General features: G+C 71.2%; 107 protein-coding genes and 3 pseudogenes (2 of these 110 running past the window's edge). 52 read left to right on the top strand and 58 right to left on the bottom strand.

Going from position 1 to position 111,711, the window contains the following annotated elements; translation table 11 throughout:
* A protein-coding gene (locus tag ACZ41I_RS14780; protein WP_363219197.1) for a hypothetical protein crosses the window boundary here: on the top strand, window positions 1–410 show its 3' portion. 124 nt of this gene lie to the left of the window's left edge; 410 of the gene's 534 nt are visible here — the last part of the coding sequence; the start codon falls outside the window, past its left edge; the stop codon is at window positions 408–410.
* Window positions 411–419: 9 nt separating this feature from the next.
* Window positions 420–1,598 (top strand): MAB_1171c family putative transporter, encoded by a 1,179-nt coding sequence (locus ACZ41I_RS14775; protein ID WP_468514249.1) that lies wholly within the window; start codon window positions 420–422, stop codon window positions 1,596–1,598.
* Window positions 1,599–1,806: 208 nt separating this feature from the next.
* Here ACZ41I_RS14775 and ACZ41I_RS14770 read toward each other — a convergent pair whose 3' ends face one another.
* Entirely contained in the window at window positions 1,807–2,595 is a 789-nt protein-coding gene (locus tag ACZ41I_RS14770; protein WP_468514248.1) for an amidohydrolase family protein, read from the bottom strand.
* A 99-nt stretch (window positions 2,596–2,694) separates the two neighbouring features.
* Here ACZ41I_RS14770 and ACZ41I_RS14765 point away from each other — a divergent pair, with 99 nt between their 5' ends.
* From ACZ41I_RS14765 to ACZ41I_RS14735, 7 genes are all read left to right on the top strand, one after another.
* The gene (locus ACZ41I_RS14765; RefSeq protein WP_468514247.1) at window positions 2,695–3,051 is read left to right on the top strand and encodes a MerR family transcriptional regulator; all 357 of its coding nucleotides are present in this window, start codon (window positions 2,695–2,697) and stop codon (window positions 3,049–3,051) included.
* A 109-nt stretch (window positions 3,052–3,160) separates the two neighbouring features.
* Complete coding sequence (locus tag ACZ41I_RS14760) at window positions 3,161–3,748, top strand: histidine phosphatase family protein (protein WP_468514246.1); 588 nt, start codon at window positions 3,161–3,163, stop codon at window positions 3,746–3,748.
* 151 nt (window positions 3,749–3,899) lie between these two features.
* Window positions 3,900–4,940, top strand: a complete 1,041-nt coding sequence (locus ACZ41I_RS14755) for a helix-turn-helix domain-containing protein (protein WP_399767847.1) — start codon at window positions 3,900–3,902, stop codon at window positions 4,938–4,940.
* 525 nt (window positions 4,941–5,465) lie between these two features.
* The gene (locus ACZ41I_RS14750) at window positions 5,466–6,005 is read left to right on the top strand and encodes an ArsR/SmtB family transcription factor (RefSeq protein ID WP_363220906.1); all 540 of its coding nucleotides are present in this window, start codon (window positions 5,466–5,468) and stop codon (window positions 6,003–6,005) included.
* A complete protein-coding gene (locus tag ACZ41I_RS14745) occupies window positions 6,002–7,288 on the top strand; it encodes an MFS transporter (RefSeq protein ID WP_399767844.1) in 1,287 nt (428 codons plus the stop codon). The genes ACZ41I_RS14750 and ACZ41I_RS14745 overlap by 4 nt, the downstream gene beginning before the upstream one ends.
* A 541-nt stretch (window positions 7,289–7,829) precedes the next feature.
* A complete protein-coding gene (locus ACZ41I_RS14740; RefSeq protein WP_468514245.1) occupies window positions 7,830–8,396 on the top strand; it encodes a hypothetical protein in 567 nt (188 codons plus the stop codon).
* A gap of 434 nt (window positions 8,397–8,830) precedes the next feature.
* Entirely contained in the window at window positions 8,831–9,103 is a 273-nt protein-coding gene (locus tag ACZ41I_RS14735) for a hypothetical protein (RefSeq protein WP_468514244.1), read from the top strand.
* Between the two features lie 252 nt (window positions 9,104–9,355).
* Here ACZ41I_RS14735 and ACZ41I_RS14730 read toward each other — a convergent pair whose 3' ends face one another.
* The 3 genes from ACZ41I_RS14730 to ACZ41I_RS14720 form a co-directional block, all read right to left on the bottom strand.
* On the bottom strand, window positions 9,356–9,586 hold the full coding sequence (locus ACZ41I_RS14730; protein WP_468514243.1) for a hypothetical protein: 231 nt from the start codon (window positions 9,584–9,586) through the stop codon (window positions 9,356–9,358).
* Window positions 9,587–9,608: 22 nt separating this feature from the next.
* Window positions 9,609–9,782: a hypothetical protein gene (locus ACZ41I_RS14725; protein ID WP_468514242.1), complete on the bottom strand. Its 174-nt coding sequence runs from the start codon at window positions 9,780–9,782 to the stop codon at window positions 9,609–9,611.
* A 211-nt stretch (window positions 9,783–9,993) separates the two neighbouring features.
* A complete protein-coding gene (locus ACZ41I_RS14720; RefSeq protein ID WP_468514241.1) occupies window positions 9,994–10,626 on the bottom strand; it encodes a transglycosylase family protein in 633 nt (210 codons plus the stop codon).
* A 557-nt stretch (window positions 10,627–11,183) separates the two neighbouring features.
* Between ACZ41I_RS14720 and ACZ41I_RS14715 the strand changes: the two genes are divergently transcribed.
* Window positions 11,184–11,630, top strand: a complete 447-nt coding sequence (locus ACZ41I_RS14715) for a DUF6086 family protein (RefSeq protein WP_468514240.1) — start codon at window positions 11,184–11,186, stop codon at window positions 11,628–11,630.
* Between the two features lie 42 nt (window positions 11,631–11,672).
* Here ACZ41I_RS14715 and ACZ41I_RS14710 read toward each other — a convergent pair whose 3' ends face one another.
* Window positions 11,673–12,110, bottom strand: a complete 438-nt coding sequence (locus tag ACZ41I_RS14710) for a VOC family protein (protein ID WP_363220450.1) — start codon at window positions 12,108–12,110, stop codon at window positions 11,673–11,675.
* Between the two features lie 192 nt (window positions 12,111–12,302).
* On the opposite strand from ACZ41I_RS14710, the gene ACZ41I_RS14705 reads away from it, so the two are divergent.
* The 3 genes from ACZ41I_RS14705 to ACZ41I_RS14695 all read left to right on the top strand — a co-directional run bounded on the left by ACZ41I_RS14705 (window position 12,303) and on the right by ACZ41I_RS14695 (window position 15,009).
* Complete coding sequence (locus ACZ41I_RS14705; protein ID WP_468514239.1) at window positions 12,303–13,217, top strand: DUF8017 domain-containing protein; 915 nt, start codon at window positions 12,303–12,305, stop codon at window positions 13,215–13,217.
* A gap of 261 nt (window positions 13,218–13,478) precedes the next feature.
* On the top strand, window positions 13,479–13,772 hold the full coding sequence (locus ACZ41I_RS14700; protein ID WP_363220452.1) for a hypothetical protein: 294 nt from the start codon (window positions 13,479–13,481) through the stop codon (window positions 13,770–13,772).
* 271 nt (window positions 13,773–14,043) lie between these two features.
* Complete coding sequence (locus tag ACZ41I_RS14695; RefSeq protein ID WP_363220453.1) at window positions 14,044–15,009, top strand: LysR family transcriptional regulator; 966 nt, start codon at window positions 14,044–14,046, stop codon at window positions 15,007–15,009.
* A gap of 25 nt (window positions 15,010–15,034) precedes the next feature.
* Here the strand turns inward: ACZ41I_RS14695 and ACZ41I_RS14690 are convergent, their stop codons facing one another.
* The 7 genes from ACZ41I_RS14690 to ACZ41I_RS14660 form a co-directional block, all read right to left on the bottom strand.
* Window positions 15,035–16,231: a M6 family metalloprotease domain-containing protein gene (locus tag ACZ41I_RS14690; protein WP_468514238.1), complete on the bottom strand. Its 1,197-nt coding sequence runs from the start codon at window positions 16,229–16,231 to the stop codon at window positions 15,035–15,037.
* Window positions 16,232–16,314: 83 nt separating this feature from the next.
* Window positions 16,315–17,595, bottom strand: a complete 1,281-nt coding sequence (locus ACZ41I_RS14685; RefSeq protein WP_468514237.1) for an alpha/beta fold hydrolase — start codon at window positions 17,593–17,595, stop codon at window positions 16,315–16,317.
* Window positions 17,592–18,623 (bottom strand): ABC transporter ATP-binding protein, encoded by a 1,032-nt coding sequence (locus tag ACZ41I_RS14680; RefSeq protein WP_468514236.1) that lies wholly within the window; start codon window positions 18,621–18,623, stop codon window positions 17,592–17,594. Before ACZ41I_RS14680 ends, ACZ41I_RS14685 begins: the two co-directional genes overlap by 4 nt.
* A gap of 14 nt (window positions 18,624–18,637) precedes the next feature.
* Complete coding sequence (locus tag ACZ41I_RS14675; RefSeq protein WP_468323388.1) at window positions 18,638–19,459, bottom strand: ABC transporter ATP-binding protein; 822 nt, start codon at window positions 19,457–19,459, stop codon at window positions 18,638–18,640.
* A complete protein-coding gene (locus ACZ41I_RS14670; protein ID WP_363219943.1) occupies window positions 19,456–20,448 on the bottom strand; it encodes an ABC transporter permease in 993 nt (330 codons plus the stop codon). The genes ACZ41I_RS14675 and ACZ41I_RS14670 overlap by 4 nt, the downstream gene beginning before the upstream one ends.
* Window positions 20,445–21,389: an ABC transporter permease gene (locus tag ACZ41I_RS14665; RefSeq protein WP_468514235.1), complete on the bottom strand. Its 945-nt coding sequence runs from the start codon at window positions 21,387–21,389 to the stop codon at window positions 20,445–20,447. The genes ACZ41I_RS14670 and ACZ41I_RS14665 overlap by 4 nt, the downstream gene beginning before the upstream one ends.
* Window positions 21,386–23,068 carry an ABC transporter substrate-binding protein gene (locus ACZ41I_RS14660; protein ID WP_468514234.1) on the bottom strand — a complete coding sequence of 561 codons (1,683 nt, stop codon included), beginning with the start codon at window positions 23,066–23,068 and terminating at the stop codon, window positions 21,386–21,388. The genes ACZ41I_RS14665 and ACZ41I_RS14660 overlap by 4 nt, the downstream gene beginning before the upstream one ends.
* 419 nt (window positions 23,069–23,487) lie before the next feature.
* Between ACZ41I_RS14660 and ACZ41I_RS14655 the strand changes: the two genes are divergently transcribed.
* Window positions 23,488–24,366, top strand: coding sequence for a hypothetical protein (locus tag ACZ41I_RS14655; RefSeq protein WP_399767800.1), 879 nt, complete (start codon window positions 23,488–23,490; stop codon window positions 24,364–24,366).
* An 8-nt stretch (window positions 24,367–24,374) separates the two neighbouring features.
* Here the strand turns inward: ACZ41I_RS14655 and ACZ41I_RS14650 are convergent, their stop codons facing one another.
* On the bottom strand, window positions 24,375–25,622 hold the full coding sequence (locus ACZ41I_RS14650) for a saccharopine dehydrogenase family protein (RefSeq protein WP_468514233.1): 1,248 nt from the start codon (window positions 25,620–25,622) through the stop codon (window positions 24,375–24,377).
* Window positions 25,623–25,775: 153 nt separating this feature from the next.
* Between ACZ41I_RS14650 and ACZ41I_RS14645 the strand changes: the two genes are divergently transcribed.
* Window positions 25,776–26,510: a TetR/AcrR family transcriptional regulator gene (locus ACZ41I_RS14645; RefSeq protein WP_468514232.1), complete on the top strand. Its 735-nt coding sequence runs from the start codon at window positions 25,776–25,778 to the stop codon at window positions 26,508–26,510.
* Window positions 26,511–26,592: 82 nt separating this feature from the next.
* On the opposite strand, the gene ACZ41I_RS14640 is transcribed toward ACZ41I_RS14645, so the two are convergent.
* Window positions 26,593–27,330 carry a flavodoxin family protein gene (locus ACZ41I_RS14640; RefSeq protein ID WP_363219938.1) on the bottom strand — a complete coding sequence of 246 codons (738 nt, stop codon included), beginning with the start codon at window positions 27,328–27,330 and terminating at the stop codon, window positions 26,593–26,595.
* 172 nt (window positions 27,331–27,502) lie between these two features.
* Window positions 27,503–27,964: an AAA family ATPase gene (locus tag ACZ41I_RS14635; protein WP_468514231.1), complete on the bottom strand. Its 462-nt coding sequence runs from the start codon at window positions 27,962–27,964 to the stop codon at window positions 27,503–27,505.
* A 182-nt stretch (window positions 27,965–28,146) separates the two neighbouring features.
* On the opposite strand from ACZ41I_RS14635, the gene ACZ41I_RS14630 reads away from it, so the two are divergent.
* Window positions 28,147–29,319, top strand: coding sequence for a polysaccharide pyruvyl transferase family protein (locus tag ACZ41I_RS14630; protein WP_363220830.1), 1,173 nt, complete (start codon window positions 28,147–28,149; stop codon window positions 29,317–29,319).
* 32 nt (window positions 29,320–29,351) lie between these two features.
* Window positions 29,352–30,761: an FAD-dependent oxidoreductase gene (locus ACZ41I_RS14625; protein ID WP_468514230.1), complete on the top strand. Its 1,410-nt coding sequence runs from the start codon at window positions 29,352–29,354 to the stop codon at window positions 30,759–30,761.
* Here the strand turns inward: ACZ41I_RS14625 and ACZ41I_RS14620 are convergent.
* Window positions 30,738–31,985 carry a cytochrome P450 family protein gene (locus ACZ41I_RS14620; protein WP_468323400.1) on the bottom strand — a complete coding sequence of 416 codons (1,248 nt, stop codon included), beginning with the start codon at window positions 31,983–31,985 and terminating at the stop codon, window positions 30,738–30,740. The two genes, ACZ41I_RS14625 and ACZ41I_RS14620, sit on opposite strands and share 24 nt — an antisense overlap.
* Before the next feature lie 369 nt (window positions 31,986–32,354).
* Here ACZ41I_RS14620 and ACZ41I_RS14615 point away from each other — a divergent pair, with 369 nt between their 5' ends.
* Window positions 32,355–33,344 (top strand): urea transporter, encoded by a 990-nt coding sequence (locus ACZ41I_RS14615; RefSeq protein ID WP_468514229.1) that lies wholly within the window; start codon window positions 32,355–32,357, stop codon window positions 33,342–33,344.
* 125 nt (window positions 33,345–33,469) lie between these two features.
* Here the strand turns inward: ACZ41I_RS14615 and ACZ41I_RS14610 are convergent, their stop codons facing one another.
* Window positions 33,470–33,988 (bottom strand): hypothetical protein, encoded by a 519-nt coding sequence (locus ACZ41I_RS14610; protein WP_468514228.1) that lies wholly within the window; start codon window positions 33,986–33,988, stop codon window positions 33,470–33,472.
* Window positions 33,989–34,289: 301 nt separating this feature from the next.
* Window positions 34,290–35,588 (bottom strand): phosphatase PAP2 family protein, encoded by a 1,299-nt coding sequence (locus ACZ41I_RS14605; protein WP_468514411.1) that lies wholly within the window; start codon window positions 35,586–35,588, stop codon window positions 34,290–34,292.
* A 422-nt stretch (window positions 35,589–36,010) separates the two neighbouring features.
* On the opposite strand from ACZ41I_RS14605, the gene ACZ41I_RS14600 reads away from it, so the two are divergent.
* From ACZ41I_RS14600 to ACZ41I_RS14585, 4 genes are all read left to right on the top strand, one after another.
* On the top strand, window positions 36,011–37,252 hold the full coding sequence (locus ACZ41I_RS14600) for an alpha/beta hydrolase family protein (protein WP_468514227.1): 1,242 nt from the start codon (window positions 36,011–36,013) through the stop codon (window positions 37,250–37,252).
* A 513-nt stretch (window positions 37,253–37,765) separates the two neighbouring features.
* Window positions 37,766–38,077: a hypothetical protein gene (locus ACZ41I_RS14595; RefSeq protein ID WP_468514226.1), complete on the top strand. Its 312-nt coding sequence runs from the start codon at window positions 37,766–37,768 to the stop codon at window positions 38,075–38,077.
* 23 nt (window positions 38,078–38,100) lie between these two features.
* Window positions 38,101–40,002 (top strand): ArnT family glycosyltransferase, encoded by a 1,902-nt coding sequence (locus tag ACZ41I_RS14590; protein WP_468514225.1) that lies wholly within the window; start codon window positions 38,101–38,103, stop codon window positions 40,000–40,002.
* Window positions 40,003–40,161: 159 nt separating this feature from the next.
* Window positions 40,162–41,055 (top strand): dioxygenase family protein, encoded by an 894-nt coding sequence (locus ACZ41I_RS14585; protein WP_468514224.1) that lies wholly within the window; start codon window positions 40,162–40,164, stop codon window positions 41,053–41,055.
* 29 nt (window positions 41,056–41,084) lie between these two features.
* Here the strand turns inward: ACZ41I_RS14585 and ACZ41I_RS14580 are convergent, their stop codons facing one another.
* Window positions 41,085–41,561, bottom strand: a complete 477-nt coding sequence (locus ACZ41I_RS14580; protein ID WP_468514223.1) for a hypothetical protein — start codon at window positions 41,559–41,561, stop codon at window positions 41,085–41,087.
* 481 nt (window positions 41,562–42,042) lie between these two features.
* On the opposite strand from ACZ41I_RS14580, the gene ACZ41I_RS14575 reads away from it, so the two are divergent.
* Together ACZ41I_RS14575 and ACZ41I_RS14570 are read left to right on the top strand one after the other, a co-directional pair.
* Complete coding sequence (locus ACZ41I_RS14575; protein WP_363219402.1) at window positions 42,043–42,504, top strand: SRPBCC family protein; 462 nt, start codon at window positions 42,043–42,045, stop codon at window positions 42,502–42,504.
* Window positions 42,505–42,755: 251 nt separating this feature from the next.
* Entirely contained in the window at window positions 42,756–42,932 is a 177-nt protein-coding gene (locus tag ACZ41I_RS14570; RefSeq protein ID WP_363219403.1) for a cold-shock protein, read from the top strand.
* 323 nt (window positions 42,933–43,255) lie between these two features.
* On the opposite strand, the gene ACZ41I_RS14565 is transcribed toward ACZ41I_RS14570, so the two are convergent.
* Both ACZ41I_RS14565 and ACZ41I_RS14560 read right to left on the bottom strand, forming a co-directional pair.
* The gene (locus tag ACZ41I_RS14565; RefSeq protein ID WP_468514222.1) at window positions 43,256–43,519 is read right to left on the bottom strand and encodes a hypothetical protein; all 264 of its coding nucleotides are present in this window, start codon (window positions 43,517–43,519) and stop codon (window positions 43,256–43,258) included.
* 155 nt (window positions 43,520–43,674) lie between these two features.
* Entirely contained in the window at window positions 43,675–45,333 is a 1,659-nt protein-coding gene (locus ACZ41I_RS14560) for a sigma-70 family RNA polymerase sigma factor (protein WP_468514221.1), read from the bottom strand.
* 432 nt (window positions 45,334–45,765) lie between these two features.
* Between ACZ41I_RS14560 and ACZ41I_RS14555 the strand changes: the two genes are divergently transcribed.
* From ACZ41I_RS14555 to ACZ41I_RS14540, 4 genes are all read left to right on the top strand, one after another.
* A complete protein-coding gene (locus tag ACZ41I_RS14555; RefSeq protein WP_468514220.1) occupies window positions 45,766–46,917 on the top strand; it encodes a PP2C family protein-serine/threonine phosphatase in 1,152 nt (383 codons plus the stop codon).
* Window positions 46,918–47,009: 92 nt separating this feature from the next.
* Entirely contained in the window at window positions 47,010–47,705 is a 696-nt protein-coding gene (gene phoU / locus ACZ41I_RS14550; protein ID WP_363219407.1) for a phosphate signaling complex protein PhoU, read from the top strand.
* Between the two features lie 238 nt (window positions 47,706–47,943).
* A complete protein-coding gene (locus ACZ41I_RS14545; RefSeq protein WP_363219408.1) occupies window positions 47,944–49,341 on the top strand; it encodes an FAD-binding oxidoreductase in 1,398 nt (465 codons plus the stop codon).
* A 148-nt stretch (window positions 49,342–49,489) separates the two neighbouring features.
* Window positions 49,490–51,187 carry a DUF885 domain-containing protein gene (locus ACZ41I_RS14540; RefSeq protein WP_468514219.1) on the top strand — a complete coding sequence of 566 codons (1,698 nt, stop codon included), beginning with the start codon at window positions 49,490–49,492 and terminating at the stop codon, window positions 51,185–51,187.
* A gap of 171 nt (window positions 51,188–51,358) precedes the next feature.
* Here ACZ41I_RS14540 and ACZ41I_RS14535 read toward each other — a convergent pair whose 3' ends face one another.
* Entirely contained in the window at window positions 51,359–51,697 is a 339-nt protein-coding gene (locus ACZ41I_RS14535; RefSeq protein WP_468514410.1) for a hypothetical protein, read from the bottom strand.
* A gap of 310 nt (window positions 51,698–52,007) precedes the next feature.
* Here ACZ41I_RS14535 and ACZ41I_RS14530 point away from each other — a divergent pair, with 310 nt between their 5' ends.
* The gene (locus ACZ41I_RS14530; RefSeq protein WP_468514218.1) at window positions 52,008–52,574 is read left to right on the top strand and encodes a phosphotransferase; all 567 of its coding nucleotides are present in this window, start codon (window positions 52,008–52,010) and stop codon (window positions 52,572–52,574) included.
* A gap of 49 nt (window positions 52,575–52,623) precedes the next feature.
* Here the strand turns inward: ACZ41I_RS14530 and ACZ41I_RS14525 are convergent, their stop codons facing one another.
* Together ACZ41I_RS14525 and ACZ41I_RS14520 are read right to left on the bottom strand one after the other, a co-directional pair.
* A complete protein-coding gene (locus tag ACZ41I_RS14525; RefSeq protein WP_468514217.1) occupies window positions 52,624–53,328 on the bottom strand; it encodes a hypothetical protein in 705 nt (234 codons plus the stop codon).
* Between the two features lie 212 nt (window positions 53,329–53,540).
* Window positions 53,541–54,158, bottom strand: a complete 618-nt coding sequence (locus ACZ41I_RS14520) for a TOPRIM nucleotidyl transferase/hydrolase domain-containing protein (protein WP_363220936.1) — start codon at window positions 54,156–54,158, stop codon at window positions 53,541–53,543.
* A 175-nt stretch (window positions 54,159–54,333) separates the two neighbouring features.
* Between ACZ41I_RS14520 and ACZ41I_RS14515 the strand changes: the two genes are divergently transcribed.
* Window positions 54,334–55,407, top strand: a complete 1,074-nt coding sequence (locus ACZ41I_RS14515; protein ID WP_468514216.1) for a hypothetical protein — start codon at window positions 54,334–54,336, stop codon at window positions 55,405–55,407.
* A 55-nt stretch (window positions 55,408–55,462) separates the two neighbouring features.
* Here the strand turns inward: ACZ41I_RS14515 and ACZ41I_RS14510 are convergent.
* The 4 genes and pseudogenes from ACZ41I_RS14510 to ACZ41I_RS14495 form a co-directional block, all read right to left on the bottom strand.
* Window positions 55,463–56,179, bottom strand: a pseudogene (locus ACZ41I_RS14510) (MerR family transcriptional regulator); the annotation flags it as partial.
* 116 nt (window positions 56,180–56,295) lie between these two features.
* Window positions 56,296–58,191, bottom strand: coding sequence for a GMC family oxidoreductase (locus ACZ41I_RS14505; RefSeq protein ID WP_468514215.1), 1,896 nt, complete (start codon window positions 58,189–58,191; stop codon window positions 56,296–56,298).
* The gene (locus tag ACZ41I_RS14500) at window positions 58,188–59,582 is read right to left on the bottom strand and encodes a hypothetical protein (protein ID WP_468514214.1); all 1,395 of its coding nucleotides are present in this window, start codon (window positions 59,580–59,582) and stop codon (window positions 58,188–58,190) included. The genes ACZ41I_RS14505 and ACZ41I_RS14500 overlap by 4 nt, the downstream gene beginning before the upstream one ends.
* On the bottom strand, window positions 59,579–60,295 hold the full coding sequence (locus ACZ41I_RS14495) for a FadR/GntR family transcriptional regulator (RefSeq protein ID WP_468514213.1): 717 nt from the start codon (window positions 60,293–60,295) through the stop codon (window positions 59,579–59,581). The genes ACZ41I_RS14500 and ACZ41I_RS14495 overlap by 4 nt, the downstream gene beginning before the upstream one ends.
* 156 nt (window positions 60,296–60,451) lie before the next feature.
* Here ACZ41I_RS14495 and ACZ41I_RS14490 point away from each other — a divergent pair, with 156 nt between their 5' ends.
* Genes ACZ41I_RS14490 through amaB form a run of 3 tightly spaced genes read left to right on the top strand, consistent with a single transcriptional unit; the run spans window position 60,452 to window position 64,604 of the window.
* Complete coding sequence (locus ACZ41I_RS14490) at window positions 60,452–61,624, top strand: NAD(P)/FAD-dependent oxidoreductase (protein WP_468514212.1); 1,173 nt, start codon at window positions 60,452–60,454, stop codon at window positions 61,622–61,624.
* Window positions 61,625–61,645: 21 nt separating this feature from the next.
* Entirely contained in the window at window positions 61,646–63,043 is a 1,398-nt protein-coding gene (gene hglS, locus ACZ41I_RS14485) for a 2-oxoadipate dioxygenase/decarboxylase (RefSeq protein ID WP_468514211.1), read from the top strand.
* A 25-nt stretch (window positions 63,044–63,068) separates the two neighbouring features.
* Window positions 63,069–64,604: an L-piperidine-6-carboxylate dehydrogenase gene (gene amaB, locus ACZ41I_RS14480; protein ID WP_468514210.1), complete on the top strand. Its 1,536-nt coding sequence runs from the start codon at window positions 63,069–63,071 to the stop codon at window positions 64,602–64,604.
* A gap of 271 nt (window positions 64,605–64,875) precedes the next feature.
* Here amaB and ACZ41I_RS14475 read toward each other — a convergent pair whose 3' ends face one another.
* Window positions 64,876–65,922 carry an aldo/keto reductase gene (locus ACZ41I_RS14475; RefSeq protein ID WP_468514209.1) on the bottom strand — a complete coding sequence of 349 codons (1,047 nt, stop codon included), beginning with the start codon at window positions 65,920–65,922 and terminating at the stop codon, window positions 64,876–64,878.
* Between the two features lie 106 nt (window positions 65,923–66,028).
* On the opposite strand from ACZ41I_RS14475, the gene ACZ41I_RS14470 reads away from it, so the two are divergent.
* Complete coding sequence (locus ACZ41I_RS14470) at window positions 66,029–66,643, top strand: TetR/AcrR family transcriptional regulator (protein ID WP_399767723.1); 615 nt, start codon at window positions 66,029–66,031, stop codon at window positions 66,641–66,643.
* A 55-nt stretch (window positions 66,644–66,698) separates the two neighbouring features.
* Here ACZ41I_RS14470 and ACZ41I_RS14465 read toward each other — a convergent pair whose 3' ends face one another.
* A complete protein-coding gene (locus ACZ41I_RS14465; RefSeq protein ID WP_468514208.1) occupies window positions 66,699–67,016 on the bottom strand; it encodes a hypothetical protein in 318 nt (105 codons plus the stop codon).
* Between the two features lie 154 nt (window positions 67,017–67,170).
* On the bottom strand, window positions 67,171–68,307 hold the full coding sequence (locus tag ACZ41I_RS14460; protein WP_468514207.1) for a CapA family protein: 1,137 nt from the start codon (window positions 68,305–68,307) through the stop codon (window positions 67,171–67,173).
* Window positions 68,308–68,442: 135 nt separating this feature from the next.
* Here ACZ41I_RS14460 and ACZ41I_RS14455 point away from each other — a divergent pair, with 135 nt between their 5' ends.
* The 3 genes from ACZ41I_RS14455 to ACZ41I_RS14445 all read left to right on the top strand — a co-directional run bounded on the left by ACZ41I_RS14455 (window position 68,443) and on the right by ACZ41I_RS14445 (window position 70,321).
* On the top strand, window positions 68,443–69,039 hold the full coding sequence (locus ACZ41I_RS14455) for a GNAT family N-acetyltransferase (RefSeq protein ID WP_468514206.1): 597 nt from the start codon (window positions 68,443–68,445) through the stop codon (window positions 69,037–69,039).
* A 50-nt stretch (window positions 69,040–69,089) separates the two neighbouring features.
* Window positions 69,090–69,602, top strand: a complete 513-nt coding sequence (locus ACZ41I_RS14450) for a DUF2231 domain-containing protein (protein WP_468514205.1) — start codon at window positions 69,090–69,092, stop codon at window positions 69,600–69,602.
* A 260-nt stretch (window positions 69,603–69,862) separates the two neighbouring features.
* A complete protein-coding gene (locus ACZ41I_RS14445; RefSeq protein WP_363220550.1) occupies window positions 69,863–70,321 on the top strand; it encodes a Crp/Fnr family transcriptional regulator in 459 nt (152 codons plus the stop codon).
* Window positions 70,322–70,413: 92 nt separating this feature from the next.
* Here the strand turns inward: ACZ41I_RS14445 and ACZ41I_RS14440 are convergent, their stop codons facing one another.
* Window positions 70,414–72,132 carry a sensor histidine kinase gene (locus ACZ41I_RS14440; RefSeq protein ID WP_468514204.1) on the bottom strand — a complete coding sequence of 573 codons (1,719 nt, stop codon included), beginning with the start codon at window positions 72,130–72,132 and terminating at the stop codon, window positions 70,414–70,416.
* A gap of 397 nt (window positions 72,133–72,529) precedes the next feature.
* Here ACZ41I_RS14440 and ACZ41I_RS14435 point away from each other — a divergent pair, with 397 nt between their 5' ends.
* Window positions 72,530–72,919: an STAS domain-containing protein gene (locus ACZ41I_RS14435; protein ID WP_468514203.1), complete on the top strand. Its 390-nt coding sequence runs from the start codon at window positions 72,530–72,532 to the stop codon at window positions 72,917–72,919.
* Window positions 72,920–73,024: 105 nt separating this feature from the next.
* Here ACZ41I_RS14435 and ACZ41I_RS14430 read toward each other — a convergent pair whose 3' ends face one another.
* The gene (locus ACZ41I_RS14430; protein WP_468514202.1) at window positions 73,025–73,897 is read right to left on the bottom strand and encodes a universal stress protein; all 873 of its coding nucleotides are present in this window, start codon (window positions 73,895–73,897) and stop codon (window positions 73,025–73,027) included.
* Window positions 73,898–73,913: 16 nt separating this feature from the next.
* On the bottom strand, window positions 73,914–74,819 hold the full coding sequence (locus ACZ41I_RS14425) for a universal stress protein (protein ID WP_399767700.1): 906 nt from the start codon (window positions 74,817–74,819) through the stop codon (window positions 73,914–73,916).
* Window positions 74,820–75,131: 312 nt separating this feature from the next.
* Between ACZ41I_RS14425 and ACZ41I_RS14420 the strand changes: the two genes are divergently transcribed.
* Together ACZ41I_RS14420 and ACZ41I_RS14415 are read left to right on the top strand one after the other, a co-directional pair.
* Window positions 75,132–75,833, top strand: coding sequence for a response regulator (locus ACZ41I_RS14420; RefSeq protein ID WP_399767697.1), 702 nt, complete (start codon window positions 75,132–75,134; stop codon window positions 75,831–75,833).
* A gap of 83 nt (window positions 75,834–75,916) precedes the next feature.
* A complete protein-coding gene (locus tag ACZ41I_RS14415) occupies window positions 75,917–76,129 on the top strand; it encodes a hypothetical protein (RefSeq protein WP_468514201.1) in 213 nt (70 codons plus the stop codon).
* A 28-nt stretch (window positions 76,130–76,157) separates the two neighbouring features.
* On the opposite strand, the gene ACZ41I_RS14410 is transcribed toward ACZ41I_RS14415, so the two are convergent.
* The 7 genes and pseudogenes from ACZ41I_RS14410 to ACZ41I_RS14380 form a co-directional block, all read right to left on the bottom strand.
* Window positions 76,158–77,051: a universal stress protein gene (locus ACZ41I_RS14410; RefSeq protein WP_468514200.1), complete on the bottom strand. Its 894-nt coding sequence runs from the start codon at window positions 77,049–77,051 to the stop codon at window positions 76,158–76,160.
* A 111-nt stretch (window positions 77,052–77,162) separates the two neighbouring features.
* Entirely contained in the window at window positions 77,163–78,029 is an 867-nt protein-coding gene (locus tag ACZ41I_RS14405; protein WP_468514199.1) for a winged helix-turn-helix transcriptional regulator, read from the bottom strand.
* A gap of 91 nt (window positions 78,030–78,120) precedes the next feature.
* The gene (locus ACZ41I_RS14400; RefSeq protein WP_468514198.1) at window positions 78,121–80,868 is read right to left on the bottom strand and encodes an alkaline phosphatase family protein; all 2,748 of its coding nucleotides are present in this window, start codon (window positions 80,866–80,868) and stop codon (window positions 78,121–78,123) included.
* Between the two features lie 4 nt (window positions 80,869–80,872).
* Window positions 80,873–82,237, bottom strand: a complete 1,365-nt coding sequence (locus ACZ41I_RS14395) for an ABC transporter permease (protein WP_468514197.1) — start codon at window positions 82,235–82,237, stop codon at window positions 80,873–80,875.
* The gene (locus ACZ41I_RS14390; RefSeq protein WP_468514196.1) at window positions 82,234–83,217 is read right to left on the bottom strand and encodes an ABC transporter ATP-binding protein; all 984 of its coding nucleotides are present in this window, start codon (window positions 83,215–83,217) and stop codon (window positions 82,234–82,236) included. The genes ACZ41I_RS14395 and ACZ41I_RS14390 overlap by 4 nt, the downstream gene beginning before the upstream one ends.
* A 244-nt stretch (window positions 83,218–83,461) precedes the next feature.
* Window positions 83,462–83,997, bottom strand: a pseudogene (locus ACZ41I_RS14385) (asparaginase); the annotation flags it as partial.
* Window positions 83,998–84,248: 251 nt separating this feature from the next.
* Entirely contained in the window at window positions 84,249–85,658 is a 1,410-nt protein-coding gene (locus ACZ41I_RS14380; RefSeq protein ID WP_468514195.1) for a hypothetical protein, read from the bottom strand.
* 280 nt (window positions 85,659–85,938) lie between these two features.
* Here ACZ41I_RS14380 and ACZ41I_RS14375 point away from each other — a divergent pair, with 280 nt between their 5' ends.
* Window positions 85,939–86,847 carry a TolB-like translocation protein gene (locus ACZ41I_RS14375; RefSeq protein WP_468514194.1) on the top strand — a complete coding sequence of 303 codons (909 nt, stop codon included), beginning with the start codon at window positions 85,939–85,941 and terminating at the stop codon, window positions 86,845–86,847.
* 48 nt (window positions 86,848–86,895) lie between these two features.
* On the opposite strand, the gene ACZ41I_RS14370 is transcribed toward ACZ41I_RS14375, so the two are convergent.
* Window positions 86,896–87,459 carry a hypothetical protein gene (locus ACZ41I_RS14370; RefSeq protein WP_468514193.1) on the bottom strand — a complete coding sequence of 188 codons (564 nt, stop codon included), beginning with the start codon at window positions 87,457–87,459 and terminating at the stop codon, window positions 86,896–86,898.
* Window positions 87,460–87,601: 142 nt separating this feature from the next.
* Here ACZ41I_RS14370 and ACZ41I_RS14365 point away from each other — a divergent pair, with 142 nt between their 5' ends.
* Window positions 87,602–88,636 (top strand): alpha/beta hydrolase, encoded by a 1,035-nt coding sequence (locus tag ACZ41I_RS14365; protein WP_468514192.1) that lies wholly within the window; start codon window positions 87,602–87,604, stop codon window positions 88,634–88,636.
* A gap of 273 nt (window positions 88,637–88,909) precedes the next feature.
* Here the strand turns inward: ACZ41I_RS14365 and ACZ41I_RS14360 are convergent, their stop codons facing one another.
* The 4 genes from ACZ41I_RS14360 to ACZ41I_RS14345 all read right to left on the bottom strand — a co-directional run bounded on the left by ACZ41I_RS14360 (window position 88,910) and on the right by ACZ41I_RS14345 (window position 93,755).
* Window positions 88,910–91,354 (bottom strand): FUSC family protein, encoded by a 2,445-nt coding sequence (locus tag ACZ41I_RS14360; protein WP_468514191.1) that lies wholly within the window; start codon window positions 91,352–91,354, stop codon window positions 88,910–88,912.
* 123 nt (window positions 91,355–91,477) lie between these two features.
* The gene (locus ACZ41I_RS14355) at window positions 91,478–92,335 is read right to left on the bottom strand and encodes a 5-oxoprolinase subunit C family protein (RefSeq protein WP_363218939.1); all 858 of its coding nucleotides are present in this window, start codon (window positions 92,333–92,335) and stop codon (window positions 91,478–91,480) included.
* Window positions 92,332–92,979, bottom strand: coding sequence for a 5-oxoprolinase subunit B family protein (locus ACZ41I_RS14350; RefSeq protein WP_468514190.1), 648 nt, complete (start codon window positions 92,977–92,979; stop codon window positions 92,332–92,334). Before ACZ41I_RS14350 ends, ACZ41I_RS14355 begins: the two co-directional genes overlap by 4 nt.
* A gap of 26 nt (window positions 92,980–93,005) precedes the next feature.
* Window positions 93,006–93,755, bottom strand: a complete 750-nt coding sequence (locus ACZ41I_RS14345) for a LamB/YcsF family protein (protein WP_468514189.1) — start codon at window positions 93,753–93,755, stop codon at window positions 93,006–93,008.
* Window positions 93,756–93,925: 170 nt separating this feature from the next.
* Here ACZ41I_RS14345 and ACZ41I_RS14340 point away from each other — a divergent pair, with 170 nt between their 5' ends.
* The 4 genes from ACZ41I_RS14340 to ACZ41I_RS14325 all read left to right on the top strand — a co-directional run bounded on the left by ACZ41I_RS14340 (window position 93,926) and on the right by ACZ41I_RS14325 (window position 96,538).
* Window positions 93,926–94,645 (top strand): DUF969 domain-containing protein, encoded by a 720-nt coding sequence (locus ACZ41I_RS14340; protein WP_399767660.1) that lies wholly within the window; start codon window positions 93,926–93,928, stop codon window positions 94,643–94,645.
* Entirely contained in the window at window positions 94,642–95,616 is a 975-nt protein-coding gene (locus ACZ41I_RS14335; protein WP_363218935.1) for a DUF979 domain-containing protein, read from the top strand. Before ACZ41I_RS14340 ends, ACZ41I_RS14335 begins: the two co-directional genes overlap by 4 nt.
* Window positions 95,617–95,684: 68 nt before the next feature.
* A complete protein-coding gene (gene pcp / locus ACZ41I_RS14330) occupies window positions 95,685–96,335 on the top strand; it encodes a pyroglutamyl-peptidase I (RefSeq protein ID WP_399767654.1) in 651 nt (216 codons plus the stop codon).
* Window positions 96,335–96,538 (top strand): hypothetical protein, encoded by a 204-nt coding sequence (locus tag ACZ41I_RS14325; RefSeq protein WP_468514188.1) that lies wholly within the window; start codon window positions 96,335–96,337, stop codon window positions 96,536–96,538. The genes pcp and ACZ41I_RS14325 overlap by 1 nt, the downstream gene beginning before the upstream one ends.
* A gap of 65 nt (window positions 96,539–96,603) precedes the next feature.
* Here ACZ41I_RS14325 and ACZ41I_RS14320 read toward each other — a convergent pair whose 3' ends face one another.
* Complete coding sequence (locus ACZ41I_RS14320) at window positions 96,604–97,620, bottom strand: NADPH:quinone reductase (protein WP_468514187.1); 1,017 nt, start codon at window positions 97,618–97,620, stop codon at window positions 96,604–96,606.
* Window positions 97,621–97,716: 96 nt separating this feature from the next.
* Window positions 97,717–98,604: an MBL fold metallo-hydrolase gene (locus tag ACZ41I_RS14315; protein WP_399767649.1), complete on the bottom strand. Its 888-nt coding sequence runs from the start codon at window positions 98,602–98,604 to the stop codon at window positions 97,717–97,719.
* A 264-nt stretch (window positions 98,605–98,868) separates the two neighbouring features.
* On the opposite strand from ACZ41I_RS14315, the pseudogene ACZ41I_RS14310 reads away from it, so the two are divergent.
* Window positions 98,869–99,024, top strand: a pseudogene (locus tag ACZ41I_RS14310) (2-hydroxypropyl-CoM lyase); the annotation flags it as partial.
* 125 nt (window positions 99,025–99,149) lie between these two features.
* Complete coding sequence (locus ACZ41I_RS14305) at window positions 99,150–99,536, top strand: DUF2267 domain-containing protein (RefSeq protein ID WP_363218930.1); 387 nt, start codon at window positions 99,150–99,152, stop codon at window positions 99,534–99,536.
* 30 nt (window positions 99,537–99,566) lie between these two features.
* On the opposite strand, the gene ACZ41I_RS14300 is transcribed toward ACZ41I_RS14305, so the two are convergent.
* The 8 genes from ACZ41I_RS14300 to ACZ41I_RS14265 all read right to left on the bottom strand — a co-directional run bounded on the left by ACZ41I_RS14300 (window position 99,567) and on the right by ACZ41I_RS14265 (window position 107,108).
* Window positions 99,567–100,271: a dienelactone hydrolase family protein gene (locus tag ACZ41I_RS14300; RefSeq protein ID WP_363218929.1), complete on the bottom strand. Its 705-nt coding sequence runs from the start codon at window positions 100,269–100,271 to the stop codon at window positions 99,567–99,569.
* Window positions 100,272–100,547: 276 nt separating this feature from the next.
* A complete protein-coding gene (locus ACZ41I_RS14295) occupies window positions 100,548–101,006 on the bottom strand; it encodes a PPOX class F420-dependent oxidoreductase (protein WP_363218947.1) in 459 nt (152 codons plus the stop codon).
* A gap of 73 nt (window positions 101,007–101,079) precedes the next feature.
* Window positions 101,080–101,733 carry an ATP-binding cassette domain-containing protein gene (locus ACZ41I_RS14290; RefSeq protein ID WP_468514186.1) on the bottom strand — a complete coding sequence of 218 codons (654 nt, stop codon included), beginning with the start codon at window positions 101,731–101,733 and terminating at the stop codon, window positions 101,080–101,082.
* 123 nt (window positions 101,734–101,856) lie between these two features.
* A complete protein-coding gene (locus ACZ41I_RS14285) occupies window positions 101,857–102,603 on the bottom strand; it encodes a cytochrome ubiquinol oxidase subunit I (RefSeq protein ID WP_468514185.1) in 747 nt (248 codons plus the stop codon).
* A 106-nt stretch (window positions 102,604–102,709) separates the two neighbouring features.
* On the bottom strand, window positions 102,710–104,896 hold the full coding sequence (locus tag ACZ41I_RS14280) for an MMPL family transporter (protein ID WP_468514184.1): 2,187 nt from the start codon (window positions 104,894–104,896) through the stop codon (window positions 102,710–102,712).
* 175 nt (window positions 104,897–105,071) lie between these two features.
* Window positions 105,072–105,725, bottom strand: a complete 654-nt coding sequence (locus tag ACZ41I_RS14275) for a maleylpyruvate isomerase N-terminal domain-containing protein (protein ID WP_468514183.1) — start codon at window positions 105,723–105,725, stop codon at window positions 105,072–105,074.
* Window positions 105,726–105,775: 50 nt separating this feature from the next.
* Window positions 105,776–106,141, bottom strand: a complete 366-nt coding sequence (locus ACZ41I_RS14270; protein WP_468514182.1) for a 5-carboxymethyl-2-hydroxymuconate Delta-isomerase — start codon at window positions 106,139–106,141, stop codon at window positions 105,776–105,778.
* A 94-nt stretch (window positions 106,142–106,235) separates the two neighbouring features.
* Window positions 106,236–107,108, bottom strand: coding sequence for an SGNH/GDSL hydrolase family protein (locus ACZ41I_RS14265; RefSeq protein ID WP_468514181.1), 873 nt, complete (start codon window positions 107,106–107,108; stop codon window positions 106,236–106,238).
* Window positions 107,109–107,428: 320 nt separating this feature from the next.
* On the opposite strand from ACZ41I_RS14265, the gene ACZ41I_RS14260 reads away from it, so the two are divergent.
* Together ACZ41I_RS14260 and ACZ41I_RS14255 are read left to right on the top strand one after the other, a co-directional pair.
* Window positions 107,429–108,418: an NAD-dependent epimerase/dehydratase family protein gene (locus ACZ41I_RS14260; RefSeq protein WP_399767619.1), complete on the top strand. Its 990-nt coding sequence runs from the start codon at window positions 107,429–107,431 to the stop codon at window positions 108,416–108,418.
* A gap of 85 nt (window positions 108,419–108,503) precedes the next feature.
* Window positions 108,504–108,812, top strand: coding sequence for a hypothetical protein (locus ACZ41I_RS14255; protein WP_363217827.1), 309 nt, complete (start codon window positions 108,504–108,506; stop codon window positions 108,810–108,812).
* A gap of 4 nt (window positions 108,813–108,816) precedes the next feature.
* Here the strand turns inward: ACZ41I_RS14255 and ACZ41I_RS14250 are convergent, their stop codons facing one another.
* Both ACZ41I_RS14250 and ACZ41I_RS14245 read right to left on the bottom strand, forming a co-directional pair.
* Window positions 108,817–109,929, bottom strand: coding sequence for a sensor histidine kinase (locus tag ACZ41I_RS14250; protein WP_399767616.1), 1,113 nt, complete (start codon window positions 109,927–109,929; stop codon window positions 108,817–108,819).
* A 2-nt stretch (window positions 109,930–109,931) separates the two neighbouring features.
* A complete protein-coding gene (locus ACZ41I_RS14245) occupies window positions 109,932–110,675 on the bottom strand; it encodes a response regulator transcription factor (RefSeq protein WP_399767613.1) in 744 nt (247 codons plus the stop codon).
* 111 nt (window positions 110,676–110,786) lie between these two features.
* On the opposite strand from ACZ41I_RS14245, the gene ACZ41I_RS14240 reads away from it, so the two are divergent.
* Window positions 110,787–111,479 (top strand): glycosyltransferase family 2 protein, encoded by a 693-nt coding sequence (locus ACZ41I_RS14240; protein WP_468514180.1) that lies wholly within the window; start codon window positions 110,787–110,789, stop codon window positions 111,477–111,479.
* On the top strand, window positions 111,476–111,711 hold the 5' end (the start) of the coding sequence (locus ACZ41I_RS14235; protein ID WP_399767607.1) for a TIGR04282 family arsenosugar biosynthesis glycosyltransferase. Its footprint extends 379 nt past the window's final position; the window shows 236 of its 615 coding nt (coding positions 1–236); it begins with the start codon at window positions 111,476–111,478; its stop codon lies off the right edge, out of view. The genes ACZ41I_RS14240 and ACZ41I_RS14235 overlap by 4 nt, the downstream gene beginning before the upstream one ends.

Here is a 111,711-nt window from a genome sequence, read left to right as displayed (position 1 = left end):
TGTACCTGCACCCCCTGCGGGCGCAGGAGGCACCCGAGGGGGCCTGTGGCATGTGGCTGGCCACGGCCACCGATGACCACGTCTTCTACGAGCGGCGGACGGCGCCCCTGCACCAGGACCACATCGTGCTGCACGAGATCGCGCACATGCTGCTCGAACACGGCGCCCAACCGTCCGGGACGGACCTCGCCGACCATCCCCATGTGCGGGCCCTGCTCCCGGACCTCGACCCGCACCTGGTGCGACGCCTCATCGGCCGCACCAACTACACGCGGGTCGAGGAACTGGAGGCGGAGATGCTGGCCACGCTGATGCGCACCCGGCACAGCGAGCCCTTACGGTCGCGTCCGGGCGACGTGCTCGGCAACCTGGCCATCGCGCTGGGCGTGCCCCGGACCCCCGAGGCCTGACACAGCGCCATGCGGCAGGACGCGGCGAATGCGGGGACGTGGCTGGGATACACCAGCGTGTGCCTGCTGTGGGTCGCGGTGGCCCTCAGTGCCCCGTCTGCTCGCCGGGTTCCGCTGAGCCGGGCCCTGTGGCTGGCCATCATGTCGGCAGCCTGCGCCACGACTTTGCAGTTGCCGGGCGTTCCCCGGCTCGCCGCCGGGATCACCGGGTCGGCTCAGGCGATGGCGCTGACGAAGCACCTCCTCGGTGTCCTGTCGTCCGGGGCCATCCTCTGCTTCGTCTCGGCCGCCATGGGCACATCGCGTCTGAAACGCGTCTCGTGCGTGGCGACGGCCGTGGTGCTCGCCGCTCTGCTTGTCCTGGTGGAGGCGGGTGCCCTGCGCGACCGGACGCAACTGAGTGCCGACAGCGGCGGCGCGGGCGTGGCGTTCGCCCTCATTCTCATCATGACGCACCTGACGGCGGACTCGGTGTGCGTGGCGGTGTGTCTGCGCTGTGCCCGGCAGGCGTGGACTCAGACCTTCAGGGCTTCACTGAGACTGTTCGGCTACGGCACCGCCTTCTCCGGAGCCTTCTGGCTGGGGTATCTGATGATGTTCGTCTCCGGCGACGGCCGGCTGTACGGGTGGCTGTCGGCGTTGATGTCGGTGCATGCCGTCCTCAGGGCCGCGGCCATCCTCATGCCCGTCGCCCGCAAGGTCCGGCGCACGCTGTCCCACGTCGCCACCACCTGGGCGCTGTGGCCCCTGTGGCACGACCTGGTCGACGTGGTGCCGCATGTTGCGCTGGTCAAACCCCGGGCGAGGATCCGGGAGGTACTGTGGCCTCCGGTGCCGCCCGACGTACTCGCCTACCGGAAAGTGATCGAGACGCGGGACGCCCTGCTGGTCCTGAGCGACTACACCGGGCCGGACGTGCCGCAACTGGCTCGCCGGCATGTGACCGACGCGGGCGTGCCGGAAGGAGACCGGCACACAGCGGTGCTGGCCTGTGTCATGCGGGAGGCGCGTGAGGCCAAGCTGTCGGGCGGTCCCAGACAGCACGTGCCCAGCGACCTGTTCGCCTCCGGTACCCGCGACCTGGCCGCGGAGAAGGCCCTCCTGATCGAGCTGGCCCGCGCCTATGGCTCCGCGACGGCCCGGGCTTTCACCGCGAGAACGCAGGGCGGCGGACAGCGGGAGCGGTAACACGGCACCGAGCGGGCCCCGCTGCCGCTGAGGGCCTGGCCGGGAGGGCGGAGGGCTGCGGGACACGGGCTGCGGGCTGCGGGCACGCACGTTCTGGGAGTTGCATGCCAGGAGGGCGTCGCGGTGGCTGAGCCGCTGGTGAGACGCTTCCCGACACGTAGATCCGCTGGAGAGCCTCACCCCCCAGCCGGGTGGGCCCGAGCCTGCATCAGCCGAGCCCGACCAATTCGGCGATCGTCCCGCCGAGCACCCGGTCGCGTACCTGTCCCGGGCTGGTGACCCGCTCCACCATCGTCCGGCTGAGGACCGGGTCGCCGTACGGCGCGTCCGATCCGAACAGAGTCCGGTCCGGAATCTCCTCGATGGCCAGCCGGACCGCGAAGACGATGTTGGCCGTGGACAGTTCCAGGTACATGCTCGGGGTCTCCCTCACCAACTCGACGGCCTGCATCCAGTTCAGCCCGCCGAGCTGGCTGACCACCAGCGGGACTGTCGGATAGCGGCCGGCGAGCGCCGACATCGTCACCAGGTCGTCCGCCGTGGTCGGAGCGAATCCGTGCACCACCACGGGCAGCCCACCGTGATCTGCCGCCGCCCGGAGCACGGGTTCGATCACCTCAGCCCGTCCCGGGGGCGGTGTCAGCTCGCCGATCCCGCGCAGACCGCGCCCGACGACCTCGCGTTCCACGATCGCGGCAGTCTGCTCCGGGTCCAAGTCCAGCGGCACGGACAGGAAGCCGATGAACCGCTGCGGGTGTGCGGCGAGCGCGGCGTCCAGCTCGCTCCACGCCCCGCGATACCGCTCAACATCGCCGGCGCGACCTCCGATGGCCTCGTCCAGAATCGCCATCTCCCGGCGCAGCGAGGCGAGGTCACCGGCCCGCTCCGGGTGGGGGCGGGTGGCGAACAGCACGGCGCGGTCCACCCCGGCCTCGTCCAGCAGACCGACATGTGCCTCGACGGGGTCGTGGACGTGGCTGTGCGCATCGATGATCAATGGGTTACTCCCTCCTTGGTGATCGGCCCGGAATGCGGCCGACCAGTGCACTGTTGCTCCCTGACATCGTGTGAAGGTCAAGCCGAAAGGAGCCGGTGGGTGCTGATCGGGGAGCTGTCGCGTCGTACCGGAGTCAGTGAGCGCCTGCTGCGTTACTACGAGCGAATGGAGCTGATCAGCGCAGAGCGACGCGCCAACGGCTATCGGGAGTACGACGACCGGACGGTGGAGACAGTGCTGCGCATTCGCGCCCTCCTGGCCGCCGGCTTGCCCACCCGCATCATCCGCCAGGTCCTGCGCTGCACCCTGGACGAGGTGACGCTGCGTCCTTGTCCCGGCGTCCTCGCCCACCTCCGCGGCCAGTTGAACGTCCTCGACCGGCGTGCCGCCGACCTGGACACCGCGCGCCGCCTTCTGCGCCGGACGATCGCCGCCACCGAGAATGCGGCAAGCTGAGCCTGGTGTCGGGCGCCGGGGCGGCGCGCGTCACAGTGGCGGCAGATGACGCGTGCGAAGACGAGGAATCGGGCTCGCTTAGTCACCTGATCGGATAGCGTGCTCGTCCATGGGGGAGCTGATATTGATCAGGCACGGCCAGACGGAGTGGAGCCTGTCGGGCCGGCACGCGGGACGCACCGACGTTCCGCTGACCGAAGCGGGTGAGGCCGCGGCCGCGGCGCTCGCTCCGAGGTTGGCCCGACGCCCGCTGGCCGGCGTGTTCAGCAGTCCGCTGAGCCGCGCCATGCGGACGGCCGAGCTGGCGGGTCTGACCGGAGTCAGGCCCGATCCCGACCTGGTGGAGTGGGATTACGGCGGCTATGAGGGCCTGACCGCGGCGCAGATCCGGGAGGGACGACCGGGCTGGGACCTGTGGCGGGACGGCGTCGTGCCCGGCGACGCCGACCGTCCCGGCGAGCGGCTCGACCAGGTGGCCGCGCGCACGGACGCGGTGCTGGGCCGGATCAGGCCGCTACTGAACGACGGTGACGTCGCCGTGGTCGCTCATGGGCATCTGGCGCGCGTACTCACCGTGCGCTGGCTGGGCTTGGACGCGTCGGCCGGCCGACTACTGGGCCACCCGCATCCGGGAACTCTGAGTTTTCTGGCCACTGAGGACGGGCAACCGTTCATCTCCGCCTGGAACGTCCCGTAGCGGCAGCCCGCCGCGCGACCGCAGCGAGGGAGCGGCCGGGGGCACATGGGTACCGGCCGGGGTATGGTGCGGTTGCCGGCCGATCGGCCCCAGGACACCCAACGCCGGTACGCCCGGCGGCCCTTGCCGCGCCCTGTGGTTGACTACCGTCGTGTTGCCTGAAACCGTCTTCACCACCCAGGAACTGCCGGCGAGCGACCGTTTCGAGGCGTGGACGGAACAACTGGGGCGTACTCACGCGCCGATGCACCTGAGCAGCGATCGTGCCGCGGACTACCGGGGGCACCAGCGCGTGATCGGGCTGGGCGAGGTGACGGTGTGGCCCGCGACCTTCGACCATCTGGTGTTCCGCCGGACGCCCAGGCTCGTACGCCAATCCGACCCGGAGGTGTTCCACCTCTCCCTGCTGCGGCGCGGGGACGGCGCGGCAAGCTGGGGCAGGCAGCAGGTGGGGTACCGGGTCGACGACTTCCACGTGAACTACTCGTCCCGGTCCTACGAGATATCCACCGGCCCCGACCCGGTCACCATCGTCGGGGTGGAGATCCCGCGTGCCGCGGTGGATCTCCCGGCCGGCCGGGCGGACGGGGTGGTCGGACGGCGGATCTCCGGCCGCGAGGGCATGGGCGCGCTGCTCGCGGGGCTGCTCGTGCAACTGGCCTCGGACACCTCCTCCTACCGGGCGAGCGACGCCGAGCGGCTGGGCAGGGTCGTCACCGATCTCGTCACCGCCGTCTTCGCCCACGCCCTGGAAGCGGAGCCGCACCTTGCGCCCCAGACGCATGCTCGCGCCCTGGTCCTGCGCATCAAGTCGTTCATCCGACAGCATCTGAGCGACGCTGAACTGACCCCCGCTCGGATCGCCGCGGCCCACCACATCTCACGCAGCTACCTCTACCGCCTCTTCCAGGAAGAGGGGCTGACCGTGGCCTCGTACATACGCGACCAGCGGCTGGCCGCCGCCCGCAAGGATCTCACCGATCCCCGTCTGCGTACGCTCCCCATCCACTCCATAGCCCTGCGCTGGGGCTACCTGCGCCCCGGCGACTTCACCCGGGCCTTCCGCACCGTGCACGGCATCACCCCCAGCGAGCTACGGGACCAGCAGCTGAGCCGGACAGCCGTGGACGGACCGCACACCGACGTGGACGCTGTGCGAATGACACCCACCGCTGCACACGCACATCATTGATCCCGGTCGCTCAACAGGCTCCGTGCCCCAAGGCGAGCCAGGGACACGGGGGTGCCCTGATTCGCCCACGGCACGACAGCCCTCAACGCCGACGGCGTCGATCCCCCAACAGAGGGACGCCGTCGGCGTAGCCATATCGGGTGTGAGCAGTTGAGGTACAGAAAGTACCGCTGAGCTTGATCTTGCCCTGAATCGCCTACTGTGTGGGGGTTTCGACCCGCGGGGCACTGCGCCGGCCCGTGGCTCGCGCAGGTCCGGGACGTGGCGGGAGAGCCTGCCCGGCGAGACGCCGAGCAGCTCGGCGATCGAGGTCATCGAGCGGCCCGGGTCGGGCAGCAGGTCACGGGCGACCCGGATGATCCCCTCGATGGCGACTCCGGGGCGTCCGCCGCCCCGTCCGCGGGCGCGGGCGGCGGCGAGGCCTCCTTGGCGCCGATGACGATGAGTTCGCGAATGAGCGCCGCGAGCGCGGCGAAGACGTGAATCCCCTTGCGCAATGGTCAAGAATCGTTGACCATTGTTCGCATGCCTACCGATGATCTTCCCGAGACGTTTCACGTCACCACCGACGAGCAGCTACGCGCCGTCTCCAATCTCACGCGTCACCGGATCATGGCCGTGCTCCGCTTCGAACCCGCGACGATTACGCAGATCGCCGAGCGGGTGGGCCTTGCGAAGGGGAGTTCCAGCTACCACGTACGGCTGCTCGAACGGGCCGGCCTGGTGAAGGTGGTACGAACGCGCAAGGTCCGGGGGGTCACCGAGCGGTACTACGCGATGGCCGCGCGGGCGATCGTGCTGCCGGATCCGGGTGAGGGAGGCCCGGATGTGCTGATGCGGCATGCGGTGGCGGACCTGGAGGCAGCGCCGGCGGGCAGCGAGCGGCACGTGCGGATGGCGCATCTGCGGCTCACCGAGGAGCAGTTCGCTGAGCTGGGAGCGCGGCTCGAAGCACTGGCGGACGAGTACCGGGAGCTGTCCGATCCGTCGCTGCCCGACGCCTCACTCGTCTTCGCACTGTTCCACCCGGCATCGCGCCAGCAGACCGAAGGGGACGCCAAGTGACTTCAGACATTCGGAAGCTGCCGACCGGGTTCGGACGGCTGTGGACCGCGCAGACGGTGTCCTCGCTCGGTGACGGCGTAACGCATGCCGCGCTGCCGCTGCTCGCGCTGACGTTGACGCGGGATCCGATGGCTCTCGCCGTCGTCACCGCCGCCGGAACTCTGCCATGGCTGCTCTTCGGGGTGCTCGGCGGTGCGCTGGTGGACCGCTGGGACCGCCGGCGCACGATGTGGGTCACGGACGCGGCGCGTGCGGTGCTGCTCGCGATACCGGCGGCGGCGGCCGCGCTCGACGTGCTGAGCATTCCACTGCTCGCGACCGTCGCCTTCCTCCTCGGCCTCGGCGGACTCTTCTTCGACACGGCCGCCACGGCCTATCTGCCGGATCTGCTCGGCCGCGACCCCGCGCTCCTGGAGCGCGCCAACTCCCGCCTGCGCGGCACCCAGACCGCCGCGTCCGGCTTCGCCGGGCCGCCCGCTGGCAGTGCCCTGCTCGCGCTCGGGCGGGCGGTTCCGCTGCTCGCCGACGCGGTGTCGTTCGCGCTCTCCGCACTGCTCGTACGGTCGCTGCCTGCCGCACCCCGGCCCGTACCGCAGGCCCGTGAGTCGCTGCTGCGGCAGGCGCGGGCCGGCGCCGCGTACGTATTCCGGGATCAGTTGCTGCTCGGACTCGCGCTGCGTCCGGCGGTCGGGAACATCGCCTTCCTCGCCGTGGAGACCGTACTCGCCCTCTTCGCGCACGACCGTCTCGGCATCGACACGTTCGGCTTCGGCCTGCTCCTCACGGCGGAGGCCACCGGCGGTCTGCTCGGCGCGGGCATCGCCTCCTTCCTGGGCCGACGACTCGGCACCGGCGCCGCGCTGACCTGCACGGCCGCAGTCGAGGGACTCGCCATCCTGGGCCTTGCCGCCGCCCCGAACCCGTACGTCGCCGGCCTCGCGCTCGCCGTCTGCGGCGCGGGCATGGGCGCCACGATGGTGCTCGGCCCCTCTCTCCGGCAGGCGATCGTCCCCGCCCATCTGATGGGCCGGGTCGCCTCCACCTCCCGCATGCTCGCCATGTGCGCCGCCCCGTTCGGCGCCTTCCTCGGCGGCTGGCTGGCCACCACCTACGACGTACGCACCCCGCTCTACGCCGCCGCCGGCCTCCTCCTGGCCATGACCGCCGTCACCGCGACCATGACCAGCAACCGCAGGGTAGAGGCGGCGCTGAGTGCCGCCGCCCCGGCCGATGATCCGGCTCACCCGGAATCCCGGGATGCCGTTCCGGAGCGTGCCATTTAGGGCTCCGCGAGGTCATTGAGCCGGCGCACGGCAGGCCACCCAGCTCGGCGTCCCTCGCCTCGGCCCAGGAGCGTCGGGCGCCCGGCCTCCACGGGAGGCAACGAGTGGCCCGGCGGGCCGGGTTCGCCGCCGTCAGTCCTCGTCGTCCTCGACAGCCTCCGGATCCCGCAAGGGGCGCAGGCCCTGACCTTCCTCCGGGGCCTCCCGATACGCCTGGCGGACCTGGCCGCAGCTGCCGTGGCAGATCGCGCTCCGTCACCCGCGCCGTCACCTTCTGCGCGACGGCAGCGTCGACGTGCAGAGGGATCATCCCGGGCCCGCTCACCCGCGAAGTGCGCACCGAACTGCTCATCACCGACCGCCCGTCATGACGCCCTGTGGCGAGCGCCAGACTCAGCCGGGCCCCTCAAGGCCTCGTCGGCACCTCCCGTCAGGGTCTCGCTGCCCCAGAGCAGACGGGCGTCATCGGTGGCCCCGGACGCAGCGTGAGGGCGAATCGGGCCCACATTATGATCTCCATTCCGGCCGAGGAGGACGGTGTATGGCATTTCAGGAACACATTGAACGGGCCGCCGACGAGGTCGTCGCAGCGTTCCCCGCGGACTCCGGGATCTACGCGGTGACGTTCCGCATAGACAGCGTCGATCAGGATCCGCGGTTTCCGTACCTGGCGATCGGCTACACGACCGAGGCCGACGTCGCCACGGCGCAACAGACGGCCTCGGACGCCTGGGAGGCACGCTGGAGCTACGCGTACTTCCCGGAAACGGGGCTCGACGGGGTGAAGACCGTAGGACGCGACCAGGACGGTGCCGAGTTGCACCGCCTGGAGGCGGAGTCCCGGGGGCTGTGGTACGAGGAAGACGATGAGCCGGACGATCGCGACGGGATGCTGGTCGAGTGGTTCTACGAAGTGTGCGTCGCAGTCGCCCGGCACCTCCACGACAGCGGCCGGATCGTCCAGACACTGGGACGACCGGTCCCGGTGATCCTTTACGACATGTTCGACCCGGACGCGATGTTCCGGCTGACCTCGCAGGCCAACCCGGCAGAGCTGATCACCGAGTTCCTGACCGAGGACCCGGATCAGACACCTCAGCGGCCCTGACCCCCAGCACGCCGAACCCGCTGATCCGGCTCCCGCCCCGACTGCCCTGCGCCTGTCTCGGGCCTGGAACCGGGCCCATGGGCACTCTGCAGCAGCGGGCCCAGCCAGGAGCCGATCGGTCACAAGGGCAGGCTTCGCAGCCGTGCCTTCGACTGCCACGCTGCTCTGCGACGCCAGCGAGCACCGCGCCGAACTCACCGCCCGCCGGCCACCGCGACGGCCCTGTGCTTATCGCCTCCGGCTTCCTACGAACACCGCGCTGACCTGCATCAGGACCCTGAGCGCCTCGCTTGCTGCATCATGCGCCTGCGCCGCCTGTCCAAGGGACACCACAGCACCTCGCCCACCGAAGGAGAGGCGAACTCGACGAAGAACTGGGCCTGGACCTCGCAGATGCGAGCGGCGTTCCGCAACTGACCTGGATCCAGGACGCCATGGTCACCCGCCCCGGCAGCACCCCACCCCGCAAACTCCACCTGGTCTTCCGCGTCCACATCGACGACCTCACCCGCGCTCACCTGCGCACCGTCGAGCACGACGACACTACCGGCGCCGGCCACCTCACCTGGATCCCCTACAAGGACACGGCCGACAAGGCGCTGTTCCCGCCGGTCCCACTGGCCGAACTGGCTACTCCCGCCGCCCCGCTCGACGCTGCCCGGGTTCTCCTGCCGTCCCTGGACGACACCAACTATCACTGGATCTGATGCAGCGTGGAGCACGACCGGGTTCGTCCGGCGATCCCTTTCTGAATCCAACTCTTGTGCAGGTACTCCCGCTGAATCCCGGTGAGCAGGAGGGACAAGGCAAAAGGTGGGCCACCCGGGGGTGGCCCACCTTGATGGCGCTGGTGTCACGGGCCTGAGTTACCGGCCGTCGGCGCCTGGTCGGTGGCGGTGCCCGTCGAGGCGCCGGTGCCGGGTGTACTCACACGCCGCGTCACTGGGGCACAGATCCGCTCACAGAACGGCGACCGTCGACTCGTGGGCGTAGCTGAACCCGTCGTTGTCGAAGTAGAAGACAGTGACCTTGAGCTTGTCTCCCTTGGCGAAGTGCGAGCCCTGGGCCGGGCGCATGGTCACCTGGGCGACGTGGCTGTCGGCGTCACAGACCAGCTTGTCCTTCTTGATGGTGCCGGCGGCGTTGTTTTCGACATGGGTGCCCGTGCCGAGCTTCCTGCCGTTGGCCACGAGCTCGTGGTCCAGGCCCGGGTCAGGAGTAGGTGACCTTCACCTGTATGTTCGACTTCTGCAACGACACCTTGTCAATGGTCAGCACGTTGGCCTTCGCCGCCGCCGACGGGGCGGCTGCGAGAACGCCTGCTGTGACCATCAGGGCAGTGGCCGCGGTCCCGGCGAGGCGTCGCCGGATACGGGTTGACTTCATGGGTTTTCTTCCTTCCCCCCTGCGCTGTCACCCTTGGTCCGAGGTGTGGAGATGTCTCCAACTGGGCGGGTAACTGCAACAGTTGATCGTTTCTGTCCATGAATCCTATGTGATCTCCGGGTGGAAGGCGGTGCCGCTCTCCGGCGAAGGGTGCCTGGGTCTGCCCGCCGGCCCGCATCCACGTGCCACACCGGCTCCGCAGCCTGCAGCGCTAGCCGGCGGACGGCAGAGTGAGCCGCTGCCCCGGGCAGATCACATCCGGGTCGGGGCCGATGACGTTACGGTTGGCGTCGTACAGCCGCTGCCAGCCGCCGGCAACGTCAGCCTGCCGCGCGATGCCGGACAGGGTGTCGCCGTCGTGCACGGTGTACGACGTGCCGGTGCGTCCGTCGGCGCCGCCACGCAAGCGGGGCAGGGCGCGCCACGGACGGGCCGGACGCACGATCGGCCCACGCTGCCCGCCGCCCCGCGCGAGGTGCGCGCGCACCGCGCAGACCGGCCACGCTCCCGGCCCCTGCCGGGCGAGCACCGCTTCCGCCACGGCGATCTGCTCGGCGCGGGTCGCCAGATCGGCCCGCGGGGCGTACGCGGTTCCGCCGTACGCCAACCACGTCGGCAGGGTGAACTGCAGCCCGCCGTAATGACCGTTACCGGTGTTGCTGCTCCAGTCGCCGCCACTTTCGCAGTCCGCGACCCGGTCCCAGACGGTGCCGGACGCCGCCTCGCCGGAGCTTGGGGCAACAAGCGGAAGGACGATGCAGCAGCCACCGATGGTCACAGCCCTGCGCAGCGACGGCAAAAGCCGCGGGGGCACGGTACGGCGGTGCCGCGGTCGTGTGGTCATGGGCCTTCCTCTCCTGCGGATCCCGCTCACCGGTGGCCCCGGCGAGCTGTAGGCAGTACGGCAGCGCCGCCCGATCGTCCACAAGGCGCGAGGAGTTCACGGATGGTCATGCGCCGCTCGGCGCCACCTCGCACTCCCATGACGCTTCGTCAGCTTTGCGGGAGTGCGGGCATACAAGTGGGCACGGGCGCGTGCAAGCTGAGCCGCGCCAGTTCCGTACGGCCCTCCCCTTCGAAGGAACGCTGCGGGAGCAGCGCACATCCACGGCCGGAGTGGGAGCGCACCGGCCTCGTGCGGCGGCCGCAACAGCGCCGACAGGGCAACGCCAGGCACTGCACGAACGGGCCGGAAGGCGCACACGACCACCCACCACGCGATGATCCGCGTCTTGGCAGGACAACGCTCGTAGCGTCGTGGCCCGCAGCGGGAGCGGATCGACGCAATGCCGCGCATTGGCGCGATCAATGCCTTGGCCCGCAAGGCACCGTTTTACCCGGATGCCCACCACCCGGCCGGTCTTCTACCCTGTACGGGGTTGGCTGAGCAGGGGGTTGGCGATGAGCATGTACTTCGACATGGGTGACGAGACGCTGTGGAACCCGTCGAGCGGTGCCGGCCGCCTCTTCCTACGGCAGGTCGAGGTCTTCGAGGCGGAGCTCAAGCTGCCCTCGGGAATCGGCCAGGGCAAGTATGGGGGCGACCCGGACACGCTGGAAGTCGATCCGGTCGTGTACGCGGAGTTCGCACGCGGCCTGGTCGCCTGGCACTGCCGGACGGGGCACTCCGTGATCCTCGCGCTCTCCGAGGGGTTCGTGGCGACGGCGGTCGCGCTCGCGCGGCGCGCGGGAATCGCGGTGGAGATGCCCGAACCGGGGCCCGGCCATCTCTGTGGAGGCGTCAAGCGCGATGTGGAGGTTCCCGGCAGTCCTCTGACCGCGTCAGTCACCGTCGTCACCGCGCTGGACGCACGAGCGCGGGAGATGGACCGCTGGTTGGCCCGCTGAGCCGGTGCGTTGTAAGCGCGAGGCTGATTGACCGATCGGCCGTCAGTTCTTCTTCAGCTCCTCGGCGAGCATCACAATGATGCCGCTGGGACCGCGGACATACGTGAGCTTGTAGACGTCCTCATAAGTCGCCACACCGCGAAGCGGATGACATCCGTGCTTTGCGGCTGCCTCAAGGGCTTTGTCGATGTCGTCGACCGAGAAGGCGACGCGATGCATGCCGATCTCGTTGGGACGAGTGGGATTCGAATCGATCGCTTCGGGGTGGATGTACTCGAAGAGCTCAAGGCGACCGTGACCGTCCGGCGTCTGGAGCATCGCAATCTTGGCGTGATTGCCATCAAGGCCGACGGCGGTGTCGGTCCACTCACCACTGACCGTGTCACGGCCGACGACCGTGAGGCCCAGGTCGGTGAAAAAGGAGATCGCTGCTTCGAGATCGCGAACGGTGATGCCAACGTTCTCAAATTTGATGGCCATGCGCTGCATGCTACCGAGCCGGGCTGATCAGGTGCTTCAGGCAAGGACACAGCCGAGTACCAAGACGCGGACACGCGGTAGGACCCGACCCAACTCCGGTGTCTGTTGCTGGGAGGGGCTGCCGTATCGTTACGGCACATGTGGCCAGGAGAGCAGTCGTCAACGGGCGGGCAGAACCCGCAACAGCCCCCGGTGGGAGGTCCGTCGAACCCGTACCAGCAGCCTGCGCCGCCGAACCCGTATCAGCAGAACTCCTACCAGCAGCCCCATCCCTGGCAGATGCCCACGCAGCCGGCCGCCGGCGCACCCACGTCCCCGCCGACGGGTGGCGGCCGGAACCGGACCGGACTCGTCGCCGTCATCGCCGCGGCAGCCGTCGTGCTTGCCGCAGGCGTCACCGGATTCCTTGTGCTCGGCGGTCACCAGCACGACGAGCCTGACCCCAAGCCGACCAACACCGTGTCACCGTCGCAGAGTTCCACAAACCCCCGGGGGTCCGACGCCTCTACGGCCACGATCAAGGGCTGGAAGGTCATCACCAATCCGACCCAGCACATCGCATTCGACGTCCCGCCCCAATGGGAGATCCAGTCCGCCGGCTGGGTCACCTACGTATCCAAGGACGGGGACCCGGACGACAAACCACTCATCGCGATACGCAATGTCGCAATGCTGCAGAAGAAGTGGTGTTCGTCGGACGAGAACCGGGACGGCACGCTGGAGAACATCCCACTGGCCCAAGTGGGCACAAGGGGCAACAACGGATACCGAAGCGCTCAGGAGATCGCCGGCTCCGACGCGCGGACCTGGGTGTACGGGGCGTACGCCCAGCCGGACAAGAAGAAGGTGAAGACCGGAACCGTCGAGGCGTTCACCACGACCTCCGGCCTCAAGGGCACATTGGGTACCGCCTGGTCCGTGGGCGCGAAGAAGTCCAAGTGCGCCACGGACGGGAAAGCATGGGTCTTCGGCTTCAAGAACGCTGCAGGGGACCTGGTTTCCTGGTCGTTCTTCGGCGCCAAGAACGTGGCCGCCGAGGTGCCGGACGCGACCATTCGGAAGATCGCTTCCACGGTACGGCTTTACAAGGCCCCGACGGGTTCCTGATCCCCGTCCTGGGGCAGTTTCGCGGGGGACCTCTTCCTGTAACGGCCTCCTCGGCGCCGGCGGCAGCCACCCTGACGAGCCGCGGCCGCAGCGACGTCGGCAGACATCTCTTCACATGAGATGTGATACCAGTCGATTGCAATGCAAGATCGCGAAGTCCGGCGCGCCGAGGGATTATTTCGGGCATTTCTCACTAATCTCCGTTTGCTGTAAGGGGTCGACCCTTCATTGACCGATCCACCTCGCTTCACCGGAGATGACATGTACAAGCTTCGCAAGGCCGCCGTCCTGGTCGCCGCCCTCAGCAGCGTCGGAGTGCTGACCGCCGGCACCGCCCATGCCGCGGGATGGAGCCGAGGCGACGGCCACGGGGGCAACCGATACAGCGTCCAGCAAAGCACCCAGTGCAAGTCCCACGACCTGAACGTCGACGTCCTCGGCGCGGTCGGGCTGGTCAACGGCCTGCTGGGCAACGGGCTCAACGGCGAGGGCGACGCGGGCGGCCAGGTCAGCCACCTGGGTTCGACGATGGGCTGCAACAGCAGCGCCTTCTAGGCGAGCCCTTGTCGCAACCGGGGGTCACAGGCGGTCAGCGAACGGCTGACCGCCTGGCTGTGTACGGAAGCGATCGCCGGCGGATCTTCTCCAGCCGCCTGAGGCGGGGCGCCGCCGCGTCCGGCGCCTCCTCGGCATCACCTCGTCGGCCGTGCCGAGGATGGCAAGGCTCCGCACCCATAGCATTTCGGTGCCGTGTGACATTGCATATGGGGCTGGGGCGGCCCGGACCCCTGCCGGAAGGCTCCGGCGGCTCCCTACCATCCGCGCCATGGATCTAGAGGTACGGCACTTGCGCGTGATCTGCGCGATCGCTGAGGCCGGAAGTCTGACCCGCGCCGCCGCGTCGCTGTGTATGACACAACCGGGGCTCAGCGCCCAACTGCGGCGTATCGAGGCCATGCTGGGCGGGCCGATCTTCGACCGGGGGCAGACCGGCGCCGTGCCCACCGCGCTGGGTGAGCTGGTGCTGCCCCGGGCGCGGGCGATCCTGCCGGGCATCGACGGCCTGCTCTCCGACACCGCCCGTGCCGCTCGCTGCGGGACGGCTCCCGGCCGGGTCCGCCTCGGATCGGTGGGTGCTCCGTTGCTCGCCGATCTGGTCCTGGCGACAAGGGAGTTGATTCCCGGATCCGATGTGACGACCCGGTGTCAGTACGCGCCGTCGCCGCTGGTGGACGACCTCTCGGCGGGGCGTCTGGAGGCGGCGGTCCTCGGGGACTGCCCTGGGCACGAACTCGCGCCATGTGAGGGAGTCCTGCTGCGGCCGGTGGTCACCGAGCCCGTCTTCGCACTGCTGCCGTCCGCCCATCCCCTGGCCCGCCACGAAGAGGTGAGTCTGGAGGAACTTGTCGGAGAGGACTGGGCCATGCCGCACCCGGACAGTGACCGCACCCGGGAGTACTGGTCGTCCGTCTTTTCCCGTACGGGCCGTCAGCCGCACGCCCCCTACGAGGCGGAGGGCCGCCAACTGATCGAGATCGTACGGGCGGGCCTGGCGGTCAGTCTGTGTCAGGCGACCTTCATCGAGGTGCCGGGCGTCGCCGTACGACCGCTCGCCGGCGATCCTTTCTGGTACCGCCACGTGCTCGGTCTGCGCCGCGACGGACCGCTGGCCGCGCACGGGGACGAGATCGTGCGCAGGGTGGCCGCGGGGTATCTCGCCACGGGTGCCGCCGCGCCGGCCTACGCACGATGGCGCCGGCGCCGTCCGGAGTCGCTGTGCCTGCCCGGGTGAGCCACGGCGCGGCGAGGCGCGGCGCTCACTGCCGGGTGATCGAGATCCGGTCTTGCAGGGGAGTGCTGCTGTCGACATCGATCCTGACTCCTGTGGCGGGATCGGTGAAGGTCTGGCCGGAGTGGAACGCCGCCATGTCCAGTGCCCGGCAGCCCGAGGGCGGTGTTGCGCCGGGGTTGCCGTTGACGACCTGGACCGGGCCGTCGCCGGTCTGGGTCGAGGTGTCCACCTTGTAGACGAGCACGCCGGCGGAACAGGCGCGGCTGTCCTCGCCGAGGGCCCTGCGGGACTCGGCGACGTAGGCGGTGGTCTCGCCGGTACGGATCACCGCGATCTTCGTTCCGCCGGGGCTTTCGACCGCCTTCAGGCGGACCGTGCGGCTCCCGGCCGAGGGCAGGCAGCTCACCTGGCGGTCGTCGATCCAGCCCAGCTTCCACCGCTCCCAGCCGAGGTGCTGCGGCGCGGCCCCTGCGATGTCGCCCATGAGGTCCCAGCCGCCGACGAAACGGTGGTAGTCCGTGCCGGTGAACGCGTAGAGGTCGGGCAGGCCGAAGGTGTGGCCGGTCTCGTGGTCGGCGACCTTGAAGCCCCAGTGCCACATGTCCTGCCCGAACGTCACCGCCCACTTGAGGCGCTTGCCGTCGGCGGTGATGCCCGCGGTGGTGGGGTCGTACAGGTACGTCGGTGAGAAGCTGATCGCGGCGGCGGACTTCGCCGGGACGATGTAGACCATGTCGTACCGGGAGAAGTCGGCGTAGGGGTCCGCGGCTGCCACTGCCTGACGGACGTATGCCTCGTGCTGTTCGAAGGTGATTCCGCGCTGGAAGCCGTAGCTGGTGGAGTCCTGCGGCATCCGTATCCACCGGTCGAGCGGGGTGATGTCGAGCGAGGTCCGGCCGTAGGAGTCGCGTTTCATCCAGTCGGAAGCCGGGGCGAGTTGCCGGTAGTAGTCGGACGTGGCACCGGAGGACTGGGCGTCGGGGAAGTCGACGAACAGCATGAGCACGTGCTTGGTGCCGAGGGGGCGCTGGAACTGGGTGGGGTCGGTGGTGTGGCCCTCGTCGGTCCAGCCGGTCCTGCCGGGGAGGGCGCAGTCCGTGGCAGGGGCCGCATGGTGGGCCGCGGCGGCGGTCGCGGCCGGGGCGGACGCACCGAGCGACAGGAATGCCGTCGCGGCGGCACCGGCGGCAAAGGCCCTGAGTCTCTGGGGGGTTCCGGACATCTCTCCTCTTCGTCTGCGTCGTTCGGGGTGGTGTCTGGGTCGTTCGGGATGACGTTCGGGCGGTTCGGGATGGCGCGGGTACGTCAGGCCCGCCCGGCGGCCATGTCCATCAGGCGGGACAGCACGCCTTCGCCGGAGGCGGTCACCCCGTCGTGCTCCCACTCGTTGGTGACCCAGGCGCGCAGCGCGCCGACCGAGCGCGCGGTCGGCAGGGACAGTTCCGTGGGGACGTACATGTCGTCGTGGTAGACCGCTGCGGCCACCGGCACCCGGTTGGCCGCCAGTCGCGACGGCGAGTACAGCGCGGGCCAGTCGGCTCGTTCGGCCAGCAGCCGGGCGGCGTCCCGGAACGGTCGCAGCCCGGCAATCTCCTCGTACATCCAGGGATAGAACATCTCGCCGGTGAACAGCAGCGGGTCGGCGTCCTCGGCGAAATCGGGACGGCCGGCGATCACGCGGGCGGCGGCCCAGTCGGTGGGTTTGCCGCCCTGCGCGAAGCAGGCTTCCTGGAGCACGGCGAAGAGCGGGTTGTCGACGAGTCCGGTCAGCTGCATCACCTGCTGCAGGAAGGTGGCCGAGAGGTCGCCGTCGGCGCCGAGGGCCTCGTCCAGCAGCCAGTGCAGGCGCTGGGCCCCGTCGCCCATGCCCAGCATCAGGCCGAGTGTGCGCAGTCGCCGCACGGTGAGCCGGTCGCCGTCCGGCAGGCGGACCGTCCGGCGGTCGAGCAGGTCGGCGATCCGCCGGACCAGGTCGCGGTCGCCGGGGTAACGGGCGTAGAACGCGGTCACCTTCTCCCTGACCCGGGGATACGTGGCCGCGTAGACGTCGTCGGCGGTGGCGTCCAGGCCGGGCAGGCCGCCGGTGATGCAGCAGGCACGCAGGCCTTCGGGGGCCCGGGAGAGGTAGGTGAGGGTGACGAAGCCGCCGTAGCTCTGGCCGAGCGTCTCCCAGGGCTCGTCGCCGCACAGCTGATGCCGGATCAGCTCGGCGTCGGCGACGATCGAGTCCGCGCGGAAGAGGGCGAGATGGTCGGCCAGCTGCCGCGGATCGGTGAACCGTGCCGCCGACCGCGCCGTGACCGGGGTGCTGCGGCCGGTGCCGCGTTGGTCCAGCAGCAGCACCCGGTGGGTTCTCAGGGCGCGGGCGAGCCACCCGGAGGTGGCGTTCAGCGGCCGGGGCGACTTGCCTCCGGGGCCGCCCTGCAGGAACAGCAGCCAGGGCAGTCGCTCGCCGGCCCGGGCCGGGTCGGACACTTCCCGGGCGAACACCTGGATCGAGGCTCCCGCGGGGTCGGCGTGATCGAGCGGTACCGTGAACTCGTGGTCCGTCACGGCGAGTCCGGGCAGGCGGTAGCTGCGGCTCATGCGGTCCTCTCCTCGGCAGACGGCTCGGAGACCGGCCGGGTCAGCGGTTCGGGATAGTGGCAGGCGACCTGGTGCCCCAAGGCGAATGCGCCCAGCACGGGCCGTTCGGCGGTGCAGCGGCCGGCCGCCCTGGGGCAACGGGTGCGGAACGGGCAGCCGCTGGGCGGATCGAGCGGACTGGGCAGGTCGCCGCTCAGCACGATCCGCTCCCGGGACCGTTCGGCGTCCGGATCGGGCAGCGGTACGGCGGAGAGCAGGGCATGGGTGTAGGGGTGCGCGGCACTGGCGTAGAGCGTGTCCCGGTCGGCCGTTTCCACGACGGTGCCGAGGTACATCACGGCGACGCGGGTGCTGATCTGGCGGACCGCGCCGAGGTCGTGCGCGATGAACACATAGGCGAGCCCGTAGTCCTGCTGCAGGTCCTTGAGCAGGTTGAGGATCTGCGCCTGGACCGACACGTCGAGCGCCGAGACCGGCTCGTCGCACACCACCAGTTTCGGCCGCAGCGCCAGTGCCCGGGCGATCCCGATGCGCTGCGCCTGGCCACCGGAGAACTCGTGGGGATAGCGCGTGGCGTGCTCCGGTCTGAGGCCCACCCGCTCCAGCAGCTGTTCCACCGGTTCGTCGGGGGTCAGCCCCTGGTAGCGGTACGGGGCCGTCAGGATCTGCCGGACGGTCTGGCGGGGGTTGAGCGAGGAGAACGGATCCTGGAAGATCATCTGCAGGTCGCGTCGTACCGGCCGCAACTCCTGCTCGTCCAGCGTGGTCAGGTCTCGTCCGGCCACGGAGATCGTGCCCGAGGTGGGTTCGACGAGCCGGGTCAGCAAGCGGGCGACCGTGGACTTGCCGCAGCCGGACTCGCCGACCAGGCCCAGCGTCTCCCCCGCGTCCACCCGCAGGGACACGCCGTCGACCGCCGTGATGTGTCCGGCGAGCCGCCTGGTCAGGCCGTGCCGTACGGGGAACCGCCTGACCAGGTCGTGTGCTTCGAGCAGGGGCGCGTGCCCGTGGTCGCCTGCGGTGCTCATGGGCAAGGGCACGTTCACGCGGTCACCTCCGGTGCGGCGAGGGTGGGCAGGCGGTCGGGCAACGGTCCGTCGACGCGGGGTACGCAGGCGAGCAGGCCCTTGGTGTAGGTGTCGCGCGGGCGGTAGAACACCTCGCGGACCGTGCCCCGTTCGACCGCGCGACCGCCGTACATGACGACGACCTGGTCGGCCAGCCCCGCGACCACGCCCATGTCGTGGGTGATGAGCATGATGGCGGTACCGGACCGTTCCCGCAGCTCCCGCAGCAGGTCCAGGATCTGGGCCTGCACGGTCACGTCGAGCGCGGTGGTCGGTTCGTCGGCGATGAGCAGGTCGGGTTCCAGGCACAGGGCCATCGCGATCATCACGCGCTGGCGCATGCCGCCGGAGAACTCGTGGGGGTACGCGCGGGCACGCCGCTCGGGTTCGGGGATGCCGACGCGGTCCAGCATCCGCACGGCGACCCGGTGGCCCTCCCGGCGTCCGGCCCGGCGGTGTGCCCGGTAGGCCTCGGCGATCTGGAAGCCCACCGGGTAGTAGGGGTTCAGGCAGGACAGCGGATCCTGGAAGATCATTGCGATCCGGTCGCCGCGCAGCCGGCGCAGCGCCCGCCGGTCCAGGCCGGTCAACTGCATGCCGTCGAACCGGACTTCACCCGTGACCCGGGCATCGGGCAGCAGGCCCATGACGGCCAGGCTCGTCACGGACTTGCCGCTGCCCGACTCACCCACCACGCCGAGCACCGCCCCGGCGGCCAGGTCCAGATCGAGGCCGTCGACGGCGCGTACGCCACCCTCGAAGTCGACGGTCAGATCACGTACGGTCAACAGGGTCATGCCACGGCCCTCACTCTCGGGTCCAGGAGCGCGTAGACGAGGTCCACCGCGACATTGGCGACCACGACGAATCCCGCGGCGAAGAGCGTCACTCCGAGGATCACCGGCTGGTCGGCGCTGTTGATCGCGTCGGCCGCGAGCTTGCCCACGCCGGGCAGACCGAAGACCGACTCGGTGATGAGGGCGCCGCCGAGCAGCGCGCCGAGGTCCATGCCGAAGATGGTCACGATGGGCATCAGTGCCGGCCGCAGCGCATGCCGGCGCAGCACGGCCGGTTCGGGCAGACCCTTGGCGCGGGCGGTGCGGACGTAGTTCTGGCCGAGGCTGTCGAGCATCTCGCCGCGGGTGATCCGGGCGTAGATGCCGGCGTAGAGCATCGCCAGCGTGATCCACGGCATGACCATGGACCGGGCCCAGCCGACCGGGTCGGCGGTGAGCGGGATCGCCTGCGGATAGGGCAGCAGACCGAGCTTGACGACGAGCAGGTACTGCAGCATCAGGGCGGTGAAGTACACCGGCAGCGAGACGCCGCCGAGCGCGGCCGTCATCGCCGCCCGGTCCCACACGGTGCCGCGGCGCAGCGCGGAGACCACCCCGGCCGTGACGCCGACGATCAGCCACAGTACGGCCGCGCCCGCGGCGATGGAGATGCTGACCGGCAGCCGGTCGGTGAGCATCCGCCACACCGGCTGATCGGTCTGGAAGCTGAATCCCAGGCAGGGAGCGGGGCAGTCCACGGCCTGGGCGCCCGTGCCGTAGCTGCGGCCGGCCCCGATGCCGACGAGATAGTCGCGGAACTGTACGAACACGGAGTGGTTCAGGCCGAGCGTGGTGCGGATCTCGGCGATCCGCTCCGGGCTGCATGCCTTGCCGCATGCGCCCTGGGCCGGGTCGGCGGGCATCAGATAGAAGATCGCGAAGGTGGCGGCGCAGATCACCAGCAGGATCGCCGCCGTCGCGGCCAGTCTGCGCAGGGCGTAGAGGATCATCGTCGGCGGCTCCGGGGATCGAGCGCGTCCCGTACCGCGTCGCCGAGCACGTTGAAGGCGAGCACCGTGACGAACAGGAAGGCGCCCGGGACGAGGAAGTAGACGGGGTCGGCGGCGTACCAGGGCACTGCGGAGGCGATCATCTGGCCCCATGAGGGAGTCGGCGGGCGCACTCCGATACCGAGGAAGGACAGTCCCGCCTCGGTGGCGATGTAGCCGGGGATCGACATGGTCGCCACCACGAGGACCGGCCCGCTCAGGTTGGGCAGCACCTCTCGCACCAGCAGGGCGCGCCGCGAGGCGCCCAGCACCCGGGCCGCGGCCACGAACTCGCCGCGGGCCAGCACCATCGCCTGCCCGCGCACGATCCGCCCGACGTAGGGCCACCCGAAGAAGCCGAGCACGACGACCAGCAGCAGCTGCCGGTTCACCCCAGGTGCCGCGGAGATCAGCGCGATCATGAAGATGAGGGCGGGAAAGGACATCAACAGGTCCATCAGCCTGCCGACGACCGTGTCGGTCCAGCCGCCGAAGAACCCGGCGGCCAGCCCGAGCACCGTACCGAGCACCACCGACAAGGCCGTGGCGAGCAGGGCGATCAGCAGCGAGACCCGGGCGCCGTAGACGACACGGGCGAGGATGTCCCGGCCGCTGCCGGGCTCGACGCCCAGCCAGTGCGCGGCGCTGATGCCGCCGCCGGTGCCGCGCGGCAGTCCGCCGAGCTCCGGGTCCACCGCTGCGGAGTGGAACTCGGTCGGGGACGTGCCGGCGGCCCAGGTGATCAGCGGGGCCGCGAGGGCGATCAGCACCAGGAGGACGACCACCGTCAGCGCGACCGTCGCCGCGCGCTGTGCCAGCAGGCGGCGCAGCAGGGACGTCTCGGACGGTACGACGCGGGGCGGTGCGTCGGCCGGTACCGGGGCCGGGAGCGTGGCGGTCACTTGCGCAGCCCCAGGGAGACCAGGTCCAGTCGTCCGACGTAGGCGATGTGCCCGTAGGCGCCGGTGACATGAGAGCCGATCAGAACGGCCGCCTTGTCCCACAGGAACGGCACGACCGGCGCGTCCTGCATGATCTGCCCGGCGAGTCGGCCGTAGGCGGTCGCGGCGGCGGCCGGGTCCTTCATCCTGGCGATCTGGTCGATACGGGCGTCGACCCCGGCCGAGTCGTACTGGGCGTGGTTGTTGTTGCCCTCGGGGGTGATCAGCCGGCCGTCGAACACGAGCGGCAGGTAGGTGGAGGCGCCGGGCCAGTCGGGTGTCCAGCCGTCGATCACCAGGTCGTGTTCCTGGGAGGTGTTGCCCACCGTGCTGTAGAAGGCGGACGAGCTGATCGCGTTGATGGTCACCTTGATTCCGGCTTTGGCCAGGGACGCCTGTACGGCCTCGCCCTGCGTCTGGCCGCCCGCGGTGGCCGGGGTGTCGAGGGTGAGGGCCAGGCCCGAGGCATGGCCCGCCTGGGCCAGCAGCGCCTTGGCCTTGGCCGGATCGCCCTTGCCGCCCGGGCTCGGGAAGGGGTCGTCGGGAACGGCGCCGGGCAGCGACGGCGGCAGCAGGGTGGTGGCGAGCTGGCCGGCGATCGGGCCGCCCCGAGCGGTACGCAGCGCGTCCTTGTCCAGCGCATAGGCGATCGCCTGCCGCACCCGGACGTCGTCGAGCGGCTTGCGCCGGGTGTTGATGCTCAGATAGCGAGTGTTGATCGACTCGCCGGTGACCAGTCGTTTGTGCACCGCGGGGTTGGCCATCACCGGCCCGACCGAGGCCGGGCCGACCGGCTCGAAGGCGACCGCGTCCGCGTCCTGCCCCTGGGCGGCGATGAGCCGCTGGTCCACGACGGCCGGGTCGAGGTTGAGATCGATCACGATCTTGTCCGGCAGCCCTTTGCGCACCGTGTCGGTGGCCGGACTCCAGTGGGTGTTGCGGACCAGGGTGAGCCGCTTCTTGGGCTCGAAGGTCCCGATCCTGTACGGACCGGAGGAGAAGGGCCTGCTGTCGTAGCGGACACCGGTGTCCTTGTCCTGCGGAACCGGAGCGAAGATCGGCAGCGACACCGCCGAACCGAAGTCGGCCACCGGGCGGTTGAGGGTGAAGACGATCGTCCTGTCGTCCGGTGTCGCGATCGAGGCCAGCCCGTGCTTGTCCTTGTAGGGGCCGTGGTAACTCCGGCCTCCCGCCATCCACATCCGTGCGTACGGCGGCCCTTCGGGGAGTTCCGCGGCGAACGTCCGCTCGACGCCGTACTTGACGTCCCGGCTGGTGATGGGCCGGCCGTCCTCGAACTTCACCCCTGACTTGAGCGTGAAGGTCCAGGTCCGGGCACCGTTGCTCGGACGACCGGTGTCCGTCGCCAGATCCGGCACGATCTTTCCGCCGGCCGGCCCGGGGGCCGCCGCGTACGTCGTCAGCGTCCGGTAGATGAGGCGGCCCACGTCCTCGGAGGAGGTGACGTAGTTGCGGGCCGGGTCGAGGTGCTCCAGGTCGAGGCTGGAGAGCACATGAAGTGTGCCCCCCTTGCTCGCGGCCCCGCCCTGCCCGTCGACGCCGCCGGCTCCCCCGCAGCCGGCGATGCTGACGAGTCCGAGGGCGGCTGCCATGACCATCCCGGAACGTCGTGCTCTCACGATGGCTCCCTATGCGATGTGACATTCCACTGGCTGGGTCAAGGTTGTGGGCGCCGGGCCCGCACAGCCAGCTCTCAGTTACCCAGAACATCGGGTTATGGACGCTGGTCTTGGCGGTGCGAGGCGGCTGCGGAGCATGCCGAAGGGCGCAGGCGCGCAGGGCATCGCATGTGACAGCGACGTACGGAACATGTCACAGGCTGCGTACCGCCAACTGCCGCCGCTTCCGCCAGAGTCCCATCGGTGGGATGTTTACCGGCCGGAGCTGCCCGCAGCGGGCGGCACGAGGGATCGGGGTGGACACCTTGACGCGCCAACAGCACCGCACAGGCAACGGCAGAGCCGCCGGAAGGGCTCGGAGAACCGGCTGGACCGGGGGAATCGGCGCAACGCGGCGCCGCCGGGCGGCGGTGACCGCCATGGCGCTGGCCATGGCCGTACCACTGACCCTCGGCGCCGCAGGGGACGCGGGGGCTGCGGGGGACCGTGCGATCGTCTTCGCCCGCTACACCGCGACAGCGCCGGTGGAAGACCTCTACGCGATGTCACCCAGTGGCGGCACGCCCGTCAAACTCACCCACACCTCCACCGTCAGCGATGTGATGCCCAGCTGGTCGCCGGACGGCAAGCGGGTGGCCTTCGTCCGCTTTGGGTCCGGCGGTGCCATCGACGGCATCTGGACGATGCAGACGACGGGCGGCGACCTGAAGGCCGTCCCCGGTACCAAGGGCGCCTCCGACCCGGCGTGGTCCCCGGACGGCAAGCGGATCGCCTACGCCAAGCCGGTCGGCACCCAGCGCGAGATCTATGTGTCCGGGATCGACGGCACACCCGCCACCCGGCTCACCCACACCGCGGCGGACGACCTCCATCCGACGTGGTCCCCGGACGGCAAGTACCTGGCGTTCAACCGCGCGGACGCGGGCGGAAACAGCAGGGTGATGCGGATCCGGCTGTCCACCCTGGCCCAGACGGCGGTCACCGGGGCCGGCTCCCACGACTGGACGCCCGACTGGTCGCGCAGCGGCCGGATCGCCTTCAGCCGCGTGGACTCCTCGGGCTTCGCCCACCTCTACGTCGTCCGCCCCGACGGCACCGGACTGCACCGCATCACCACGGCCCGCCGCAACGACAAGTACCCTTCGTGGTCCCCGGACGGCAGCCGGCTGGTCTTCACGAGAGGCGGTTCCGACGACGCGGACCCCGAACACCTCTACCTGGTACGGGCCGACGGCACCGGACTGACCCAGCTCACCAAGACCGACTCCCATGACCTGCAGGCGGACTGGCGCCCGTAAGGGGCCCGTCAGCCGCCGGCAGTCGGCGGAACGCCCGTGCTGTCGCGCTGCCCCCAGGGAGCACCGTACTCGGTGAGCAGGTCGAGGAAGGGGCGTGGGGGCAGGGCTTCCGGGCCGAGAACGCCCGTGCCGGACCAGGCACCGGTGGACAGCAGTTCCAGCGCGACGACCGGGTTGACGGCCGTCTGCCAGACGACGGCCTGCGCGCCGTACTCGCGCATCGACCACTGGTTGTCGACCACGTGATACAGGTACACCTCGCGCGGCACCCCGTCCTTGGTGCCCTTCACCCACGTGCCCGCGCACGTCTTGCCCGTCATGCGCTCCCCCAGGCCGGCCGGGTCGGGCAGACATGCGGCGACGACGTCCCGCGGGGAGACCCTGACCGGTCCGTCGGCCCCGGGCACCGTCACCCTGGCCGTCGCGTCCAGGCCCAGCTCGTGGAGGGTCTTCAGTTTGGCGATGAAGTCGTCGCCGAGCCCGTACTTGAAGGTGACACGGCGCGCATCGACCCAGCGGGGTATGAGCAGCACCTCTTCGTGTTCGACGTTGACGCACTCCACCGGACCGATGCCCTCGGGGAAGTCGAAGACCTCGGGCTCGCTGAAGGGGGCGGTGGTGAACCAGCCGCGGTCCTTTTCGTAGACCACCGGGGGGTTGAGGCACTCCTCGATGGTTGTCCAGATGCTGAAGGAGGGCGCGAAGTCGTAGCCCTCGACCGTGAGATTGGCGCCGTCCCGCACACCGATCTCCTCGATGTCGTCGAAGAGCTCGTCGGCCGCGTACCGTGCGAAGACATCGGACAGGCCCGGCTCGACGCCCATGCCGACCAGGGCCAGCCGCCCGGCTTCCTCCCACCGCCGGGCCAGTGCGAACTGTTCGTCGCCGAGCTTGACGCCGCACTCCTCGTAGGGGCGCGAGCCATGCGGAGCGGACAGCGACATCGCCATGTCCAGGTAGTGCACTCCGGCCTCCAGGGCCGCGGTGAAGAGCGGCATCACGAACCTGGGGTCGGTGGCGTTGAGCAGCACGTCGCATCGCTCGTCGATCAGGACCCGGCGGACAGCGTCCTGGTCCGAGGCGTCCAGCCGCTGGGCGCTGAAGCGGGTCGCCCGGTCCCCGAGGGCGGCGACCGCGGCCTCGGCACGGGTGAGGTCGTAGTCGGCGACGACCATGTGGGTGAGGAACGCACGGCGAGCGGCGATCCGTGTGACGGCCGTTCCCACACCACCCGCACCCACGAGAAGTACGCGCATGTCACAGGCCTTTCTTTCCGGCAAGGCGAGGCGCGCGGCAGAGCGCCTCCGGACAGGCTCGATGCAACGCGACGGCCGGATGTAAGGTCAACCCTGTTGGCGTAAGGCCGCGGACCTCGTGGCTCACGTGCGGCGACGGAGGGGACGACCGGCATGGCGAAGCAAGTGGTATCGGAGGCGGCACGTCGTCGGCGGCGGCCCACGCGCAGCGGCTCCGTGCTGTCCGAGGAGATCATCGTGCGGACCGCCCTGCGGGTGCTGCGCGAGCACGGCAGCACCGGGCTGACGGCACGCCGTCTGGGCGCGGCGCTCGGCGCCGATCCGAGCACCCTTTACCGGTATTTCGCGGGGATGGACGATCTGACCCGGGCCATCGGGGACGAGCTGATGGGGCGGGCTCTCGACAGCTGGACCGCCACGGGGGACTGGCGTACGGACCTGCGTGCTCTGGGCCGGGCCATCCACACCGCCTACCTGGCCCACCCCCAGGCTGCCGTCCTCACCGCCAGCCGGGTCACGGGCAGGCCTCGCGAGATCGCGGTGGACGAGACCATCCTCGGCATCCTGCGCGGCGCCGGGCTGCCGGATCCGGTGGCGGTCCGCGTGTACCACGCGTTCATCGACCAGAGCCTCGCCTTCGCCGCGCTCGACGCAGGATCCCTCGCGCTCGCGGACGAGGCCCGTGCAGGGGACGAGGACATGTGGCAGTCCACCTATGCGCGCCTGCCCGCCGACTCGCACCCCAACATCGCCGCCACGGCCCAGCTGCTCGCCCGGCGTATGCCGCACAGCGCCTATCCGGCCGCCCTGGAGATGCTGCTGGAACACACCGCCGCTCAGCTGTCAGCACCACCGGGCGTGCCGTCGGAAGCCGTTGTGGTGCGGTGACCGGGCCATTCCCCGCCGGCGGACGTTGCGGCCTGCGCGGTGGGTGGTGGCTGACCGCGACGGCGACCGGCCGTCGGTGTCGCTAACGGTGCTCGGGGTTCTCGTAGTCGCGGCGGCAGCCGGCGTCCCAGGCGGTGCGCTGGTTGCCGTAGGCGGGGATGCCGCCGAGGTCCCTCAGTGCCCGGGCCAGATGGAGGAGGTTCCAGGTCATGAAGGTGGTGTTCCGATTGGTGAAGTCGTTCTCCGGGCCGCCCGAGCCGGGATCGAGGTACGAAGGGCCGGGGCCGGCCTCACCGATCCATCCGGCGTCCGCCTGGGGCGGGATGGTGTAGCCCAGGTGTTGCAGGCTGTAGAGGACGTTCATGGCGCAGTGCTTGACGCCGTCCTCGTTGCCGGTGATGAGGCAGCCGCCGACGCGACCGTAGTACGCGTACTGGCCGGCGTCGTTGAGGAGGCTGGAGCAGGCGTAGAGGCGTTCGATGATCTGCTTCATCACGGAGCTGTTGTCACCCAGCCAGATGGGTCCGGCCAGCACGAGGATGTCTGCCGACAGAACCTGCTGGTAGAGGTCAGGCCAGGCGTCCGCCTCCCAGCCGTGCTCTCTCATGTCGGGCCACACGCCGGTGGCGATGTCGTGGTCCACGGCACGTACGACGTCGACATGGACCCCCTGGGCGTCCATGATGGCGGTGCTCCGGTCGATCAGCCCCTGGGTGTTGCTCGTCTCCGGCGAGCGTTTGAGGGTGCAGTTGATCACCAGTGCGCGCAGGTCGTCGTACCGGGCCGGCGGTGCGTCGGTGACAGGCGGCGAAGCGGTCAAAGGAGCCTCCCGGAGTGCTGCCGCGGTACGGTGCAAAGCGGCGCACCCGCATCCGTGTTCGCATGCGTAATCACGTTCGTTCGAGATCCTCATCCAGCGTGCGGACCTGCTGTCGTACGCGCCACCGCAAAGCCTCCGAACGGACCGTGCCGGGACGTCCAGGCGGAGAGCCTCAGCCGCGCACCTCGAAGCCGCCGCGGCCGTCGAACCGCACCTCGCGCACCTCATCGAACCCATCCGCCTGGGACGGTTTGCGCAACCGCTTCAGCGTGGCCAGGACGCCGATGTCCGGGACGCGCTCGCGGCCCTCGCGGCCGGCGTTGCGTCGCAGCGAGCCGGCCACGTCCGGAGGGAACCAGTAGGCCGTCACCGTCGCCCCATGGGTGTGGGCCGCCTCCACCAGCGGCGCCCACTCCTGCGGCGAGGGGTTGGTGTTGTCCACCGCCACCGCCCGCTCGGCCGCCAGGTGCTCCGCCAGCAGACGCAACTGCCGCAGCTGCTTGTTCCTGGCACCTCGCGGAAACAGGTCCTTGCTGACCAGCGCGTACCGGTCGGACAGACACTGCGTGTAGAACGTGGACTTCCCCGATGCCTGCAGCCCGACCAGCACGGCAACATCCGCTCCCGTCGCCATGGACGCCACGATGACACGCGACCGGTGGCGGACGGAAGTCGGCTCTCCCATTGAGCACCCCGGCCGGTACAAGGAAGCAGCCATCTGGTACGGAAGCACCGAAAAGGGGCACATGACATGCGGCCTGCTTTCCGGTACTCGCATCGTGGGAGCACATCTATGAACGTCGTGAGGGAGCGGTCGTGGACAACGCAGGCAGCGTGACCGTGGGCGTACTGGGCTCCTACGGGGGCCGGAACGTGGGTGACGAGGCGATCCTCACCGCCCTGCTGGACCGTGTGCGCGCCGGGCGGCCGGAGACGCGCTTCGTGGTCTTCTCCCGCAATCCCGTCCACACCCGCCGCGTCCATCCGGATGTCGAGGTCGTCGGCTGGGAGGGCGTGTGCAGGGAGGGCATCTCCGCGCATCTGCGCCGGCTGAGTGTGCTGGTGCTCGGCGGCGGGGGGATCCTTTACAACACCGAGGCGCGTCGATATCTGCGGATGGCCCGCACTGCCCAGGATCTCGGCGTACCCGTGTTCACCTATGCCGTGGGGGCCGGTCCGCTCACCGACGAGGCGGACTGCGCATGGGTCCGTCAGGTGCTGTCCGAGGCGGTCGAGGTCACCGTGCGTGACGAGGAGTCGAAACTCGTCCTCGAAGAGGCCGGACTGGCCCGGCCCATCTCCGTCACGGCCGATCCGGCGCTGCTGCTCGTCCCCGGCAATCACGGCGCAGAGCTGCTGCGGGCGGAGGCGGTGCCGGACGGGGTGCGGCTGGTGGGGATGAGCGTACGAGAGCCCGGGCGCGCGGCCGAGCATCTCGATGAGGACGGGTACCACCAGCTTCTCGCCAGCGTGGGTGATTTCCTCGTCCACCGGCTCGATGGTCACGTCGTCTTCGTCTCCATGGAACGCGGCGACATCCGCCACGCCCATGCGGTGGTGTCCCGCATGGCCTCAGCCGACCGCTGCACGGTGCTGCACGGCGACTACGCACCGCACCAGGTCCTCGACATCGTCACACAGCTGGACCTGGCCGTCGGCATGAGGCTGCATTTTCTGATCTTCGCCGCTCTCTCCGGCATTCCCTTGCTGCCCCTGCCCTACGCGGGGAAGGTCTTCGACTTCGCCCAGCAGATCGGCGCGCCCGCACTGCGCGGGGTGATCAGAGAGACCACAGGGCTGCTGCTGGCGGAAGTGGATCGCCTGTGGGACGAGCGGCCCGCCCGGGCAGCGGACACGGCCGCGCGTACGGCATCGCTGCGGCTGCGGGCGGCGCAGACCGCCGACCGGCTCCTTGCCTATCTGGCCGCGACCGCTTCACACCAAGTCATCTGCGACAGCACGCCGGTGCCCGCCTCCACAGCGGGCTGATCCGACGGCCACCGGTTTCCGAGGGAGTGACCGTGTCCTACCTGATGCCGCCCCGCGTACCCAGGAAGGTGGAACTTCCGCCCCGTCAGGCCCTGCATGCGGGGTCCACCCAGGTGCTGGTGATCGGCGGCGGGCCGGCCGGCATCGGCGCGGCCCTCGGTGCCGCGAACGCGGGCGCCGAGGTGGTCCTCGTCGAGCGCTACGGGTTCCTCGGCGGCAACGCGACCGCGGCACTGGTGATGCCGCTGATGAGTTTCCACAACGAGGTCAAGCAGGCCGTGGCCGGCGACACCACGCGTCTGCTGCCGCCCGACCACGGCGAGGGCGAGCCGGTCGTCGGCGGTGTGCTGTGGGTGCTGCTCAACCAGCTGGTGCGGACGGGCGCGGCGATCCGGCCTTCCCTGGAGACCGGTTACACCGTGCCCTTCGACCCGGAGCTGTTCAAGCTGGCGGCCTACGAGCTGCTGGAGAACCATGAGGTCCGTACGCTCCTCCACGCCTTCGCCTCCGACGTCCTCAGCCTGCCCGAGCGCGTCCGTGCGGTGTTCGAGACCAAGTCGGGGCCCCTCGTGATGGACGCGGACGTGATCGTCGACTGCACCGGGGACGGGGACATCGCCGCGGCGGCCGGGGCGTCGTACGAGATCGGCCGGCCCGAGGACGGCTGGACACAGCCCATGACACTGATGTTCCGCATGGTTCGCTTCGACCACGACGAGTTCGCCGCCTACACCCGCGCCCACCCTGACCAGTGGAGAGGCGTGCACGGGCTGTGGGACCTGGTCCGTACCGCCACCGACGCGGGGGAACTGGACCTGCATCGCGAGGACATCCTCTTCTTCGCCACCCCGAACACCGGTGAGGTCGCGGTCAACTCCACCCGCGTCACCGAAGTGCTCGGCACGAGTGTCTGGGACCTCACACGCGCGGAGTTCACCGCGCACCGGCAGATGGCGCAGATCGCCCGTTTCCTGCGCGACCGTGTGCCGGGGTTCGCCGACTCCTACGTCGTCCAGAGCGGTGTGCAGGTCGGCGTCCGTGAAACGCGCCGGATCGTGGGGGAATACCAGCTGACGGGCGAAGACGTGCTGACGGCCCGCACGTTCGACGACGCCATCGCGCGCGGCGCCTACCCGGTGGACATCCACAACCCGAGCGGCCGCGGCACCACGCTCACGCGGCTGCCGCGCGGCGAGTCCTACGACATCCCGCTGCGCTGTCTCCTCCCCCGCGGCCTGGACCGGGTTCTCGTCGCGGGCCGCTGCATCTCCGGCGACCACGTGGCGCACTCCTCCTACCGCGTGATGCCGATCTCCATGGCCACCGGACAAGCGGCGGGCGTCTGCGCGGCCCTGGCGGCGACCCAGGGCCGGCAGCCGCGGGACATCCCGGTGAGCGCCGTCCAGCGAGAACTCCGCTCACAGGGCGCAAGCCTGCGCTGACGCGCGGCCGCCGGGGGTGAACGTGACCGGAAGCCGCACCGGGCCGCGGAGTGCGCCGGGCCGCCAGCTCAGCTCGGCCGGCGGCACGGCCAGAGCCAGGTCCGGAAGGCGGCGCAGTACCGTCCCGATGGCGATCCGGCCCTCCAGGCGGGCCAGCGGCGCACCCAGGCAGTAGTGGATGCCGTGCCCGAAGGCCAGGTGGCCGTTGTCGTGCCGGGTGATGTCCAGCCTGTCGGGGTCGGGGAACCGCGCGGGATCACGGTCGGCTATAGCGGACGCGACCAGGACTGTGGCACCGCGCGGGACGGTCACGCCCGCGATCTCGGCGTCCTCGCGGGCGAACCGGGCGATGCCCGGGCTGACGGGGCCGTCGTAGCGGAGGAACTCCTCGATCGCGCCGGGCAGCAGTTCCGGACGATCCCGCAGCAGGGTCAGCTGGTCGGGGTGGGCGAGAAGCGCGGCGATGCCGCCGCCGATCAGGTTGACCGTCGTGACGTACCCGGCCACCAGCAGCAGGAAGGTCATGGCGATCAGCTCGTCGTGGTTCAGGCGTTGTTCCTCGTCGTGGGCGCTGATCAGTGCGCTGAGGAGGTCGTCCCCCGGCCGGGCCCGCTTGGTTTCGAGGTGCTCGGTCACATACGCGCGCATCCGTTGCCAGGCCTCGTCGACGACGTCCCGGTCGGGCATCGTCTCCCCGCGCACGAGCAGGGCGTCGGTCCACCGCTGGAAGGCGTGCCGGTCGTCCACCGGCACGCCGAGCAGCTCACCGATGACGGTGACCGGCAGCGGCAGCGCGAAGTCCGCCACGAGTTCGGCCCGGCCTGCCGGGGCCACCGCGTCGAGCAGCCGGTCGGTGATCTCCTGGATGCGGGGCCGCAGATCGGCGACCCGGCGTGCGGTGAACGCCTTGGACACCAGGCGGCGCAGCCGGGTGTGATCGGGCGGATCCGAACGCAGCATGTTGCTCATCATCGATTCACGCTCGAACTCGGGCAGCTGCTCGACGAGGCGGGGGTCCGAGGCATCACGGACGTCGCTGCTCAGCCTCGGGTCGGACAGCGCGGCGAGCCCGTCCTCGTAGCGGGTGACCAGCCAGGCCTCCAGGCCGCCTGCGATGACCGCACGCCGGACCGGGCCGTCCTCGCGCAGCCGCCGGTAGAGCGGGAAGGGATCCGCCACGAAGGCCGGGTCGTCATAAGGGAGATGGACCGGCTGCTGGCTCATCATGCCTCCCCGGGCACGCACCGACCGTCTGCGCCCTGTATTCGCACTTAGGGGCATATAAACAGATTGTCCGGTATCGCAGCGGTCATCGCCTTCTCCGGCGTCTCGACGGAACGCTGCGCCGCAATACTGCGCAGCATGTCGCTACGGGCTGCGGTGCCGGCCTTGCCTGGCTTGCCTCGGGCGCACCTGAAGGCACCCGCCTGCCGAACAGCTGAGACAGCCGCGTTCACCGCACGACAGCGTCCGGCCCAGCCCGCTTCCAGCGCACAGATATGTCGCATGACGGAAATACAATGCCGTCTAGCGGAAAAACTGTGTGGGGGGTTCGGTATGTGGTGGTCTCCAAGGCGCGCTCTGGAGTTCGGGGTGTTCGTGCTGCGCGGCGTGGCCCAGGTCGTGTTCCTCGACAGCGCTTGGGCAGGCGCTGTCTTCTGTCTCGCGCTGTCCACGGCGGACTGGCGGTACGGCGCCTACGGTGCGGGCGGTGCCGCCCTCGGCACCGGCACCGCACAGCTGCTGGGCGTGGCCCGCGACCGGGTGCGGACGGGGCTGGAGGGCTTCAACTGCTGCCTGACCGCGCTGTGCTTCGCCGTGTTCTTCGATGCGGACAGGCTGTCCACGGTGCTGCTCGCCGCTGCGGCCTGCCTCGTGGTCACCGTCGTAGCAGCGGCTGTGATCCGCCTGCTGCACGTGTGGTCTCTGCCGACGCTGACCATCCCTTACTGCCTGCTGGCGGGCGCGGTCGCCGTTGCCGCGCCGGCCTTCCTGCGGATCTGGCCGCATGGCGGGAGCGTCGCAGCGCTGCCCCGCGCTGCCGCCGGACCCACCGTTCTGCGACTGAACGACGTGGGGGCGGCGTTCTTCCGCAACGTGGCCCAGGTGTTCTTCCTGGATCAGTGGTACGCGGGAGCCCTGCTGCTCGCCGGCCTCTTCCTGGTGAGCCGGGTGGCGGGGTGGGTGGCCTGTGCCGGCAGTGCGACAGGCATCCTGACGGCCTGGGCGCTCGGGGTGCCGGCCGCACGGATCGCCGACGGCACGATGGGCTACAACGCGGTGCTGGTCGCGCTGGCGCTGTGCGGGGTGTTCCTGCCCGCGACCCCGGCGACCCTGTGGTACGCGCTGCTCGGCGCCTCGACCGCGACCACCCTCACACCGGCCGTCGCCCATCTGCTCGCCCCGTCCGGCGGCCACCCGCTCACCTGGCCGTTCGTGCTGACGACCCTCGGCTTCCTGTTGGCCGCCCGCTCGTTTCCCCGCATGACCGGCCTGCAGACACCTGCCGCGCCCCGAACCAATACGCCGACCCCTTCCGCAGCGACCGGGCAACCCCGCGCCGGGCGGACGGGACCCGCCTGAACAGGATCGTGCTCGGCGGCCCACCTGGTCGAGCCCGGATCGGAGACCGTCCGTCGTGCGCGATGCCAGGTCCGTCCCCGGTTGAAGTCGCCGACGGGCTGGCTGACAGTGGGAGACATGAGCCGTCACCGGCGCCCTTCGAGGAGGGCCCCGTGGATCGCGGCCGGTGCTGCTGTGCTCGTGCTCGGCGGCCTCGGCGTATGGCTGGCGGTGCCGCACGGCGGAACGCCCAGGCCACACCCGTCGGCCTCGGGGAACCTGTCCCTGCCGACGGCGAAACCGCCACCGTCCCAGCCCACTGCACCGGCACCATCCAGCACCCCAGGGCCGACACACACGGGCACGGCCGCACCCAGACCGACATCGACACCGACGGCGACACCGACGGCGACGACCCAGCCCCCGGCAGCACCGACCAGCCGGCCGACGAACCGGCAGACGACAGCTCCCCCGTCAGCCGCACCGACGCCGACCGCACGGACACCGCAGGCAACCCGGCCACCCGCCCGCCCCACAGCGGTCCCGCCCCCGGCATCGCCCTCGCGGACCACGACCTCCCCGGCGCCGACGCCGACGAGGCCGTCGACCGCCGCGCCCTCCCCCGCTCCCACGCCGACGGCCGGCGGCACCGGCGCACCGACCACGACGTGGTACACCTCCCCCGCAGCGGTCGGCGCCGCTCACCGCATGGCCGCCGCCGGGGCGGTCGGGGACCCCTCGTGCTCGTTGGCCGCCGTGGGCCGGCCCGACCCCGGCCTCGTCCCGCAAGGCATCCGCATCGGCATCGGGAACTACGGCAGCTATTGGTGCCTGATCTGGTAGGACGCCGCGGCGGGAAGAGGGCTGCTGGTCGGCGTGACCCTCGGCCGCCGCCACCACGTCCGCAGATTTCGGTCGGCTGTCCACCCGGCGGATCGGCATTGCCCCGCAGAAATGCACCCTGCCTCAGGCGAGTGCGGGTTGCGGTTCCGGTTGCTGGGCTGTTGCGGCATTCGTTTCCCACCGTTTGGTGGTCCACAGGTAGCCGTAGACCACCGAGGCCATCGCCAGAAGGAGAAGCGGCCCGAACACCCACGGATGATCGGCCATCTCCACCGGCAGACAGCGGTACGACACCAGGAGCGCGGCGAACACCGTCGCTCCGTGGAGGACCAGCTGGATTCCCGACCGGTCCCAGCCGCGGTCGAGCGAGCGCAGCGCCGCCTCGACCGTGAACGCGAACACCAGACCGGCGACGAGATCCACGCCGTAGTGGTAGCCGAATCCCAGGGTCGCGGTGAGCGTGGCGATCAGCCAGAACGTGCCCGCGAAACGCAGCATCCGTGGGCCCTTGCGGGAGTGGATGAAGATCGTGGTGGCCCACGCCGTGTGCAGGCTGGGCATGCAGTTGCGGGGGGTGAGCCCGTCGTACGGCACCGGGTGCGGGGGGCTGATCGGCGGCGGCGTGTGGGGCCACAGGTCGGCCACCGCCCAGTGCACGCCGCCGGTACCGAAGGCGCCGGGGCCGTAGGCGAAGACCGGTCCGACCACCGGGAAGATCATGTAGATGGCCGGCCCGAGGAGGCCGATGACCAGGAAGGTGCGCACCAGATGATGCCTGGGGAAGCGGCGCTCGACCGCCACATTCCGCAGCTGGTACAGCGCGACGACGACCGCGGCCACCGCGAGCTGCGCGTAGACGTAGTCGAGAAGGTGAGCGCCGATCGGGCCGGTGGCGTCGACGATCCGGCCCACCAGCCATGACGGGTTGCCCAGCGCGTGATCGGCGGTTGCCACATACGGGTCGAGCACCGTCGGACGGGTCTTTGACGTGATGAGCAGCCAGGCATCGCCCGTCTTCCGGCCGGCCACCAGCAGCAGGCCCAGCCCGACGCCCTTGAGCAGCAGGGCACGTTCGGCGCCGGTGCGTCGTGTCACAGCGACGACCGCACAGCCCAGCATCACCCACAACGCGCCGTTGCCGAAGGGGTGGCCCTCGGTCGCCTTGACGCCGATCACCCACCGCACCAGCACGAAGACGACGTCGATGCCGATCGCGGCACCGACCGCGATGAACCGTTGCCGCCAGGTGAGCACCACCATCATCAACGCCATACCGGCGTACAGCAGCGGCCCCGATTTCGGGGCGAAGATCACCTCCCGCGCCTGATTGGTGATCGGCCCGGGCAGCCCGTAACCACGCGCGGCGATCTCCAGCGTGATGAGGAACCCGAGGGTTGCCACACCCGCCGCGGCCCACAGGATCGCCCGTGGTCGACGCCACGCGGCGAACCCAGTTCTGTAGTTTTTTCGCGAGAACTCCCGCGGCGCCTTGGATATCAATTCTTCAGCCGATTTGTCAGATTTCAGGGCGATCGTTCGTGCGTTCGATCATGTTATCGGAACGGGGCGGGCGGGTTTCGCCGGTCAGCGGTGGCGCGCAGGCCAGTGGATCCCACACTCAACACTCCTAGCATGTCGAGACGCGACTCATGGGGGATCGCGGACGGGTCGGCAGTTGGGCGGCGGGGGCAACGGTACGGTGTGCCGCAGACAATCACCGGACCAACGCTCTATGATCCACCAGGGGGAGTTCCATGCCACACCGCCGTCCGCGCCAGCGCCGCAGACTCATAGCCCGTGTGGTCGGTACCGCAGGCGCTCTGGCCGCCGCGGTAAGTGCCGGAATGACGCCGGCGACAGCCGCCGAGAAGGCACCCCACACGCCCACAGCCACCGCGCCGTCACCCGATCAGGCCGCGCCCTGGGCGCCCGAGAACGACAGCATCCCACCGCAGAAGGCCGTCCACCCGGCCCTCAGGCCCAGTGTGGGGCGCGGTCCCGCTCTCCAGCTGACACTTCCCGCGCCGAGCGGGCGCTACCCGGTCGGCACGTTCAGTCAGCACCTCGTCGACAAGTCCCGTACCGACCCGTACGTCCGCGGCAGGGCGCGCGAGTTGATGGTGACGTACTGGTATCCGGCGGCCTCCACGTCCGGGCACGCTCAGACACCGTGGATGCCGTCGCTCTCGGGCAATCACTTCCTCCACTCACGCGGCCTGTCGCCGCAGCAGGTCACGCTGCCGCAGACCGCCGGACACGCCCTCGCCCCGGTCGACACCCGGCTCGGCAAGCTGCCCGTGCTGCTGTATTCGACCGGTCTGCACTCGGACCGCGCAATGGGCACCGCGCTCACTCAGGATCTCGCCAGCCGCGGCTACCTCGTCGTCACCGTCGATCACACCCACGACGCCGGTGAGGTCGAATTCCCGGGCGGACGGCTCGAGGTCAACAAGATGCCGGCCGGCTCGCACTCGTCCGACACGCTCAACGTGCGCGCCGCCGACATCCGTTTCGTCATCAACCAGCTCGGCACCATCGCCAAGGGCGGCAACCCGGACGTCGACCACGCCAAGCTCCCCTCCGGTCTGTCGCACGCCGTGGACACGTCCCGTATCGGGATGTTCGGCTGGTCGCTGGGCGGCGCGGCGGTCGACACCGCCATGCAGCTCGACCGTCGCATCGCCGCCGGCGCCAACCTGGACGGCCAGTTCTTCGGAACGGCGCCGAGCAAGGACCTGAGCCGCCCCTTCATGCTCTTCAGCTCCGGCACCCACAACCGGAACAACGACTCTTCGTGGCGCCAACTGTGGCCCCATCTCAAGGGGTACCGGGTCGACATCCAGCTCCACGGTTCGAGGCACCGGTCCTTCAGCGACAACGAGGTGATGGTGCCGCAGGAGGCAGGCCTGCTCGGACTCTCCCCGGACCAGCTGAAGCAGGAGTTCGGCCCGATCGACCCCGACCGAGCGATCAAGATCCAGCGCGACTACGTCGCCGCCTTCTTCGACCAGGAGCTGCGCCACAAGCACAGCACCCTGCTGGACGGACCGGCCAAGAGCTACCCGGAGATCTCCTTCGTCCGCTGACCGGACGCCCCACGAACGGGCCCCCGCCGGGGGCCCGCCCTTCGTCGCCGCACGGTCCCCCTCGAAGGCATGGTGCAGGGACGAGAGGGTGACGGCTGCGCGACCTCATGCGGCTAAAGTGTGCGCTTGTCGAACATTCGAGCGCTCGTCGCCGGTTGAGAGAGGATCCACTGCCCTGCCCACCGCTTCCCGGGCGCCGCGCCGACACCGCACCCTCCGCCCCGCCGATATGCCACTGATCCGCGAGTGCAGGCGTGCCGATCACCCCGCTCGTCGTGCTGCTGCCGTTGACGGCCGCTCTCACCGTGGCAGGCCCGGGCAGCAGCAACTCCCGGTCTGTTCCCGATGCCTTGGCGGCCGGAACGCAGTGGATCCCCGCGGAAATCCAGCTGTCGGAGGGCACCGCAAGCGGCGCCCGGACGACTGCGCGGCGCCGTGCGGCCGACGCGTGTACGGCGCCCGGCGCAGCGACTTCCCCGGCCGCACTCAATCTGGCGCCCCGGACAGCGCGTCATGGCTGCTCGCCGTCCTGGAGAGACCGGCCCCCGTTGCAACCACGACGACGGGCGCACCGTCTACATGCTCGACGCCTACAGCGACGTCGGCGTCACCCACGCCGACGGGGCGGCGTCGCCGACCGCAGCCGACGAGCCCTGCGGCATGTACCTGGACCTCGACGACCGGAGCCGCCGCCGCCTCTTCTCCAGCCGCTCTGCCGCCAGCGGCCCGACCAGGCACGATCTGCCGGACGGTGTACTGCTGGACGCCACCGACCATGCCTGCGATCTCCGAGCCGCCCGCGGCGTGACCCGCCGCACCGTCTGACCACTGATCCGAGGACCCATCCCATGGCCACCACTCCCACCGCCCAGACCACCGGCCATCCCGGCCACCGGGCATCGAACCGCCACGACGGCCGGCCGGAAGCCCCCTTGCGCTGGGAGCGCCCGGCGCTCGCCACGGTCCTGGTCGTCGCCACGGTGCTGTACGCCTGGGGCATGGGGCACGCTGCGATTCACCCGTACTACAGCGCGGCGATACGGTCGATGGCCACCAGTTGGCGCGCATTCCTCTTCGGCGGGCTCGACCCCAGCGGTTCGATCACCCTCGACAAGCTGCCGGGCGCCTTTTGGCCCGAGGCCGCTTCCGTCTGGCTCTTCGGGCCGCACACGTGGGCCGCCGCGTTGCCGCAGGTCGTCGAGGGCGTGCTGACGGTCTGGCTGCTCCACCGGATCGTACGGGCCTGGGCCGGGCCGTTCGCCGCGCTGATCGCCGCGCTCACGCTCACCTTCACCCCGGTCACCGTGGTGCTCAACCGGGCCACCATTCCGGACACCGCACTGACCCTGCTGCTGGTGGCTGCCGCCGGAGCCCTGCAGAAGGCGGTGCGGACCGAGCGGCTGCTCCCGCTGATCACCTGTGGCATCTGGGTCGGGCTCGCCTTCCAGACGAAGATGCTGCAGGCGTGGCTGGTGCTGCCGGTGTTCGCCGTCGTCCACCAAATCGCCGCGCCCGGCACCGCGTTGAAGCGAGCCCTGCGCTCCCTGCTCGGCGGCGTGGTCGCACTGCTCGTCTCCTGCTCGTGGGTGCTGCTCGCCTGGGTGACGCCCGCCGCGGACCGCCCCTATGTCGACGGCACCTCCAACAACAATCCGTTCAGCCTGGTCTTCGGCTACAACGGCATGAGCCGCTTCAGCGACGATCCGACCGCGTTCGGTGCCGTCGCGGGCACGGCCGCCAGCCGGACCGACGGAAACACCGGCTGGGGAATGCTCGTCAACCACACGATCGGCCCGCAGATCGCCTGGTTCCTGCCGCTCGCCGTGCTCGCCGCCGTACTGGGCATCGTCTGGCGCGCCCGAGAACCGCGAACCGACGTGCTGCGCACCGGATTTCTTCTCTGGGGCGGGTGGCTGGCCGTACACGCCGTGGTGTTCAGCGTCTCCAATGGCAATCACCCTTACTACACCGCCGTCATCGCCCCGGCACTCGCCGCACTGGCCGGCGGAGGGCTCGCCCTCTTCCGGTCCGAGCACGAGGCCGGCGGTCGCCGGCGCGTGGCACTGCCGTCGGCCATCGTGCTGACGGTTGTCTGGGCGTTGGTGCTCGACTGGCCGACCGGATTCGTCTCCTGGCTGCTGGCGCTCGCGGTGATCCTCGCGGTGGGCGGCGCGCTGGGCCTGTGGGTCCGTGGGCCGCGCGCCTCCCGAGGGCTGGTCCAGGGCTCTCTGGCCGCCGGAGTCGTGGCCACCCTGCTCGTACCGCTCGGCTGGGCCGCCTCCTGCCTCGATCCGCTCTACGCGGGTGCCTCCACCTCGCCGACGGCCGGTCCGGTCGGCAAGGTCTACCACAACGCCCTCGACCACCGATCCGCTCTGCGCCGGGTGGGGCTCGACCAGCCCAGCCGCCGCGACACCGCCTTGCTCGACTACCTCACCGCGCACCGCCACGGCGAGAAGTACCTGCTGGCCACCCAGGCCGCCTACCCCGCGGAGCGCCTTCTGCGCGCCGAGTCCCAGCCCACGCTGGTCATGGGCGGCTTCACCGGCAAGACCCCGTTCCCCAACGCCCAGCAGCTCGGCACCCTCGTCACCGATCACCAGCTGCGCTACGTGCTGCTCACTCCCCGGCGGCCCGCGACTCCGGCCACAACCTGGGTGAAGTCCCACTGCAAGCGCCTCCGCCCCAAGGCCTACGGGTGGCGCACCAGGGGCAGCTTCGCCCTCTACGACTGCGGCCGACGGGACTGAGCGGCGGCGCCGGGCTTCGGCAACCACGTCTGGAGCCCGGCCTCGTGGCAGGGCTGCGCGGGGTCGAGAAGATCCCCCGGCATCACCGAAACCACGGCCGGCGCGTTCTCCCGGGGAAACACTCCTAACACCCATGCCGTCCCCAGGAGGATCCCCACCATGACCACCACCACTCCCGCCGTGCCGGACCGGCAGCGTCAGGTCGAGGACGAGCTGGTCCGCACGGTGCTCGCCTCGTTCGAGAACACCCCGGACCCCCGGCTCAAAGAAGTGATGCAGGCCCTGGTGCGGCACCTGCACGCGTTCATCCGCGAGGTCCGGCTGACCGACGCCGAATGGCAGCGGGCCATCGACTTCCTCACTGCGGTCGGCCACATCACCACCGACCGCCGCCAGGAGTTCGTACTGCTCTCCGACGTCCTCGGCGCCTCCATGCAGACCATCAACGTCCAACACGAGGCGGGCGCGGGCGCGACCGAGGCCACGGTCGTCGGTCCGTTCTTCGTGAAAGGCTCCCCGGAGATCCCCAGGGGCGGAGACATGGCCGCGGGTGCCCCGGGAGAACCCTGCTGGGTCGAGGGCACCGTCACGGACACCGAGGGCAACCCGGTCCCCGGGGCACGGCTCGAGGTGTGGGAGGCGGACGGGGACGGGCTGTACGACGTGCAGTACGACGACGGGCACCTGGCCGGCCGGGCCCATCTGTACACCGACGAGGAGGGCGGGTACGCCTTCTGGGGACTGACGCCGACGCCGTACCCGATCCCTCAGGACGGCCCGGTGGGGGCCCTGCTCAAGAGGACCGGGCGCTCGGCCGTGCGCGCCTCCCATCTGCACTTCATGGTGACCGCGTCCGGCCTGCGCACCCTCATCACTCATATCTTCGTCGAGGGTGACGGTCTGCTGGATTCCGACGCCGTGTTCGGCGTGAGGGAATCCCTCGTCAAGCGATTCGAGCGGCAGCCGGCCGGCACTCCCACCCCCGACGGACGCGACCTCTCCGGGCGCAGTTGGACCCGCGTGCGCTTCGACATCGTGCTCCGACGGGAGTGAGGGCCCTCCGCGCCCTGCCCAGGTGCGGCTCAGTCGCCCGAGAATCCGAAGATGCCCAGGTGGGTGGGCTCGTCATCCGTATACAGAACGACGTACACGCCGGTCCACCGCATGCGGCACTCGTCAAGGAGCGTCTCCGCGCGGTTACGTGTCCCTGTGAGGGATGCGTGGGGCTGGGCGAGCAACTCCTCGAACTGGGCGGGCGTAGGGTGATCGGTGCCGAAGTGGTGTATGACGCGCTCGGGCGCCAGCGGACGCAGAGTGCCGTAGTCCGCGATGTTGTGGGTCGACGGGGCGGCGGTTGTGCGGACGACGCGATCGATGTCCAGGATCGAGTGGGTCCCCTCCTCGCCCATGAACTCCGCGTCCTGCCACAGCTCCTCAAGGTCCCGGTACGTCTCGTCGTCGCCGTAGAGTTCCTGGAAGACCTGCGCGTGCAGAGCCTCCAGGGACTCCTCGACGGTCCCTTTGAACGGAGCGACGTACTCCCAGCCACTGGCACCCATCCGGCCCCTCCTGCGGTGTGACATCTACCAGGTCGCTGCCACCTTAGAGAGAGCCACTGACAACGGAAGCCGGGCGCCGGGCCCGGCCGGCACGGCGAGAGGACGCACCCGACAGACCGCGACGCACCTGACAGACCGTCGCGGCTGCTGCGCCCGCGGCTCCGGAACAGGGAGCGCGCTGCGCACCTCGACGCGCTGGTCGACCGTGGAGCAGACATTGGAGCGGGCCGGCGGTCATGCCGGGCGACAGCTCGGTCATCGGACCCAGGCGTGGCTTGCGTTGAGCGACGAAACCCAAGCCCTGACCACGGGCGGGTACTGGTACCACGCGCTCTGGCCCATCCGCGGACCTGCTGCCAGCCTGTGGTCACGCGTGCACGGACGGCGACTGGAAGGGCTCGGGCATGAGGCAGGAGGTGGCGGTCGGAGCTCCCTGGGTACTCGGCCCCAGGCAGCAGACCGACGCAACGGAGGCACACTGATGAGCACGGTCAGGGAAACGGTAGAAGTCGACGTGCCGGTCCACACCGCCTACAACCAGTGGACGCAGTTCGAGACATTCCCGGACTTCATGGAAGGCGTGGAGGAGGTCAGGCAACTGGACGACCGTCACAACCACTGGATCACCAAGATCGGTGGAGTCCGGCGGGAGTTCGACACGGAGATCGTCGACCAGCTGCCCGACGAACGCATCACATGGCGCACCACCACGGGCGACACGTCCCAGAAGGGCATGGTCCACTTCGAGCGCGTGGACGACATGCACACCAGGGTGGAACTCGTCATGGATGTCGAACCCAGCGGCGCCGTGGAGAAGGTCGCGGACATGGTCGGAACGCTCGACCGGCGCGTCAAGGGCGACATGAAGCGCTTCAAGCAGTACATCGAACAGCGCGGAGAAGAGTCCGGAGCGTGGCGCGGACGCATCCGGCCCGGGGGCTGAGGGGTAACTCCCTGAAGCCACTGCCCGCCCCGCCGCCAGTGCCTCGGGCACTGAGGCGGGCGGGCGGGTCTCATGGGGCCGGGTCGCCGGGTGATTCGGACGTCCGTGTGACGCGCCCGCCGATCGGACGGCTGACTTCTGGTCAAACACTGGCCGACGCGCCGAGGCATGCTTTCTTCCGCCGCTCACGTCGGGTGATGCTCTGCTCACCGGGGGATGTCAGTAGCCGCCAACCCACGGAGGAACAGACGATGCCTCTCGGAACAATCGCCGTGTACAACAGGGCGGACGGCGTGGGCGTCATCACCGACGAGGACGGCGAGAGGCGCCCGTTCTCCGGCATGGAGACGCAGACCACCCGCGAGGGTCAGCGAGTGGTCTTCGACGTCGTCGGCCACAAGGCCACGAACGTGATCGCCGTTCGGTGATCGACCCGCTCACCAGCGCCCCGCCCCGAAGGAATCGGGAGCGGGGCGTACCGCGGTTCGGGCGGTGACGCGCCCACGCCGTGGACGCCTGCTCGTACCCCCGCCGGCGCTGACCCCGGCTCCCGCGAGGCACCGCACCAACCTGGCCCACGGGGGCGGCCGTACGGTCTCTGGCACCCGATGACACCGGAAGGCTTCCGCAGCTGTTTGCTGTGCCTCAATCGGATCGGTCCCCGGCCACAGGTGGGTGAGCACGAGCCTGGCGGCACCAGCCTGGTCGGCGTACGGCCGGCCAGGCGTGCGGTCAGCAGGTACGGCGCGGTTCAGCCGAGCATCTCCGCCAGGACCGCAGCGACGACCGTGAGCACGGCGACCGGCAGTATGACCATGCGCAGCTGAACCAGTCGACGGGTGAGGTCGTGGCCCGCGCGGGCCGACGCGTGCCGCTGATCGCCATACCCGAACAGCGCCCGGCACCAACGGCAATCCCCTCCCCTGTCGTCCAGACGAGAGGCATCGGTCGGACGAGAGGCATCGGTCAGCCGAGCGAAGGCCATACTGTCTCCGTCCTCCATCGCAGCGCTCATGCCCGATCAACGACGCATCCCGGCGCCGGGCCACCGTCAGGAGTCGGCTCGTGATCCCTCCGCCGCAGGATCGTGACCGAGGACGGAGTCTCCCACGGCCATGTACGAGGGGATCCCGCACGGCACCCGGTCACCGCTACCGCATCCGAGGCGTCTCATTGCTTGGCGCCGAAGTCCTGCGTCCACCAGGGGCCGCCCGTGCCCTTGTGGACGCCCACGCCGATGTTCTTGAAGGAGCAGTTGAGGATGTTCGCGCGGTGGCCCGGGCTGTTCATCCAGGAGTCCATGACTGCTGCGGCGGTCTGCTGGCCCCGAGCGATGTTCTCGCCGTAGGTGGACCAGCGATAGCCGGCGGCGGTGATGCGCTGCCCGGGATCGGCACCGTCCGGGTTGGTGTGGTCGAAGAAATGACGACCGGCCATGTCGTCGGACTGGCCCTGGGCGGCCTTCTGCAGTTGCGGATCCTCAGCGAGCGGACCACAGCCGGCGGCCGCCCGCTCCTTGTTCACCAGCGCAACCACCTGGTCGACCGTGCCGGTGGGTTGGGAAGGAGCCTGCGTCGTCCTCGCCGGGGCCGGAGCCGGTCGGGTGGACTGCCGGGCCGTCGGTGCGCTCTTCCTGGCAGGGCTCGTTTTCTTGGCGGGGCTCGGCTTTGTCGTCTTGGCCGCTGACGGAGACGGAGACGGCGAGGCCGAGGGAGACTTGTCGCCGGCAGTGGGCGTCGAGAGGTCCGGGACGGGTACGGCTGCTCTTTGCTCGGCGTTCGTCCGGTCGGGGCCGGGACCGGAGTCCGTACCGAAGTACCACAGGCCGCCTCCCGCGACGCAGGCCGCGACGACGGCGCCGCTGACGGCGCGGCGGCGCATGCGCCGACGGCGTCGGGACCGGCTGCGCGAGCCGGCGGCCGTGGCGTGTCCGCCATGCCGTCCGGTGTCCGGGCGCGACCGGGTGCCGCCGTCGGCGCCACTGACGCCGTCGACGCCGCCGAGCGGTGCGGCGGAACCAGCCGGGACAAGCGTCCCCGAAGCGAAGAACTCCCGGGCCAGCAGCGTGGACGACACCCCGACCAGCGCCAGGCCGGCCAGCAGTCCTTCCGCGGGCATCAGTCCGCTCCACAGTCCGCTGCAGCGGGGGCAGCCGCGCGCGTGCCGGGCTATTCGTTTGCGCCACAGAGCCGAGGGCCTGCCGTCCCAGGGGGCCAGCACGACCCGGAGTTCCTCGCACAGCGGCCGTGCGTCGAGCGCTCGTACCACCACCCGGGCCGCCTCGAGCTGCGCCTTCATCCGCTGCACCCGGACCGCTGTGTGCTGGGGCGACAGGTCCAGAGCCGCGGCGACCTCGGCCCGGGTGAGTTCCCCGGCGCACTCCAGCCACCACAGTGACAGCAGTCCCCGATCGTCGGGTTCCAGCCAGCGCGTCGCCTGCGCCGTCTCCTGGCGTTGCCCTGCGAGCTGGAGCTGCACCACGGTCAGGTCGACGAAGTCGGCACCGGGATCGGCCAGGTCCGCGGCCTCCTCCACGGCGCCCGGGGCGGAGCGCCGATGCTCCCAGTACACCCGGACCTGGTTCATCGCGATCGCCACCAGCCAGGACCGGAAGCGCTCGGGCGTCCGCAGTCCGCCCAGCCCGTCCAGGGCACGCAGCATGGTCTCCTGCACCACGTCGTCGACATCCACCGAGCCGTTCAGAGCCCGGCCGACGATGTTGTAGACCAGCGGGAGGTACGCGTTGACCAGGGCGTCCTGAGCCTGCGTATCGCCCTCCCGGGCGGCTGTGACCAGTACCGCCGTCTCCGCCGCGTCCTGCGTGCTCATAAAAGTGCTTCCCATCCTTCGAGGCGGAACGATTCTGTCCGATACCTGGGAGACCGCTCGATGCGCCCCCGATAACACTTCTTCGAGACAGAGTTCTGGCCCGTCCCGCCGTATCCCCCGCCTCTTGCGGTGTCCCAGCAGGTCAGAGAGGTCCCGACGGGGGGGACCGTCCGCCCGCCGACGGAAAGGATGACCGGCTGTGCCGTCCCGACATGGCCGGGAGCATCTCTGCGGCTGGGGCGACGACACCCACCACAGGCCGGAGATCATCACCGGCCGGCACCCGGGTAACGACGTCGGCCTGGGGATCGAACTCAAGCAACGGCCCCCGGTGGCTGTCCGGCGCTGTCGCCGGGGAGTGTCCGCTCGTCAGCCGTGCCTCGATGGTGCACTGTGGAAGACGTGGATGTCCGGCGAGACGTTGCTGCCGGTGTGCGACAGCCATGGCAGTCGAGTCATGCGCTGCTGGCGATCCCCATCGTGCTCGTCATCGTCATCACCGTGGTGGACCAGCTGGTCCCGGCCGACATCCATCTCGGGCCGCTGCTGGTCATCGCCCCCGCGATCACGGCGTCGTTCGCCGGACCCTGGCTGACCGGGTTGATCGGATTCCTGGCCGTGGGGGCGCAGGCGTACATCGGCTGGCACTTCGGCGTGCTGTTCTCGCGCAACGTGCTGGTGCAGCTTCTCGCCCTTGCCGTGCTGTCGGCTCTGACCGTGTTCTACTGCGTGATGCGCGAACGGCGGACCCGCCAGCTGGCCCAGGTGCGCATGATCGCCGAGGCCGCGCAGCACGTTCTGCTGTGGCCGCTGCCGGAGCAGATCGGCTCGATGAAGATCGCTTGTCTGTACTTGGCCGCCGAGGCCGAGGCCCAGATCGGCGGTGACCTGTACGCCGCGACGCCCACCGACAGCGGCGTACGGGTCATGATCGGCGACGTCCGCGGCAAGGGCCTCTCCGCCATCGGTGAGGCCGCGCTCCTCATCGGAGCCTTTCGCGAAGCCGCCCACCACCACACCTCGCTGCCCACGCTGGCCGCCGCCCTGGAGCGCAGTGTGGCCCGCAATCTGCCCGACCTGGAACCGGACGAGGAACTGGGCGAGCGGTTCGCCACCGTGATGCTGATGGAGATCTCCGACGAGGGCCATGTGACCCGGATCCTGAGCTGCGGCCATCCCCCGCCGCTGCTGCTCAGTCACGGGAGCGCGGTGACGGTCCCCGTACACCCGGCGCCTCCGCTCGGGATCCACGGGACGGCACCCGGGGACTACACGGTCGATGTGTTCTCCTTCGAGCCCGGCGACACCCTCCTGCTCTACACCGACGGCGTCATCGAGGCCCGGGATGCCGACGGCGCCTTCTATCCGCTCCCGGAACGGGCCGCCCAGTGGGCCGGGAGCAGCCCGGAGAAGCTTGTGCACCACATTCGCCGCGATCTGCTCGACCACGTCGGGGGACGCCTCGACGACGACGCCGCGCTCATCGCGCTGTGCCGGGCGCCCAGCACCCATCGGGCTCATCGGCATGGGCCGGGCCTCCATGTCGGTGGGTTCGGCCACGGCGCCAGATCGGTGCCTCACTGAGGCGCCCCGTGCCGTTGGCGGGCGGGACGACTGCACACGCGTCCGGTGCCGAGGGGGAGACGCGGGAGCACATACGTGCAGGAGGGAACGCGATGCGAAAGACGTACCACGAGGAACTGGCGTCGCTCAGCGACGGGCTGGTGGAGATGGCCCGGCTGGTGGGCTCCGCGATCGGCCGGGCCACCACCGCTCTGCTCGACGCCGACCTCCAGGTCGCCGAGGGCGTCATCTCGGCCGACGTGCAGGTTGACGACCTCCAGAGGGATCTGGAGGACCGGGCGATCGCGCTGCTGGCCCGGCAGCAGCCCGTCGCCACCGACCTGCGCACCGTGGTGACCTCCCTGCGGATGAGTGCGGACCTGGAGCGGTGCGGGGACTTGGCCCGGCATGTGGCCCAGTTGGCCAGGCTGCGGTACCCGGGGCGCGCGGTACCGGGCGACCTGCACCGGACGATCCTGGAAATGGGCCAGCTCGCGCAGCGCCTGATGGCGCAGGCCGCCGAGGTACTCCTCACCAGGGACGTCGACGCGGCGTTGCAGCTGGAGCAGGACGACGACCGCATGGACGAGCTGCACCGCATGATCTTCCGGCATCTGATGGACGACCAGTGGCAGCACGGCGTCGAAACCGCCGTCGACGTCACGCTGGTCGGCCGCTACTACGAACGCTTCGCCGACCACGCCGTGTCGGTCGCCCGACGCGTGGTCTTCCTGGTCACCGGCGAACGCGCGGACGAGTACACCTCCGGGGCTGATGGCCGGCCGGCCGCGACGGACCGGCGTCCGTGACGGCTGTGGGGGGTGGCTGGGGCATCGCGCGGGGCCGCCGTTTCCGACGTGCGGCAGACGGCGGCCGGGCGGACAATGGCGGTGGCCGGGGTACTGCATGCTGCCGACAGTGGGGTGCCGCACCCTGCCGGTCCTTTCACAGGCGCGTACGGATCCGCGTCTCACGCCCCCGCAGCCCGCTTGGACTTCTCGCTCGCCTCCGTCCGCGCGTCACGCACGTGAGCAGGGGTGTTCCACCATGGGCGGTATCAACGAACCAGTTGTCGACAGTCTGCGGGAGTCCCTGCGGGGACCCGTGGTCGCTCCAGGAGACCACGGCTACGACGAGGCCCGCGGCATTTACAACGCCATGATCGACCGGCGGCCGGCCGCGATCGCCGGGTGCGTCGATGTGGCGGATGTACGGACCGTGCTCTCCTTCGCCCAGGACACCGGGGTGGAGCTGGCGGTGCGCGGCGGGGGACACAGCGGTCCGGGGCTGTGCCTGGTCGACGGGGCGCTGACGCTCGACTTGTCGCCGATGCGCTGGGTGCACGTCGACCCGGAAACAGGGACCGCGCGGGTGGGCGGCGGAAGCCAGCTGGGCGACCTCGACCACGCGACACACGCCTTCGGTCTCGCCACACCGGCCGGGATCATGTCGACCACCGGGGTCGGCGGTCTCACCCTCGGCGGCGGGCACGGGTACCTGACCCGCCGGTACGGCCTGACCGTCGACAACCTGCTGGCCGCCGACGTCGTCCTCGCCGACGGCACGTTCGTCACCGCGTCGGAGAACGACCACCCGGACCTGTTCTGGGCCCTGCGGGGCGGCGGCGGCAACTTCGGCGTGGTCACCTCCTTCACCTTCCGGCTGCACCCCGTGGACGCCGTCGGCGTCGCGGTGACCGTCTGGCCCGTGGACCAAACCCGCGAAGTGCTGCAGTGGTACCGGGAGTTCATACCCGCCGCACCCGAGGACCTCAACGGCTTCTTCGCCCTGCTGACCATTCCGCCCGGGCCGCCCTTCCCCGAGCCGATCCACGGACAGAAGATGTGCGGGGTCGTGTGGTGCTACACCGGCAATCTGGCAGGGGACCGCCTGGAGAAGGTGCTGACCGTGGTGAACGTACCGGGGCCACCCGCCTTCCACTTCACCACGCCCATGCCCTACCCCGCTCTGCAGACCATGTTCGACGCGCTGCTCCCGAAGGGGCTGCAGTGGTACTGGCGCGGCGACTTCTTCGACGCCATCTCGGACGACGCGATCACGGTGCATGAGAAGTACGGGCAGAATCTCCCCACCGGCCTGTCCACGATGCACCTGTACCCGGTCGACGGGGCGACCCGCCGTACCGGCGCCGACGACACGGCCTGGGCCTACCGGAACGCCGTGTGGTCGGGTGTCGTAGCCGGCATCGACCCCGAGCCCGCCAACGCCGGCCTGATCCGCCAGTGGTGTGTCGACTACTGGACCGAACTGCACCCCCATTCCATGGGCGGCGGCTACATCAACTTCCTGGGCGAGCAGGAGAGCACCGACCGCGTCCGGGGCACGTACCGCGGCCACTACGACCGGCTGGCCGCGATCAAGCGCACCTACGACCCCGACAACTTCTTCCACGCCAACCAGAACATCCCGCCCACCACAGCATGACCACAGCATGAATGGCGCACCACCGGCTTCACGTTCCGTCGTTCCGGCTGCCGGGCCCGCCCGGAGCAGGTTGCACGCGTTGCCGAGCGGCCGAAAGCCGACGGCGCGTGGCTGACACCGTCGGCGACGGTGCGTCAGCATGAGCGCCATGTCCGAGAAGCTGAACACCCCGCGCCGGATCGCCGACGACTACGTCGCGCAGGTCGCCGCCCTGGACCCCATGACCTCGGCGCGACTCGGCCTTGACGCCGAGGACGACCGGCAGCCGGACCTGTCTCCGCAGGGCTTCGAGGCGCTCGCCGAACTGGCCCGGCGAACGCTCCTGACGCTCGACGCCACCGAGCGGAACGCGGAAAAGGACGGCGTGGTGTTCGAGGACGTCGAGCGGAACTGTGCCCGGTTGCTGCGGGAGCGGCTGACCGCGGAGCTCGCCCTGCACGAGGCGGGCGACCACTTCCGCCGGCTGAGCAACGCCAACTCGCCCCTGCACAAGGTGCGGAGCATCTTCACCCTGATGCCCACGGACACCGATGAGGACTGGGCGATGGTGGCCGGGCGGCTGCGCAACCTGCCCGGCGCGCTGGACGGCTATCGGGCGACCCTCACCGAGGGAATCGCCCGTGGGCTGATCTGCGCGCCCCGCCAGGCCCGCGCCGTCATCGGGCAGCTCGCCGCCTGGACCGGACAGGACGCCGGCGGCGCGAGTTGGTTCGCCACGTTCGTGGCCGGTGGGCCGGACCGGCTCCGGCCCGAACTGGATGCCGCCGCCGACCGGGCGACGACCGCGGTGGCCGGCTTCCGCGACTGGCTGCGCGGCACCTATCTGCCCGCCGCGGACGGCACCCCGGACGCCGTCGGCCGTGAGCGCTACCTGCGCTCGGCCCGCTGGGCCAACGGCGCCGATGTGGACCCGGCCGAGGCGTACGCCTGGGCCTGGGAGGAGTTCCACCGGACGGTCGCCGAGATGCAGGCCGAAGCCGACCGGATCCTTCCCGGCGCAAGTGTCCGCGAGACCATGGACCACCTGAACCGGCACGGGCACGCCATCGTGGGCGAGGAGAACATCCGCGTCTGGCTCCAGCAGGTCATGGACGAGGCGATCGACGCCCTCGACGGTACCCACTTCGACATCTCCGGACCCCTGCGCCGGGTGGAGACGAGGATCGCGCCCGCCGGCAGCGCCGGCGCTCCGTACTACACCGGTCCGAGCCTGGACTTCAGCCGCCCCGGCCGCACGTATCTGCCCACTCTGGGCCAACAGACGTTCCCCACCTGGCAGATCGTCAGCACCTGGTACCACGAGGGCGTCCCCGGCCATCACTTGCAGACGGCCCGATGGACCGCCGCGGCGGACCGCCTCAGCTCCTACCAGATCACGCTGGGCGCGGTCAGCGCCAACAAGGAGGGGTGGGCCCTGTACGCCGAGCGTCTGATGGACGAACTGGGCTTCTTCACCGACCCCGCCCGCCGTCTGGGCTATCTGGACAAGCAGATGCTGCGTGTCATCCGCGTGATCATCGACATCGGCATGCACCTGGAACTGGTCATCCCCGACGACTCCGGCTTCCACCCCGGCGAACGCTGGACGCCCGACCTCGCCACCTCGTTCATGGCCGCGCACCACGGCAGCGACACCGCCCGCCGTACCAGCGAGATCGACCGATACCTCGGCCGGCCCGGCCAGGCCATCGGCTACAAGCTGGGCGAGCGCGCATGGCTGCAGGGCCGTGAGGCCTCCCGCCGCCGCCTCGGTACCGGTTTCGACCTGCGCACCTGGCACATGAACGCGCTCAGCCAGGGCTCACTCGGTCTCACCGACCTGGCCGACAGCCTCGCGGCACTGTAGGGGCGTGAGCTCCTGTGCGGGCGGGTGCCGACCCAGCGGAACTGGGCGCATGTCCAGGAGCCGGCCGGGTGCGGCGGATGTGTCCCTCCGCGGCCGGCTGCTCGCCATCGGAGCGGGCAGGGCCCTCCCCGCGCCGATGGCGGCTTGCCGGATCCGCGGTGCCGGCGCGGATCAGCGGACCGTCACGTTGAAGACCGGTGAGGCCGTGCTGCCGCTGACGACGCGCAGGTCGTTCTTGCCCTTCAGGCCGAGCTTGACGCCCAGCGAGTAGGAGCCGTTGCGCGCGACGGGCGCGGAGGCGGGCAGGCTGACCCACGTGCCGTGCTGCTTCTGCTGCAGGGTCACCTTGCTGCCCGGCTTGAGGCCGGTCGTCTTGCCGGTGACCCGGAACAGCTGCCAGGCGCGGACGGAGGATGCCGACGGCGTGGCGGTGATGCCGGCCTTCGGGGCCTGGGCCTTGTGCGCAACGGCGACGGGAGACGCGGGGTGCGGGGCCGGGGTGGCGGCCATCGCGCTGCCGGCGAGGAGGTCACCTTGAACTCGGAAACGTCCCCCACCGCCGACCCGTGGCCCGGGTACCTCGCCGAGCGCGGGCACCCGAACGCCCGCCGCATCGGCTGCGGCGTCGAGGGCATCGTCTACCGGCTGGGCGACGGCCGGGTCGCCAAGGTGTGGACCGGCCGGCCGCCGACCGCACTCACCCGCCAGGTGTATGCGGACCTTGCACAGCGCCCACTGCCGTTCGCCACCCCGGAGATCCTCGAAGTGCAGGAGCACCAGGGCGTCGTCGCTCCTTGCCGTTCTGCGTGGCCTCGCCTCGGTGCCGGGTACAGACGCGATGCGCCGGCTGACCGTGCAGGGCGACCACCGTCCGCTGTGGCAGGGCCACCACCGCTTCCAGGACGCGCTCGCGGCCTTGGTCACCCGCGCCCTGGCCCGGCGCGGCGCTGCCCTGGCCGTGCAGGTGCCGGACTTCGACTCGGGAGTCGCAAGCACGCTGGCCACGCTCAGGTCGCTTCCCGACGCTCCGGTGACAGCGATCCACGGGGACCTCGTCCCGCCCAACATCCACACCGACGGTGCCGGACGGCCCGTCGCCGTACTCGACTTCGGCTGCTACACCACGGCAGGCGATCCGGCATTTGAAGCAGTGGTCACCACGGCCATCTGGGACATGTACGGCAGCTACGCCAAGGAGCACACCGCCGAACTCACCCGGCTCTTCGCGCAGGAACTCGGCTACGCACCCGCCACCCTTGCCGTCTACCAGGCCGTCTACGCCTTCACCACCTACGATGTCTTCGGCATGGACGACCGTGACGGACATTTCCGGTGGTGCGCCGAACAGCTCTGCCACAACGCGGTGTTCAGCGCCCAGGTGCCCTGACTGCAGCCGCCTCGATCGAGATGCACCGCGCCGACCGCAAGGCAAACCGTCAGCGTGGCAGCCCCAGATCGTCGAGGGACGCGCCGGTCGCCCAGCGCTGCAGTTGGCGGCCGTGCAGGAGGTGGACGTCGCCCTGGCGGGCGGCCCACAGCACGTCTGCGCGGCTGAAGCCGCCGGGGTGGACGATGACCTGGATCGGGCGGGCGGCGCCCGGGCGGCCCGTCTCGAGGAGGGCCGTGCGCCAGTTCCGGTCTTCCTCGGCCGTTGCCCCGGAGCGGAACGCGACGTCCAGTTGGCGCCCCTGGCGGTCCCGGGCATGCAGGCGCCGCCTTCCCTTCTGCAGGGTCAGATCGACCACCTGCCAGCCGTCGCGCTGCAGGATGCGCGCCGCCGCCTCCGCCAACCCGCGCTCATCGAGCAGGGCGAGCTCCGCAGCGGTGTAACGGCCGCCGCGCCGGCGGACGACAGCACGGCGCACGCGCAGGGCCACCACGGTGCCCGGAGCCAGCAGGATGACGCCGAGCGCCAGTCCGAGGACGCCAGATGTGCGCTGAAGCCAGATGAGCAGGCACACGGTGACCAGCGCGGCCAGACCGAGGCCCGCGAACGCGGGGAGAACCTCGCGGAGTTCGGGGCCGTACCGGCCCTGGGCCCGGAGTTCGGAGACCGTCTGCGTACGGCGCGTCCGGCGCGGACCGGGAACCGGCCCGCGCTGCCCCCGTTCCGGCAGCTGCGGCTGCTGCCACCTCGTCACCAGAGTCCACTCCCCACGGTCTTGTCCGTCCCCCTCGCGGCGAGGTATCCGGTCACCACCGATCGCGCCGGCAGGGGACAGCCGTGGGCAACGATGTCATGTCTGGCAGGTGACAGGGTAGCCGGGTGTCGCCGAGCGCTCGGCCGAACCGGCCGCCCGCCTCGCCCCGCGCTGCGGCTCACCCGGGCCTGACCCGACCGGCCCACGCGTCGTCACAGGCTGGTGAGCAGGCCGTCGAGCGGGGCGGGTATGCGGTCGGGTTCGAGGGCTTCGACGAGTACCCGGCCGTAGCGGATCTTGCGGCCCTTCTTCGTGCCGAGGAAGCGCCGCAACTGCTGCTGTGAGGTTCGGCCCTGCTGTGCGGGCTGGCGCAGGAAGGTCCGCAGGGCGCGCAGGTCGCCCTCCGCCCGGACCAACTCCGCCACCCGCGTCACGCCCAGCGCGCGGATGAGCTCGTCCTCCAGATCCGCCGCGCAGACGAAGAACTCCTGCTGTGCCGCACCGGCCCGCTCCAAGCCCCGGGCGTAGTAACCACGCTCCCGCTCGTCGCACAGTCCCGTGAGGCGGAGACCCAGGCCGGACGGCCCGAGGAGGCGGGCGAAGCGTCCGACGCTCATCGCACCGCCCATCGCCAGGACGCAGACACCTTCGGCCGCCAGGTTCCGGCCGCGGCTCGCGGCCAGCGCGTCGACCGCTGCGACGTCACTCGGCCCTTCGAGCAGGACGGCCGCCCGGACGCGCAGCCGAGCGGCCAGCTCACGCGCGGGGTCGCCGGGGCCGCCGGCCGCCCATGCGGTGACCGCTTCCCGGAACGCCCCCATGTCCGCCATGGGACGAGTGTCCGCCCTCGCCGGCCCGCACGCGAGCGGATTTCCGTCGGCCGGTCGGTCGTCGGCGAGCAGTCGGCCCGACGGTCCGGATGAACGGGGAAGGGGCAGCGGGGGAAGCGCCGCCAGGGGCGGGCAGCCGGGTCGGGTGTCAGTGCCCGGTCGCATACTGACGCCCATGCGGATGACCGAGCACACACTCAAGCAGGCCTGGCACCGGATAGCCGCAGGTTCTGACCTGCTCGACGACGCCATGTTCCCGCCCACCGGCACATCACCCGCCCAGTACGCAGGGCGTGCAGGCGATCAGGACCGCCTGTTCCTCGTCCTGGACGAAGACGGCACCGTGCGCGGCTACCACGGCCCCTACCGGGAGAGCTTCGCCTCCCGGGATCCCGACCAGGTGCTGTACTTCGTCGCCGAGGACGCGGTCCGCCGTCTCGCCGAGCACATCGTGGCCCACTCCCCCGGCCACGGCCCGGTCGCCAACCTCGTGACCGGGCAGGCCGGGATGCTCGACCGGATCGATCCCGCATGGGGGACCAGATTCCGCAGCGGCGGCGTGGACGGCACGCCGCCGGCACCGCCCTGCGGCCGCGACCCACTGGAACGCCTCGCCTGGATCGCCGGCTCGTGGCGCGAGCAGGACCCCTACACCAACCTCCTCTTCTTCCGCGGCGAGGGCATCAGCGCGGAGGACATCGCCCTGCTCCATGGAGCCGACCCGGAGCAGACCGCGACCGGGACACGGCTGTCGGACCTGCGCAGCATGGACGGCACCGGCCGCGACTGCTGGGACATCGCCTGGGAGAGCCTCTGCTTCGGGCAGGCAGGAGACTGGGTGTTCCTGATGCACCACGAGACACCACCCGGGACCCGGGCCGACAGTGCGGCGCTCTCCCGGCTCGGGGTCACCGAGACCGTGCAGCTGAGCGCCTGCAGCGCAAAGGCCATTTACACCTTCGACCACACCCGCGACGGCCGCCGCGTCGACGACGACTGGGGTGCTCTGGAACTGATCTGGTACGAACGTGGGCGTGCGCCCTACTACCGGGGTGGTCAACTCGACTTCCTCAACCAGGCCGTACGCCGAGCCGAACTGGACCACCCCGAGGTGACCAACGAGTTCGAACTGTACTTCCACGCTCTAGACACGGCCCTCGGGCTTCAACTCCCCCAGCAGGCCATCCAGGACGGGTCGGTCCGCGCCGCGCAGTGGGCTCGCGCCGACAAGAGTGGCATCGGCGGCTAGGGCGTGCGTACGCGGGAAGGGCGTGCGGCCGGCCCCTACTGCTGGAGCTCCAGGCGCGCAGGAGGTGGACGCGGGAGTCGCCGATGTGGACGAGGGCCAGCTGGGAGCCGGTCCAGAGCATCGCGGTGAGTGTCGTGCCGGCCCCTTCGGGGGACGAGCCGGTTCCTGCGACGCCGAGCACGGCCTGCTTGGCCTGCTCGACGGCGTCTTCGAGGAGGTTGAGGAGAGTGCCTGCCGGGATGCTGTCGGTTTCCAGGCGCTTGAGCGCGTCGACGGCGGCCGCGCTCGCGGGGGCTCCTGCGCTGCCGAAGCCGTCGGCGACGGCAAGCAGGCGGGACCCGGCGTAGGCGGTGTCCTGATTGCTCTTGCGGACCAGTCCCCTGTCGGACAGGGCCGCGTAACGGATTCCCAGGGGCTGGGCGGTCTCGGCCATGGAAGGTTCCTTCCGGGTCAGGTGGTCGATGAGGAAGGTGGCCAGGTCCCGCCGTGCGGCGATGTCAGCCTCCACGTGGGCCCAGAACGCACGGATCTCCTGGGCCGCCGGGCCGGGCTCCAGCGTGCAGACGTGCTGGATCCGGGCCAGGGGCATGCCCAGGCGCCGCAGCCAGGCGACCAGTCGGGCCCGGCCGAGTTGTCCGGGTGCGTAGAGGCGGTACCCGGTCACCGGGTCGACGCGGGCAGGAGTCAGAAGGCCGAGGTCGTCGTAGAGACGCAGCGCCTTCGGTGACAGCCGGGACGCCTTCGCGAACGCCCCGATGGTCAGCAGTCCCATGCCCGCTCCTCCCCACGCCGAGCGCATCGCCCGGCCCCACCGATGCTGCCGCCTGCCCCAAGGTGAAGGTCAACCGCCGGCGCGGCCATCCGGTCGAGACCGTTCCGTGCCCCGGCTCAGGACCGCGTGGCGCATCGCCGCGTGATGGCCAGGGCTGCGGCCATGATGCTCAGTTGCGGGTTCACCTCCGGGCAGCTCGGCAGTACGGAGCCGTCGGCGATCAGTACGCCGTGTACGCCCCGCAGGCGTCCTTCCGGGTCGGCCGGTGACCGCTCGGGGTCGGCGCCGGCCGCCGCCGTGCCCGTGGGGTGGAACGCGGACAGGTGGAGGTGGCGCGCGTTCACCCTGTCGAGCAGGGCGTCCAGTTGGGCAGGGGTCCGGGCGCGCGGGGCGTGGGGGACGCCCGTGAGCACCTCCTCCGCGCCCGCGGCGAACAGCAGGTGTCCCATGGCCCGTTGGGCCCGCAGCAGCCGTCCCGCGTCGCGCTTCGCCAGGTCGTAGCGCAGCAGCGTACGGTCGCTGCCGAGGACGCGGCCCGAGGGCCGGTCGGCGATCATGGCACCGAGGGTGGCCAGCCGCTCGGTCTGCTCGAGTTCGCGTCGGAGTTCGCGGCCGACGCCCGGCAGGACGAAGGAACTCATGCCGGGTGGCGCCGCGGTGGCCTCGATGAGGATGCCCTCGGCATGCAGGTGCTCCACTCCCACACTCTGCAGAACGCCCTTTCCACCGGCGACGGGGCGGCCGAAGCGTCCCGCGACGCTGATGGCGGGGTGGACGCTGAGGTTGTGACCGAGCCGCGGGTGTCCGCCCAGGCCGGAGCGACGCAGCAGCGGCGGTGTGTGCAGGGCCCCCGCGGCGACCACGACCAGCGGGCTGAGGATCTCCAGTTCACTGCCGTCCGGGCGGCGGGCCAGCACCCCGGCGGCCCGTGGGCCGCGCGGCCCGTCGCGGTCGGTGAGGACACGGCGTACGCGGGCGCCGGTCAGGATGCGGGTGCCCGCCGCGCAGGCCTCGGGAAGCACGGACAGCTGGACGCTCTGTTTGGCGCCGGTGGGGCAGCCCACGACGCACTGGCACGAGCCCCGGCAGCCAGGGGCGTTGCGCCGCAGGGGTGCGGCGGTCCAGCCGAGCCGCTCGGCGCCGGCGAGTGCGAGCAGCCCGTTGTCACCCAGGACGTCCAGCGGTTGGCGTGCCACCCGCAGGGCGTGTTCGACCTCGTCGAGGTGGGAATCGAAGCCCTCGGCGGCAGTGAATCCGTGCCGGCTCAGCCAGCGGGCGACGACGTGGTCGGGTGTGCGGTAGCAGGTGCCGGAGTTGACGACGGTCGTACCGCCGACCGCGCGGCCCACCGGCAGGACCAGCCGGGGGCTGCCCACGGCGATCGTCGCGCCCCCGTCCCGGTACAGGTCGACGAAGCGGTCCAGCGGAGCCCGTCGGGCGAACGACGCGGTGGTGTGGTGCTCCCCCTCCTCGATCACGATGACGCTCATGCCGGCCGCTGCGAGCGTCCGCGCGGCCATCGCCCCGCCGGCGCCCGAGCCGACGACGACCGCGTCGGCGGTGGACCGCGCGGGCCAGTGGCCGGAGGGTGTGCAGTGGAGCGGCGGATCACCGGGGGCGGACACCGGGGGCGTGAAGTCGTGGTGCAGGGTCCGCTCGGTGCCGGCGGCCAGCAGCACCGGCACCTTGACCGCGTCCAGCAGCGGCAGCAGCGCCCGGCGGGAGGCGAGCGACGCCATGACGTGCTGCCGCCCTGCCGCATCGAGCCCGGACAGTCGCCTGCCGGTACGGGCAACGGCGTAGGCGTCGATGGCCGCGGCCACCCCGCGTACCGCGAGCCGTGCCGGGGCGGGCATGGCGTCGAGCAGTGCCGCGACGCGCCCGGGTACGGCCCGGGTCCACGCGGTGGTGCCGTCGTCGGCGAGGAGGGCGGCCACAAGTCCGTCCAGGGCTGGGGAGCCCGGGGCGGGGGACGTCGGTGAGTCCGGGTCGGGGGACATCGGCGACCTCATCGCTCACCCACCTCAGCATGGGCGGTACCCGACAGCCGCCAGACGGCTTCCGGCCGCCACCCGCCCCGCCAGCGTTCCAGGTGCACCTCCGCGTCCGCCCTCTCGCTGTTGCGGCACACCGCGGGGGAACCGTCCGGATCCGTGTAGCCGAGTGCGAGTGTCCGCTCCGGCGGCTGGGTCACCGTCACCCGGATCCGCCGCAGCCCGGCGCGGCCCTCGATCCGCCACTGCGGCAGGCCGATGTCCGCGCGGAACCGGCCCAGGCCCGCCCAGCCCACGGCGGACCGCTCCGCCCGCCGCGGCCACGTGCGCCCGTTTCGGTACAGGCGCAGGAACACCAGCGGGGGCAGCCTGTCCAGTCCTCGCCGCATCGACACCGCGGCGACGATCTCCAGGACGTCACCGCCGCCCAGGTCGGCGTGGAGCCAGGCCCAGCGGCGGGCGCTGCCGTGGCCGTAGATACGGGCGCTCGCTCCGGGCGCGTCCGCGAGCCGTAGCTCGCCGGTGCGGTGCCGGACGGTTCCGCTGTAGCGGGCGCGCGCTGCGGGCAGCATGTGCGATGCGGGCAGCCACGGATGTCTCCAGGACCAGCGCGGAAGGGTGTACAGCGGCGGCCCCTGCGGCTCCTCCGAGAGCGCCCAGCTGAACGGGCCGGCCCGGCCGGTGAGACGGCCGGGGACGGCGCGGATGTCGTCGGTGCCGAATCCGTCGGGTCGCCGCTCCCAGGGGGTGGGGCCGAAGCGGGCGTGCTCCACCGGTCCGTCCTTGGGGAAGACGGCGGCCCAGCCGTGCGCGTGGGCGGGTGAGCCGTCGCTGGGCGCGACGAGCTCGTGGTGCAGCCAGACGCCGGTGCCCGTGGCCGGGTCGGTCAGGGTGGTGTACCAGACCTCCGTCCGCCCCGGCGTGCCGTCCCAGCGCGGCGCCGGCTCGGGGCCGTCGGCGGGCTCGGCCGCCCGGGGGAACCGGAAGCCGGCGAGGAAGGGCAGCAGGCCTGTGGCAAGGGGGAAGCGCAGGGTGCCCGCGCCGGCTCGGGCACCGTCCTCGTACAGCGTGTACGGCAGTACGGTCATGGAGGTCAGGGGACGCTTCCACGACACCGACTTCCAGCCGTCCAGCAGCAGGCGACGGCCCTCCAGGTCGAAGCCGATCCGGTAGCGGACCCTGCGGCGCGCCAGCGGTGAGATCTCCAACTCGCCCGTGATGCCGGGGTCGTCGGCGCGTCCGGCTATCCGGATCCGTCCCGTCAGCCGTGCCTGCGTCGTCCGGTGGGGCAGCAGCACCCGGTCGGCGCGGGCCACGAGGTCGAGCCGCACGGGGCGGTCGGTCTTCTCGCCGACGAGGTGTACCCGGCCCAGCATGGTTTCCCGGAACACTGTTCCGCGGGAGCTCACCGGGCGGCCTCCCCGCGTCCCGCGGACCGTGCCAGGCCGTCGAGCATGATGCGTTCCGTCGCCGACAGGTAGTCGCCGGCGGCGGCGCGGGCCGCGTCCGGGTCGCCGGCCGCCACGGCTTCGACCACGGGCGCCAGGCGGTCGCGAGCGGTGCGAGCGTCCTCGAAGGGCCCGACCAGGGCGGCGCGCACCGGCATGTACGCGTTGAACAACGTGTTGGTCAGCAGGACGTACACGCGATTGCCCGTGGCACGGGCCAGTGCCCGGTGCACCTCTGCGTCCGCCAGCTGTGCCGGGTCGCCGCCGTCCGCCGCCCCGACGGCCGCCAGCAGCCCGCGCAGTTCGACGACCTGGTCCGCCGTGGCGCGGGCCGCGGCTCGTTCCGCGATCAACGCGCCTATGCTGCGGCGCACTTCGAAGATCTCGCCGATCCAGTCGGGGCTGTGGCGCACGAGCATCGGCAGCAGGTCCGCACCGCCCAGGCGCAGGAAGTCCCGTACGCGCGTGCCCACACCATGACGTGTCTCCAGCAGGCCGGCGTGCGCCAGCCGGCCGAAGGCGTGCTTGAGAGTGGTGCGGGTGACCCCGAATCCGTCGGCGAGTTCGCGTTCGGGCGGCAGATAGCTCCCGGCCGGATGGCGCCCGGCGAGGATGTCCTCGCGCAGCTTCCTTTCCAGTACGTCGACGATCGTCTCGCGTGGCAGTGCTTCCAACCCGGGCCTCCAACGACGCAGTGGTTCAGTGGCTGAGCCACTCAACCAATGACGGTCCATGGAGTCAATGGCTTCGGCAGCCGACCGGTATCACTCTGTTACTGACAGCCCGTCCTTGGAAAGGAAACCGGGTGGCCTCTGGAAGGGAGTGGCCCGTTGTCCTCCTCCGGCTTCCGTACGGTTCCGGACTCCGCCGATGTGGTGATCGTCGGGGGCGGTGTCATGGGGGTGAGCACCGCGTTCCACCTCGCCGAGGCCGGTGTGCGGAACATCGTCGTCGTCGAGCGCGGCAACCTCGGCTGCGGCAGTTCGGGCAAGCCGATCGGCGGCGTGCGCGCCCAGTTCTCCGATCCGCTCAATATCGAGCTGGGCAACCGCAGCCTGCGCGCCTACCGGGAGTTCCCCCGGCGGCCCGGCGCCGAGATCAGGCTCGACACCGTCGGCTATCTCTTCCTGCTCGACAGCGAAGAGCAGGCGACCGACTTCGAGGCCGGCGTCGAGCTGCAGAACAGCCTCGCCGTGCCGAGCCGCATGATCAGCCCCGACGACGCCCGGCGCCTGTGTCCCTACCTCAGCACCGACGGCCTCGTGGCCGCCGCGTACTCCCCCGCCGACGGGCACGCCCGCCCCGGACTGGTCGTCCAGGGGTATGCGCGGGCCGCGGCCCGGGCCGGTGTCACCCTCGTCACCCACACCGCGGTCGTGGGCATCGACACGGCCGGGAGCCGCGTCGTCGCGGTGCGCACCGGTCACGGCCGTATCGCATGCTCCACCGTGATCTGTACGGCGGGGGCCTGGTCGGCGCGGATCGGTGCCATGGCCGGCGTGGACCTCCCGGTCCGGCCCGTGCGACGGCAGCTGGCGTTCACCGAGCCGCTCGCGCCGCCCGTCCCGCGCATCCCGTTCACCATCGACTTCTCCTCGACCGCGTACTTCCACAACAGCGACGACGGTCTGCTGTTCGGGCTGGCCGACCCCGGCGAGGAGGACGGCTTCGACACCACATGGACCCCGGACTGGCTGGAGCTGTTCCGCACGGTCGCCCGCCACCGTGCCCCGGCCCTGGCCGGCCTGCGGACCGCAGGCGGATGGGCGGGACTGTACGAGGTCACGCCGGACCACAACGCGCTCATCGGCCGCTCCGCCGAGCTGCCCGGCTTCCTGTACGCCACCGGATTCTCGGGCCACGGCTTCCTCCAGGCGCCCGCGGTGGGCGAGGTGGTACGCGACCTGTACCTGGAGCGCGAGCCGTTCACCGACGTCTCCCCGCTCAGCGCCGACCGGTTCCGGCACCGCGCCGGGACCCGCCCCGAAGCCCACGTGGTGTGAACCCCGATCGAGAGGCGAACCATGTCGACGATCAGTCAGTGGCAGCTGCGGGCCGCCTTCGCGGCGCGGCTCTCGCAGATGTACGGGCAGGAGGTTCCCGCCTACACCACGCTCGTGGACGTCTCGCGCGAGGTCAACGAGGACGTCCTGCGCGCACGGAGAGCCGACGCGGAACGCCTCGGGTCCATCGGCCGGGTGACCGCCGAGCGGCACGGAGCCATCCGCGTCGGCACACCGCGGGAACTGCAGCAGGCCGCCCGGGTCTTCGCCGCCCTCGGCATGCACCCGGTCGGGTTCTACGACCTGCGGGAGGCCGCGGCCGGCGCCGTCCCCGTAGTCTCCACCGCGTTCCGTCCGGTCGACGGCGAGGAGCTGGCACGCAACCCCTTCCGGGTGTTCACCTCCATGCTCACCGCGGCCGATCCCCGTTTCTTCGACACCGATCTGCGCCAGCGCCTGGAAACCTTCCTCGCGGCGCGCGAACTGTTCCCCCCGGAGCTGCTCGCGCTGGCCGACCGTGCGGCCGTCGAGCGGGAACTGCCCCAGCACGAGGCCGAGCGGTTCCTGCGGCTCGCCGTGCAGGCCTTCGAGCTGTCGCCCGAGCCCGTCGACAAGGCCTGGTACGAGACCCTGGAGCGGATCTCCGCGGTCGCCGCGGACATCGGCGGCGTCCGCAGCACACACATCAACCACCTCACCCCGCGTGTCCTGGACATCGACGAGCTGTACCGGCGCATGACCGAGCGCGGCGTCGAGATGATCGACACCATCCAGGGCCCGCCGGCCTGGAAGGGCCCCGACGTCCTGTTGCGGCAGACCTCCTTCCGGGCACTGGCCGAACCCCGCGCCATGCGCACCCCGGACGGCGACGTCGTCAGCGGTGCCCTGCGGGTCCGTTTCGGCGAGGTCGAAGCCCGCGGCATCGCCCTGACCCGCCAGGGACGCGCCCTGTACGACGACCTCCTCGGCCGCGTCGACGAGCAGGCGGCCCGTAACCCCTCGGCAGCCCGCGGCGACCTGGCACGCGCCGTGTGGGAGCGGCACATGCCCGGCAGCGAACAGGAACTCGCCGCCGGGAAACTGGGGTACTTCACCTACCGGCGCGGTCCCGGCCTGCCGGGCGACGGCAGCGGGCCGCCCGCCTGCCTCGACGCGCTGCTGCGGCAAGGCTGGGTCACCGCCGAACCCATCGTCTACGAGGACTTCCTGCCCCGCTCCGCCGCCGGCATCTTCCAGTCCAACCTCAGCAGCGAGGGCACCCGCCACGACGACCAGCAGGGCGCCGCCTACGACGCCGCCTGGCTGTCCGGCGCCCTCGGCCGCGACGTCCTGGACCCCTACGCTCTCTACGAGCAGCAGCAGACCCGCTCCCTCGCCCGCGTCGCCCGCGAGCTCGGCCTCCCGCACGTCCTCGGCTGACCGACCCCTCACCCCAAGGACCGCCATGACCAGCACCGCACTGCCCACCACGGACGACCTGCGCGCCCGCGCCCGTGCCGCCCTGGAGAACGTCGGCGCCGGCGTGCCCCGGGGCAGCGACCTGCACGCCCGTACACCCCTCACCGGCGAGCACCTCTTCGGGCTGGCGGCGGCCACGGCCGCCGACATCGAAGAGGCCGTCGCCGCCGCCCGTACGGCCTTCCTCACCTGGCGCACCACGCCCGCACCACGCCGCGGTGAACTGGTCCGCCGGCTGGGCGAGTTGCTGCGCGACCACAAGGGCGACCTGGCCGACCTCGTCACCATCGAGGCGGGCAAGATCCGCTCCGAAGCGCTCGGCGAGATCCAGGAGATGATCGACATCTGCGACTTCGCCGTAGGCCTGTCCCGACAGCTGTACGGCCGCACGATCGCCTCCGAACGTCCCGGTCACCGGCTGGCCGAGACCTGGCATCCGCTCGGCGTGGTGGGCGTCATCTCCGCCTTCAACTTCCCCGCCGCCGTGTGGTCCTGGAACACCGCCATCGCCCTCGTCTGCGGCGACACCGTGATCTGGAAGCCCTCGGAACGCACGCCGCTGGTCTCCCTGGCCTGCGACCACCTGCTCGCCCGCGCCGCCGACGAGGCCGGCGCACCACGGGACGTGCACCGCCTGCTGCTCGGTGACCGCGCGGTCGGCGGAAAGCTCGTCGACGACCCCCGCGTCGCCCTGGTCAGCGCCACCGGCTCCACCCGCATGGGCCGCGAGGTCGGCCCCCGCGTGGCCGCCCGCTTCGGCCGCAGCCTGCTGGAACTCGGCGGCAACAACGCCGCGATCGTCGCTCCTTCCGCCGACCTGGACCTCGCCGTCCCGGCCATCGTCTTCGCCGCGGCCGGCACCGCGGGCCAGCGCTGTACGACACTGCGGCGCCTCATCGTCCACCGTGACATCGCCGACACGGTCGTCGAGCGGCTGACCGCCGCCTACACCAGGCTGCCCATCGGCAACCCGTTCGACGACACCACGCTGGTCGGCCCGCTCATCTCCACCGAGGCGCTGGACGCCATGCGCGACGCGCTGTCCCGCGTACAGGCCCAGGGTGGCAAGATCCTGGCCGGCGGAAACCGGCGCCTGACCGAGGCCGCGCCCGCGGCGGCCTACGCCGAACCGGTCCTCGTCCGCGTCGGCGAACAGAGCGACGTCGTGCGGGAGGAGACCTTCGCACCGATCCTCTACGTCCTCACCTACGACACCCTCGACGAGGCGATCGCCGTGCACAACGACGTTCCCCAGGGGCTGTCGTCCAGCATCTTCACCCGCGACCAGCAGGAAGCCGAGATGTTCCTGTCCGCCGCCGGCTCCGACTGCGGCATCGCCAACGTCAACATCGGTACCTCCGGCGCGGAAATCGGCGGGGCCTTCGGCGGCGAGAAGGACACCGGAGGCGGCCGGGAGTCCGGCTCCGACGCCTGGAAGTCCTATATGCGCGCGGCCACCAACACCATCAACTACTCCAGCGAGCTCACCCTGGCCCAGGGCGTGAGCTTCTTTGCCGACTGACGTCGTGGACCAGGACAACCCGTGATCGCCTGCCGCCTCCCGCACAACGGTGCTCCGCCGTCGGGTCTCGACCAGCCGGTGAGCAGTTCGATCTTCGTCTACGCCGCGCTCCCGGCCCGGACCGGACCCACTCCTGTCGCCTCACTGCCGTGAGCGGCAGGCTGCCGCGTTCCCGGGGGGTGGGACGACCATCCCTACGCCTACCTGCTGGTCGGCCCTCAGATCGTCCTGCCGGCACGGCCCGCCGTCTCGTCGAGCCGGCCCAGGTTCCTCAGCGCGGTGCGGCGAAGAGCGGAGGGTTCAGACGGGCGAAGCCTTCCTGACGCTCGTAGGGGAAGTAGGGGTAGGGCGCCGGCCGATGGCTCGCCGCGTCGAGTTTCGCCATCTGCTCGGCAGTGAGGCTCCAGCCGACGGCACCGAGGTTCTGGCGCAGTTGCCGCTCATTGCGGGCGCCGATGATGACCGAGGACACGGTCGGCCGCTGGAGCAGCCAGTTGAGGGCGATCTGCGGCACGGCCTTGCCCGTCTCCTCCGCGATCTCCTCCAGGACGTCCACCACGCCGTAGAGGTGTTCGTCGCCGACCGGCGGGCCGTAGTCGGCGGTGCGGTGCAGTCGGCTGTCGGCGGGCAGCGGTACGCCGCGGCGGATCTTGCCGGTGAGGCGGCCCCAGCCGAGCGGGCTCCAGACGATCGCACCGAGGCCCTGGTCCTGGGCGAGCGGCATGAGCTCCCACTCGTAGTCGCGGCCGATGAGGGAGTAGTACACCTGGTGGGCCACATAGCGCGGGTGGCCGTTCTTCTCCGCGGCCGCGAGGGACTTCATCACCTGCCAGCCGGAGAAGTTGGAGACGCCGACGTAGCGCACCTTTCCCGCCTGTACGAGGGTGTCGAGAGTGGCCAGCACCTCTTCGACCGGTGTTCCGGCGTCGAAGGCGTGGAGCTGGAAGAGGTCGAGATAGTCGGTGCCCAGCCGGCGCAGGGCGTCCTCGCAGGCGGTGATCAGCCGGGAGCGCGAGGAGCCCGCGTCGCCCGGTCCGTCCCCCATCGGCAGGCCGGTCTTGGTGGAGACGATCACCTGGTCCCGGCGGCCTTTGATCGCCTCCCCCAGCACCTCCTCGGAGGCGCCGGCGGAGTAGACGTCAGCGGTGTCGAACATCGTGATGCCGGCGTCCAGGCAGATGTCCACGAGGCGGCGGGCCTCCTGGGCATCCGTCGTGCCCCAGGCGCTGAAGAGCGGCCCCCGGCCGCCGAAGGTGCCGGCCCCAAAGCTCAGCGCGGGAACCATGAGTCCGGACGCACCCAGTCGCCTGTATTCCATGTCAGATCCTTTCCGAAGGCCACGGACGGCAACTAACGGAGCTATAGTTCCGTTAGCAGCCACAAAGGTAGCAGGCCGTGGCGATTAATGGAACTGGAGTGCCGTTATGACTGGCGAGGCCGAGCCGGGAACCGTACGACCCGGAGGGCGCACGGCCCGGGTACGGGAGGCGGTGTTGCGGGCAGCCGAAGACGCGCTGACCGAACAGGGCTTCACCGGGCTTGACCTGGCCGACATCGCCCGGCGCGCCGACGTGGGCAAGACGACCGTCTACCGCCGCTGGGGAACGGTGACGGGGCTGGTGGCCGACCTTCTTGCGGACATGGCCGAGCAGTCCGCACCGCGCACCGAGACCGGCTCACTGCTCGGAGACCTCAAGGCCAACGCCCGACTGGTGCAGCGAACCCTCACGGACCCCCGGCAGGGGCCGCTGTTCAAGGCGCTGATCGCCGCGGCCACCGGCGATGCGAGAACGGCCGCGGCCCTGCAGCGCTTCTACGACATCCGCGTCGGCGAATGGGCACCCTGCGTCCGGCAGGCCGTCGAACGGGGCGAGGTGCCCGAAGGCACCGATGACCGGGAGGTGGTCCGCGCCGTCTCCGCCCCGCTCTACTACCACCTGCTCATCAGCGGCGGCCCGCTCGACGAGGCCGCCGCCGACCGGGCCGCCGAGGCCGCCGCGATCGCCGCACGCGCGGGCGCGTACGTACGCAACGTTTAGTCCCGCGTGACGGGCAGTCAGTCCGGACAGCCGCTGCGGCTTCGGTCTTCAGCGTTCAGGCCCGCGCCCCCGGCCCTGCCGGCCCTGTCGTCCCGCCGAGCGTGGTCGTGTCCTGCCTCCTGCGGGTCCAGGGCGCGCGAGGGCCGCGGTGGCGGCTGCGGTGGGTGGCGCTCGTGGCCAGCATCGCCAGGCCCAGGCAGAAGATGAGCGCCAGCGCGAGGCCGGAGCTGAACAGGGCCAGGCCATTCATCGTGGCGATGTCGTGGTCGAGGACGGAAACGGTGTATTCGGGCCCGCCGGACATGTTGCCGACGATCGCCAGGGCGGTGAAGGCGCCCGTGCCCGCGAGCAGGAGCAGTCCAAGGAACAGCATCCGAGTCATCTCCTCAGCAAACGTCTGCGACCGAACGGGTACCCGCGGCTCTATGGCCATACCGCCACCCGGCGCGTGACGCTCCCCCGCCCGGCACGAAGGGTGCATCCGGCACCGCTCCGCGCGCCGAGCAGCGTCAGCCGCAGTCGTCGGCTCAGCGGCGGGGCTCCGGCCGGGAGGCGGCGGCGCCGGGTGCGAGGCTGAGCACGCCGTCGGCGTCCACATCGATCCGTACGCCGCGACTGATCCGGTCGAGGGTCGCGCGCAGCCATGCCCGGTCCCGGTCCGCTGCGGGTTCCAGCCGCATCCGCCGCGCCTGCAGGGGAAACATCCGGGTGCCGGTCGTACACCCGGTGTCCGCGTCCACCGAGACGAGGTAGCCGAGCCGGAGGTCGTCGCGGTACTCCTCGTAGCCCGAGATGCCCTCGTAGTCGTCGATGAAGTCACCGCAGCCGTAGAGGATCAGCCGGCCTCGGTACATCTCGACGGGGCGGGGGTGGTGCGAGGAGTGTCCGTGGACGATGTCGACGCCGCCGTCGACCAGGGCGCGCGCGAAACGCGTCTGGTCGCGCGGGACGAGGTAGCCCCAGTTGGACCCCCAGTGCACCGACACGACCACGATGTCGCCCGGCCGCTTCGACCGCCGCACCCGCCGGACGGCCTCCTCGGCGGCCGACGGCGACAGCTCACGGACGTAGGCGACGCCGAGCCGGTCCGGCGTCGCCGCCCAGCCGGACGGGATGCCGCTGGACAGTGCGCCGAGGGCGAGGACCAGGATGCGGCGGCCGGGACCGAGGGGGACCGCCACAGGTGCGTAGGCCTCGTCGGCGGTGCGTCCCGCGCCCGCCGTCCGCAAGCCGGCCCCGGCGAGCGAGTCCAGTGTTTCCTCCAGCCCCCGCCGGCCGAAGTCCAGCACATGGTTGTTGGCCAGTACGCACACGTCGGGCCGGGCCACCGTCAGAGCGGGCAGGTTGGCCGGGTGCATCCGGTAGTGGACCGCCTTGCCCTGCGCAAAGTCGTCACTTACCGTGACAGCCGTCTCCAGATTGACGATCCGGGCGTCCGGGGCGGATCGGTCGAGCAGCCGCAGCGCTTCACCCCACGGCCAGGCCGGGTCGACGGGCGCGGGAATCGGGCCGCTGACGGCCTCGACCAGCTCCACGTACGACCGGGCATCCGTCATGTACCCCTCGCGCAGCACCGGACTTCCGGGGTGCGGAAGGGTCTGGTCGACGCCGCGCCCGAGCATCACGTCCCCGCACAGGAACAGCGTCATCACACCGCCGCCCACAACCCCACACTAGGCTCGTTCTTTCGGACGTACGTTGTGCCGTGCGCGATCCACACCGTGACGGCCAACACGTCGGAGGCGACCCGAGGGTAGCGAAAGCACTGGACCTCGCGTCTTTCACCATGATCGGATGGCGTGGTGACATCGTTCTGGAGGGACAAGCGGATACGCCTGCGCGGTATCGAACCCGACGACTGGGCCGCGTTCATGCGCTTCGCCGAGGACGAGGAGCATCTGGGGGACCTGCTGAACCCGCCGCGCTCCGCCGAGGGCTTCCGCACCTGGGCCAAGGAGCAGGCCGTCGCCACACCCGACGGTGACTGCTTCCAACTCGCCATCGAGGCCGTCGACTCGGGGGAACTGGTCGGTGCTGTCGGCTCGTACCACGCCGACCCGTGCGCGGGCTGGTTCGAGTACGGCATCACGATCGGCGCGGAACACCGGCGCAAGGGCCATGCGGCACAGGCCGCGGTGCTGCTGCTGCGCTTCATGTTCGCCGAGCGGCGTTTTCACCGGTGCGAAGCACGGATCTTCGCGCACAACGAGGCGTCGCTCGCGCTGCACCAGCGGTTGGGTTTCGTCGAGGAGGGCCGACTGCGCGATCGCGTGTTCCTCTCCGGCAGGCACCGCGATCTCGTCGTCATGGGGATGCTGTCCGAAGAGTTCAGCCGACGGCATCCGATGCACGAGGCACGAGGCATGACCTTCATCGACGGGCTGAGAGGCAACTGAGAGGTTGCCGTGCCAGGCTGACGCGCTCTCGCCCTCTCTGGAGTCCACTGATGAATCTGGTCAACGGTCTGCCCACCCATGTCCTGCTGGTCCATGTGGTCGTCGTGCTGATACCCCTCACCGCGTTGGCCCTGGTGACGGCCGCGCTGTGGCCGCGCGCCGGCCGGCGGCTGGGTCCCCTGCTGCCGCTGCTGGCTCTTGTGGCCCTGGTCAGCGTTCCGCTGACCACGCACGCAGGTGAGTGGCTCGAACAGCATGTGGACGACGACGCCCTGGTACGCCGGCACACCGAGCTGGGTGACGGACTGCTGCCCTGGGCCCTGGGGCTGTTCGTGCTGGCGGCGCTCGTGTGGTGGGCCGGTCGGAGTGCTCGGGCCGAGCGTGGAAAGGGCGGCGCCACGCGCTGGTCCGCCCTCCCGGTGCGGATCCTCGTGGGCGTGCTCTCGCTGACGGTTGCTGTGGGGGCGGTCGTGGACGTCTACCGGATCGGCGACTCGGGGGCGAAGGCCGCCTGGCACGACGCGTACTCCAAGACGCCGACGCGGTCACGGGGCGGCTCCTGATCCGCGGGCGGCCGCGCGGACCCATCACTGCGCCGTTCCGGAGCGAGGCTCCCGCGCCATCGGCCTCGCCCATGATGCGGGCGCGAGCGGGCACGGAACCGCCACCGGGACCAGCCGTGCTCCGCGCGGCGGTCGTCCGGTGTCTCCGGCGCCGCAGACGTGGGTCGAAGGACCCCCCGGTCGGGCCCGAGCGGCCCGTGGCGTGGCGGGCCGGGCGGGCCCAGGCTGGACGCACAAGCCCATGGAAGGGAGCCGGTGCGATGACCTCCGCCACCACCTTGACCACGGCTCTTGCGCCCGTGCACCGCGAACGGCTGATGCGCCTCGCCCGCGAGGTCTCCTTCGAGGCCGGGACCCGCCTGTTCGAGGAGGGCCGGCGCGCCGACCGGTTCTGGATCGTCCGCACCGGAACCGTCGCCCTCGACCTGCACGTGCCCGGCCGCCGTCCCGCCGTGATCGAGACCCTGGGCCAGGGCGAACTCATCGGCTGGTCCTGGCACTTCGCGCCGTACATCTGGCATCTCGGCGCCGAGGCGATGAGTCCGGTGCGGGCCTGGGAATTCGATGCCGAGGCGGTCCGGGCCATGTGCGCCGGTGACGCCGAGTTCGGGCGGGCGACGGCGGTCTGGGTGGGGCGGGTGGTCGCTCAGCGGCTGCACGCCTCCCGGATCCGCTTGCTCGATCTGTACGCCCCCTACGGCAGCGGTGGCCTGACGTGACCGCTCGTCCGTGCGAGGAGGGGCTCTGCGGGCCGGCACCGGGTCAGTGACGCGTGCCGTCGTCGCGGTGGGCCGCAGGGCGCTGCAACCGCCTACCCCACGCGCAGCGGGGCGTGCCACTCCAGCGTGGTACCGGCGTTGTCGTGGGTGGCCAGCTCCAGACGCCCGCCGAGTTGCTCCGCCCGCTCGGCCATGTTCCGCAGCCCGCTGCGCCGGCCGTCGGCCGGGATGCCGACCCCGTTGTCCGAGACCTTCAGGCGGACCTCACGGCCGTCGGTGGTCAGTGCCACGTCGGCTCGGTCGGCGTGCGCGTGCCGGGCGATGTTGGTCAGGGCCTCGGAGAGCACGGCCACGACATGGTCGGCGATGTCAGGCGGCACATCGGTGTCGAGCAGCCCTTCCATGCGCACGCTGGGCGCGAAGCCCAGGACCGCCGCGCCCTGACCGGCCACGTGGACGACCCTGACCCTCAGCCCGGTGCCACCGCCGCCCTCGCGGGCGCGCAGGCCGAAGATCGCCGACCTGATGATCTTTATGGTCTCGTCCAGGTCGTCCACGGCCCGCAGCACCCGCTCGGACGCCACCGGGTGCTCGATGAAGCGGCCCGCGCTCTGCAGCGTCATCCCGGTGGCGAAGAGCCGCTGGATGGCGAGGTCGTGCAGGTCCCGGGCGATCCGGTCGCGGTCCTGGAGCACCGCGATCCGCTGGGCGTCCTGGCGGCGCTCGGCCAGTTCCATCGCGATCGCGGCCTGCGCGGCGAACCCCAGCAGTGTTTCGGTCTCCTTGGGGGTGTACACCGGCCGGCCGACCTCGCGGGCCAGCAGCACCACACCTCGCACACCGCCCTCGCCGGTGCCGATGGGGACGGCCACGGCGGGGCCGAGCCCCTCGAAGCGCGGGGGCTCGGGAGAGACCCGCTCGTCGTGGCCGACGTGGTCGCTGCCGACCGGGGCGGCGGCGGAGAACGCCAGCCCCATCAGGGTGTCGTGCAGGGGCAGCACCAGTCCTCGGTGCGCCTCCGCGTCCACTCCGACAGCGATCTCCACGCTGAGCGAACCACTGCCCTCCAGGGGCATCGCGACCGCGGCCAGGGCCGAGCCGGAGATCTCCCGGGCGCGTTCGGCGATCAGGCCGAGCGCCTCGGCGGGGTCGCCTCCGGACATCAGGCGGTGGGTGATCTCCACGTTCGCCCGCAGCCAGCGTTCACGCAGCCGGGACTCCTCGTACAGGCGCGCGTTGTCGATGGCGACGCCCGCCGCCACGGCCAACGTGGACAGGACCGACTCGTCCTCCTCGTCGAACTGCGCCCCGCCCCGCTTCTCGGTCAGGTACAGGTTGCCGAAGACCTGGTCGCGGACCCGGATCGGCACGCCCAGGAAGCTGTTCATCGGCGGGTGGTGGTCCGGGAAGCCGTACGAGGCGGGGTGCTGGGAGATCTTCTCCAGGCGCAGGGGTTCCGGATGGCGGATCAGCTCACCGAGGATGCCGTGCCCCTCCGGCAAGGAGCCGATTTCGGCGATCTGCTGGGTGGTCACGCCGACGGTGTGGAACGCCGACAGGGTCTTTCCGTCGGGTCCGATGACGCCGAGGGCCGCGTATGCGGCGTCCACCAGCGTCGCAGCCGCCTCCACGATGGAGTGCAGGGCCTGTTCCAGGTTCAGTTCGCGGCCGACGGCGAGGACCGCTCCCAGCAGGCTGTGCACACGGTCCCGGGTGCCGCGGGCGGCGTCGATCCTGGCCTGCAGTTCCTCCAGCAGTTCATCGAGCTTCAGCTGCGGCAGCAGTACGCGGAGCTCCTCCGGGGTTTCCACCGTGCTCCTCCCGGTCCCTCGGCGCACGCGTCCGACGCCGCCGGAACGCCACCACTGTATCCCTCTGCCATCGGCACGGTCAGCCGACCACCTCACCGGGACGCCCCGGGTGCGCCCGCCGCCCGCGGCCCGGCCGCGCCCCCTCCGGAGGACAGGGTGCACCTCCCGGGCCGTCCGGTCCGCGGCCGACGCCCGGCCGCCCCGCCCGGCGGCAAGGGCGCCCGTCCGGCCGAGACGACCCGGCCGAGCGGGCGGTACCGCCGGGGTTCACCGTCACACGCGGACCGGCAACCCGATGCGCGCGGTCCACGCCGATGGCACGGGCGGGCCGGACGGACCGTTGGCCGGGGCCGGATGGCCCTTCCGCCGCTCCCTGCGGCGCGGGTTCGCTTTTCCCATGTCCGAGAACGACGCCGCTCGCCCGCCGGACCACCCCGCACGGGAGGTGGTCGTGGCCCATGGCGTGGCAGACGGGACCACGTTCGTCTCCCTGCAGGGCGAGATAGACGTGCTGACCGCGTCCGCGCTGGGCGAACGACTCGATGCGCTCACGGCCGGCTCACGCCCCGATCTGGTGCTGGACCTGCGGCTGGTCACCTTCATCGACTGCACCGGCATCGGTGTCCTGTGCCGCGCGCGCAACCGGACGCTCGCCCGGCGGGGCCGGCTGCGCCTGGTCACGGAGAGTGCGGTCTTCCGTCGGGTGCTACGGGCCACGGGACTGTGGGGGGTCTTCGAAGTGCACACCCGGCTCCCGCTGCCTCTGCCCGAGGCCAGTGGCTCGTGACGATGGCGCACGGCCCGGCAGGCCGCGTCGAAGCCGGCCTGTTCGCCGTGCGGCGCGTGGACGTGACACCACCGCAGGGCCCTGCGCACACGACGGTCCCCGACGTCAGGTGGATTCGGGTACCACGGCCACCGGGCACGCGGCGTGGTGCAGCAGTCCGTGGGTGACGGAGCCGAGGTGGAGTACGTGGTGACCGTGCCGGCGCCGGGTGCCGACGACGAGCAGGTCGGCGTCGTAGGACGCGGCGATCAGGGCGTCGCGGGGGTTGCCCTCGACGGTGCTGCGCTCCACTTCGAGGCCGGACGGTGCGTCGCGCAGGGCTTCCTCCACCACCTCGGCGGCCTCCCGCTGGTCGAGATGCGCCGGCTCGCCGACGAGCAGAGGATGCCCCGTGGTCGTGTGCACGGGGCGACGCCAGGCCCGTACGGCTGCCAGGGCCACGCCACGCAGCCGGGCCTCCTCGGTCGCGAACCGTACGGCCGCCGAGCCCGCCGGTTTCCCGCAGACGCCGAGGACGATACGGCCGTGGATCCCGGCGCGCGCCTGGTTGTCGTGGCTGCCGCGCAGCACGATCACCGGGCAGTGCGCGTGCCCTGCGACCGTCAGGCTGACCGAGCCGAGGAGCGCCTCCGTGATCCCTCTGCGCCCTCGGGACCCCACGACCATGGCGAGGGCCGTGCGGCTCTCCCTGACGAGCCCGTGCTCCGCTTCCTCGGGCAGCACGTCGGTGGTGACCTTCAGGCCCGGTTGACGGCGCTCTGCGCGGTGGCGGGCGACGCCGACGACATCCAGGGCCATGACCTCCTCCAACGGCTTGTCCAGTTCCTGGGCGAGCAGGGCGCCTTCGTACCGTTCCCACAGCGAGGCATGGACCAGCCTGAGTGGCGCCCCGCGCAGGGCGGCCTCGTCGGCCGCCCAGTCCACGGCCCGCAGGCTCGGCTCGGATCCGTCCACTCCGACGACGATCGGCAGGTTCATCGGGCTCACCTGTGTCTCAGTCGTGTGCGACCACGGCCACGGGCGCGACGACGTGGTGCAGAACGGCGTGGGTGACATGCCCGATGTGCGCACCGAGCGGGCTGATACGGATGCGTCGGCCGACGACGGTGAGCGAAGCGTCGCGGGAAGCGTTGACGAGGGCCTGTGCGGGGCTGCCGCAGCGGCTGGCCTCGATCACCGGGACGTTCGGGTACTTCTGCCGCCAGGGACGCAGTACCTCGGTCAGCGTGGTGGCCTGCCGGCGCGCGAGCGAGCCGCGGAGTTCCTCGTCGCCGTAGAAGCGATAGAAGGAGGTGGGCGGCTCGCTCCAGCCGTGGACGACCCTGAGGGGCGCATCCCGGAGCGCGGCGGCGTCGAAGGCGAAGTCGAGGAGCGCCTCGGCCGGGTCGCCGGTGTCGAGGCCGAGGACGACGGGCCGGAAGGGGGTCGCGGCCGACGGCACACCCGCCGGGTCCGTCCGGTGTTCGTCGGCGGCCTGCTCTCCGGCCCGGACCAGCACCACCGGGTGGGCGGTGTGCGCGATGACGGACAGGCTGACCGAGCCGACCAGGAATCCTCCGATGCCGCCGACGCCGCGCGAGCCGAGCACCAGAAGCTCTGCGGCGTCCGCCGCCTCGGCCAGAGCCTCGGCCGGGTCGCCGGTCACTCGGTCAGTGATCACCTCCAGGCCCGGGTGGCGCAGCCCGATGCCCTCCGCAGCCTCGGCCGGAATCCTCTCGGACCAGTCCTGGCCGGTTTCGGCGCCGAGCAGAGCTGCCTGGGCCACGGGCACGGGAACGGGGTCGAAGACGTGCAGCATCTTCAGCGGCAGGGCACGCAGCCGTGCTTCACGGGCCGCCCATTCGGCGGCGGCCCGGCTCTCGGGCGAGTCGTCGAGACCTACGGTGACGGTTCGGGTCATGGTGTCCACCTCCCGGGGCGTGTGATCCGATACCAGCGTGCTGACATGGCCGTCGCGGGATCAGGGGCCGCAGGTCCCTGTGCCGGGCCGACCGGCCCTGGTACCCGGGACCCGAGGGCCGGGCGGCCCTGGCCACGGCTTCTTCAAGGTGATCGTGCGCCTGATGCCAGAGTGGCGGGTCAGCGCCCCGCGCGCGCGACGACCATGGAGCAACTGGGGCCGGTCGGCCCTAGTCTGGCGGCGGCGGACACGTGATGATCGGCCGCATGGGCAGTCCGCAGTCCGTCCGCCCCCGGGGAACGAGAGGTCCTGATGACCGAAGCACGCTCCTTCAGCGAGCAGGACCCGATCCGCGTGTTCCTGCTGGACGACCATGAGGTCGTGCGACGGGGTCTGACCGACCTGCTCGACGCCGAACCGGACATCCGCGTGGTCGGCGATGCCGACACCGCCGAGCACGCGCTCGCCCGGGGCCCCGCGCTGCGCCCGCACGTCGCCGTGCTCGACGTCCGCCTGCCCGACGGTGACGGCATCACGGTCTGCCGGGAGCTGCGCGACAGCATGCCCGAGCTGGCGTGCCTGATGCTGACCTCGTTCGACGACGAGGAAGCGCTGCTGGACGCGATCATGGCCGGAGCCTCCGGCTACGTCCTGAAGCAGATCAGGGGCTCCGATCTGGTGTCGGCGGTCCGCACCGTCGCCTCGGGACAGTCGATGCTGGACCCCGCGACCACGGCCCGCCTCATGCGGTCCCTGCGGGCCGACCCGGCCGCGGCTCCCTCGGTGCCACCCGAGCTGGCCGGCCTGTCTCCACGGGAACGCGACATCCTGGCGTTGATCGGCGACGGTCTGACCAACCGCGAGATCGGCAAGAAGCTGTACCTGTCGGAGAAGACCGTCAAGAACCACATCTCGCGCCTGCTGGCCAAACTGGGCGTGCAGCGCCGGGTCCAGGCGGCGGTCCTCGCTTCTCACCTGGAGCCACAGGAGTCGGCGGGGAACTCGGAGCGCTGAGCTCTCCTGAGTGCCGTTCGGCCGCACTCGGCCGGGTACCCGGCCGGTGATGCCGGAAGGTGACATTGCGGACGGGGAGGACCATGAAGAAGCGCACACACGCCGGCCGCCGTGCAGAGCACGCCCGCTGCGGTGCCCGTTTGCCGCCGACCACGAGGGCGCGTCGACCGGCCGCACGTCCGGCTGCCGGCTCCGTCCGCGTCGGGGTCCGCGGTGCGGACGGCGACTGGATACTGCTGCCCGACGGCACCTGGCGGCGTGTCGAGACGCTCCGGGTGAGGAGCCTGTTCGGCTGAGAGCGGGGCAGGCGGGGCCTCGCGCCCTTCACTGCCGCTGGGGCACGACCGCGACCGGGCACTGGGCGTGGTGCAGCAGTGCATGGCTGACCCGGCCGATCTGGAGCCCGAAGTGACCCGTTCTGCGCTGTGCCCCGACGATCACGAGATCCGCGGCTGCCGACCGGTCCACGAGGATCTTCCCGGCCGGTCCCTCAAGCGTCGTCCGGCGCATCCGGACCTGCGGATGCTCGGCAATCGCGGCCTCGAGCCGAGCTTCGACAGCGGCGGGGGCGCCCTCCTCGGACGAGTCCGCGTCTTTGTCTGCCGGTGCGTCGGTCCGTGTCCGCTCACCGCTCCTGTCGTGGGCGGGCCTGCGCCAGGCGCGCACCACGTCCAGGACGCAGCTGCGCACCTCGGCCTCCCGGAAGGCGAAGCGCACGGCCTCCGCGCTCGTGTCGGCTTCGCCCAGGCCCAGCAGGATCCGCTCATGCGTACCCGCCAGGCCCGCCCGATCGCCCCGCACCACGATCACCGGGCAGTGCGCCCGGGCCGACACGGCCAGACCGACCGAGCCCAGCAGCAGTCCCTTGAGCCGGCCACGGCCACGCGAGCCCGTCACCAGCGCGAAGGCACCGTTGCCCGCGCGCACGAGGGCGTCCACGGCGTCGTCCGGAACGATGTCGGTGGTGACCTTCACATCCGGGTTGCGGCGCTCGGCGCGGTCGGCCGCGGACGCCACGATGTGCTCGGCCAGCGCCTGCTCGGAGGGACGCCCCGGGCCCACGGCCATGGCGGGGAGGCCGCCCTCGTAGCGCTCCCACAGCGAGCCGTACACCAGCCTGAGCGGAACACCGTGGCGTACGGCTTCGTCCACACCCCAGTCGACCGCCGGCAGACATGAGTCGGAGCCGTCGACGCCCACCACCAGAGGAAGTGTCATGTTCCCCACCGCCTTTCATGGGGCCGCCGCGTCGTGCACCACACGGGCGTGGTCTTCACCGTCTCATTGTCGTGGCAGCAGTCGCCAGGGCGCTCCGGGAGCGGGCCTGGCTCAGGCTGTGCTGGTGCAGTCGGTGGCCAGGCGCAGGCTCTGGGTCACCGCGTGCGGGATGTCGACGACCGGGAAGAGTGTGTGCCGCACGGTGCGGTCGGCGTCTACGACGAGGATCAGTCGCTTGTGCCGCAGGCGACCCGCGGCACGGAACGTCGGCAGCCGCAAAGCGGCGGCCAGCTGGTGCCGGGCGTCGGAGAGGAGGTCGTACGGCAGCCCCTCGGCGCGCGCGAACTCGTCCTGTTCATGAGGGAGCTGGGTGCTGATGCCGCGCACCTCGACGCCCGACCGCCGGAACTGTGGCCAGGCGTCCCGGAAGAGCCGGTTCTCCAGTGTGCAGCCGGCGGCGCCGGGGATCGGCTCGGGCCACTCGACTCCTGTGCCGGGGTAGGTGAACAGTACGGTCGCGGCGGCGTCGGGGGCGACGAGCGGCAGGACGGCACCCCGCGTGCCCGGCAGCCGCAGGCCCTCGGGTATGCGGGTGCCGGGCAGGGCGTGGACTCGGGCGTGCTCGGCGCTGTCCTGCGTGGTCGTCCCCGTGAGGCTGCCGTCGCCCAGCACCCAGCGGTCGCCCCAGTCCTGCATGGCGACGAGCAGCGGCAACAGCGCGACTCCCGCGTCCGTGAGCAGGTACTCGTGACGTACCGGCCGACGCTGGTAGACGCTTCGGTGCAGGACGCCCTGGGCGACGAGCCGGCCGAGCCGCTCGGTGAGGACCTTGCGGGACAGGCCGATCTCCGTGGCGAGCGCGTCGAAACGGACGTGTCCGCGAGCGACTTCCCGCAGCACCAGCACGTTCCACCAGTCCCCCAGGACCAGGGCGGCCTGGGCGATGCCACAGGTCTCGTCAGCGTCGCGCATCCTCATGCCCCCATAGTAGGTTCCCTTTCGGGACTCACCGCAGACCCCTGGCGGGCGGTGGCCTGCCAGGGGTCTGCGACGGGGTGGCCGGTCTGCGTCAGCCGTCGGACTCCGACGACGGGATGTAGGCACCCGGCACGTCGTTCGGTGCGTAGATCCTCTTCTCGCCGGGGTACGGCTTGGTCCAGTTGTGCGTCTGGTACCACGTGAGGTGGTTCATCTGCGCCGGGTTGGCGAAGTCGGGTATGGCGTGCGGGCCGGTCAGGTGCTGCTTCGACTTCCAGGCGTCCCACTCGGCCGCGAGCTCCCGCTTGTCCGCCGGCACCTTGGCCGACGGCACGGCCGCCGCGCTCGGGTTCTGCGGCGCGGGGGTGTCCACGCCGCAGGAGGGCGGGGTCTTCAGGCCGTCGGTCAGCGAGGTCCGGTTGGGCAGCGCGGTGAACGGCGTGTAGTCCGGGTGCCGGGTGAAGGCGCGGGTCATCGGGGTGGCCGCGCTGTCCTTCTGGTTCATCGGGTGGATCCCGAGGATCTGCTCGATGGTACGGATCGCCGTGATCTGCGAGTAGTAGTGACTGTCGACCGTGCCGCGCCGGGCCCAGGGGCTGATGATCTGGATCGGGGCCCGGTGGCCGTCGACGTGGTCGAGGCCGGCCTGGGAGTCGTCCTCGACGACGAAGATCGCCGAGTCCTTCCAGTACGGGCTGTGGGAGATCTCGTCGACCATCCTGCCGACCGCCAGGTCGTTGTCCGCCACCTGGGCCGCCGGGCTCGCCGGACCACCGGTGTGGTCGTTCGAGAGCCAGAACATGTTCAGGTTCGCCGGCCCGTTCTTCTCGAAGTCCTGCTTCCAGATCTCGTACTTGTAGATGTCCGGGACGTCGAGGTCGAACATCGGGAAACCGGGCACGGACACGTCGTTGAGTGACGGGATCGCCGAGCCCGTCTGTATGGGATAGGCGGTGGACTGGCCGGTCGCGTCCATGTTCTTGGCGTCGCAGTACAGGTTCTGCCAGGTCGCACCGGACGGCTTGCTCTCGATCGACTGGAACTCGCCGAAGTCCCGTACCGTCTTCCCGGCCGCCTGCGCACCCGTCCAGATGAAGCCCGACCTCTGGTGGCCCAGGGCGTCGTTCTCGGTGTCGTAGCTGCGCGCGTACTCACCCGCCGAGGACTCGGTGTACTCCGGGTCGTCGGCCTGCATCAGCCAGTTGTGGCCCTCGGCGGAGTTGGTGCCGATGTCGTACGTGTTGTCGTACAGGCCGAACTGCCGGGCCAGCTCGTGCTGGTTCGGCGTCACGTTCTCGCCGAACTGCGTCACCGACGGGTCGCCGTTGCCTTCGGGCATGTCACCGTAGACCTGGTCGTAGGTCCGGTTCTCCTTGACGATCAGGAAGACGTGCTTGATCGTCGAGGGGTCGCCCAGCCGTGCCGGGACCGGTACCGGGCGGGTGTGGCCCTTGCCCTTGGCCAGCTGGACCGAGCCGGGGGTCCAGCCGTTCTGCCGGAACACCTTGACCGTCTCGGACCTGATGACGCTGTCGTCGGGCAGCGTGAAGCGCTGCACGCTCGACGTGGTGTCGTGGGTGCCGCGCCCGGCGGGGTTGTTGGGGCGGCGGGCGTCGATACCCCGGGTGTTGGAGACCAGCACCTGATCGCCGACGGTCGTGATCTCCGCGGGGAAGTAGTCCGTCGGGAGCAGGCCGACGAAACGCACCGGCTCCAGGGGGCTCTCGTACCGGTAGACGGCGACCGCGTTGGCGCGGCCGAGCGTCACCAGGAGGCGGCCGTCCTCGGTGAGCGTCACCGCATTGGGCTCGTAGCCCACCGACGCCTCCGGCCACGGCTGGGTGGAGATGGTCTGTACGACCTTGTCCCGGGCGGTGTCGACGACCGACACGTCGTTGCTGGCCGTGTTGGTGACGAACACGGACCTGCCCTTGGCGTACAGGGCGGTCGGGTGCAGACCGACGTCGATGCTCGCGGGGGTGGCGGCCGGGTTCGCCAGGTCGATGACACTGACCGTGCCGGTGGTGGTGGCACCGGTCTTCGGGTCGGCCGGCACCTGGGTGCCGTACGAGTTCATGGTCGTGTCGCCGGACTGTGCCGGGCGCCCGCCCTCGTTGCTGACGTAGAGCTTGCCGTCGGCCAGGACCATGTCGCGCGGGGCGTTGCCCACGGGCCAGCTCTGTTCGATGGCGCCGGTCGCCGCGTCGATGGCGACCACCCGGTTCTGGCCGTTGACCGCGGCGTACACGGTGGAGCCGTCGGACGAGAACACGGCCTGACCGACCAGGGCGTGCTTGGATCCGTCCGCCGGGATCCTGACCGGCACGGGGTTGGCGACCGTGCCGTCCGGGTTGACCGTGAACCTGGTGTAGCCGTCGGTCTGACTCAGCCACAGCTGCTTGCCGTCGGGCGAGTACGTCGGGCCTTCCTGGCCCACGGAGTTGCTGCTGAGCCGCGGGGTCGACGACGCGGCGGCGCCGACGACCTGCTGCACCTGCCAGTTCTGCACGTCCACGACGGCCAGTGCGCTGCCGCCGTCGGTGACCGCGGCGGCGAGGTGGGTGCCGTCCGGGCTGACCGAGGACGACATGATCTTGCCGTTGTTCAGGACGAGGCGGTCGCCGTACGGGGCGATGTACTGGTCGCTGGAGATGACCTGGCCCCGGTCGGTCATCTGGCCGACCTGATCGGTGCCGAACTGGCAGGTCTGGGCGTAACCGATGCCGGCGGTGACGGCGAGGACGACTGCGGTGGCGCCGGCCGTGAGGGTGCCCCGACGACCGATGCGTCTGCCGGGAACCGACCTCTCGGCGGGTCGGCGGTTGCGGGTTACCTGCATGAAGTCATCCCTTCGAGGTACGGAGAAGCCCGACGTTGCCGTCGAACTGCCAAAGCGGGTTCGGTGCGTCCCCGACGGGGGTCCGCACCAGGAAGTAGCCGTTCACTTCCTTCGGTCCGTCGCCGTCGGCCGTGAACCGACCGTCCGAGGTGACGTCGAGCTGGTAGACGGCCGTCCCGGTGACCTCGACGCCGGGAAGGTGCCAGGAGACGACGCAGCGCCAGTCGTTGCCGGGCCCCTCGGCGGCGACCCTGACGCTGCCCTTGTCGCACGTCGCCGTGGCCTTCAGCTGCGCTTCGGTGACGGCAGGACGGTTGAGCTGCTCGGTCTGCATGCGGTAGAGGTGGGCGAACTCCGTGGCGAGCGAACGCTGCACCTTGTCCTGCGAGATCCCGGAGCCGGTGGCCCCGGTCGTCGCCGCGACCACGGCGACGGTCGCGGCGGTCAGCCCGGCGAGCGGCAGAAGTCCGGCGGTGACAGCGCGGCGTCCCGAGCCGTCGTCGGTCAGGTTGGTGAAGTCGCGCCGCAGGAAGAGGAGATACGCGAGCACGGTGGCGGTCACGGCCCACACCAGGCTGACCATGATGCCGGTCATGAGCGGACCCAGCTGTGCGGGGCTGGTGAACAGACCGTTCCAGGCGATGAACGCCCAGCTGGGCAGGGCGAGTCGTACGGCGACGGGCAGCGGCAGCATCTGGGCGAGCTGCAGCACGAGCGCGACGACCGCCGGCAGCAGCAGTCCCATCGGGGATCGTCCCATTACCACGGACCCGAGGAGGCCGATCCCGGCGAGTGCCAGGGTGGGTGCGAGGACGCAGGCCCAGGCGAGCAGCACCTTGCCGGCGGCGTCCCCCGGGGCCAGCAGGTGGCCGTCGAGGCCGACGAGTGGCCGGTTGCCGACCGCCATGAGCCCACCGGCCGTACTGGAAACGGCCAGCCCGACCACGAGCAGCAGGATCACGGTGAGGCTCGCCAGTGCCTTCGCGGCGAAGATCCGTCGCGGTGAGCGGACCGCCACCAGCAGGTGGCGCCAGGTGCCCAGCCGGTCCTCGGAGGCGAACACATCACCGGCGACCACGGAGGTCAGCAGCGGGAGCGCCCAGGTGCCCGAGAAGCCGAGGATCACCAGGGGGCCGGCCCACCCCGTGGCGAGCATCCAGCGGCCGAAGAGCGTGTCGGAGGGGAGGGTGCTCTGCTGACTCACCCCGGCGACAAAGAGCGCCGGTGCGATCCAGCAGGCCGGCACCAGGAGCCGGATTCGCCATTGCGAGACGAGCTTGACCAGTTCGAAGCGGTAGCCGCGGGCCACCGAGACTCGTCCGGCGCCGGCGGTGGGGTCGGTGGCCACGGCGGTTGTGGTCGCGGTCATCGGCCGGCCCTCCGCGGCTGGTCGGTCTCCTGTGGCCGGGCCCCGGGGTCCCGCTGCTCGGTCAGGGCCAGGAAGGCGGCCTCCAGCGGGGAGACCTCGGGGGCGAGTTCACGCACGGCGACGCCCGACTGCACGAGCCGTACGACCAGTTCGTCGAGGGCGGGCACCAGTGCGCGTACGACGAGTGCATCGCGTCCCTGGCGCCCTCCCGTGCCGTCCGCCACGTGGATCCCGGGCGTCTCGGCGGCCAGCCGACGGGCTGCCTGTGCGTCGGAGGTGACCAGGCGGTAGTCGAGTTCACGGTTCTCTGCGGCCAGCTTGCCCAGCGGGCCGGAGAAGACGACCCGTCCGGTGGCGAGGATGGTGACCTCGGAGCACAGCGCCTCCAGGTCGTCCATGCGGTGACTCGACAGCACGACACTGGTCCCTTCCGCCGCAAGCCTGCTCAGCACACCGTGGACGTGTTTCTTGCCGGCGGGGTCGAGGCCGTTGGACGGCTCGTCCAGCACGAGGACCCGAGGCCTGGTGAGCAACGCCGCGCCGAGGCCGAGGCGTTGACGCATGCCCAGGGAGAATCCGCGGACCCGGTCGTCGGCGACCTCGGTCAGCCCGACCTGGTCGAGCACCGCGTCGATGCCTGCCGCGCGCGTGTCCTGGCCGTGCAGAGCGGCCAGCGCGGCGAGATTCTGCCGGGCGGTGAGCGAGGGATACAGGCCCGGACCGTCCACGAACCCGGCGACACCGTCGGGAGCGGCGAACGTCCGGCCCACCGGCGTACCGAGGACCTCCAGTTGACCGCCGTCGGCCACGGCCAGGCCGAGCAGAAGCCCGAGGAGTGTCGTCTTGCCGGCGCCGTTCGGTCCGACCAGGCCGTGGATCTGTCCCTGCGCCACATCCAGATCGATGCCGTCGAGTGCGACGACATCACCGAAACACTTGGTGATCCCGCGCGCCCGGACCGCGAGGAATGAGTCGTCCATGAGCCCCTTCTTTCCGAAACCTCAAGGAGGCTAGGGAGAGCACACAACACTCACAGGGATTCCCGGTTGAACGCTCAGAGAACGGAAGACAACAGCCGTTTGGCATGCCAATAGACGGCAAATCCATTCATGGGCAGTCAAGTTGATGACACATCAGCTGCGCGGGGCGGGGCGAATGCCGCATAACGGCTGGGCTCGGGTCCCGCCGTCATCGACCTTGAGGGCCAGGGAGCGGGCGTCGGGCAGCGCGCATGGCGTCGGGGACCCGCCGTTCGGGCGTTCCGGGCGCGGCGAGGACGTACGAGCGGAAGGCACGGGCGAGCCCGGTCAGGCTGATCGCCATCAGCGGGGCCCCGCAGCCGTCCACACCGACAGCGGTCACCGGTTCGCCGGCCGCCTCCTCCACCACCACCGTGCGGATGAGCAGGTGCAGCGGATGGTCCGGGTCACGCTAGGACTCCAGCGGCCGGCCCCGCAGCGCGGCGGCGGCCGGCATCGCCGTGTGTGTGCCGGAGCAGTTCATGGCCACGGGGTCGCGCCGGCCGCCCGCTGTCAGCCGAGGCCGGCCCGCAGCACGCCCGCGGCCTGCATCGGTTTGTTGGCGGACCGCGGGAAGACGGGGGACGTCATGTCACCGACGGCCCGCTCCACCGAACCGTCCGCGGCGAGCAGCACCGCACTTCCCCGGTGGCGCCCTTCGACGAACCCGGAGCGGACGACCTCGGCGAGGACCGGGTTGCAGGGTTCCCCCGAGGTGGTGACTGTGGCGGGCTGGGGCATCGGCAGATCACCATCCGGTGGGACATCGGCTCGCGTCACGGTACCCACGGGCCGGTCACGGTGCCGCGGGCGAACTCAGCCGTTCGTGCACAGTTTTGCGTGCCGCTGCCGAGGTGGTAGCGGTCGCGGGTCGCCGTCGACGCAGTGGAAGGTGGTGTCGGCGAGCGTGAACGATGGACGCCTCGGTGCGGCGAGGCGGGGCCGCCCGAGGCGGGCGACCCCGTCCGTGTGTGCGCCGCGGCCGTAGAGGCTCAGTTCAGTGTGAGCGCCGCGGAGTCGTTGCGGCTGTTCGGGTCGAACTCCGGCCGGTGCGAGTGGGACGGATCCGGACCCCAGACCACCTGGACGCCTCCCTTGGCATGGGTGACCACTTTGTCGACCCGGAGCGTCAGGGTGAATCCGGTGACCTTCCCCTTCGGCAGGACCAAGTCCGGCGAGCCGCAGACGTACGGGCCGTGAGCCTCGGCCGTCGGATTGTTCACCTGCCATGGAGAGCAGTTGGCCGAGTGGCCGACCGCGGTGGTACCGGCCGGGAGCGTCACCCGGACGGTGGGCACTCCTTCACCGCCGCTGCGGTCGTACAGGGTCGCCGGACCGTTCGCGGTCAGGCGGAAGGCGAAGGTCGCGTTCTTGCCCTGCCCGGCTTGTGCGCCGGCGCCGGTGACACCGAAGTCGGCGGTGTTGCGGGCCTTGAGGGAGGCGATCCGGTAGGCGGTGACCTCGCCCGTCTGCGGCAGGGAGACGGAACCCGCCGGAGCCGAGGACCGCCGGCCCGCCTTGATCACCTTGAGTCCGAGCGTGGTGCCCTTGCCCCACGTCCACTTGATGCCCTGATCGTCCGGCCAGCCCGGCCGGCCGAGGGGCGCGGTGAGGGTGTCGAGGTAGGTGTACAGCGCCGCGGAGTTCACGTGCAGCCGCACCGGTGCGGCCAGGGCCGCCGTCTCTCCGATGCCGATCGCGCCCTTGGGGTAGCACTCCGCGAAGTGGATGGTGCCGTTGGACCCGTACTTGCAGTTGGCGTAGTGGTCGGCGAAGTCGAGGCCGGGTGAGGCGGCCAGGACCGTCTGGACGCCCTTGGCGGGACGGTTGCCCACGTTGCTGAACCGGACCGGTTCGGACACGGTGCTGCCGACCTTCAGGTCGGTGTGGTCGGTCAGGTTGTCCAGGCCGAAGGAGGGGCCACCCACCTCGACCTTGCCGGTGCCGCCCACGATCTGCGCGTGCGCGGACCGCCCGGTGACCTTGTACGTGCCCACCGCACCGAGCGCGGCGCCCTTGAGCGGGGTCAGGGTCAGCCCGGTCATGGCGCCCATGTGCGTGGTGGGAGAGGAGTCGGACTCGAACTCGTCCGAGCAGGTGGCAACCAGGCCCTCGGCCGTGCAGTTGTGCGAGAACGTCACCTTGGCAATCTTCGACAGGCCCCGGGCGTCCACGGTCAGGGTGGCGTCGTCCGCCCGGAGGTTCTTCGCCGTGGTCTGGAATTCGAAGTGCACGTCCGCGGTGGCGGGCGCGGCCGGCAGGGCAATGGGCGCCGGGGTGTCCAGGGTGATCACCGGCCGGCCGGTGACGGCACCGGCCGGGGCGGAGCCCAGCAGTGCCGCGGCCAGGCCCGCGGCGGACATGAACACCGCGGCCGTACCGGTGAAAGATCTTCGTCTCATCAACGTCCTTCGGTCGCAAGGAGCTTCACACGCAGGGACTGCACGATCAGCTGGACCCTAGCCCCTGGGCACCCCTCGCTCACCACCGGTGTCGCCGCTCACCGTGTTACGCCCCTGTGACACCGAACGGACGGTTCGAGGATCACGGCCTGTCAGGCTGGGCTTCATACAGAGCGGCAGGCGGTCGCGTGGCCTTCAGCGACCAGGACGACGCCGGAGCGGCTCTGGCGTGGCTTCACCCAACGACCTGACCTGTCGACGTTCCTGGGGGAACTCCGTCATGACCACCCGTACCCGCACCATGACCGCCGCCATCGCCGTGGCCGCGGCCGTCACCGGCTCGGCGCTGCTGGGCGCCTCGGGCGCCGCCTCGGCCGCCACCAGCGCCTCGCACGGCACCCTGACCATCAGCAACGGCACCAAGTACGTGCTGATCGGCGGCCACACGGTGAACTTCGGCGTCCCCGTCCGGGACCTCGCCTGGTCCCCGGACGGCAAGAAGGCCGCCTTCGTCGACGGCTCCGGCAACCTGGACATCGCCAACCCCGACGGCAGCGGGCGCATCGTCGTGGCCAAGAACCCCGGAAACCAGAACTGGTCGCACCCGACCTGGCAGGTGACCGCGAAGGACACCCAGAACGGCATCCCCGCCAAGAACAACCTCATCTTCGCGGCGCGCGCGAACAATGTCTCCCGGCTGAAGGTCATCTCCGCCAAGGCCGTCCACGGCACGCCCAAGACGCTGTCCCTGTACGGCGAGCCGGGTCCGGGCGGTGCGCTTCCGCAGACCGGCAACGTCTGGCCGAACGCGGCCGGCCACTACGGCACCTCGGTGTACGCCAACGACCACACCGGCGCCGTCTACATCCGGGACGACTACCTCCGCCAGCAGGGCAGCAAGCTCACCAAGGGCTCCCAGCCGGCTCTGTCCCCGAACGAGGAGGAGGTCGTCTTCGTACGCTCCGTCGCCGGCCACGACCACGTACTCGTCGAGGACTTCACGCACGGCAACCACATCAAGGACCTCACGCCGCACGCCACGACCGACTACACCGAGCCGGCCTGGTCGCCCGACGGCAAGACCCTCGCGGTGCGCACCCCGTCCGGCACGGTGACGCTGCCGGCCGACGGCACGGGTCACCCGGCCAAGGTCACCTCGACGGTCGGGCTGGCGGCGTACCGCCCCTGACCCGGGCCGACGGAACGGGCCGGGCACTTCCGGGGCGCGGGGTACGGGTCACTTCGCGGTCCGGGCGAGTTCGGCCCGCAGTTCGTCCAGGTGTGCGTCGGACGTGTCGTGCGGCAGGTACTCGACGACGTCGAGGAACCGGAAGAGCACCCGGCTTCCGGTGACGGCGTACTCGTACTCGCCGAAGCCCACCACCGCGCCCATGTCGCCCCGGACGGCGCCCCGCACCACATGAGAGGTCATGTCGTCCGGCTCCGCCGCGGACATGCCGCGCCGGGCGTTGGGCCGGGCCAGATAGGGGCACACCATCGAGGCGTACAGCATGCACGCACGGTGCCCCGGTCCTTCGAGGGTCGGTGCCAGATTGCGGTAGGGCCGACCGGCGGCCAGCGCCGTCCCGATCGCCGCGCTCTCCTCGGCGCCCACCACACGCCACACCGGCCCCTGTGGCATGCCCTGGTTGCACACCGAGCACAGACGCTTCCTCGCGCACACGGCGCTGCGCTCGTAGTCGGTCAGCGCGAACTGGGGCTCCTCCCCTTCCCAGGGAGTGATCGCCGGCACGGGATACCCACGAGCGTCACGGGGTCGCACCTCGACCGCTGCCGGCATGGGAACACTCTCGAATCGCACAGGCCATGCCTACCAGGCCCGACGGCTCCCGGCCAAGGCCACGGGGAGACGACCGCCGGGGGACGGACGTCCCGTACCCGGCGTGGTCGGCCCCTGCCCGGCAGGTGGTTGGCTACGCCGTATGAACCTCGCGGATGACATGCCGTCACCGGAAACCGGACGTGCCTCGACAGGGTGGCATGCGCCGCCGTTCGCTCCCGAACTGGCCGCCGCGCTCAGCGGTTTGGCGGAGGGGGCGGCCCGGGAACCGCTCACCTGGCAGAACCTGGCGGAACGGCAGGAGCGGGATGCCGTGGCCCGGCCCAGACCGACGGTCCGGGAGCTGCGGGCCGAGGGCCGTTTCGAGGTGGAGGAGCTCTGTGTGCCGGGGCCGCCGGGCGGGCCGGAGGTCACGCTCGTGAGCGGACGGCCCGCCGGGATCGCGGGACCGCTGCCGCTGCTCTACTACATGCACGGCGGCGGAATGATCACGGGCAACGCCTGGTCCGTCCTTCCGCGACTGCTCCGTGAGTGGGCGCTGCCCCTGGAACTGGCCGTCGTCTCCGTCGAGTACCGGCTGGCCCCCGGGGCCCAGTACCCCGCGGCGCTGGACGACTGTCGTGCCGGACTCGCCTGGGTGGCTGCGCATGCGGCCGGACTCGGCATCGACGCCGAGCGTGTCGTCGTAGGGGGCAAGAGCGCCGGCGGCGGACTGGCCGCGGCACTCGCCCTGCTCGCCCGCGACCGGGGCGGGCCCCCGCTGATCGGGCAACTGCTGCTGTACCCCATGCTCGACGACCGCAACGACACGTTCTCCAGTCACCAGATGGCCGGTATCGACCTCTGGGACCGCACCTCCAACGCCACGGCGTGGCAGGCGGCGCTGGGCGGCCGATACGGCGCCGCGGACCTGCCGCCCTACGCCGCTCCCGCGCGTGCCACGGATCTGTCCGGGCTGCCCCCGGCCTACATCGAGGTGGGGTCGGCGGAGACCTTGAGGGACGAGGACGTCGGCTATGCGCAGGCGATCTGGCGGGCCGGAGGCCAAGCCGAGTTGCACGTGTGGCCCGGTGCCTTCCACGGCTTCGACACCTTCGCACCGGGGGCGGCCCTCAGCCAGGACGCCCGCGACGCCCGTACCCGCTGGCTTCGGCGGATCCTCACCCAGACGCGATGACTCCGTGAGTGACCGGGCCGCGTGCCGTCGGAGCGCGGGTCAGGGCCGTCGCCAGGGCTCCGGCCGACGTGCCGCCCAGCCACGCGGGTGGCCGTACGCCGGCACGGTGGCCGCTTCGGCGGTGGCCCTCTCCGCCCTTGTCCCCGGAGTGCTGCTCGCAGACCGGCCGCGCGGTGCCATGTCCGGGAACGGTGTTCGACGCCGCGCGGCCGGGCCCGCGCCGTGGGTCGAACGGTTCCGGGGCCGTCCCGGCCCGCCGGTGGGGCGGCGCTGTCACGGCGCCTCGGGGCTGCCTCGTGGGATCCGTCTCAGGTCGGTCATCAGCGAGTCCAGCCACGACACGGTCGCGTAGTAGAGGCGCGGCGCGCCGGGCGGCTCGCCGCCGGGTCCTTCGAGGACCGGATCGACCAGCGGGATCCGGCCGGTAGGGGTGTCCGCTCCGGGATCCAGGGCCGCCGACACCAGCAGCATCCGCCCGGCCACCCGCTCCCCCAGCCCGCTGACGCACCCGGCCGCCGCGGGGCCCAGTCCGGTGAGCGGAGGTGTCAGCAGCCGGTCGGCCCCCCACAGGGTGTGGTGACCGGCCATCAGCGTGGCCTGCCAGTCCACGGTGCGCAGCCCGGACCGGCGCGGCGCGCCGCCGAAGGGCGTCGGCTCGCTCAGGAACTGCGCGTACGCGGACTCGGCGAGGATGATCGCGCGCTGCAGCGACCGGTGACCGGGCACGCCCGAGGACGCGGCCACCGCCCCGCCGGCCGCCACCGCGGCGCCGGTCGCCACCACGATCTCGGCTGCGCGGCGCAGCAGTTCCGCCGCGGCGTGGCGCAGCTCGTCATGGGCGCCGCGCGGCCAGGCCAGCAGTCCGAAGACGGCTCCGATCACGCTGCCGACCAGCACGTCCAGCATCCTGACCTCCGCCAGTCGCCAGGTCGGCGGGGCCAACTGCGCGAAGACCAGCGCCACGAGCACGGTGAAGAGGCCCTGCGCCCAGCCGACACCCTTGACCGGACCGACCGTGAAGGCGAACAGCATCCACACGGGCAGTACGACGGCGTAGACGACGGTGTCGGTCCCGGCCAGGCTCAGTACGCCGGCCGTGACGAGTGCTCCCGCGAGGGTGCCCGTGAGTGCCAGTCGGATGGTGTGCCAGGTCTCGTCCATGGTGGTGCGGGTGAGGGTGAGCGTGGCGAGCGTGGCCCAGAAACCGTGGGGCAGCGTGTCCACCCCCGCCACGAGGCGGGCGGCGGTCAGGGCCAGGGCGATACGGACCGCGTTCTGGAAGAACACCGACCGGCGCCCGGCATGACCCCGCACCCGGTGCCACCACAGCATCGGCGCCCAGGTTCTGGCGTACCAGAAGCGGCCGTGCGGGATCCCCATCGGGGTGTGTCTGCCGTGGACCGACAGATCGGCCGCCGTGGCCATGGCGAGCGCGGCGTCGGCGATCTCCAGGACGGCGGCGTGCCGACGCAGCACGGCAGCCGCGAATTCCGGTACGCGAGCGGTTCCGGGTGCGCACTTCCCGGCGGGGGGCGGGCCCACGGACGGGGAATCCCCGGCGGGAGCCGGGCAAACGGATGCCGACTCGCCGACAGGGGTCGGGCAGGCGGACCCGGGCTCCCCGGCAGGGGCTGCGCAAGTAGACGCGGACTCCCCAGTGGGAGCCGGCCCGGGGGACGCCGGACCCGCGGTGGCGGCCGGCCCGGTGGCCGGGGAGCCCCCGATGGGCGGGGAACCCCCGATGGCCGGGGAATCCGCGGTGGCCGGGGAATCCGCGGTGGCCGGGGAATCCGCGGTGGGAATAGGGCCCGCGGACACCGCCGACAGCTGGGCCCGCGTCCTGACCAGGTCCTCGTACGCCGCGACCGGCGACGCCCCGGCGCGCAGGCAGGTCGCGGTCGCCGTGGCCAGTCGTGCCACGGCCCGCAGTACGGCGGTCACCTCGCGGCCCGGTTGCCCGCCCGGCGCGGCGGGCAGCTGGACCAGTCGGCTGAGGAGGGTGCGCGTGGCGAGGCCGGTGTGGGCGAGGGCACGGTCGCGTACTCCTGGTCCGGCCGGGCGTTCCGCCTCCGGCACGGTCAGGGACCGCAGTGACCTGCCGGTCTCCCAGGCTGCCCGGATGTCCGGACCGGTCAGGGCGTACGGCGGTGCCGCGAGGAGGGTCGCGCAGTGTGCGGCGGTGCGCGCGGCGTGGGTGGCCCGTGCCCGGTAGGACGGCGGGCTGGGCTCGGGAAGGATCAGTGCCTCGGCGGCGACCAGCAGGGCCAGTCCGGTGGTGGTACCGATCAGGCGCTCGGCGAGCGTGCCGGGGGCGTACGGAGGGAACGACGGCAGGATGTAGAGGAGTTGCAGGCCTGGCGCCGCTCCTGCCGGGCGCGGGCCGCCCACGGCGGCGAATGCCAGCGTGAAGCCGACCGCCAGCATGCCGACGACGGCGCTCCAGGTCCGCACCGACAGACAGGTGCCGACGACGACCAGCAGCCAGCACACCGGAAGCAGCCGCAGCACGGTCGCGGCTCGCTGCCGGCCGGTGCCCGGGATCTTGGCGAGTCCGCCCAGGGCCACGGCCGCGAACAGGGCGTACGTGGCCGCCACGGGACGATCGAGGCCGTAGCGGAAGAGGTTGAAACCGGCCGCGGCGACCAGCGTCACGCGTACCGCCCGGCGGCCCGGGGCGGCGTAGACCGCCGGAATCCGACGGGCTGGGACTCGACCCACTCCTCCAGAATCGCCCACCGCCGATCGCCCGGCACGCCGCCGGCGGGCTCGGTGTCGGAGGGCTCGGTGTCGGAGGGCTCGGTGTCGGAGGGTGAACACCGGCGAACCCGTCCTGCCGCGGCGTCACCCCAGGGTGAAGCGGATCGGGGTGCCCGCCGCGGCCTGGGCGGCCGCCGCCAGGGCTGTCTCGGCGACGACGCCGATCACCGGGTAGCCGCCGGTCGTCGGGTGGTCGTGCAGGAACACCACCGGGCGCCCGTCCGGGGGCACCTGCACGGCGCCGAGCACCATGCCCTCGCTCGGCAGCTCACCGGCCGACACCCGCTCCAGCGACGGTCCCTCGGTGCGCAGGCCGATGCGGTTGCTGTGCTGTGACACGCGGTACGTCGCCGAGGTGAGGGTGTGCAGCGCGGCGGGTGAGAACCAGTCGGTGCGGGGGCCGAGGCGCAGCGGCAGGGTCAGTTCGGTGGGCGGAGCCGGCCACGGAGCGCTGTCGGGCAGCGCCGGCTGTGGGGCGGGAGTGCCCAGCGGGAGGACGTCCCCGTCGCGCAGGGGCGCCGGGCCGAGCCCGGACAGCAGGTCCGTCGCGCGGCTGCCGAGGACGGGCTCGACGGCGATGCCGCCGGCGACGGCCACGTAGGAGCGCACGCCGGCCGTCACGCCGCGCACGTTCAGGACGGCGCCCGCGGGCACCCGTACGGGCAGTCCCCAGGCGACCGGCCGGCCGTCGACCGTCACCGGGCACGGCGCGCCGCCGACCACGACGGTCACGCCGCGGTCGGGGCGCAGGGCACAGCCGGTCAGGGTGGTCTCCAGGACGGCGGCGTCGGGGGCGTTGCCGAGGAGCCGGTTGGCCAGCCTCATGGCGGGGGCGTCCAGGGCGCCGGAGCGGGGCACGCCCAGGTGCGCATGGCCGCGCCGGCCGCGGTCCTGGACGGTGGTGAGGGCGCCGGAGCGTACGACGGCGAGCTTGACGGTCATGGTGTGCCGCCCTCGGCCACGAACCGCACCCGGGTCCCCGGCGTGAGAAGTGCCGGTTCCTCCCGGGTGAGGTCCCACAGCGGGGTCGGGTCCGGCATGGTCCCGATCAGCTGCCAGCCGCCGGGGGTGGCGCGCGGGTACACGGCGCTGTAGGGGCCGGCGAGCGCGACCGCGCCGGCCGGGACCCGGGTGCGGGGTGTGTCGCGGCGGGGCACGTGCAGCGCGGCGGGCAGGCCCGTGAGGTAACCGAAGCCGGGGGCGAATCCGCAGAAGGCGACGCGGTAGGTGTACGAGGTGTGCCGGGTGGCGACCTCGTCGGCGCCGACGCCCCACAGGGCGGCGACGCGGGCCAGGTCCGGGCCGTCGTAGCGCACGGGTATCTCCACCACCGCCCCGTCGTCGGCCGCGTGGGCGGGCAGGTCCCAGTCGGTGATTAGGCGGGCCAGTTCCTCCGGGTCGGTGACACCGTCCAGGAGCACGGTCCGCGCGCCCGGCACGATCTCCTCGACCGGTGGCAGGGTTCCCGCGGCACGCCGTCGCAGGAGTTCGGTGTGGAAGGCTCCGGTGCGCTCGGCGTCGGGCAGTTCGACGAGCAGGGCGTGCCGCCCGGCGGGGCGCACTTCGACGGACCGGCTCTCGGTCATGCGCCCCTCATCGGACCGGCTCTCGGTCATGCGAATGCCCTTACCTCGACTCCGGCCGCGTCGAGTGCGTGCCGGACCCGCGCGGCGATCCTGGCGGCGCCCGGGGTGTCGCCGTGGACGCACAGGGAGCGGGCGGCCACCGGGACGGTCGTACCGTCGACGGCTGCTACGGCCCGGTCCACCGCGAACGCCAGCGCGCGCCGGACCACCGCGTCCTCGTCGGTCACCACGGCGCCCGGCTCGCGGCGTGGCACGAGGGTGCCCGCGGGGGTGTAGGCGCGGTCCGCGAAGGCCTCCGGTACGGCGGTGAGGCCCGCCTCCTCGGCGGCGGCGAGCAGCCGTGACCCGGGCAGGCCGAGCACCGGCGCCCCGCCCGCCAGGCGCACGCCGGCCACCACGGCCGCGGCCTGCTCGGCGTCGTGCACGGTGCGGTTGTAGAGCGCGCCGTGCGGCTTGACGTAGGCGACCTCGGTCCCGGCGGCCTCCGCGAAGACCCGCAGCGCCCCGATCTGGTAGGCGATCTCGGCCGCCAGCTCGTCGCCGGGCACGTCCATGGCGCGGCGGCCGAAGCCGGCCAGGTCACGGTAGGAGACCTGGGCCCCGATCCGGACGCCGCGTTCGGCGGCGAGGTCGCAGACGCGGCGCATCACCGAGGGGTCGCCGGCGTGGAAGCCGCAGGCGACGTTGGCGCTGGTCACGACGGAGAGCAGGGCGTCGTCGTCGGTGAGGGTCCAGCGGCCGAAGCCTTCACCGAGGTCTGCGTTGAGGTCGATCACCCCTTCAACGTAGGCGATTGTTGAACGATCCGACAAGAGATTGATTTTCCGTGTCCGACCCCTTGTTCGATCGTTGAACGATCCCCTAGGGTCCCGGGCATCCTCACGGATTCGGACCCCCGGATCCGCGCCGCTCGGGCGTCCCGCCCGCTCACGCCAAAGGCAACCGCATGATCGTTCTCCTCGGCGTGGTCGTGGTGATCCTCGGATTCGTCACGCGCCGCAATCCCGTCCTCGTGGTCGGTGTCGCCGGTGTCTTCACCGGACTGATCGGCGGGATGAACCCGCTGGAGGTCCTCGCGGCCTTCGGCCGGTCCTTCGCCGACAGCCGCTCGGTCACCGTCTTCGCCGTCGTCCTCCCCGTGATCGGCCTCCTGGAGCGCTACGGCTTGCGCGAGCAGGCCCGCAATCTGATCGGACGGCTCGGCAGCCTCAGCGCCGGCCGGTTCCTCACCGTCTACCTCCTGATCCGTCAGATCACCGCGGCGCTCGGCCTCACCAGCATGTGCGGTCCCGCACAGACCGTACGGCCGCTGGTCGCGCCCATGGCCGAGGCCGCCGCCGAGCGCACGGCCGGCACGGCGCTGCCCGAGCGCGTGCGCGAGAAGGTGCGTTCCTACGCCGCGTCCTCGGACACCGTGGGCCTCTTCTTCGGCGAGGACTGCTTCATCGCGATCGGCTCGATCCTCCTGATCACCGGCTTCGTCAACTCGACGTACCACCAGAATCTCGAACCGACCCAGCTGGCCCTGTGGGCGATACCGCTCGCCGTCTGCGCCTTCCTCGTCCACGGTGCCCGGCTGCTGCTCCTGGACCGGCAGCTGCAGCGGGAGATGGCGCTCGCCGCCGCCGAACACGACGTGCCGCTTCCGAAGGAGAACAGCAAGTGATCAAGGTCGAGTGGCTCTACTGGCTGGTGGGTCTCGTCTTCGTCGTCATGGCCGTGCAGATGGCCGCAGACCGCAGCAATCCCAAGCGGTGGACGTCCGCCGCCTTCTGGGGCCTGCTCGGGCTCACCTTCCCCTACGGCACCGGCGTCGCCAACGCCACCGCGAAGAACGGCGGCTGGACGCTGCCCGCCGAACCGCTCGGCGTCGCGGTGCTCGCCCTCATCGTGCTCGCCGGTTTCAACTTCCTGGGCAAGGGCGCTCCAGCCACCAGCCCCACCGAGGAGCGCGAGGCCTCCGCCGCCCGGCTCGGCAGCAAGATCTTCATCCCCGCCCTGACGATCCCGCTCGTCGCCATCGTCTGCGCCTCCGTCCTCGACACGTCCGGTCTCTTCGAGACGGGCAAGGCCACCCTCCTCGGGCTCGGCGTCGGCTGTCTCGTCGCCCTCGTCGTCGGGATGCTGGTCACCGGTGAGCGGAAGCTGTCCGTGCCGCTGCACTCCGGGCGCTCCATGCTGGAGGCGATGGGGGCCGCCCTGCTGCTGCCCCAGCTCCTCGCCGTACTCGGCTCGATCTTCGCACTGGCCGGGGTCGGTACCCAGGTCGGCAAGATCGTGCACGACGTCCTGCCGGACAACGCGAAGTACCTCGCCGTGCTCGCGTACTGCGTCGGCATGTTCCTGTTCACCGTGATCATGGGCAACGCGTTCGCCGCGTTCCCCGTGATGACCGCGGCGATCGGCTGGCCCGTCCTCATCGGGCAGATGCACGGCAATCCGCCGGCCGTGCTCGCGGTCGGCATGCTGGCCGGATTCTCCGGAACGCTGTGTACGCCCATGGCCGCCAACTTCAACATCGTCCCGGCCACCCTGCTGGAACTGAAGGACCAGTACGGGCCCATCAAGGCACAGATCCCGACGGCTCTCCCGCTCCTGGCCTGCTCCACCGTGATCATGGCGCTGTTCGCTTTCTGAGCGGACGGATGCCCCTCGTGCAGACCGACGCCCTCGGTGCAGACCGACGCCCTCGTGAAAGAAGTGCCATGGCCCACGTGCTCATCACCGGCTTCGCCCCCTTCGACGGCCAGCAGGTGAACCCGTCCTGGCAGGCCGCCTCGCTGGTGGCCGCCGAGGCTCCGGCCGGGCTCACGGTCACCGCCACCGAACTCCCCTGCGTCTTCGGCGAGTCCATCGCCACCCTGCGCGACGCCATCCGTGTCTCCCGCCCCGACCTGATCCTGTGTCTGGGTCAGGCGGGCGGCCGCCCCGGCGTCACCGTCGAACGCGTCGCCATCAACCTCGACGACGCCCGCATCCCCGACAACGCCGGCAACCAGCCCATCGACGAACCCGTCGTCCCGGGCGGCCCCGCCGCCTACTTCTCCACCCTTCCGGTGAAGGCCTGCGTCGCCGCGCTGCGTGCCGCCGGTGTGCCGGCCGCCGTCTCCCACACGGCCGGCACATTCGTCTGCAACCACGTCGCGTACGGCCTCGGTCACCTCATCGCCACCGAATTCCCGCACGCCCGGGGCGGTTTCGCGCATGTGCCCTGGGCGCCGGAACAGGTCGTCGACGGCACCGCCCCGGCCCTGGAGCCCACCACGGTCGCCCGCGGACTGTCCGCCCTGCTGCTGGCCGCCGCCCGCACCCCCGAGGGCCACGACCTGAAGGTCACCGAGGGAGCCACCCACTGATGCCGCTCACCGCATACGCGGCCGGCTTCACCCGGCTCGCCCTCGCCGGCATGCTGCAACCCGCCCTGCGCTCCGGCGCACCCTGCCCGGTGCTGGAGGTGCCCGAGGTGGGGGTGGTCTCCTGCACGGACTCGACGGCGGCCGGACGCACGTTGCGCGGGGGAACCCCGACCGGCGCCGCCCCGGCCGGCCGGCGGCCGTGATCGTTGAAGGCCCGCGCGGGATCTTCATCCGTCCGGTGCGGCCGACCGGTGCGTCTCGTGTTCGGCTAGCGCGTGGACGTCGCCGCGTTGCGACTCGTGGCCGTGACGTCCGTCCGCAGGACCGCGCGTCGACCCCGCAGCTCGCCCCTCTCCATCCGGGCGTGTACGTCGGCTGCCGCGCTCAGCGGGAACACCTCGATGCTCCTCGGGCGCAGAGCACCCTGGCCGAACAGGCCGTTGATGTATGAGGCGGCTGCGGTGAGTTCGTCGGGTGTCGCGTGCGAGATCACGAAACCCATGACGGTGCGGTCGTTCACGTACAGCGCCCTGGCGGGCAGTACGGGGCGGGTTCGGATGCCGGCCAGGAGCACCACGCGGCCCCTGAGGGCGAGGAGTTCGACCGTGGTCTCCAGGTCGTTGACACCCGCCGTGTCCAGGTACAGATCGAGCCCCGCCGGCGCCGCCCTGCGGATCCTCTCGGTCAGTTCCGGATCCCGGTAGTCGAACACCTCGGCCGCGCCCAGCTCCGCGCAGTACTCTGCGTCCCGGGCACCGGCCGTGGCCAGCACACGGGCGCCGGCCCGTACCGCCATGGTGACCAGTGCGCTGCCGACATTGCCCGCGGCGCCGGCCACCAGCACGGTCTCCCCCACGCTGAGCCGCCCGTGGACGAACAGCGCCAGATACGCGGTCGCCGCCGGATGGACCACCGCAACCGCATCGTACGGATCGGTTCCCTCGGGCAGGTGGTAGAGCCGATCGGCCGCCACCACCGCCTGCTCCGCCGCCGCGCCCTGCCGTCCTCCGTGCCCGAGGCTGTTGCACCACACCCGGTCCCCTGCACGGAAACCGGTGACGCCGGGGCCCGCCTCGGCCACCGTGCCGACCAGGTCACGGCCCACGACGAAGGGGAAGACCACCTGTGTGGGGAACAGCCCCGACCGTACGAAGGTGTCCACCGGGTTGACCGTGGTGGCGAGGACGTCCACCAGTACGTCGGTGGGACCCGGCCGGGGCGCCGCGATCTCGCCGTACCGGATGACGTCCGCGGTCCCCAGCTCATCAATGTACGCAGCACGCATGGCATCGCATGCTTCCACCCGCGCCCCCGGAATCGGCTCAGGAAGCAAGGGACACAGCGCCGGGCAACCCGCACGGACCCGTCCGGCAGTCGCCCGTCACCAGCGCACTGCGGTGAAGTCGACGGGCCGGGGCCGCAGTTCCCGGGTACGTGCTGTCAGCCGGCGCAGTCGTCGGGCCATCTCGTCGGCAGGGAGGCGGCGGCGGTCGCCGTGGCCGGGCAACAGCCACTCGAAGCGCAGGCCGCCGGTGGTCCGGGCCAAGGAGGCGGCCAGCTCACCGATGGAGTACCAGGTGACGCTCTCCACCACCTCGATGTCCCCCGTGCTGCGCGACCAGTAGAAGCTGTCGCCGCTGAAGCAGTACCGCTCGTCTGCGACGAAGAGCACGCTGCCACGGGTGTGGCCGGGCAGGGGGTGGGCGATCACGCCCTCGGCGATCTCGGCCGGGTCGGTGCCCCGAAGCACCCGGTCGGCGTCCGGGGCGGCATCGAGGTCTCCCTCATGGATCCAGAGCCGGGCACCGAAGCGGTCGGCGTAGCTGCGCCCGTGCGCGGCGTGGTCGCGATGGGTGAGCAGGACGTCGGTGACGGGGCCCAGCGCCTCGTAGCGCGCGGCCAGCGTGCTGCTCCAGCGCGGCGTGTCCACCATCATCGCGGTGCCGCCGGGGCGGCGTAACAGGTAGGAGTTGGCTCCCGCGGTCCGCCTGGAGTTGTGTCCGCACAGGTACACGGTGTCGTCCAGGGCCATCGGGAAGGGGTCCAGCGCTGCGTCCAGCCGCCCGCCCGGGGGATGCACCGACCGGGTCTGGCAGGCATGTGCGGCGGCATGCAGCTGCAGCACCTCGGTCCGGTCACGCGGCTGGCGCAGCACCGCCGCGCGACCGTCGACCTCACCGATCAGGCCGGGGGCGAGCTGCCGTGCGACATCGCAGTTCGTGCATCGTCCGTCCACATACCAGCCGTCCTCGAACCGTTCCTCGCCCATGGTGGATTCCTCCCGCGTCGTCGCCGTCCGGCCCGGCTTCTCACTCTCCAGGGGTATCCGGGCCGCACGGAGAAAGGAAGAGGGGCCAGATCTTGAACTTGCGGTACGGCGCTGCTCTGAGTGATGGTGCGTCGCCCGCACAAGACATCCCAAAAGGGCCGAAAAGCTGATGTGTCTCACCTCACCGTCCGGAACCGGGAACTGAAGAAGGCGATCGAGGGCTACTGGAAGGGCCGCGTCACCGCCGACGCCCTCCGGACCACCGCCGCCGAACTGCTCCGCACCGGCCTGCGGGCGGTCCCGGCCGAACGGCTGTGGGTCAACCCCGACTGCGGCTTGAAGACACGCAGCCGGCCGGAGACCCGCGCCTCCCTGGAGAATCTGGTGGCCGCCGTTCGCGCGGTCCGAGCGGAGCTGTAGCCGCAGCGGTCCGGGACGCTCCCTGTTGATCGTCACAGGTGATGCTGTCGGGGATGCCGGAGTGCGCGGCAGACTGGAAGGAAGCGGCTCGCCGTGATGGCGTGCGACGACATTGGGAGGCCGCCGTGCGATTGGAAGAGTTCCTGGCCCAAGTCCGTGATCGCGGGGAGTACCGCAGCCGGGAGGAGGCCGAGCAGGTCTGCGAGGCGGTGCTGTGGGTGCTCGCGACCCGGATCTCTCCGGAAGAAGCCGACGAACTGGCGGCACGATTGCCCGCGCCCCTGGACGAGGCCCTGCATCTGGACCGGGGGCGTCCGGAGTCGTTCGACTGTGACGAGTTCCTGCGGCGCGTGTCCGTGCAGACCGGCGCCCGGCCGCGCACCGCGGAGTGGGACGCGGACGCCGTGCTGTCCACGGTCGCCGACGCGGTCCCGGACCTGCAGCTCGACCACCTCCTGTCCCAGCTGCCGGCCCGCTACGCCGAGTACTTCGGCAGGCCGGATCCGGGCTGACGGGCGAGCTGATGCGTGGGACCGGGGTGGTCACTCGTCCGTCTGCGGGGCCGCCCTGGACGCTCCGGGCTCCCCTGGCTCCCGCGGGGTGCGGCGCAGCTGGTCGTCGCACCACTGCCTGGCCGTCTCGGCGACCTGTTCCAGGGTGCCGGGTTCGCCGAACAGGTGCGTCGCCCCCGGAACGACTGTCAGGGAATGCGGTGCCCGCAATCGCCGGGCCGCTTCCTCGTTCAGCTCCTGCACCTGCTCGTCCAGGCCTCCGACGATCAGCAGCACCGGGGCCCGCACCTGTTCCAGGGCGTCGGCCGCCAGATCGGGACGGCCGCCCCGGGACACGACGGTCAGTACCCGGTCCGGCCGCTCGGCCGCGGCGACCAGTGCCGCGGCGGCACCGGTGCTGGCGCCGAACAGGACGACCGGAAGGCCGCGGGTGTCGGGCTGCGTGTCCAGCCAGTCGATCGCCGCCACGAGGCGCCGACCGAGCAGGGGAATGTCGAAGCGGTGCTCGCCGGTCAGCGCGTCGTGCCGCTCCTCCCGTTCGCTGAGCAGATCCATCAGCAGCGTGCCGAACCCGGCGGTGCGCAGCTCGGCGGCCACCATCCGGTTGCGCGGACTGTGCCGGGAGCTGCCACTGCCGTGCGCGAAGAGCACCACGGCCCGCGCCGCCGTCGGGACGACGAGGTCACCGGAGAGCGTGGCGTCGCTGGTGGGTACGAGAACCATGTCGGAGATCATCGGCATCACTTCTTCCACGCCTGCCGATCCGGCGGATCGCGACGACCCGCATGTCCCCCACCGCGTACCACCATATCGGCCGGCACCTCCTCGTGCCGGGTCGGAGGCGCATGAGGACTGCGGGGCGGACCGCCGCGACGCGATCAGCCAGGAGTCAGCCGTGACACCCAGTGACCGTCAGGCCGGTGAGGTGACCGCCCGCCCGAGGTGCGCGCCGGCGGACCCGCCGGCCCGGAAAGGGACCGTACGAAGTCGGCTGCTCCGAATGAAGAGGCGTCAGCCGTTGATGTCCAGGGCCGTCCCGTAGAGCCGCTCCACCCGCAGGCGGATCACGATCCGGCGCTCGGCGACCTGCTGCTGGAGGAAGGCGTCCGTGTCCTCCGGTTTCGCGGCGGGCGGGATCATCGCGAGCAGTTCCCGACCGACCGCGTCGCCGGGCACCGTGGTGATCTCGGAGACCTCGGCAGTGCCCTCGGCGACGGCGAACGACCATACGTCGCCGCCCTGCACATGCAGGGCCGCCCGTGGGTTGCGGCGCAGATGTTTCGCCTTCACGCGGTCGGCCGTCGTGGACAGCCGCACGATGCGGGCCTCGGGGTCCCAGGTGTAGAGCATGGTGGTCAGGTGAGGATGACCACTCTGCTTCACCGTGGCGAGGGTGCCGAACTGCTGCTTGGCGAGCAGCTCCGAGAGGGCGTCGTCGGACAGGGGTCGGGGCGCGGGTCCTTGGGTCATGTCGTGATCAACTCCCGCCGACGACACGGATATTCCTGCGCCGTCGGCATTCCGCCCGAACTCCCCCGGCCACTCATGGGTGATGTTCATGTCCGGATCGCAGGGTCACGATGGCGTGGGCCGCTTCCAGGCCCGCCCGTTCGTGGGTGACGAGGAGTGTGGTGCGGCCGCGGGTGGCGTCGAGGACGTCGGCGAGCACGGCGGCCGCGGTGTCCGGGTCCAGCCCCTCGGTGGGTTCGTCGAGGACCAGGACCGGAGCGTCGGCGAGCAGTGCCCGGGCCAGCAGGAGGCGCTGTCGCTGGCCGCCCGACATCGTCGCGCCGTCTGCGCCGAGCAGGGTGTCCCAGCCGTCGGGCAGGGACTCGATCCAGTCCATGAGCCGGGCCCTGGTCGCGGCCTCGCGCAGTTCCGCGTCCGTGGCTCCGGGGCGGGCCGGCAGCAGGTTGGCGCGGATCGTGGTCTGGAAGACATGCGCGTCCTGGGTCATCCCGGTGATGACCCGGCGCACGTCGGCGCCCGCGTACTCGCGCAGTTCGCGCCCGCCGAGGCGGATACTGCCGGTCTCATAGGGCACGAACCGCATGAGCGCCGCGATCAGCGTCGACTTGCCGGACCCGCTGGCGCCGACGAGCACGACCCGGCGACCGGGCGGCAGGCTCAGGCTCACCCCCTGCAGGGCCGGGGGACCGCCGGGGCGGTGCCGTACGCACAGGTCGGTGATCTCCACGCCGAGCGGCTCACCGGCCGGGAGCGGGGCCGGAGCCGACGGGTCGGTGACGGGGTGGAAGCGATCGAGCTCAAGCAGAAGTGGGTGGCTTTGAGTAGCTGTGAGCTCGGAAGTGGCCGGGGCTCAGAAGTAGTTGGGATGGCGGCGGCCCGTCCGGCCCCGGAAGGCCCACCAGCTCCCTGCCTGGTACGCGAGGATCACAGGGGCCAGTACGATCCCGAACGCGGTCAGGATCTTCAGCGTGGCGGCGTCCGTGACCGCCTCCTGCACCGACAGTCCCGAACCCGGCGCAGTGGTCAGGACGTACGGATAGTGCCCGGCACCCACGAGCGGCACGGGCAGCATGACCGCGCAGCAGGTGGCCGTGAAGGCACGGGCGCGGTGTCCTCGGGAGAGACACCAGTTCGTCAGCGCCAGCGAGAGGAAGACGGTGATGAACACCGAGCAGGACACGGCCAGTGAGGTCCTGCCGACCTGGGAAACGGCGTCCTCGACCTTCAACTGACCGTAGATCAGCCAGGGTTGGCGTCCGACCTCACGGAAGATCCAGCCGCCCGCCGACGCGATGAAGGGGAGCGGAATCATGGCCGTCATCAGGTGGGCGAGGGAGCGCCGGCGCACCAGCCGGTCCTTCCACAGCAGGAAGACGGCGATGAACGTGACGGTGGAGACGGTGTTGCCGATGATCGTCATGGTGTCCATCGCGATCCGCAGCCAGTCGTGCGGCGGCACATAGTCGCCCGGCCCGTGTTCCTTGACGAGCTGGGCCTGCAGTGGTCCGACACCGCTGCCGTCCAGGGCGGCCAGCGTGACGTGACCGAGCGCGAACAGGGCGCTGGGGTTGGTGAGCAGCGCGCCGAGGTCGGTCAAGTACGCGGCGCCACCACGCAGTTGGGGTGTGCCGTTTGGATCATCCCGGCGTCGCGGGGTCTGCCGGCACCGCTCGTCACGGCCGGCCTGATCCAAACGACACCCCCTAGTTGCGGCGTCCCGCCGGATCGTGGGCCACGGCGTCCCGGTCGCTGCCGGGTGCCGGTACGGAACCATGTGCTCCGGCGCCGGTCACCGTCGCCTCGGCCCGGTCGCCGTGCCCCGGCCACCACGCGGCGTGGCCGATCAGCGCGGTGAGGCTCGGGGTGAAGAACATCGCCATCACGAAGGCGGCGACCGCGATGCCGAAGGACACCGCGAAACCCATCTCCGTGAGCAGCGAGTTGCCCGCCAGCATCATCGTGGCGAAGGTCGCCGCCAGGATGAAGCCGGCCGCGGCGACGGTCGGCCCGGCGTGCCGCAGCGCCATGCCGGCCGCCTCACGCGGCTCGCGGCCCTCTCGGGCCTCCTCGCGGAGCCGGGCGATCATGAGGATGTTGTAGTCGGTGCCGATGGCGACCACGAACAGATACATGATCACCGGGAGCATGAACATCAGCCCCGGGTGTCCCTGTCCCTTCTGGAAGATCCACACGGTGGCGCCGAGGGTGGCTCCGAAGCCGAGACCCACCGAGGCCATCAGATACCAGGGGGCGACCACGCTGCGCAGCAGCAGGCCCAGGATGACCATGATGAGCACGGCGGCCACCGGGAAGACGGTCCGGTAGTCGTGGTTGACCGCGGCGTTGATGTCCTTGTAGATCGAGGACATGCCACCGACGACCGCGTCGGTGCCGTCAGGCGCGTCGGAGTGGGCGACGTCGCGCACCCGGCCCACGGCGTCGATCGCCTTGTCCGTCGACGCCTCGTACTTGAGCGTGACGGTGAAGTCGGCGGTGGTACCGGTCTTGTTCAGCTGGGTCATACGGGCGCTGGCGACACCGTCCACGGCCCCGAGCTTCTGTGCGTACGCGTCGAAGCCGGACTTGTCCAGCGGCTTTCCGTCGGTGCTGGACAGGTAGACGTCGGTGGGTGCCGCGGCGCCCGCCGAGTAGGCCTTCTGCATCTGGTCCTGGACGACCATGGACTCCTTGGTCTTGGGCATCGAGCCCGAGGCCAGGTCGAACGTGGCATGGAAGCTGAGGATGCCGAGCGACAGTGCGACGAGGGCGAGACCGGACACCGCGGCGGTGAGTGCCGGTCGGCGCTGCACACCCCGGCCGAGTGCGGCGAACCGGGCGTTCTCCGGCTCCTTCTGCCAGGACTTGGAGGGCCAGAAGACCTTCGGCCCGATGAGCGAGACCACGGCCGGGATCAGCGTCAGGCCCGCGACCAGTGTGGCGGCGACCGCGATGGCGAGCGCCGGGCCCATCTGCTTGAGGAAGCCCAGCGTGGAGAGCACCAGCGCGAGGAAGGCGATGATGACGGCGCCGGCGGCGGATGCGATGGCCTCGCCGACCCGGTCGACCGCGTTGATCATGGCCTGCTTGGGCTCGTCCCCGGCGCGCAGCCGTTCGCGGTAACGGAACATCAGGAACAGGAAGTAGTCCGTGCCCACGCCGAACAGCACGACGATCAGGATCGACGAGATCGAGCTGTTGGCCTGCAGGTCGAACAGCTTCGTGGCGTACGCGATCAGGCCGTTGGCGACGGCCGACACCAGGCCGATCAGCACCAGGGGCAGTACGGCGAGGATGGGCGCCCGGAAGATGATCAGCAGGGTCACCAGAATGATCACGAAGGTGCCGATGCCGATCAGCGCGTCTCCGCGTTTGGAGGAGTCCTGCTGGTCGAGGGCCTGCGCGGCGGAGCCGCCGAGCTTGACGTCGAGATGCGTGCCCTTGGCCAGCGCCTTCACGTCGTCGCGCAACACCTTGGCCGCGTCCGCCTGTTTGGGCTGGCCGGCGTTCTTGCTGTCCATCTGGACCAGGGTCATGGCATACCTGCCGTCCTTGGACGGCGGGCCGGGGACGACCTTCTGCACCTGGTCGATGTGTTTCTTGCCCAGTTCGGTGGTGATCCGGGTGATGTCCTGCTTGTCGGCGGCGGTCAGCCTGCCGCCGTCCGTGCGCTGGTACAGCGCTATCGCGGACGGGGTGAAGGCGCTGGGGAACGCCTTCTGCTGCAGGTCCGCCGCTTTGATGGATTCATAACTCTTGGGTAGGAAGCTGCTCTCGTCGCTGTTCGAGGGCAGACTTGGCGCGGTGGCGACGATCGCCACCGCGGCGATCAGCCATGCCACGATCGTCCACACGGGATGTCGGACGACGGTGTTGCCAATACGTCGGAACATGCGGAAGGTCCTCCTGGACAGGAAGATCACCGCAGCCCGGGGAGCGGTCCCTGGCATCGGCGACCCCGAACGGCACCTGGGTGGCGGGCCGTTCGAATGGTTGTCTTGAGGCCATATGGTAGTGGCCGGATAAGAAGATCATCTCATGAGGCCCTCGGTCGCTCGGACGGGCCGTTCAGCCGAGGACGAACGGGAGTCGGGCGGCGAGGTCACCCAACGCGGTCCGCTCCGCGTCGGTCGGCGTACGGCGTCCGGTGCCGAGGAGCAGCGCGTCCTGGTCGGAGAACGAGGCGGGGAACGAGGTCCCGGCGATCTTCTCCAGCGACGCGCGCGCCGCCGCGAGGGTTGCGGCCGGCGGCTCGGGGGCCGACGGCAGCTGGGCGATCAGGTCGAGATGGTGCAGGGTCCACTCGACGACGTACGCGGACAGGTAGTCGCCGACGGTCAGCACCTCGTCGCGGGTGCTGACGCGGAGGGCCGGATCGGCGAGCCGGGCGGCGCGGGCCGCCGCGGAACCGATGTCGTCCAGGTGGAACTTCAGCAACCGTGGTTCGCCGTATGCGGCGGCCAGCCGGGGGATCAGCGCATCGAGCGGGTCCTCGCCGGTCGGGGGCTCCACCAGCTTCCAGTAGGTGACCGCGTCCACGGTCGGTTCGGTGTCGGCGGGCGTGGCGAGGGTGATCAGGACGTCCTGGGCGTCGATGACCAGGTGGCACACCAGGTCCCGTACCAGCCAGCCGGCACAGCCGGACGGCTGCTGGAAGTCCTCGTCCGGGAGTTCGGCGACCGCGGTGAGCAATGCCGTCCAAGAGCGTGAGAAGAGGTCCACCGCGGCACGGTAGTGCGGGAGCGGAGGGGCGGACAAACGAATTCGGACGCTCACCGCACGGAGGGCGACAGCCGGTAGGAGCCGGCGAGGTCCCGCACCTCCACCGAGACGACCGCCTGCTCCTCCAGGCCGTCGGCCGCCGGCAGATGCTTGGCGAGCAGCGCGAGTACGCTCTCGGACAGATGGGCCTTCTGCGCCTCGGGACGGCCGGGCATGAGGCCGATCTCCACGTGTACGAAGGCGGTTTGTGCGCTCGCTCTGTTCCCGACGTAGGTGGCCACCGGACGGACCAGCGTCTTGCAGACGCCGGACGTGCCGGATTCCTCGGCCACGAGCGGATGCAGCTCCTTCACCAGGGCGCAGGCGTCGAAGGTTTCGGCCAGGTGGGAGGAGTAGTCGATGGTGAGGTGCGGCATGAAGGACCTTTCCCCGGTGCCCGTAGTTTCACTAGGCAACTATTTTCCCTCATGCCGCCAGGGGCCTTTCACCGCACCCCTCCCCCGGCTCCGGTCAGCCGAGGCCGAGCACGCTCATCGTGCGCTCGGCCATGCGCTGTTCGCCCAGCGCGTTGGGATGCACCGGGACGATGTTCTGCCCGAACAGGAGCGGCTCGATCCACCGGGTTCCGACGGCCTGACACGCGTCGTGGCCCTCGGAGACCTGCGCGAAGTCGACGTACGTGGCCCCGGTCTCCGCGGCCGCGCGCTGTACGACGTTGTTGAGATGGGCCTGCAGGGCGTGCAGGTACGGCACGTCGCCGGAGGCGACCGGCAGTTGGGCGAAGCAGGACGGGTCGGCCTTGGCCGGGGTGATCCACGGGTAGCCGAGCACCGCGACCCGCGCGTCCGGCGCCTTGTCCCGGACGCTGCGCAGCGCGCTCTTCAGCGCGGGGTAGGTGTTCGCGTCGATGGCGTCGTCGAACGAGCTGCCGTAGGTGTCCTTGCAGGGGCTGCCCTGGCCCCCGCTGAGGATCCCCGCGGCGCCGCAGGCGAGCATGGCGCCGACGAAGGTGTTGTTGTCGTTGCCGCCGATCGTCAGCGTCACCAGGTCGGTGTCCGCGGTGACCGCGTCCGCCTGCGGGGCGACACCGGGGTACTGGGACCGGGTGAAGTCCTTGGTCTGGGCGGCGCCACAGGTGACGTCCGTGAGCCGGGCGCCCGTGCGGGCGGCGATGACGTGGGGGTAGTTGGCCGTGGAGCGCAGGCAGATGAGGTTGCCGGCGTCGACGGGCAGGACCCCCGAGGCGGCGCTGTAACTGTCGCCGAGGGCGGCGTAGTTCAGGGTGGTCGTGGCGTGCGCGGGGACGGCGGTGACGCCGAGGGCCAGGGCACCGGCGAGTGCGGAGGTCACGGCGATGGCACGGCGCAGGGCAGGCAGGGGCATGGCTCCCTCTTCTCGGGGTGGGGACTCGGAGCACAGCAGGCGGGCATGGGGGTGCCCGGGCGTGTGCTGATGCGCGAGAATGCGGCGGCTCAGAAAAGGTGGGCGTACCGGCCGTCGGGACGTGGGCGCGTGTGCGCACGCACGGCGAGGGCCGCGAAGTGGGGGTTCGCGGGATTACCGCTGGGTGCTACCGATAGGTAATGTGCGGCTGCGGCAGCACCGAGTCAACGTTGTTGACAGGAATTCTTGAAACCTTACGGAGTCGTGACGCGGCGGCCGTGTCCCGCGGTCGTGGTGGCGTGCGCGTCTAGCGTGGCCGTATGCGTGTACTGGTCACCGGCGGTGCCGGGTTCATCGGGTCACATGTCGTCGAGGCGCTGCGGGCGAACGGGCACGAGCCGCTCGTGTACGACGTCCGGGCCGATCCGGACGCCGACGTGCGCGATCGCGCGGCGGTCGCCCGCGCCCTGTCCGGCGTGGACGCGGTCTGCCACCAGGCGGCCATGGTGGGCCTCGGCAACGGCGTCACGGACGCGGCCGAGTACGTCTCCCGCAACGACCTGGGCACCGCCGTCCTGCTCGCCGCGATGGCCGAGGCGGGCGTGGGGCGGCTGGTGCTGGCCGGGTCGATGGTGGTGTACGGAGAGGGACGCTACGACTGTCCCGCGCACGGCGTCGTACGCCCCGGGCCGCGGGCCGCGGCCGACCTGGAGGCGGGCCGCTTCGAACCGCGCTGCCCCCGGTGCGGCGCACCGCTCAGCCCCGGCCTGGTCACCGAGGACGCCCCGCCCGACCCGCGCAACGTCTACGCCGCGACCAAGCTCGCCCAGGAGCACCTGTCGGCCGCCTGGGCCCGCGCCACGGGCGGTACGGCGATCTCGTTGCGCTACCACAACGTGTACGGCCCCCGGATGCCCCGCGACACCCCGTACGCCGGCGTCGCCTCCTTCTTCCGCTCGGCGCTCGAACGCGGCGCTGCTCCGCGGGTGTTCGAGGACGGCCGGCAACGGAGGGACTTCGTCCACGTACGGGACGTGGCCGCGGCCAACGTCATCGCGCTGGAGGCCGCGCCGCGCCCCGGAACGCTCACGGCGTACAACACCGGCAGCGGCGAGCCGCACACGGTCGGCGACCTGGCCCGCGCCCTGTCAGCCGCTCACGGCGGCCCGGAGCCGGTCGTCACCGGCGAGTACCGCCTGGGCGACGTCCGCCACATCACGGCGGACTCCTCCCGGCTGCGCGCGGAACTCGGCTGGAAGCCGGAGGTGGGCTTCGCGGAGGGAATGCGGGAGTTCACGCGAACGCACTGAGCGTGTCCGCCCCCACAGGACGGCGTCGCCGTCGATCATGGCGTTACTTCGGGGAAATCCACATGAACCAGTCGAAAGGACAGCCATGTTGCGACGGACTCTGAGACCAACCCGCGCGCAGGTCGCGGCGCTGCTCACCGCACCGGTGCTCGGCCTGGGCCTCCTCGCCCCGTCGGCCTCCGCAGACACCCCGCCGCCCGGCCAGAAGCTCAGCAGCAGTGACGTCATCGGCAGGGTCTGCCGGCACGCGGGCGCGGACGACGACGGGGAGGGCTCCGGCCTGTCCTGCGAGAAGGACATCGCACCCCTGCTCTCCCGCATGATCGGCCCTGGGAGCGGGATCACCTGCCGGAACGAGTCCGCGACCGACATCGTCTGCCGCCCGGACAAGTGACCGTTCACGCCTCCGCCGTCGGCAGGGTCACCTCGAAGCGGCAGCCGCCCGGGATGTTGCGGACCGTCGCCCGGCCCTGATGGGCCTCGACGATGCCCCGTACGATCGCGAGCCCCAACCCCGCCCCGGCAGGCGGGGTCCGGGCGTCGGTGCCGCGCCAGCCGGTGTCGAAGACGCGGGGCAGGTCCTCCTCCGGGATGCCGCCGCAGCCGTCCGTCACCGACAGCACCACACCGTCCGGCGCCCGTTCGGCGGCGATCGCGACCGTGCCGTCGGCCGGGGTACGGCGGATGGCGTTCACCAGCAGGTTCCCCAGCACGCGGCTCATCTCCTTGCCGTCCACCTCCACCGGCACGGGTTCCACGCGGTCGCCCACCAGCCGCACCCCGTGTTCCCGGGCGAGCGGGTCGGCTCCCGCCATCGCGTCGCCGACCAGGTCGTACAGGGATATCCGGGAGGGGCTCAGCGGGAGGGTGCCCGCGTGGATGCGGGAGAGTTCGAAGAGGTCGCCGACCATGTCGTTGAGCCGTTCGACCTCGGTGCGGATCTGCTTGAGGTAGCGGCCGGGGTCGGCGGCCACGCCGTCCTCCAGCGCCTCCGCCATCGCGCGCAGTCCGGCCAGCGGGGTGCGCAGGTCGTGCGAGATCCAGGCGACCAGCTCGCGCCGGGACTTCTCCAACGCCCGCTCCCGTTCGCGGGATTCGGCGAGCCGGGCGCTGGTGGCGGCCAACTCACGGCTGAGGGCGTCCAGTTCGGCGGTGGCCGGGCCGTGCGGGGCGGCGAAGGCACCGGCGTCACCGAAGGAGCGGGCGGCGTCGGCAAGTTCGCGGCTGCGGGCGACGACCCAGCGGCCCAGCAGCAGTGCGGTGGCCAGGGACACCACGGCCGCCATCGCGACAACGGTGGTGACCACGGTCAGGTCGTGCGAGGAGAGGAACATCGCCCAGGCGACGGCGAGCGTGCCGGCGAGCATCGCGACGACGCCGACCGCCGCGACCACGGCGAGGGAGGCGGTCAGCGAGCGGCGCCGGAGCAGGCGCAGCGCACCGGCTCCCGCGGCTCCCGCGGCCGCGGCGCCGGCGAAGGCGTAGAGGGCGATGAGGAGGGTGTCGCGCATGGTCAGTGCACCGCCTCGCCGGTGTCGAGGCCGGGCTCGAAGCGATAGCCCACGCCCCACACGGTCTGGATCAGGCGGGGCCGGGCCGGGTCGTCCTCGACCTTGCCGCGCAGCCGGCGGACGTGGACGGTGACGGTCGACAGGTCGCCGAAGTCCCAGCCCCAGACCTCGCGCATCAGGTCCTCGCGGCTGTAGACCCGGCCGGGGTGCCGCAGGAAGAACGCGAGCAGGTCGAACTCCCGGAGTGTGAGGGCGAGTTCGGTGCCGTTCTTGGTGGCCCTGCGGGCGTCGGGGTCGACGGAGAGTCCGGCCGCGGCCAGCCGGCGCCCGGTGGTGACGGGGCGGCTGCGGCGCAGCACGGACTCCACGCGCAGGACCAGTTCGCGGGGGCTGAAGGGCTTGGTGACGTAGTCGTCGGCGCCGACCTCCAGGCCCAGGATGCGGTCGTCCTCGTCACCGCGGGCGGTGAGCATGATGACCGGGACGGGACCCCGGTCCCGCATCCGCCGGCACACCTCCAGGCCGTCCATGCCGGGCAGCATCAGGTCCAGCACCACCAGGTCGGGCCGGTGCGCCGCGGCACGGGTGAGGGCGGTCGGGCCGTCGTCGGCGCGGTCGACCGCATAGCCGGCGCGGTGCAGATATCCGGTGACGACCTCGGCGACGGTCGGATCGTCGTCCACGACCAGGATCCGGGCCGCCTCGCCTGCGGCTTCGGTCCCGTGGGACTCGTAGGGCGGTTGCATGCCTCCAGCCTCGCACCACCCGGTGCCCGCCGCCGGGCCGCGGGCCGGGCGTCCGCGTTTCGTAAGGACCTTGAGTCCGATATGCCCGATTGGCGTTCGTAGGGTGAAACCGTGACGACCACTTCCACGGACGTCGACGTGGTGCTGCCCTGCCTGGACGAGGCCGAGGCCCTGCCCTGGGTGCTCGGCCGGATCCCGGCCGGCTGGCGCGCCCTCGTCGTCGACAACGGTTCCACCGACGGCTCACCCGACCTCGCCCGCGCGCTCGGCGCGACGGTGGTGCACGAGCCGCGGCGCGGCTTCGGCGCCGCCTGCCATACCGGCCTGACCGCGGCCACGAGCGACATCGTCTGCTTCTGCGACTGCGACGCCTCGCTCGACCCCGCGCTGCTCGTGCCCTTCGTGCGGGAGATCCGGGAGGGCGCGGCCGACCTGGTGCTCGGCCGGCGGCGGCCGGAGGGCCGGGGTGCCTGGCCCGCACACGCCCGTGCGGGCAACCTGGCGCTGGCGCGGATGCTGCGCCGCCGCACCGGGCTGCGCCTGCACGACCTGGGCCCGTTGCGCGCCGCCCGCCGCGAGCCGCTGCTCGCGCTCGGCCTCACCGACCGGCGCAGCGGCTATCCGCTGCAGATGGTCGTCCGCGCGGCCGACGCGGGCTGGCGCATCACCGAGCACGACGTGCCCTACCGGCCGCGGAGGGGCGCCTCCAAGGTGACGGGCACCTGGCGCGGCACCTGGCAGGCGGTGCGGGACATGAGCCGCGTGCTGGCCGAGGCACCGGCCGACGGGAGGGTCGTACGGTGACCACGCTTCTCGTCATCGCCAAGCAGCCGCTGCCGGGCCGGGTCAAGACCCGGCTCACCCCGCCGTTCACCCCGCAGCAGGCGGCCCAGCTTGCGGAGGCGGCGCTCGCGGACACCCTGCACGCCGTCGCGGCGACGCCCGCGACGCGCCGGGTCATCGTGCTGGACGGGGCGCCGGGGCCATGGCTGCCGCCCGGCTTCGAGGTGCTGCCCCAGTGCGCGGGCGGCTTGGA

It is taken from the genome of Streptomyces sp. NPDC030799 (genome assembly GCF_055572255.1).
This window is presented reverse-complemented; position numbering and strand designations above follow the sequence as displayed.

Coding starts and splice junctions, on each gene's coding strand:
- ACZ41I_RS14435 (WP_468514203.1), top strand. CDS start 72,530: ATGTCCGAGAACGACGCCGCTCGCCCGCCGGACCACCCCGCACGGGAG.
- ACZ41I_RS14685 (WP_468514237.1), bottom strand. CDS start 17,595: ATGAGCCGCAGCTACCGCCTGCCCGGACTCGCCGTGACGGACCACGAG.
- ACZ41I_RS14410 (WP_468514200.1), bottom strand. CDS start 77,051: ATGACACTTCCTCTGGTGGTGGGCGTCGACGGCTCCGACTCATGTCTG.
- ACZ41I_RS14445 (WP_363220550.1), top strand. CDS start 69,863: ATGACCTCCGCCACCACCTTGACCACGGCTCTTGCGCCCGTGCACCGC.
- ACZ41I_RS14405 (WP_468514199.1), bottom strand. CDS start 78,029: ATGAGGATGCGCGACGCTGACGAGACCTGTGGCATCGCCCAGGCCGCC.
- ACZ41I_RS14465 (WP_468514208.1), bottom strand. CDS start 67,016: ATGCTGTTCCTTGGACTGCTCCTGCTCGCGGGCACGGGCGCCTTCACC.
- ACZ41I_RS14265 (WP_468514181.1), bottom strand. CDS start 107,108: ATGCCCCTGCCTGCCCTGCGCCGTGCCATCGCCGTGACCTCCGCACTC.
- ACZ41I_RS14395 (WP_468514197.1), bottom strand. CDS start 82,237: ATGACCGCGACCACAACCGCCGTGGCCACCGACCCCACCGCCGGCGCC.
- ACZ41I_RS14430 (WP_468514202.1), bottom strand. CDS start 73,897: ATGAACCTGCCGATCGTCGTCGGAGTGGACGGATCCGAGCCGAGCCTG.
- ACZ41I_RS14695 (WP_363220453.1), top strand. CDS start 14,044: ATGGATCTAGAGGTACGGCACTTGCGCGTGATCTGCGCGATCGCTGAG.
- ACZ41I_RS14475 (WP_468514209.1), bottom strand. CDS start 65,922: ATGGAATACAGGCGACTGGGTGCGTCCGGACTCATGGTTCCCGCGCTG.
- ACZ41I_RS14580 (WP_468514223.1), bottom strand. CDS start 41,561: ATGGGTGCCAGTGGCTGGGAGTACGTCGCTCCGTTCAAAGGGACCGTC.
- ACZ41I_RS14535 (WP_468514410.1), bottom strand. CDS start 51,697: ATGGCCGCCACCCCGGCCCCGCACCCCGCGTCTCCCGTCGCCGTTGCG.
- ACZ41I_RS14300 (WP_363218929.1), bottom strand. CDS start 100,271: ATGATCTCCGACATGGTTCTCGTACCCACCAGCGACGCCACGCTCTCC.
- ACZ41I_RS14645 (WP_468514232.1), top strand. CDS start 25,776: ATGGCGAAGCAAGTGGTATCGGAGGCGGCACGTCGTCGGCGGCGGCCC.
- ACZ41I_RS14775 (WP_468514249.1), top strand. CDS start 420: ATGCGGCAGGACGCGGCGAATGCGGGGACGTGGCTGGGATACACCAGC.
- ACZ41I_RS14540 (WP_468514219.1), top strand. CDS start 49,490: ATGTCCGAGAAGCTGAACACCCCGCGCCGGATCGCCGACGACTACGTC.
- ACZ41I_RS14340 (WP_399767660.1), top strand. CDS start 93,926: ATGATCGTTCTCCTCGGCGTGGTCGTGGTGATCCTCGGATTCGTCACG.
- ACZ41I_RS14725 (WP_468514242.1), bottom strand. CDS start 9,782: ATGAAGTCAACCCGTATCCGGCGACGCCTCGCCGGGACCGCGGCCACT.
- ACZ41I_RS14295 (WP_363218947.1), bottom strand. CDS start 101,006: ATGACCCAAGGACCCGCGCCCCGACCCCTGTCCGACGACGCCCTCTCG.
- amaB (WP_468514210.1), top strand. CDS start 63,069: ATGACCAGCACCGCACTGCCCACCACGGACGACCTGCGCGCCCGCGCC.
- ACZ41I_RS14245 (WP_399767613.1), bottom strand. CDS start 110,675: ATGCAACCGCCCTACGAGTCCCACGGGACCGAAGCCGCAGGCGAGGCG.
- ACZ41I_RS14350 (WP_468514190.1), bottom strand. CDS start 92,979: ATGACCGAGAGCCGGTCCGTCGAAGTGCGCCCCGCCGGGCGGCACGCC.
- ACZ41I_RS14635 (WP_468514231.1), bottom strand. CDS start 27,964: ATGGCGACGGGAGCGGATGTTGCCGTGCTGGTCGGGCTGCAGGCATCG.
- ACZ41I_RS14380 (WP_468514195.1), bottom strand. CDS start 85,658: ATGAGACGAAGATCTTTCACCGGTACGGCCGCGGTGTTCATGTCCGCC.
- ACZ41I_RS14570 (WP_363219403.1), top strand. CDS start 42,756: ATGCCTCTCGGAACAATCGCCGTGTACAACAGGGCGGACGGCGTGGGC.
- ACZ41I_RS14450 (WP_468514205.1), top strand. CDS start 69,090: ATGAATCTGGTCAACGGTCTGCCCACCCATGTCCTGCTGGTCCATGTG.
- ACZ41I_RS14280 (WP_468514184.1), bottom strand. CDS start 104,896: ATGTTCCGACGTATTGGCAACACCGTCGTCCGACATCCCGTGTGGACG.
- ACZ41I_RS14620 (WP_468323400.1), bottom strand. CDS start 31,985: ATGAGCCAGCAGCCGGTCCATCTCCCTTATGACGACCCGGCCTTCGTG.
- ACZ41I_RS14515 (WP_468514216.1), top strand. CDS start 54,334: ATGCGGATGACCGAGCACACACTCAAGCAGGCCTGGCACCGGATAGCC.
- ACZ41I_RS14565 (WP_468514222.1), bottom strand. CDS start 43,519: ATGAGCGCTGCGATGGAGGACGGAGACAGTATGGCCTTCGCTCGGCTG.
- ACZ41I_RS14680 (WP_468514236.1), bottom strand. CDS start 18,623: ATGAGCACCGCAGGCGACCACGGGCACGCGCCCCTGCTCGAAGCACAC.
- ACZ41I_RS14650 (WP_468514233.1), bottom strand. CDS start 25,622: ATGCGCGTACTTCTCGTGGGTGCGGGTGGTGTGGGAACGGCCGTCACA.
- ACZ41I_RS14420 (WP_399767697.1), top strand. CDS start 75,132: ATGACCGAAGCACGCTCCTTCAGCGAGCAGGACCCGATCCGCGTGTTC.
- ACZ41I_RS14255 (WP_363217827.1), top strand. CDS start 108,504: ATGTTGCGACGGACTCTGAGACCAACCCGCGCGCAGGTCGCGGCGCTG.
- ACZ41I_RS14470 (WP_399767723.1), top strand. CDS start 66,029: ATGACTGGCGAGGCCGAGCCGGGAACCGTACGACCCGGAGGGCGCACG.
- ACZ41I_RS14260 (WP_399767619.1), top strand. CDS start 107,429: ATGCGTGTACTGGTCACCGGCGGTGCCGGGTTCATCGGGTCACATGTC.
- ACZ41I_RS14370 (WP_468514193.1), bottom strand. CDS start 87,459: ATGCCGGCAGCGGTCGAGGTGCGACCCCGTGACGCTCGTGGGTATCCC.
- phoU (WP_363219407.1), top strand. CDS start 47,010: ATGCGAAAGACGTACCACGAGGAACTGGCGTCGCTCAGCGACGGGCTG.
- ACZ41I_RS14560 (WP_468514221.1), bottom strand. CDS start 45,333: ATGAGCACGCAGGACGCGGCGGAGACGGCGGTACTGGTCACAGCCGCC.
- ACZ41I_RS14585 (WP_468514224.1), top strand. CDS start 40,162: ATGACCACCACCACTCCCGCCGTGCCGGACCGGCAGCGTCAGGTCGAG.
- ACZ41I_RS14575 (WP_363219402.1), top strand. CDS start 42,043: ATGAGCACGGTCAGGGAAACGGTAGAAGTCGACGTGCCGGTCCACACC.
- ACZ41I_RS14365 (WP_468514192.1), top strand. CDS start 87,602: ATGAACCTCGCGGATGACATGCCGTCACCGGAAACCGGACGTGCCTCG.
- ACZ41I_RS14600 (WP_468514227.1), top strand. CDS start 36,011: ATGACGCCGGCGACAGCCGCCGAGAAGGCACCCCACACGCCCACAGCC.
- ACZ41I_RS14590 (WP_468514225.1), top strand. CDS start 38,101: ATGGCCACCACTCCCACCGCCCAGACCACCGGCCATCCCGGCCACCGG.
- ACZ41I_RS14710 (WP_363220450.1), bottom strand. CDS start 12,110: ATGGCCATCAAATTTGAGAACGTTGGCATCACCGTTCGCGATCTCGAA.
- ACZ41I_RS14390 (WP_468514196.1), bottom strand. CDS start 83,217: ATGGACGACTCATTCCTCGCGGTCCGGGCGCGCGGGATCACCAAGTGT.
- ACZ41I_RS14735 (WP_468514244.1), top strand. CDS start 8,831: ATGGTCACCCGCCCCGGCAGCACCCCACCCCGCAAACTCCACCTGGTC.
- ACZ41I_RS14595 (WP_468514226.1), top strand. CDS start 37,766: ATGGCTGCTCGCCGTCCTGGAGAGACCGGCCCCCGTTGCAACCACGAC.
- ACZ41I_RS14750 (WP_363220906.1), top strand. CDS start 5,466: ATGCCTACCGATGATCTTCCCGAGACGTTTCACGTCACCACCGACGAG.
- ACZ41I_RS14690 (WP_468514238.1), bottom strand. CDS start 16,231: ATGTCCGGAACCCCCCAGAGACTCAGGGCCTTTGCCGCCGGTGCCGCC.
- ACZ41I_RS14760 (WP_468514246.1), top strand. CDS start 3,161: ATGGGGGAGCTGATATTGATCAGGCACGGCCAGACGGAGTGGAGCCTG.
- ACZ41I_RS14250 (WP_399767616.1), bottom strand. CDS start 109,929: ATGCGCGACACCCTCCTCATCGCCCTCTACGCCTTCGCCGGCGCCGCG.
- ACZ41I_RS14520 (WP_363220936.1), bottom strand. CDS start 54,158: ATGGCGGACATGGGGGCGTTCCGGGAAGCGGTCACCGCATGGGCGGCC.
- ACZ41I_RS14425 (WP_399767700.1), bottom strand. CDS start 74,819: ATGACCCGAACCGTCACCGTAGGTCTCGACGACTCGCCCGAGAGCCGG.
- ACZ41I_RS14320 (WP_468514187.1), bottom strand. CDS start 97,620: ATGCGTGCTGCGTACATTGATGAGCTGGGGACCGCGGACGTCATCCGG.
- ACZ41I_RS14700 (WP_363220452.1), top strand. CDS start 13,479: ATGTACAAGCTTCGCAAGGCCGCCGTCCTGGTCGCCGCCCTCAGCAGC.
- ACZ41I_RS14270 (WP_468514182.1), bottom strand. CDS start 106,141: ATGCCGCACCTCACCATCGACTACTCCTCCCACCTGGCCGAAACCTTC.
- ACZ41I_RS14400 (WP_468514198.1), bottom strand. CDS start 80,868: ATGCAGGTAACCCGCAACCGCCGACCCGCCGAGAGGTCGGTTCCCGGC.
- ACZ41I_RS14375 (WP_468514194.1), top strand. CDS start 85,939: ATGACCACCCGTACCCGCACCATGACCGCCGCCATCGCCGTGGCCGCG.
- ACZ41I_RS14325 (WP_468514188.1), top strand. CDS start 96,335: ATGCCGCTCACCGCATACGCGGCCGGCTTCACCCGGCTCGCCCTCGCC.
- ACZ41I_RS14715 (WP_468514240.1), top strand. CDS start 11,184: ATGAGCATGTACTTCGACATGGGTGACGAGACGCTGTGGAACCCGTCG.
- ACZ41I_RS14720 (WP_468514241.1), bottom strand. CDS start 10,626: ATGACCACACGACCGCGGCACCGCCGTACCGTGCCCCCGCGGCTTTTG.
- ACZ41I_RS14315 (WP_399767649.1), bottom strand. CDS start 98,604: ATGGGCGAGGAACGGTTCGAGGACGGCTGGTATGTGGACGGACGATGC.
- ACZ41I_RS14545 (WP_363219408.1), top strand. CDS start 47,944: ATGGGCGGTATCAACGAACCAGTTGTCGACAGTCTGCGGGAGTCCCTG.
- hglS (WP_468514211.1), top strand. CDS start 61,646: ATGTCGACGATCAGTCAGTGGCAGCTGCGGGCCGCCTTCGCGGCGCGG.
- ACZ41I_RS14670 (WP_363219943.1), bottom strand. CDS start 20,448: ATGATCCTCTACGCCCTGCGCAGACTGGCCGCGACGGCGGCGATCCTG.
- ACZ41I_RS14415 (WP_468514201.1), top strand. CDS start 75,917: ATGAAGAAGCGCACACACGCCGGCCGCCGTGCAGAGCACGCCCGCTGC.
- pcp (WP_399767654.1), top strand. CDS start 95,685: ATGGCCCACGTGCTCATCACCGGCTTCGCCCCCTTCGACGGCCAGCAG.
- ACZ41I_RS14740 (WP_468514245.1), top strand. CDS start 7,830: ATGGCATTTCAGGAACACATTGAACGGGCCGCCGACGAGGTCGTCGCA.
- ACZ41I_RS14505 (WP_468514215.1), bottom strand. CDS start 58,191: ATGAGGTCGCCGATGTCCCCCGACCCGGACTCACCGACGTCCCCCGCC.
- ACZ41I_RS14355 (WP_363218939.1), bottom strand. CDS start 92,335: ATGACCGTCAAGCTCGCCGTCGTACGCTCCGGCGCCCTCACCACCGTC.
- ACZ41I_RS14675 (WP_468323388.1), bottom strand. CDS start 19,459: ATGACCCTGTTGACCGTACGTGATCTGACCGTCGACTTCGAGGGTGGC.
- ACZ41I_RS14655 (WP_399767800.1), top strand. CDS start 23,488: ATGGCGCTGGCCATGGCCGTACCACTGACCCTCGGCGCCGCAGGGGAC.